116 protein-coding genes, 1 tRNA gene and 1 pseudogene (2 of these 118 cut by a window edge) are annotated in these 112599 nt (G+C 59.1%); 60 read left to right on the top strand and 58 right to left on the bottom strand.

Features of this window, described 5'->3' with window-relative positions; translation table 11 throughout:
* Nucleotides 1-182 carry the beginning of a helix-turn-helix domain-containing protein gene (locus FHU41_RS07035; protein ID WP_343046265.1) on the bottom strand. 379 nt of this gene lie to the left of the window's left edge, so only the first 182 of its 561 coding nucleotides appear in the window; the start codon lies at nt 180-182; its stop codon lies off the left edge, out of view.
* A gap of 106 nt (nt 183-288) precedes the next feature.
* Between FHU41_RS07035 and FHU41_RS07030 the strand changes: the two genes are divergently transcribed.
* Complete coding sequence (locus FHU41_RS07030; RefSeq protein ID WP_179388865.1) at nt 289-1008, top strand: AzlC family ABC transporter permease; 720 nt, start codon at nt 289-291, stop codon at nt 1006-1008.
* The gene (locus FHU41_RS07025) at nt 1005-1319 is read left to right on the top strand and encodes an AzlD domain-containing protein (protein ID WP_179388864.1); all 315 of its coding nucleotides are present in this window, start codon (nt 1005-1007) and stop codon (nt 1317-1319) included. Before FHU41_RS07030 ends, FHU41_RS07025 begins: the two co-directional genes overlap by 4 nt.
* An 18-nt stretch (nt 1320-1337) precedes the next feature.
* Here FHU41_RS07025 and FHU41_RS07020 read toward each other — a convergent pair whose 3' ends face one another.
* Nucleotides 1338-3080 (bottom strand): ABC transporter ATP-binding protein, encoded by a 1743-nt coding sequence (locus FHU41_RS07020; protein WP_218847162.1) that lies wholly within the window; start codon nt 3078-3080, stop codon nt 1338-1340.
* Nucleotides 3081-3153: 73 nt separating this feature from the next.
* Nucleotides 3154-4842 carry an ABC transporter transmembrane domain-containing protein gene (locus FHU41_RS07015; protein WP_218846967.1) on the bottom strand — a complete coding sequence of 563 codons (1689 nt, stop codon included), beginning with the start codon at nt 4840-4842 and terminating at the stop codon, nt 3154-3156.
* Between the two features lie 112 nt (nt 4843-4954).
* Between FHU41_RS07015 and FHU41_RS07010 the strand changes: the two genes are divergently transcribed.
* Nucleotides 4955-5767: an SURF1 family cytochrome oxidase biogenesis protein gene (locus tag FHU41_RS07010; RefSeq protein WP_179388862.1), complete on the top strand. Its 813-nt coding sequence runs from the start codon at nt 4955-4957 to the stop codon at nt 5765-5767.
* Nucleotides 5764-6255 carry a DUF3817 domain-containing protein gene (locus tag FHU41_RS07005; protein ID WP_179388861.1) on the top strand — a complete coding sequence of 164 codons (492 nt, stop codon included), beginning with the start codon at nt 5764-5766 and terminating at the stop codon, nt 6253-6255. The genes FHU41_RS07010 and FHU41_RS07005 overlap by 4 nt, the downstream gene beginning before the upstream one ends.
* A gap of 121 nt (nt 6256-6376) precedes the next feature.
* On the opposite strand, the gene FHU41_RS07000 is transcribed toward FHU41_RS07005, so the two are convergent.
* Nucleotides 6377-7282: a hypothetical protein gene (locus FHU41_RS07000; RefSeq protein WP_179388860.1), complete on the bottom strand. Its 906-nt coding sequence runs from the start codon at nt 7280-7282 to the stop codon at nt 6377-6379.
* Nucleotides 7283-7546: 264 nt separating this feature from the next.
* Between FHU41_RS07000 and guaA the strand changes: the two genes are divergently transcribed.
* Nucleotides 7547-9148, top strand: coding sequence for a glutamine-hydrolyzing GMP synthase (gene guaA, locus FHU41_RS06995; protein WP_179388859.1), 1602 nt, complete (start codon nt 7547-7549; stop codon nt 9146-9148).
* An 81-nt stretch (nt 9149-9229) separates the two neighbouring features.
* The gene (locus FHU41_RS06990; RefSeq protein WP_179388858.1) at nt 9230-13594 is read left to right on the top strand and encodes a DUF4011 domain-containing protein; all 4365 of its coding nucleotides are present in this window, start codon (nt 9230-9232) and stop codon (nt 13592-13594) included.
* On the opposite strand, the gene FHU41_RS06985 is transcribed toward FHU41_RS06990, so the two are convergent.
* The 3 genes from FHU41_RS06985 to FHU41_RS06975 all read right to left on the bottom strand — a co-directional run bounded on the left by FHU41_RS06985 (nt 13591) and on the right by FHU41_RS06975 (nt 15337).
* A complete protein-coding gene (locus FHU41_RS06985) occupies nt 13591-14265 on the bottom strand; it encodes an RcpC/CpaB family pilus assembly protein (RefSeq protein ID WP_179388857.1) in 675 nt (224 codons plus the stop codon). The two genes, FHU41_RS06990 and FHU41_RS06985, sit on opposite strands and share 4 nt — an antisense overlap.
* A gap of 126 nt (nt 14266-14391) precedes the next feature.
* Nucleotides 14392-14718, bottom strand: a complete 327-nt coding sequence (locus FHU41_RS06980) for an FmdB family zinc ribbon protein (RefSeq protein WP_343046264.1) — start codon at nt 14716-14718, stop codon at nt 14392-14394.
* A gap of 16 nt (nt 14719-14734) precedes the next feature.
* Nucleotides 14735-15337 (bottom strand): 5-formyltetrahydrofolate cyclo-ligase, encoded by a 603-nt coding sequence (locus FHU41_RS06975; RefSeq protein WP_281360575.1) that lies wholly within the window; start codon nt 15335-15337, stop codon nt 14735-14737.
* 48 nt (nt 15338-15385) lie between these two features.
* On the opposite strand from FHU41_RS06975, the gene galU reads away from it, so the two are divergent.
* The 4 genes from galU (at nt 15386) to FHU41_RS06955 (ending at nt 18735) form a co-directional block, all read left to right on the top strand.
* Entirely contained in the window at nt 15386-16288 is a 903-nt protein-coding gene (galU, locus tag FHU41_RS06970) for a UTP--glucose-1-phosphate uridylyltransferase GalU (RefSeq protein ID WP_179388854.1), read from the top strand.
* Between the two features lie 3 nt (nt 16289-16291).
* The gene (locus tag FHU41_RS06965) at nt 16292-16897 is read left to right on the top strand and encodes a GNAT family N-acetyltransferase (protein ID WP_179388853.1); all 606 of its coding nucleotides are present in this window, start codon (nt 16292-16294) and stop codon (nt 16895-16897) included.
* Nucleotides 16898-16990: 93 nt separating this feature from the next.
* Complete coding sequence (locus FHU41_RS06960; RefSeq protein WP_179388852.1) at nt 16991-17890, top strand: hypothetical protein; 900 nt, start codon at nt 16991-16993, stop codon at nt 17888-17890.
* A gap of 2 nt (nt 17891-17892) precedes the next feature.
* On the top strand, nt 17893-18735 hold the full coding sequence (locus tag FHU41_RS06955) for an SDR family oxidoreductase (protein WP_179388851.1): 843 nt from the start codon (nt 17893-17895) through the stop codon (nt 18733-18735).
* Here FHU41_RS06955 and FHU41_RS06950 read toward each other — a convergent pair.
* Entirely contained in the window at nt 18732-19151 is a 420-nt protein-coding gene (locus FHU41_RS06950) for a VOC family protein (RefSeq protein WP_179388850.1), read from the bottom strand. The two genes, FHU41_RS06955 and FHU41_RS06950, sit on opposite strands and share 4 nt — an antisense overlap.
* 197 nt (nt 19152-19348) lie before the next feature.
* Here FHU41_RS06950 and FHU41_RS06945 point away from each other — a divergent pair.
* Nucleotides 19349-19421, top strand: a tRNA-Ala gene (locus FHU41_RS06945).
* Between the two features lie 11 nt (nt 19422-19432).
* On the opposite strand, the gene FHU41_RS06940 is transcribed toward FHU41_RS06945, so the two are convergent.
* The 13 genes and pseudogenes from FHU41_RS06940 to FHU41_RS06885 all read right to left on the bottom strand — a co-directional run bounded on the left by FHU41_RS06940 (nt 19433) and on the right by FHU41_RS06885 (nt 25330).
* Nucleotides 19433-20056: a hypothetical protein gene (locus FHU41_RS06940; RefSeq protein WP_246279445.1), complete on the bottom strand. Its 624-nt coding sequence runs from the start codon at nt 20054-20056 to the stop codon at nt 19433-19435.
* A gap of 36 nt (nt 20057-20092) precedes the next feature.
* A pseudogene (locus FHU41_RS15540) lies at nt 20093-20152 on the bottom strand (hypothetical protein); the annotation flags it as partial.
* Entirely contained in the window at nt 20149-21114 is a 966-nt protein-coding gene (locus FHU41_RS06935; RefSeq protein ID WP_179388848.1) for a recombinase family protein, read from the bottom strand. The pseudogene FHU41_RS15540 and the gene FHU41_RS06935, both read right to left, overlap by 4 nt.
* Nucleotides 21115-21116: 2 nt before the next feature.
* Nucleotides 21117-21764: an ImmA/IrrE family metallo-endopeptidase gene (locus tag FHU41_RS06930; protein WP_179388847.1), complete on the bottom strand. Its 648-nt coding sequence runs from the start codon at nt 21762-21764 to the stop codon at nt 21117-21119.
* Nucleotides 21765-21796: 32 nt separating this feature from the next.
* Nucleotides 21797-22126: a hypothetical protein gene (locus FHU41_RS06925; protein WP_179388846.1), complete on the bottom strand. Its 330-nt coding sequence runs from the start codon at nt 22124-22126 to the stop codon at nt 21797-21799.
* 109 nt (nt 22127-22235) lie between these two features.
* On the bottom strand, nt 22236-22820 hold the full coding sequence (locus FHU41_RS06920; protein WP_179388845.1) for an antirestriction protein ArdA: 585 nt from the start codon (nt 22818-22820) through the stop codon (nt 22236-22238).
* Nucleotides 22821-22923: 103 nt separating this feature from the next.
* Nucleotides 22924-23241, bottom strand: coding sequence for a hypothetical protein (locus FHU41_RS06915; protein WP_179388844.1), 318 nt, complete (start codon nt 23239-23241; stop codon nt 22924-22926).
* Between the two features lie 138 nt (nt 23242-23379).
* Nucleotides 23380-23586 (bottom strand): hypothetical protein, encoded by a 207-nt coding sequence (locus FHU41_RS06910; protein WP_179388843.1) that lies wholly within the window; start codon nt 23584-23586, stop codon nt 23380-23382.
* Between the two features lie 172 nt (nt 23587-23758).
* Nucleotides 23759-23959, bottom strand: a complete 201-nt coding sequence (locus FHU41_RS06905; protein ID WP_179388842.1) for a hypothetical protein — start codon at nt 23957-23959, stop codon at nt 23759-23761.
* On the bottom strand, nt 23956-24291 hold the full coding sequence (locus FHU41_RS06900) for a hypothetical protein (protein ID WP_179388841.1): 336 nt from the start codon (nt 24289-24291) through the stop codon (nt 23956-23958). The genes FHU41_RS06905 and FHU41_RS06900 overlap by 4 nt, the downstream gene beginning before the upstream one ends.
* A gap of 260 nt (nt 24292-24551) precedes the next feature.
* Nucleotides 24552-24761 carry a hypothetical protein gene (locus FHU41_RS06895; protein ID WP_179388840.1) on the bottom strand — a complete coding sequence of 70 codons (210 nt, stop codon included), beginning with the start codon at nt 24759-24761 and terminating at the stop codon, nt 24552-24554.
* A gap of 2 nt (nt 24762-24763) precedes the next feature.
* Nucleotides 24764-25009 (bottom strand): hypothetical protein, encoded by a 246-nt coding sequence (locus tag FHU41_RS06890; RefSeq protein WP_179388839.1) that lies wholly within the window; start codon nt 25007-25009, stop codon nt 24764-24766.
* A 72-nt stretch (nt 25010-25081) separates the two neighbouring features.
* Nucleotides 25082-25330, bottom strand: coding sequence for a hypothetical protein (locus FHU41_RS06885; protein WP_179388838.1), 249 nt, complete (start codon nt 25328-25330; stop codon nt 25082-25084).
* 131 nt (nt 25331-25461) lie between these two features.
* Between FHU41_RS06885 and FHU41_RS06880 the strand changes: the two genes are divergently transcribed.
* From FHU41_RS06880 to FHU41_RS06845, 8 genes are all read left to right on the top strand, one after another.
* On the top strand, nt 25462-26289 hold the full coding sequence (locus tag FHU41_RS06880; RefSeq protein WP_179388837.1) for a hypothetical protein: 828 nt from the start codon (nt 25462-25464) through the stop codon (nt 26287-26289).
* Nucleotides 26290-26482: 193 nt separating this feature from the next.
* Nucleotides 26483-28963: a type I restriction-modification system subunit M gene (locus FHU41_RS06875; protein WP_179388836.1), complete on the top strand. Its 2481-nt coding sequence runs from the start codon at nt 26483-26485 to the stop codon at nt 28961-28963.
* A complete protein-coding gene (locus tag FHU41_RS15395) occupies nt 28960-30171 on the top strand; it encodes a restriction endonuclease subunit S (protein ID WP_179388835.1) in 1212 nt (403 codons plus the stop codon). Before FHU41_RS06875 ends, FHU41_RS15395 begins: the two co-directional genes overlap by 4 nt.
* Nucleotides 30168-31109, top strand: a complete 942-nt coding sequence (locus tag FHU41_RS06865; RefSeq protein WP_179388834.1) for a GIY-YIG nuclease family protein — start codon at nt 30168-30170, stop codon at nt 31107-31109. The genes FHU41_RS15395 and FHU41_RS06865 overlap by 4 nt, the downstream gene beginning before the upstream one ends.
* Nucleotides 31106-34204 carry a type I restriction endonuclease subunit R gene (locus FHU41_RS06860; protein ID WP_179388833.1) on the top strand — a complete coding sequence of 1033 codons (3099 nt, stop codon included), beginning with the start codon at nt 31106-31108 and terminating at the stop codon, nt 34202-34204. The genes FHU41_RS06865 and FHU41_RS06860 overlap by 4 nt, the downstream gene beginning before the upstream one ends.
* Nucleotides 34191-34919, top strand: coding sequence for a M48 family metallopeptidase (locus FHU41_RS06855; RefSeq protein ID WP_179388832.1), 729 nt, complete (start codon nt 34191-34193; stop codon nt 34917-34919). Before FHU41_RS06860 ends, FHU41_RS06855 begins: the two co-directional genes overlap by 14 nt.
* A 25-nt stretch (nt 34920-34944) precedes the next feature.
* Nucleotides 34945-36174, top strand: a complete 1230-nt coding sequence (locus FHU41_RS06850) for a hypothetical protein (protein ID WP_179388831.1) — start codon at nt 34945-34947, stop codon at nt 36172-36174.
* A 1-nt stretch (nt 36175) separates the two neighbouring features.
* Nucleotides 36176-37948, top strand: coding sequence for an ATP-binding protein (locus FHU41_RS06845; protein WP_179388830.1), 1773 nt, complete (start codon nt 36176-36178; stop codon nt 37946-37948).
* Nucleotides 37949-38193: 245 nt separating this feature from the next.
* On the opposite strand, the gene FHU41_RS06840 is transcribed toward FHU41_RS06845, so the two are convergent.
* Nucleotides 38194-38880 (bottom strand): helix-turn-helix domain-containing protein, encoded by a 687-nt coding sequence (locus FHU41_RS06840; protein WP_179388829.1) that lies wholly within the window; start codon nt 38878-38880, stop codon nt 38194-38196.
* 42 nt (nt 38881-38922) lie between these two features.
* Here FHU41_RS06840 and FHU41_RS06835 point away from each other — a divergent pair, with 42 nt between their 5' ends.
* The gene (locus tag FHU41_RS06835; protein ID WP_179388828.1) at nt 38923-41040 is read left to right on the top strand and encodes a restriction endonuclease; all 2118 of its coding nucleotides are present in this window, start codon (nt 38923-38925) and stop codon (nt 41038-41040) included.
* A gap of 300 nt (nt 41041-41340) precedes the next feature.
* Here the strand turns inward: FHU41_RS06835 and purU are convergent, their stop codons facing one another.
* From purU to FHU41_RS06805, 6 genes are all read right to left on the bottom strand, one after another.
* Entirely contained in the window at nt 41341-42213 is an 873-nt protein-coding gene (gene purU, locus FHU41_RS06830; RefSeq protein ID WP_179388827.1) for a formyltetrahydrofolate deformylase, read from the bottom strand.
* Nucleotides 42210-43097 carry a methylenetetrahydrofolate reductase gene (locus FHU41_RS06825; protein WP_343046263.1) on the bottom strand — a complete coding sequence of 296 codons (888 nt, stop codon included), beginning with the start codon at nt 43095-43097 and terminating at the stop codon, nt 42210-42212. The genes purU and FHU41_RS06825 overlap by 4 nt, the downstream gene beginning before the upstream one ends.
* Nucleotides 43098-43135: 38 nt before the next feature.
* Nucleotides 43136-43825, bottom strand: a complete 690-nt coding sequence (locus FHU41_RS06820; protein WP_179388826.1) for an NAD(P)H-dependent oxidoreductase — start codon at nt 43823-43825, stop codon at nt 43136-43138.
* 85 nt (nt 43826-43910) lie between these two features.
* Nucleotides 43911-45341, bottom strand: coding sequence for a purine-cytosine permease family protein (locus FHU41_RS06815; RefSeq protein ID WP_179388825.1), 1431 nt, complete (start codon nt 45339-45341; stop codon nt 43911-43913).
* Nucleotides 45342-45471: 130 nt separating this feature from the next.
* Nucleotides 45472-46587, bottom strand: a complete 1116-nt coding sequence (locus tag FHU41_RS06810; RefSeq protein WP_179388824.1) for a glycine cleavage T C-terminal barrel domain-containing protein — start codon at nt 46585-46587, stop codon at nt 45472-45474.
* A gap of 41 nt (nt 46588-46628) precedes the next feature.
* Complete coding sequence (locus FHU41_RS06805) at nt 46629-46991, bottom strand: nuclear transport factor 2 family protein (RefSeq protein WP_179388823.1); 363 nt, start codon at nt 46989-46991, stop codon at nt 46629-46631.
* Nucleotides 46992-47343: 352 nt separating this feature from the next.
* Between FHU41_RS06805 and FHU41_RS06800 the strand changes: the two genes are divergently transcribed.
* Nucleotides 47344-48498 (top strand): helix-turn-helix domain-containing protein, encoded by a 1155-nt coding sequence (locus FHU41_RS06800; RefSeq protein ID WP_179388822.1) that lies wholly within the window; start codon nt 47344-47346, stop codon nt 48496-48498.
* Nucleotides 48476-49288 carry a VOC family protein gene (locus FHU41_RS06795; RefSeq protein ID WP_179388821.1) on the top strand — a complete coding sequence of 271 codons (813 nt, stop codon included), beginning with the start codon at nt 48476-48478 and terminating at the stop codon, nt 49286-49288. The genes FHU41_RS06800 and FHU41_RS06795 overlap by 23 nt, the downstream gene beginning before the upstream one ends.
* On the opposite strand, the gene FHU41_RS06790 is transcribed toward FHU41_RS06795, so the two are convergent.
* Genes FHU41_RS06790 through FHU41_RS06780 form a run of 3 tightly spaced genes read right to left on the bottom strand, consistent with a single transcriptional unit; the run spans nt 49285 to nt 51514 of the window.
* The gene (locus FHU41_RS06790) at nt 49285-50409 is read right to left on the bottom strand and encodes a M20 family metallopeptidase (RefSeq protein WP_179388820.1); all 1125 of its coding nucleotides are present in this window, start codon (nt 50407-50409) and stop codon (nt 49285-49287) included. The two genes, FHU41_RS06795 and FHU41_RS06790, sit on opposite strands and share 4 nt — an antisense overlap.
* Complete coding sequence (locus FHU41_RS06785; protein ID WP_179388819.1) at nt 50406-51077, bottom strand: DUF1028 domain-containing protein; 672 nt, start codon at nt 51075-51077, stop codon at nt 50406-50408. Before FHU41_RS06785 ends, FHU41_RS06790 begins: the two co-directional genes overlap by 4 nt.
* Nucleotides 51074-51514, bottom strand: a complete 441-nt coding sequence (locus tag FHU41_RS06780) for a RidA family protein (protein ID WP_179388818.1) — start codon at nt 51512-51514, stop codon at nt 51074-51076. The genes FHU41_RS06785 and FHU41_RS06780 overlap by 4 nt, the downstream gene beginning before the upstream one ends.
* 325 nt (nt 51515-51839) lie before the next feature.
* Here FHU41_RS06780 and FHU41_RS06775 point away from each other — a divergent pair, with 325 nt between their 5' ends.
* The 4 genes from FHU41_RS06775 to FHU41_RS06760 all read left to right on the top strand — a co-directional run bounded on the left by FHU41_RS06775 (nt 51840) and on the right by FHU41_RS06760 (nt 56812).
* The gene (locus tag FHU41_RS06775) at nt 51840-53153 is read left to right on the top strand and encodes a flavin-containing monooxygenase (protein WP_179388817.1); all 1314 of its coding nucleotides are present in this window, start codon (nt 51840-51842) and stop codon (nt 53151-53153) included.
* Nucleotides 53154-53258: 105 nt separating this feature from the next.
* The gene (locus FHU41_RS06770) at nt 53259-54755 is read left to right on the top strand and encodes an aldehyde dehydrogenase family protein (protein ID WP_179388816.1); all 1497 of its coding nucleotides are present in this window, start codon (nt 53259-53261) and stop codon (nt 54753-54755) included.
* Between the two features lie 191 nt (nt 54756-54946).
* Complete coding sequence (locus FHU41_RS06765; protein WP_179388815.1) at nt 54947-55867, top strand: LysR substrate-binding domain-containing protein; 921 nt, start codon at nt 54947-54949, stop codon at nt 55865-55867.
* Nucleotides 55868-55927: 60 nt separating this feature from the next.
* On the top strand, nt 55928-56812 hold the full coding sequence (locus tag FHU41_RS06760) for a bifunctional methylenetetrahydrofolate dehydrogenase/methenyltetrahydrofolate cyclohydrolase (RefSeq protein ID WP_179388814.1): 885 nt from the start codon (nt 55928-55930) through the stop codon (nt 56810-56812).
* 51 nt (nt 56813-56863) lie between these two features.
* Here the strand turns inward: FHU41_RS06760 and FHU41_RS15075 are convergent, their stop codons facing one another.
* The gene (locus FHU41_RS15075; protein ID WP_246279444.1) at nt 56864-57349 is read right to left on the bottom strand and encodes an alpha/beta fold hydrolase; all 486 of its coding nucleotides are present in this window, start codon (nt 57347-57349) and stop codon (nt 56864-56866) included.
* Here FHU41_RS15075 and FHU41_RS15490 point away from each other — a divergent pair.
* The gene (locus FHU41_RS15490; RefSeq protein ID WP_425503278.1) at nt 57290-57451 is read left to right on the top strand and encodes a CGNR zinc finger domain-containing protein; all 162 of its coding nucleotides are present in this window, start codon (nt 57290-57292) and stop codon (nt 57449-57451) included. The genes FHU41_RS15075 and FHU41_RS15490 overlap by 60 nt on opposite strands.
* Before the next feature lie 24 nt (nt 57452-57475).
* On the opposite strand, the gene FHU41_RS06750 is transcribed toward FHU41_RS15490, so the two are convergent.
* Nucleotides 57476-58441 (bottom strand): GlxA family transcriptional regulator, encoded by a 966-nt coding sequence (locus FHU41_RS06750; RefSeq protein WP_179388812.1) that lies wholly within the window; start codon nt 58439-58441, stop codon nt 57476-57478.
* Between the two features lie 175 nt (nt 58442-58616).
* Here FHU41_RS06750 and FHU41_RS06745 point away from each other — a divergent pair, with 175 nt between their 5' ends.
* Nucleotides 58617-59270 carry a DJ-1/PfpI family protein gene (locus tag FHU41_RS06745; protein ID WP_179388811.1) on the top strand — a complete coding sequence of 218 codons (654 nt, stop codon included), beginning with the start codon at nt 58617-58619 and terminating at the stop codon, nt 59268-59270.
* Nucleotides 59271-59297: 27 nt separating this feature from the next.
* Nucleotides 59298-59609: a hypothetical protein gene (locus tag FHU41_RS06740; protein WP_179388810.1), complete on the top strand. Its 312-nt coding sequence runs from the start codon at nt 59298-59300 to the stop codon at nt 59607-59609.
* On the opposite strand, the gene FHU41_RS06735 is transcribed toward FHU41_RS06740, so the two are convergent.
* From FHU41_RS06735 to FHU41_RS06695, 9 genes are all read right to left on the bottom strand, one after another.
* Nucleotides 59601-60422, bottom strand: coding sequence for an SDR family NAD(P)-dependent oxidoreductase (locus FHU41_RS06735; protein WP_179388809.1), 822 nt, complete (start codon nt 60420-60422; stop codon nt 59601-59603). The genes FHU41_RS06740 and FHU41_RS06735 overlap by 9 nt on opposite strands.
* Before the next feature lie 9 nt (nt 60423-60431).
* Nucleotides 60432-61022 carry a TetR/AcrR family transcriptional regulator gene (locus tag FHU41_RS06730; RefSeq protein ID WP_179388808.1) on the bottom strand — a complete coding sequence of 197 codons (591 nt, stop codon included), beginning with the start codon at nt 61020-61022 and terminating at the stop codon, nt 60432-60434.
* A gap of 13 nt (nt 61023-61035) precedes the next feature.
* Complete coding sequence (locus FHU41_RS06725) at nt 61036-61917, bottom strand: CE1 family esterase (protein WP_179388807.1); 882 nt, start codon at nt 61915-61917, stop codon at nt 61036-61038.
* A 72-nt stretch (nt 61918-61989) separates the two neighbouring features.
* Complete coding sequence (locus FHU41_RS06720) at nt 61990-63357, bottom strand: ferredoxin reductase family protein (protein ID WP_179388806.1); 1368 nt, start codon at nt 63355-63357, stop codon at nt 61990-61992.
* 369 nt (nt 63358-63726) lie between these two features.
* On the bottom strand, nt 63727-64572 hold the full coding sequence (locus FHU41_RS06715) for a MerR family transcriptional regulator (RefSeq protein WP_179388805.1): 846 nt from the start codon (nt 64570-64572) through the stop codon (nt 63727-63729).
* Between the two features lie 103 nt (nt 64573-64675).
* Nucleotides 64676-65020 carry a DUF202 domain-containing protein gene (locus FHU41_RS06710; RefSeq protein ID WP_179388804.1) on the bottom strand — a complete coding sequence of 115 codons (345 nt, stop codon included), beginning with the start codon at nt 65018-65020 and terminating at the stop codon, nt 64676-64678.
* A complete protein-coding gene (locus FHU41_RS06705) occupies nt 65017-65385 on the bottom strand; it encodes a YidH family protein (protein ID WP_179388803.1) in 369 nt (122 codons plus the stop codon). Before FHU41_RS06705 ends, FHU41_RS06710 begins: the two co-directional genes overlap by 4 nt.
* Before the next feature lie 107 nt (nt 65386-65492).
* Nucleotides 65493-65849, bottom strand: a complete 357-nt coding sequence (locus tag FHU41_RS06700; protein ID WP_179388802.1) for a UBP-type zinc finger domain-containing protein — start codon at nt 65847-65849, stop codon at nt 65493-65495.
* Nucleotides 65850-65932: 83 nt separating this feature from the next.
* Nucleotides 65933-66847, bottom strand: a complete 915-nt coding sequence (locus tag FHU41_RS06695) for an SDR family oxidoreductase (RefSeq protein ID WP_179388801.1) — start codon at nt 66845-66847, stop codon at nt 65933-65935.
* A gap of 94 nt (nt 66848-66941) precedes the next feature.
* Between FHU41_RS06695 and FHU41_RS06690 the strand changes: the two genes are divergently transcribed.
* On the top strand, nt 66942-67499 hold the full coding sequence (locus FHU41_RS06690) for a TetR/AcrR family transcriptional regulator (protein WP_179388800.1): 558 nt from the start codon (nt 66942-66944) through the stop codon (nt 67497-67499).
* A 92-nt stretch (nt 67500-67591) separates the two neighbouring features.
* Here FHU41_RS06690 and FHU41_RS06685 read toward each other — a convergent pair whose 3' ends face one another.
* Genes FHU41_RS06685 through corA form a run of 3 tightly spaced genes read right to left on the bottom strand, consistent with a single transcriptional unit; the run spans nt 67592 to nt 70354 of the window.
* Nucleotides 67592-68446 (bottom strand): aldo/keto reductase, encoded by an 855-nt coding sequence (locus FHU41_RS06685; protein WP_425503276.1) that lies wholly within the window; start codon nt 68444-68446, stop codon nt 67592-67594.
* A 46-nt stretch (nt 68447-68492) separates the two neighbouring features.
* Entirely contained in the window at nt 68493-69362 is an 870-nt protein-coding gene (locus FHU41_RS06680) for an alanyl-tRNA editing protein (RefSeq protein WP_179388799.1), read from the bottom strand.
* Entirely contained in the window at nt 69359-70354 is a 996-nt protein-coding gene (gene corA / locus FHU41_RS06675) for a magnesium/cobalt transporter CorA (RefSeq protein ID WP_179388798.1), read from the bottom strand. Before corA ends, FHU41_RS06680 begins: the two co-directional genes overlap by 4 nt.
* A 115-nt stretch (nt 70355-70469) precedes the next feature.
* On the opposite strand from corA, the gene FHU41_RS06670 reads away from it, so the two are divergent.
* Nucleotides 70470-71126: a helix-turn-helix domain-containing protein gene (locus FHU41_RS06670; RefSeq protein WP_343046262.1), complete on the top strand. Its 657-nt coding sequence runs from the start codon at nt 70470-70472 to the stop codon at nt 71124-71126.
* Nucleotides 71123-71317 (top strand): hypothetical protein, encoded by a 195-nt coding sequence (locus tag FHU41_RS06665; RefSeq protein WP_179388797.1) that lies wholly within the window; start codon nt 71123-71125, stop codon nt 71315-71317. The genes FHU41_RS06670 and FHU41_RS06665 overlap by 4 nt, the downstream gene beginning before the upstream one ends.
* A 32-nt stretch (nt 71318-71349) precedes the next feature.
* Here FHU41_RS06665 and FHU41_RS06660 read toward each other — a convergent pair whose 3' ends face one another.
* Both FHU41_RS06660 and FHU41_RS06655 read right to left on the bottom strand, forming a co-directional pair.
* Nucleotides 71350-71832: a winged helix-turn-helix transcriptional regulator gene (locus FHU41_RS06660; RefSeq protein ID WP_179388796.1), complete on the bottom strand. Its 483-nt coding sequence runs from the start codon at nt 71830-71832 to the stop codon at nt 71350-71352.
* Nucleotides 71833-71890: 58 nt separating this feature from the next.
* Nucleotides 71891-72898, bottom strand: a complete 1008-nt coding sequence (locus FHU41_RS06655; RefSeq protein ID WP_179388795.1) for a nitronate monooxygenase — start codon at nt 72896-72898, stop codon at nt 71891-71893.
* 44 nt (nt 72899-72942) lie between these two features.
* Here FHU41_RS06655 and FHU41_RS06650 point away from each other — a divergent pair, with 44 nt between their 5' ends.
* From FHU41_RS06650 to FHU41_RS06610, 9 genes are all read left to right on the top strand, one after another.
* Nucleotides 72943-73875, top strand: a complete 933-nt coding sequence (locus FHU41_RS06650) for an N-acetylglucosamine kinase (RefSeq protein WP_343046261.1) — start codon at nt 72943-72945, stop codon at nt 73873-73875.
* Between the two features lie 10 nt (nt 73876-73885).
* A complete protein-coding gene (locus FHU41_RS06645) occupies nt 73886-74344 on the top strand; it encodes an NUDIX hydrolase (protein WP_179388794.1) in 459 nt (152 codons plus the stop codon).
* Between the two features lie 172 nt (nt 74345-74516).
* Nucleotides 74517-75638, top strand: a complete 1122-nt coding sequence (gene rsgA, locus FHU41_RS06640; RefSeq protein ID WP_179388793.1) for a ribosome small subunit-dependent GTPase A — start codon at nt 74517-74519, stop codon at nt 75636-75638.
* Between the two features lie 208 nt (nt 75639-75846).
* Nucleotides 75847-76914 carry an ABC transporter ATP-binding protein gene (locus FHU41_RS06635; protein WP_179388792.1) on the top strand — a complete coding sequence of 356 codons (1068 nt, stop codon included), beginning with the start codon at nt 75847-75849 and terminating at the stop codon, nt 76912-76914.
* A 1-nt stretch (nt 76915) separates the two neighbouring features.
* On the top strand, nt 76916-77602 hold the full coding sequence (locus tag FHU41_RS06630) for an ABC transporter permease (protein ID WP_179388791.1): 687 nt from the start codon (nt 76916-76918) through the stop codon (nt 77600-77602).
* Nucleotides 77602-78378, top strand: coding sequence for an ABC transporter permease (locus tag FHU41_RS06625; protein ID WP_179388790.1), 777 nt, complete (start codon nt 77602-77604; stop codon nt 78376-78378). The genes FHU41_RS06630 and FHU41_RS06625 overlap by 1 nt, the downstream gene beginning before the upstream one ends.
* On the top strand, nt 78375-79325 hold the full coding sequence (locus FHU41_RS06620; protein WP_179388789.1) for an ABC transporter substrate-binding protein: 951 nt from the start codon (nt 78375-78377) through the stop codon (nt 79323-79325). The genes FHU41_RS06625 and FHU41_RS06620 overlap by 4 nt, the downstream gene beginning before the upstream one ends.
* 108 nt (nt 79326-79433) lie before the next feature.
* A complete protein-coding gene (locus tag FHU41_RS06615) occupies nt 79434-80651 on the top strand; it encodes a pyridoxal phosphate-dependent aminotransferase (protein ID WP_179388788.1) in 1218 nt (405 codons plus the stop codon).
* 108 nt (nt 80652-80759) lie between these two features.
* Nucleotides 80760-81614 carry a polyphosphate kinase 2 family protein gene (locus FHU41_RS06610; protein WP_179388787.1) on the top strand — a complete coding sequence of 285 codons (855 nt, stop codon included), beginning with the start codon at nt 80760-80762 and terminating at the stop codon, nt 81612-81614.
* Between the two features lie 48 nt (nt 81615-81662).
* On the opposite strand, the gene FHU41_RS06605 is transcribed toward FHU41_RS06610, so the two are convergent.
* Nucleotides 81663-81914 (bottom strand): exodeoxyribonuclease VII small subunit, encoded by a 252-nt coding sequence (locus FHU41_RS06605; RefSeq protein WP_179388786.1) that lies wholly within the window; start codon nt 81912-81914, stop codon nt 81663-81665.
* A complete protein-coding gene (gene xseA, locus FHU41_RS06600) occupies nt 81911-83251 on the bottom strand; it encodes an exodeoxyribonuclease VII large subunit (RefSeq protein WP_179388785.1) in 1341 nt (446 codons plus the stop codon). The genes FHU41_RS06605 and xseA overlap by 4 nt, the downstream gene beginning before the upstream one ends.
* Before the next feature lie 272 nt (nt 83252-83523).
* Here xseA and FHU41_RS06595 point away from each other — a divergent pair, with 272 nt between their 5' ends.
* Nucleotides 83524-84264 (top strand): hypothetical protein, encoded by a 741-nt coding sequence (locus tag FHU41_RS06595; protein WP_179388784.1) that lies wholly within the window; start codon nt 83524-83526, stop codon nt 84262-84264.
* A gap of 9 nt (nt 84265-84273) precedes the next feature.
* Nucleotides 84274-85359, top strand: coding sequence for a 4-hydroxy-3-methylbut-2-enyl diphosphate reductase (locus FHU41_RS06590; protein WP_179388783.1), 1086 nt, complete (start codon nt 84274-84276; stop codon nt 85357-85359).
* Nucleotides 85360-85411: 52 nt separating this feature from the next.
* Here the strand turns inward: FHU41_RS06590 and FHU41_RS06585 are convergent, their stop codons facing one another.
* Complete coding sequence (locus FHU41_RS06585; RefSeq protein ID WP_179388782.1) at nt 85412-86548, bottom strand: DNA recombination protein RmuC; 1137 nt, start codon at nt 86546-86548, stop codon at nt 85412-85414.
* 106 nt (nt 86549-86654) lie between these two features.
* Between FHU41_RS06585 and ychF the strand changes: the two genes are divergently transcribed.
* A complete protein-coding gene (ychF, locus tag FHU41_RS06580; protein WP_179388781.1) occupies nt 86655-87740 on the top strand; it encodes a redox-regulated ATPase YchF in 1086 nt (361 codons plus the stop codon).
* Between the two features lie 172 nt (nt 87741-87912).
* Here the strand turns inward: ychF and FHU41_RS06575 are convergent, their stop codons facing one another.
* Nucleotides 87913-88476 carry a DinB family protein gene (locus tag FHU41_RS06575; RefSeq protein WP_179388780.1) on the bottom strand — a complete coding sequence of 188 codons (564 nt, stop codon included), beginning with the start codon at nt 88474-88476 and terminating at the stop codon, nt 87913-87915.
* A gap of 64 nt (nt 88477-88540) precedes the next feature.
* Here FHU41_RS06575 and FHU41_RS06570 point away from each other — a divergent pair, with 64 nt between their 5' ends.
* Entirely contained in the window at nt 88541-88717 is a 177-nt protein-coding gene (locus tag FHU41_RS06570) for a hypothetical protein (RefSeq protein ID WP_179388779.1), read from the top strand.
* Nucleotides 88718-88783: 66 nt separating this feature from the next.
* Here FHU41_RS06570 and FHU41_RS06565 read toward each other — a convergent pair whose 3' ends face one another.
* On the bottom strand, nt 88784-89878 hold the full coding sequence (locus FHU41_RS06565; RefSeq protein ID WP_179388778.1) for a type I restriction enzyme HsdR N-terminal domain-containing protein: 1095 nt from the start codon (nt 89876-89878) through the stop codon (nt 88784-88786).
* Between the two features lie 443 nt (nt 89879-90321).
* On the opposite strand from FHU41_RS06565, the gene FHU41_RS06560 reads away from it, so the two are divergent.
* The 4 genes from FHU41_RS06560 (at nt 90322) to FHU41_RS06545 (ending at nt 93802) form a co-directional block, all read left to right on the top strand.
* Nucleotides 90322-90945: a nucleotidyltransferase domain-containing protein gene (locus FHU41_RS06560; RefSeq protein WP_179388777.1), complete on the top strand. Its 624-nt coding sequence runs from the start codon at nt 90322-90324 to the stop codon at nt 90943-90945.
* Nucleotides 90942-91343 carry a hypothetical protein gene (locus FHU41_RS06555; protein WP_179388776.1) on the top strand — a complete coding sequence of 134 codons (402 nt, stop codon included), beginning with the start codon at nt 90942-90944 and terminating at the stop codon, nt 91341-91343. The genes FHU41_RS06560 and FHU41_RS06555 overlap by 4 nt, the downstream gene beginning before the upstream one ends.
* An 80-nt stretch (nt 91344-91423) precedes the next feature.
* Nucleotides 91424-91888 carry a phage tail protein gene (locus tag FHU41_RS06550; protein WP_179388775.1) on the top strand — a complete coding sequence of 155 codons (465 nt, stop codon included), beginning with the start codon at nt 91424-91426 and terminating at the stop codon, nt 91886-91888.
* Nucleotides 91889-91975: 87 nt separating this feature from the next.
* A complete protein-coding gene (locus tag FHU41_RS06545) occupies nt 91976-93802 on the top strand; it encodes an ABC transporter family substrate-binding protein (protein WP_218846964.1) in 1827 nt (608 codons plus the stop codon).
* 2 nt (nt 93803-93804) lie between these two features.
* On the opposite strand, the gene FHU41_RS06540 is transcribed toward FHU41_RS06545, so the two are convergent.
* A complete protein-coding gene (locus tag FHU41_RS06540; protein ID WP_179388774.1) occupies nt 93805-94323 on the bottom strand; it encodes a PH domain-containing protein in 519 nt (172 codons plus the stop codon).
* Nucleotides 94324-94506: 183 nt separating this feature from the next.
* Here FHU41_RS06540 and FHU41_RS06535 point away from each other — a divergent pair, with 183 nt between their 5' ends.
* The 6 genes from FHU41_RS06535 (at nt 94507) to FHU41_RS06510 (ending at nt 103910) form a co-directional block, all read left to right on the top strand.
* The gene (locus FHU41_RS06535) at nt 94507-96174 is read left to right on the top strand and encodes a peptide ABC transporter substrate-binding protein (RefSeq protein WP_179388773.1); all 1668 of its coding nucleotides are present in this window, start codon (nt 94507-94509) and stop codon (nt 96172-96174) included.
* 126 nt (nt 96175-96300) lie between these two features.
* On the top strand, nt 96301-97230 hold the full coding sequence (locus FHU41_RS06530; protein WP_179388772.1) for an ABC transporter permease subunit: 930 nt from the start codon (nt 96301-96303) through the stop codon (nt 97228-97230).
* Nucleotides 97220-98179 (top strand): ABC transporter permease, encoded by a 960-nt coding sequence (locus FHU41_RS06525; protein WP_179388771.1) that lies wholly within the window; start codon nt 97220-97222, stop codon nt 98177-98179. The genes FHU41_RS06530 and FHU41_RS06525 overlap by 11 nt, the downstream gene beginning before the upstream one ends.
* Nucleotides 98176-99903: a dipeptide ABC transporter ATP-binding protein gene (locus tag FHU41_RS06520; RefSeq protein WP_179388770.1), complete on the top strand. Its 1728-nt coding sequence runs from the start codon at nt 98176-98178 to the stop codon at nt 99901-99903. The genes FHU41_RS06525 and FHU41_RS06520 overlap by 4 nt, the downstream gene beginning before the upstream one ends.
* Nucleotides 99904-100672: 769 nt before the next feature.
* Nucleotides 100673-102598, top strand: coding sequence for a translational GTPase TypA (gene typA / locus FHU41_RS06515; RefSeq protein WP_179388769.1), 1926 nt, complete (start codon nt 100673-100675; stop codon nt 102596-102598).
* 4 nt (nt 102599-102602) lie between these two features.
* A complete protein-coding gene (locus FHU41_RS06510) occupies nt 102603-103910 on the top strand; it encodes a PIG-L family deacetylase (protein ID WP_218846962.1) in 1308 nt (435 codons plus the stop codon).
* A gap of 1 nt (nt 103911) precedes the next feature.
* Here the strand turns inward: FHU41_RS06510 and FHU41_RS06505 are convergent, their stop codons facing one another.
* Nucleotides 103912-104733, bottom strand: coding sequence for a hydroxymethylpyrimidine/phosphomethylpyrimidine kinase (locus FHU41_RS06505; RefSeq protein WP_179388768.1), 822 nt, complete (start codon nt 104731-104733; stop codon nt 103912-103914).
* A gap of 143 nt (nt 104734-104876) precedes the next feature.
* Nucleotides 104877-105092, bottom strand: coding sequence for a putative acetyltransferase (locus FHU41_RS06500; protein WP_179388767.1), 216 nt, complete (start codon nt 105090-105092; stop codon nt 104877-104879).
* Nucleotides 105093-105185: 93 nt separating this feature from the next.
* Between FHU41_RS06500 and fdxA the strand changes: the two genes are divergently transcribed.
* The 4 genes from fdxA (at nt 105186) to FHU41_RS06480 (ending at nt 108701) form a co-directional block, all read left to right on the top strand.
* Nucleotides 105186-105515: a ferredoxin gene (gene fdxA, locus FHU41_RS06495; RefSeq protein ID WP_179388766.1), complete on the top strand. Its 330-nt coding sequence runs from the start codon at nt 105186-105188 to the stop codon at nt 105513-105515.
* A complete protein-coding gene (dapC, locus tag FHU41_RS06490) occupies nt 105508-106641 on the top strand; it encodes a succinyldiaminopimelate transaminase (protein WP_179388765.1) in 1134 nt (377 codons plus the stop codon). The genes fdxA and dapC overlap by 8 nt, the downstream gene beginning before the upstream one ends.
* A 110-nt stretch (nt 106642-106751) precedes the next feature.
* A complete protein-coding gene (locus FHU41_RS06485) occupies nt 106752-108035 on the top strand; it encodes a citrate synthase (protein WP_179388764.1) in 1284 nt (427 codons plus the stop codon).
* A gap of 54 nt (nt 108036-108089) precedes the next feature.
* Nucleotides 108090-108701 (top strand): hypothetical protein, encoded by a 612-nt coding sequence (locus FHU41_RS06480; protein ID WP_179389161.1) that lies wholly within the window; start codon nt 108090-108092, stop codon nt 108699-108701.
* A 14-nt stretch (nt 108702-108715) separates the two neighbouring features.
* On the opposite strand, the gene FHU41_RS06475 is transcribed toward FHU41_RS06480, so the two are convergent.
* Together FHU41_RS06475 and dapD are read right to left on the bottom strand one after the other, a co-directional pair.
* A complete protein-coding gene (locus FHU41_RS06475; protein ID WP_179388763.1) occupies nt 108716-109585 on the bottom strand; it encodes a hypothetical protein in 870 nt (289 codons plus the stop codon).
* Complete coding sequence (gene dapD / locus FHU41_RS06470) at nt 109586-110575, bottom strand: 2,3,4,5-tetrahydropyridine-2,6-dicarboxylate N-succinyltransferase (protein WP_179388762.1); 990 nt, start codon at nt 110573-110575, stop codon at nt 109586-109588. It abuts the gene before it with no gap.
* A gap of 169 nt (nt 110576-110744) precedes the next feature.
* Here dapD and dapE point away from each other — a divergent pair, with 169 nt between their 5' ends.
* Nucleotides 110745-111821, top strand: coding sequence for a succinyl-diaminopimelate desuccinylase (gene dapE / locus FHU41_RS06465; protein WP_179388761.1), 1077 nt, complete (start codon nt 110745-110747; stop codon nt 111819-111821).
* Between the two features lie 31 nt (nt 111822-111852).
* Here the strand turns inward: dapE and FHU41_RS06460 are convergent, their stop codons facing one another.
* A protein-coding gene (locus FHU41_RS06460) for an amino acid ABC transporter permease (RefSeq protein ID WP_179388760.1) crosses the window boundary here: on the bottom strand, nt 111853-112599 show its 3' portion. The gene runs 144 nt beyond the window's last position; only the last 747 of its 891 coding nucleotides appear in the window; the start codon falls outside the window, past its right edge — the gene reads right to left on this strand; it ends in the stop codon at nt 111853-111855.

The following is a 112599-nucleotide window of genomic DNA, read 5'->3' as shown; positions in this document are numbered from 1 at the left end:
ACGCAGAGCGCCCAGAGCGTCTCTACGCTGGGGTTTCCTTGAGCCGATTCCAGCTGAGACAGCGTGGACTTGGAGATTTTGGCTTGTCTGGCCAGTTCGGTGATGGACAGGCCAGTCCTTTGCCGCTCCCGCTGCAAGCTGGCGGCGATCATCTCCAAAAGGGCTGTGCTCTGGCTTTCCACAAATACTCCGTTGGGGTCCGAATAGCTGCATCTGATGTACCGTGTTCGATTTAGCGCACGACTGTTCGATTTGACGAACGATGCCACATGAACCATTATATTGGACATGCGTTCGATATGGCGAACTTCACTCTCGGGGCCGCTCGACCGAGCCCTGGTTCGGAACATCGCCCTGGTCTGCCTGGCCGACGCCTTAGTCGGGGTTTCCTTTGGAGCCATCGCGGTGAGTACCGGCTTACCGCTCTGGGTTCCCGTAATGCTCTCCCTGGTGGTCTTTGCCGGTGCCTCCCAATTCATTTTCATTGGCTTAGTCGCCTCCGGTGGAAATCCCTTCGCCGCGATGCTGGCCGGGCTTTTAGTCAATATGCGCCATGTCCCGCTCGGCTTCGCGGTGGCCGATGCTTTTGGCGAACGTCTCCGAGACCGGCTCTTTGGTTCCTACCTGATGGCAGATGAAACGGTGGCTTTCACGATGACCCAGCAGGGAACCGAGAAGCGCAGGGCTGCCTATTGGCTCTGCGGCATCGGACTCTTCCTCTGTTGGAATCTCGGCACCCTGCTGGGGGCTTATGGTGGCGGGTTCATTAAGGACACCAATGTACTGGGCCTCGACGCCGCGTTTCCGGCGGTGCTGCTGGCGCTACTGCTACCCTCGCTGACCGATGCGGCGATTCGCCGGGCTGCGGCTATTGGTGCAGCGATAGCTTTGGTCACCTCACCCTTCTTACCCGCCGGGATGCCGGTCATCCTGGCGCTAGTGGGAGTGCTGGCGGCCTGGCCCTTCAAAAGCCCCGAAGCCCCGCTAGAGCATAGGTCTCAGCCATGACCGCGCTCGTGGTGGCTGCCGTGATCTTAGGAATCGGCACCTTTGCCTTCCGTTTTGGCGGCACGGTGCTGCGCCGCCGGGTGAAGATCTCAGTGCGGGCCGAGCGGGTGATGACGGTCGCCGTCGTCGTTCTTTTTAGTGCCCTGGTGATGACCAGTGCACTGATTGAAGGGCACGGGTTCGCTGGCTTCGCTCGCCCGGCAGGGGTGCTGGTGGCCGGGTTCCTGGCCTGGCGGAAGGCACCCTTTGTCCTCGTCGTCCTCGCGGCGGCCTTGACCGCAGCAGGGCTACGGCTACTCGGGGTGCCCTAAGGCTCCTTAGACCGGGTGCTACTCGGTGCGCCAGGAGTGCCAGAGCGCAGCGTAGGAACCCTCTAGCGCCAGCAACTCATCGTGGGAGCCAATTTCGGTGATCCGGCCGCCATCCACCACCGCCACCCGATCCGCATCGTGAGCGGTATGTAGCCGGTGCGCAATGGCCACCACGGTGCGACCGCTCAGCACCGCATTGAGTGAGCGCTCCAGGTCACGGGCGGCCTGCGGGTCGATCAGCGAGGTCGCCTCGTCCAGCACCAAGGTATGCGGATCGGCCAGCACCAGCCGGGCAAGCGCGATCTCCTGAGCCTGAGCCGGGGTGAGCGCATAAGCCCCGGAACCCACTTCGGTCTCCAGCCCCTCGGGGAGGGCTTGCGCCCAAGCCAGCGCGCCGACGTCGGCCAATGCCTTTTCCACTTCACTCACCGAAGCATCTGCACGGCCAAGCCGGACGTTATCCGTTACTGAACCCACGAAGACATGGTGTTCCTGGGTGACCAACACCACTTCGGTGCGCAACTGATCCAGCGGCCGATCAACCAGCGGCACGCCACCCACCGTAACGGACCCCGCCGTGGGTGGATGGATGCCCGCGATTAGCCGGCCCAGGGTGGATTTTCCCGCCCCGGAAGGGCCGACCACGGCGAGCCGTTCGCCACGGCGCAGCGTGAGGTCCACGCCGTGCAGCACATCGTGACCCTCCCGATAGGCGTAGCGGGCGCCGCTGACCACGATATCGTCATTCTCCGGCACCGCATCCGTGGTGATCCGGTCCGGGGCAACCTCTTTGATGCCGGTAATTCGGGCCAGCGAGGCAGCACCGACCTGCAACTCGTCGAGCCACATAATCAAGGTGTTCACCGGATCGACCATCTGCACCGCGTAGAGTGCCACGGCGGCTACCACACCGGCACTGACAATGCCCTGGGAAGCTAGCCAGCCGCCCCAGACTAAGACCACCGCGACCGGAAGCCAAAAGGCGAATTCGGTGATCGGAAAGAGCCAGCTGCGCAGCCAGAGGGTATAGCGCTCGGCGTTGAAGGCGCCGCTTAGCCCGGCTCCCATCTTCTTCCGGCGCTGCGCTCCCAGGTTCAGCGCATCAACGGTCATCGCGCCTTCAACGCTTTCCGAAATCGCGCCATTGATCACCGAATAGGCTTCCCGTTCGGTGGCATAGCCCGCGGCAGAGCGCTTCAGGTACCAGCGAGTGATCGGGATGAGCAGCGGTAACCCGGCCAGCAGCGAGACCGCGGTGATCGGGGAAATGACGACGGCGGCAACCACCGTGAGCAATAGGGTCACCGCACCCACCAAGATCTGGGGCACCGCGAAACGCACCGCGAAGGAGACCGCCTCGACGTCATTGGTGGTTCGGGAGACCAAATCGCCGGTCCCCGCCTTTTCCACTGTGGACAGTGGCAAGGAGGTGACTTGCTCCATGAACTCTTCACGCAACTGGGCGAAGACCTTTTCACCCTGGACCATGCTGGCAGTCACCGCGAAGCGTTGCAGCACCGCCTGTAGCAGCACGAAGATCAGCAACAGTATGCCGATCAGCATGACCTGATCAATGGTGGTTCCGGCGCTGATATCGTCAATCAGCAGCCTCAGCAGTGCCGGACCGGCTAGTCCGGCGATGGCCGCCAGTACAAAGAGGCTGACCATCTTGATCAATGCGGATCGATGTTGGCGCAGCAGGCGCAAGGCTTCGAGACGGACCTGCGCCTGATTCGAGATCGGCAGCTTAGACTCGCCCAGGCTGGCGGAATCCTGCCGGGGAGAAGCCTCTACGTTCAACTGGTCCACCGAGTCGAGCTCTTCGGTAAAGTTGTCATTCACCGCGAATCACCACCGCTCTGTACTCAGGAATCTGCAATAGTTCGCGATGGGTGCCGCGAGCCGAAATTTTGCCCTCAATCATCAGCAGTACCTCATCCACCTGACCCAGCATGAGCGGGCTGGCAGTCACCAGCAGGGTACTCTTACCGGCCCGGGCGGATTGAAAACTAGCCGCGATCCGAGCTTCTGTATGTGCATCGACCGCACTGGTGGGTTCCACCAGCAGCAGGGTTTCCGCTTCGGTGAGTAGCGCCCGGCTGAGCGCAAGCCGCTGCCGTTGGCCGCCGGAGAAGCCGCGGCCTCGTTCGGTGACGTGGTGGTCCAGGCCCTCTTCCAGACCGTCCAGGATGTCCATGGCGCTGGCATTCTCCAGCGCACGGAAGATCTGCTGGTCACTGTTGCGCTGAGCCGGATCAAGAAGCTCCCTGAGCGGGCCGGAGAAAAGCTGCGGATCTGCTTCGCTAAAGACGATGCGCTCCCGTAACGCTTCTAAACCGATCTGCCGGGTGTCAACGCCGCCCCAGAAAACAGGTTGCTCGGTCAGCACGGAGTCATCGAAGCGAGCCAGCCGCTCGGCGAGTTCGGCAGAAGCGGCCGGATCGGCGCTCACCACGGCGGTCAATCGGCCGGGATGGACCACCGCACCGCTCGCGCTGTCCTTGAGCTCGGCAGGACCAGCAGGCGCCGAGGCGCTGCCCTGATCGGTGAAGGCCGGTGGCGTGGCGAGCACCGCGATGGTTTTACGGGCTCCGACATAACCGCGGATCGCCGCGGAGACCATTTCGGAGAGGATTCGCACCGGGGTAACCAGGAAAACCGAGAATCCGTAGAGCGAGATGAGCTGTCCGATACTGATTTCCCCGCGCAATGCCATCGCGGCTCCCAGCCAGGTGAAAAACACGCTGAAACCACCGGTCACCAGTAGCTGGGTACCCTCCAGGGTAGCTACCGAACGGGCAACCTTATTGCCGCTGAACCGCGTATCTTGAGAGCGCTCGCGGTAGCGGGCCACGAAAATATGCTCGCCGCCAATGCCGCGCAGCACCCGAAGTCCGGCCACCGTATCGGCACCCACCGCCGTCATCTTTCCGGACATTTCGCGTTGCTCACGCTGCCGAGCTTGAAGAGGACGAATGATGAATAGCAATAAGGCGCAGCACACCGGTACCCCGACCAACACGGTCAAACCCAAGCCCCAGGAAATCTGCCAGATCAACACCGAGACCAAAAGATAGGAGAGCAAAGCGCCAGAGAGCCTGGCGGTGAGGTCATAGATCTGACCGATTCGGGTGGCATCAGAGGCGGCCGTGTTGACGAGTTCTCCCGTGGAGATGGCTCGCGGCAGTGCGGCGCCGGTGCGGGAGATCTTATGGCCTATCAATTGCACCGAACGGAAAGAGGCTTGCATCCAATTGGAAACCGCGATCCGGTGCCGGAGCACAGCAAAAACGGCCTGCAGGGCACCGAGTACCAGCATGGCGAGGGCGCACAGCAACAGGACATTCCAGTCCTTGCCATTCACGCCGTAGTCAATGGCTAAGCCGAGCACATAGGGCATCAACGCCTGGGCTAGTAGCCAGAGCGAGCCGAAGAGCACACCACCGGCCAGGCTGGGCAACTGTTGTAAGCCCAGCCAGCTCAAATAGCGGACCGGCGACCGGGTCTCGGTCGGTTCAGCCATTGGATAGGGGTATGTGCGCACAAAGTTCAAGCCTAGTCCGCAGAACTGCCGTTGGGGAGGTCTAGAGGGAGCCCGTTCGTTTTTCTACAGCGGGACGAAGTACCGTTAAGCTGTGCTGAAAACCGCTCTGAAGCCCCGCTGGATAGCTGCTTTGCTCTTTGCTCTGCTGGTATCGACGGTTTTCGTGCTGCTGAGCCAGTGGCAATTCTCCCGATCCACGCAGAGCGTGGAGCAGCCGAAGGTCACCACCGAGGAGCTCAAACCACTGACTTCCCTGCTCACCCCAGGTGAATCGATGCCCGCCAGCTCGGCGGACCATCTAGTTACTTTTACCGGTCACTTCGATGCCTCAAAGCAGGTTCTGGTGAAAAACCGGCTACAGGACGGTGTGAGCGGTTATTGGGTGGTCACTGCCTTTGTGGTTGATGGTTCCCCCGCCATCAAGGGTGTTCCGGCTAGCCGGGTGACCGTCATTCCGGTAGCGCGAGGCTGGCTTGCCGATCCCGGGCAGGTGACCGCTCCGCCGTCGGGCCCGTTGACCGTGACCGGTCGCTTGCTGCCCACCGAGGCTCCTGTGCTGGACAAGAAATTAGCTTCCGGCCAGGTTGCCGCGCTGGCCACGGCCGAGTTGATCAATATCTGGCAGGTGAATAGCTACCAGGGCTTTGTGGCTTCCTTCACCGAGACCGGGCCAAGTGGCGACGTTGGTGCGCATGCGGTGGCTGGTCAGCTCAAGGGCATTGTGGTGGGACCGCAGCCGGCGGAGCAAACGGTCAATTGGCTGAACATTTTCTACGCGGTTGAATGGGTGGTCTTTGCGGGCTTCTCGGTCTTCATGTGGTGGCGCTTGGTGGCCGACGATTACAGGCGGCAGAACGAACCTGAGTTTTACGATGATACGGAAGAAGAAGAGGTAAAGCAGTGAGTTCTCCTGAGAACGGATCGGCCGAGAAGAGCAGACGCCGGTTCGGCGGCACCGTGGCTCAAATCCGGGCTGCTCTGGGGTTCTACAAGGTGTTCGCCTACACCACCGGTGTGCTGCTATTGCTGCTTACCGCCGAGCTAGTGGCCCGCTATGGCTTCCACTCGGTGCTGATGGCCGGTGGCCAGGATGCTTCCTCCGGCGCGGAGCACGGCTTCGGGTTCGTCTCGGTGGCCGATGATGGTTCGCTGGCCGTTACCGGAGGCGTCAACCTGTCCACCGCCGTGCTCATTGTGCACGGTTGGATGTACGTGGTTTACCTGATCTCCGACTTCCGGCTCTGGTCACTGATGCGCTGGCGGTTCGGCAAATTTGTGCTGATTGCTCTTGGTGGCGTGGTGCCGTTCCTGTCGTTCTTCGTGGAGCGGCGGATCCATGCCGAGACGCTTGCCGAGGTGGCCGCGAACCCGCAGGGGTCTAAGCGGTACTAAGCGGTGCGGTGTGGGCTCGGACTACGTGGCGGGTGCAGCGGCGTGGTGTGCTTGGACGGCGGGCAGTGTGCGGCGGGCTTACGGTGCGGCTGAGTAGGCATTTTCCCTAGATAGCGCCTTATCAGGTGTGTTTCTCGCCCGAATTCCTACTCGGGCGCACAGGATCCATCAGATCGGTCACGACCTCCTTGACCCATTCCGGCTGGAACATCACCGATTCCCAGCTAAAGCGCAACACTTTCCAGCCCCGGCGCACCAGCTCGTCATAGCGGACGCAATCGCGATGAAGCGCCTGACGGTTGCCGTGCCACTCGAAACTATCTGCCTCCAATCCTGTCTTAGTGCTCCTATCGCCCAGGTCCAAGCGGTAAGAAACCTCTGCGTCCCGAACCGGTAGCTGTGGTTGGAATTGCGGGAAGCCAGCCTCGATGCAGAGTGCTCTTAACGCCGATTCGAAAGGGTTCGCGGCCAAGGCACTGGCCTGCTCGGCGACCAATCGCATGGCCGGGGCGCCGCGTCGGTGACTTGAGAAGGCAGCGAGACGCAACTCCTCCGCGCTGAGGAATCCCAGTCTCAGCGCGCCGTCGGCTATTGAAAGCGACTCTGCCAAGCTCAGTGCGGCGGCACAATCCAGCACGGTTCTGCATACCGAAGTCACCCGGACTGAGGAATCGAGATGAAGATCCTCCGTGGGCAAGGGGGAGTAGAAGACCTTTGCCCCGGGAGCTCTGTATCGATAGGGCCTATTCCGTGGAAGGGTCAGCCAGGGCACGTTGTTTCGCAGCAGGAGCGGCAATTGCCAATACTCGGCGGCGGAGAGGTGCGATAGGGCAGCAGAGTTAAGCGCCGCCAGCCTCTGCGGCTGCGGGGTATCCGGCAGAGCATAAAGCCCGCGCCGGATTCGTCGCACTCGACGTTGCTGCAGGGCGGAGTCGAGTTGCCGCCAGTTGGAATAGCGGAGCAACTCCGTTCTGCGCAGTGGCGTTTGGGTAGCCCGCAGGACGAATTCCGGATCGACGGAGGACATCTGAATATGATGCTTGCCACGGTGCGCCGATGGGAGTGGGGGAGTGCCGAATGTGGATAAGTCTGCGAATTTTTTTGCTGGACGGTGGCGCTGGGTAGGAGCTTTCCGCTGGAATGCCGTTCGGGAGGTGATTTTCTGCCTAAGTTCCTACTGGGCGGCACCAAATTCTTGTTGGGTAGCCCTATCCTGCTCGGTGACACAGTGCCGTCCCGAGGGATACCTCGCCGGGGCGCGCCAACTCCCGCCAGCAGCTAAGATTGACGGGTGACTACGACTCCGGTTCAGCCCGCCGCATCGCAAACCTCGCAACGTCCCGTCCTCGTCGTCGACTACGGCGCCCAGTATGCCCAGCTCATCGCTCGGCGCGTTCGGGAAGCCAATGTTTATTCGGAAATTGTTCCGCATACCCTGAGCACCGAGGCGCTACTAGCTAAGAACCCGGCGGCGATCATCCTCTCCGGCGGTCCTTCCAGCGTTTACGCGGAGGGAGCTCCCTCGGTCGGGGCCGAGCTATTCGAAGCCGGGGTGCCGGTATTTGGCATCTGCTATGGCTTCCAAGCGATGGCTCGCGCGCTCGGCGGCACGGTAGCCCAGACGGGATTGCGGGAGTACGGCGCCACGGATGCCACTAGCACTGGGGTCAGCCACTCGATCCTGGCTGGCACCCCGGAGCAGCAGAATGTTTGGATGAGCCATGGCGACTCGGTTCAGGAAGCTCCGGCTGGCTTTGAGGTGCTGGCCAGCACGGCGGGTGCTCCCGTGGCAGCCTTCGCTAACCCGGAAAAGTGCCTCTTCGGCGTGCAATGGCACCCCGAGGTTAAGCATTCGGCCTTTGGTCAGAAGGTGCTGGAGAACTTCCTCTTCAATGAAGCCAAACTGGAGCCGAATTGGACCACCGGCAATGTGATCGAGGAACAGGTTGCTCGGATTCAGGCACAGATCGGCACCGGAAAGGTGATCTGCGGGCTTTCCGGGGGAGTTGACTCGGCTGTGGCTGCCGCCCTGGTGCAGCGTGCAGTGGGTGAGCAGCTGACCTGCGTTTTCGTCGATCATGGACTGCTGCGTGAAGGCGAAGCCGAGCAGGTGGAGCGTGACTTCGTTGCGGCCACCGGTGTGAAGCTCTATGTGGCTCGTGAGGCAGACCGCTTCCTGAACGCTCTTGCCGGGGTCTCCGATCCAGAGACCAAGCGCAAGATCATTGGCCGCGAGTTCATTCGGGCTTTCGAAGAGGCCGAGAAGGCGCTTATCGAAGAGGCCGGGGATACTGGCGAACAGATTAAATTCTTGGTCCAGGGCACCCTTTACCCCGATGTAGTGGAGTCCGGTGGCGGCGAAGGTACCGCGAATATCAAGAGCCATCACAACGTTGGTGGCTTGCCCGAGGATCTGCAGTTCGAACTGGTTGAGCCATTGCGGGCCCTGTTCAAGGACGAAGTACGCGCCGTGGGCTCTCAGCTTGGCTTGCCGGCCGAAATTGTTGGCCGCCAGCCGTTCCCCGGCCCCGGCCTGGGCATCCGAATCGTGGGAGAAATCACCGCCGAGCGACTGGAGCTGCTCCGCAAGGCAGATGCCATCGCCCGTGCCGAACTGACTGCCTCCGGTCTGGACGGCGAAGTGTGGCAGATGCCTGTGGTGTTATTGGCGGATGTACGCAGTGTCGGGGTCCAGGGCGACGGCCGCACCTACGGACACCCGATTGTGCTCCGCCCGGTCTCCAGCGAGGATGCCATGACGGCGGATTGGTCGCGGTTGCCTTATGAGCTTTTGGCGAAGATCTCGAATCGGATCACTAACGAGGTCGACGGCGTCAACCGGGTTGTCTTGGATGTCACCAGCAAGCCACCGGGAACCATCGAATGGGAGTAGCGCGAAGTCATAGCAATGATTTTCGTATCCTTCCGTGTGCCGTACCGAGTATCGTGAACTAAGCGGGATAGCCTCGAAAACATGCCAGTATGGTCGAGATTGCAGCGTGCTGCGCGAGAGGACTCTTCAGCCGAGGGCGCGAAGAAAGACGTGACCGCCTCATCGGAGGCTGCGGTGGGCCCAGAAGCCAAGTCCGCAAAGAAGGCCAGCAGGTCTGAGAACTCCAAGAATAAGGCAGAAAAGAAGGCCAAAGTGTCCGAGAACGCCAGCCAGTCGGAGGGCTCCGAGCAGCTGCGTGCGTGGCTGGATGAATTGGAGTCTCCTGCCGAGGCGAATACCCTGCTGGCATTTGATGCCCGCGGCGCCGGAGCCATCGACCTCACCCATGCGCACCCCTCCGGCCTGGCTCAGCTTTTGGCGAGCCGCAAGACCCGGCTATCCACCCTGATCAGGGAAGCAGCTCAGCTAAATCTCGCCATGCAATCGACCAGATTGCTGCGAGCTAAGATTCAAGAACTCAGCAATGAGCGTGGCCTCGACGTCGGCTACCTGGCGGCTGGAACAGTCAGCTGGGGTACCTCGGCGAGCGGAACCCATCGTCGGATCACCGCACCCGTCATGCTCACTTCGATAGCTCTGAGCGCCCGACCGGGCCAAGAAGATTATGAGCTTCAGCTCACCGGGCAAGCCAAGCTCAACCCTGCTTTGGTGCGCTTGCTGCAGCAGCAGTACGGAATCGCGTTCGACCCGCAAGCGGTAGCCAGGCTGGCGTACAACACCGCCCGATTCGAGCCCGGGCCCGTGCTGGAGCATCTCCGGGTACTCACCGCAACGATCCCTCAGGTCACGGTCGAGCACCAGCTCGTGGTGGGAAGTTTTGCCGATCTCAGCGAGAACTTAGCGGACCCTGCGCTACGTGCGGGCGAAGGTTTAGTCCCAGCGTTGATGAATGCCGTTGCGGATAACGCCGATCCGGTAACTCCCGCTCCGATCGACCCGAGCCGCTTCGAGCCGCTGGACGCGCGATCTCCGGAAACGGAATTCTTGATCCTGGACGCTGATGCCGAACAGCAACTTGCCCTGGATGTTATCCGGGCGGGGGAGTCTGTGGTGATTTCAACCCCTCCGGGTACCGGGCAGACTCAGACCGCGATGAATGCCATCGCCACCTTGGTCAATGATGGGAAAAGCGTCCTGGTGGTGAGTGAGCGGCGGTCCACTCTGAACGAGTTGGCTCAGCGTTTCGCCGGGCTTTCCTTGGACAGCATGCTCTTGCAACTGAGTGGGCAAACCGGTCCGCAACAACTCAAGTCCCAGTTGGTCCGGGCGATTATGCGGAATGAGAAAGCCACCGCGCCGCAGCTGGACACGCTCTATTCCACCCTTGGCACCCATCGCCACCAGTTGCTGGATCATGTGGCGTCCTTGCATAACGTCCGCCAGCGTTGGGGCTGCTCGCCGTATCAGGCGATGCAATCGCTCGCCGAGCTAACCTCGATTCAACCGGCACCGGCCACCACGGTCCGGCTCAAGCGAAGCGTTCTGGACGCCATTAAGGATCGCTCCGAATTGGGTGGGCGGCTGCGCCGAGCCGCCGAGTTGGGCAGTTTTAGTAAATTTGCCACCACCAGTGCTTGGTACGGCGCTCGTCTGGTGACTAGGAAAGAGACCGAGGAAGCGCATGCGCTCGCTGTCTCGCTCTTGGCTGAGGTCCCAGCCTTCGCCGCCAAAATGGACGAAGTGGCCGATTACGCGCAAATCAGCCGTGGAAACAGCTTTACCGCCTGGGGTGAACAGCTCGATCTGCTGGTTGCCGTACGGGAGAGTCTGGATAAGTTCATGCCGGACATTTTTGACCGGCCCGTTACCGATTTGATCTCCGCTACAGCGACCACGGCTTGGCGACGAGATCGCAATCTGGATATGCCTTCTATGCAACGTTCCCGGTTGCGTCGAGTGGCCAAGGAATACGTCCGCCCCGGGGTGCATATTGATGACCTGCACGCCTCCTTGCTGCTGGTACAGGACCAACGCGAGCAGTGGGCGGAGTTCTCCACCAGCCAGCGTCACCCAGCTGTACCATCCGGTCTTGCCGAACTGCGCCGCCGCTATCACGAGTTGAGCAGTGAATTGCTCAAGCTCGGTGCCGCGCTGGAACGTACCGAACTTGGCGGTGAACTGGAGTCCGTGGACCATCGGCAGTTGACTAGTCGCTTGGCTGCGCTGGCCGATGACAAGCAGACTTTAGAAAACCTGCCGGAACGTACCTTGCTCGAAGAGAATATGCGCGAGCACGGTCTTGGCGAGTTGCTCGATGATCTTGCGGCGCGAGAGGTGCAGCCGGCCCAGACCCGTTCCGAGCTGGAGTTGGCTTGGTGGCAGTCCGCCCTTGAGGCGATGATCAGTGGCGACGACTATTTGGCGATGTCCGATGGTGATAGCTTGCGCCGACTTGAGGCGGAGTACCGGCTGGCCGATCAAGCACATATTGTCTCCGGAGCGGCCCGACTGCGCTGGACACTTGCGGCGAAGTGGCAAGAAGCTGTTGCCGGAGGAAGCCGATCCAGTGAGTTCTTGCGGAACATGCTCAAGGACGGCCGGGTTAGCCTGGACCAACTGACTTCCCGAGCACCTGAGCTGATCGATCTTCTGGTGCCGGTATGGACCGCGAGCCCCCAGGTGGCTCCCACCCTACTTCCGGCGCAGATACGCTTCGATGCGGTGATACTGCTCGATGCGGAAGCTATCTCGTTGTCCTCCGCTTTGCCGACGATTGCTCGCGCCAAACAGGTTGTAGCCTTTGGCGACAATAAACTGCCCGGTGCACAGCCCTTTACCGTTGCCGTGCAGATGGCTACGGGAGCAGATGCTGGGCGGCAGGAAGCCAGCTTGAGCGTCTTTGATGCGCTGAGCAAGTTCCAAGCGACTATCCGGCTCAATCGGAGTTACCGAAGCGTGGATGAGGATCTGAGCCGTCAACTGAGCCAGGACTTCTACGATGGGGCACTGCAGTTCCTGCCCGATGGCAAAGCCGTCACGGGTTTGGATCGTGCCTTACATGTCGAGTATTTGGCGGATGGTACAGGTCTTCCCGGAAGCGATAGTGCAGGCATCGAATCGGTGGCTGCGGAGGTAAATCGGGTAGCTGATCTGGTGCTGGAGAGTGCCCGGGCACGTCCTCGTTCTTCGCTAGCGGTGATCACGGCAAGCGCTCGGCATGCAGCCCGAGTAGCCGAGGCTATTCGGGTCAATATTGCCAACCATCCCGAATTGCAGGATTTCTTTGCCTCGCGGCCCGAGCCCTTCAGGGTTGTTCCGCTTGAGCGTGCGGCTGGGCTGACCAGGGATCGGGTGATCTTCTCCTTGGGCTTCGGACGGACCCCACATGGAAGGGCTTTGCATCATTTTGGCCCGCTTTCCGCTCCGGGCGGTCGAGAGAAGTTTGCCTTGGCGATGACCAGAGCGCGGGAACAGCTGACCGTTCTGAGCTGCTTCAAGCCCGAGGACTTGGACACGGCCAAACTGAACCATGGCGCCCAGGACTTCTATGCTTTGTTGGAACGTGAGCTCGGTGGGAAAGCCTCCTCGCATGCCATTGCTTCCCGCACGGCGGCCGCCGGACAGAGTCTCGACGAGGATCCCTTGGTGGCCGATCTCGCTGATCGTTTGCGTGCCCGGGATGCCAGGGTCTGGTACAACTATGACGGCTTGATCGATATTGTCGCTGCGGCAGACCCCTTGCGTTACCTGGGTGTGCCGGAAAGTGAGATCCCCACTCCGGTGGCGGTGGAATCCGATGGTTCGACGAGCTATCGGAAGATGAGCGTTCGCGAGCGGAGCAGGCTCCGGCCGCAACTGCTGGAGCGTCGTGGCTGGCGGTATATGCCGTTGTGGACGATTGAGGTCTTCACGGATCCTTCCAGCTGCGCCGATCGGATCGGGAGCTACCTTGGGCTGGAGCCTTCGCTGGGCACAGCTGATTTCTCGTCCTTGCTGAGCAACACCCCGGAGCGTGCGGTTCAGACGCCCGCCGCAGAGGTTCAAGAGCAGCGGATACCGCAGGAGCGCGAAAAGCCAGTCCAGCCCTCTACGCCCCGGGATGAGCAGAGCAGCCAGGGGCCCGAAACGAAAGCTGCGGAGAAGTCCGGGGAAGCGGCCGACGGACAGGAAACCGACGGACAGAAAACCGGTGCTCAGGAAACCAGCGCTCTGAAAGACGATACACAGAAAGACGATACGCAGAAATACGGCGCGCTGAAAGACCACACGCAGAAAGCCGATGGCCAGAAAGCGGACGAGAAGGCGCCCGAGCGAAGCAAGCTCTCTCCGGAACCCCCTGTGCTTCCCTTGCGCGCTGCCGAGGATGAGGCCCAAAGCTGGGGCGAGCGGGGCAACTCCGACCATGATGAGTGGTTGCGCGAGCAGAAACCGCCGCACTGGGGCTAACCTCCGACCAGAACTAAGGACACCTTGCCGCGGCTAGAGGCGCCCGCCAGGCTTTTGCTCTGGTTCTTCGGCGCGGCTAGCAGCACCAGACCGCTTGCGGAGCTTTCGCCAAGCGTTGACCAGCTGGAACTGCCAGGCTCCTTCGCGGGAATCCAGAGCACTGGCACAGCACTAGCGAGCACCGCGCCCGGTCCATACCGCCCGGCCTGATCTTCGATGCTGAGCACCACAGTGACCAATTGGCCCGGTAACAGCCAGGCCATGGTCGCCGGATCCGCCACTCGTACGGGCACCGCCTCGGTGCCAGGTGGAGCACCAATCAGCAGACTGTGGCCTAGCAGGGAAGCATCGGTGAGGAGCTGGCCCCGGCGTAGTGGCGCGGCTAATTGCTGGCCAATAACCTGCTCGGGGTCGTTAAAGGCCGCATCCGGTACTGCGGCGGGTGGCAGCCGAACGATTTTCAGCTGAGCAGCGCTGAGCACCGTTCCGGTGGGTAAATCCGCCGTTGCGGACAGAGCCGATGCGGTGAATTGATCGACGGGGGTGAGCTGCTCGACCGCTACCGCAGCGGCAGCGCAGAGGAGAAGCGCAGCCAGCAATCGTCGTCGTCGCCGAAGTAGTCTGAAAAGCCGTCTAAAGATCGCCGATATTGAGAGCTTGATCGAGTCCATAAGTCGACGATAGGACGGATCTGAGCGCCCTGGAGGGGCTTAGCTGCAAGAAGAACCTCAATGTGAGGAATGCCGTCAAACCAGGCACCTGTGGAGGACTAGTGCCGCACAGGAAACGGCAGAGAACTACTTAGCCGCCGGGCTAGAGGCCTTGCTCTCCGAGGACGAGGAAGAGGAAGAGGAAGCAGAAGACGGAGCGGGTGAAGCGGCCGGCGCAGCGGGACTGCTAGCCGAGCTTCCCGATCGTGAATCGGTGCTGTAGAAACCTGAACCCTTGAAGGACACACCCACCGAGCTGAACTTCTTGCGTAACTGGCCACCGCATTCCGGGCAGACGGTCAGAGAGCTATCGGTGAATGACTGCTGGATATCGAAAGCGTGGCCACAGTCCTTGCAGGCATAAGCATAAGTCGGCACGTGAATAATCCTCCGGGCATTAGAAACGAGGCTCACGCCTCGACTGATGATTCTAACACCGAAGGTCTTGGAAGAATTCCGGGGTCAGGGCATAGTCCACCGCCTGATCCCAGGTATCACTGGCTACCGCGCCAGCAGCGAGCACCTCGGTGGAGTAGACCACCGCCGCCAGGACCGGAGCTTCATCGAGCTCCGATAGGGTCGCTAAGAATCGATCGTAATAACCTCCGCCCTGGCCCATCCGGACGCCACGGGCATCCACCGCAAGGGCTGGAATCAAAAGGAGACCGATGGAGTTCATCAGCTGCACATCGTGGAGTTCCCCGACCGGCTCAAGCACCGGAGCGTAGCTACTTCGGCGTAATTCCACCCCCGGAAACCAGCGCGTCCAAGCGAGCCGAAAATCTGCCTGACAAACCGGTAGATAGATCGGATGACCGTTTTGTGACAACACGGTAAGTAACTTCAGAACCGCTGGCTCCGAGCCGCTGGGAAGGTACCCGGCCACCCCACTTTTTTCAAGCGGCAAATTGAGCTGTTTTAGTAGTTTTTGCCCCGTTATTAACAGGCCCTGAGCCGCCGTATCGAGAGCGCTGGGGGACAAGGCCGCACGTGCGGATCGCAACGCCGATCGTTGGCTAGCCTTGGCTTCCAAAATTGCTCCAACTCCTCGATTTACAGGATCCTCCAGTAGCCTATGACAATGACAAATGCGCAGAGAATTCGCAAGGCCGTCATTCCGGCAGCAGGGTTGGGGACCAGATTTTTGCCAGCTACTAAGGCAATGCCTAAGGAAATGCTTCCCGTTGTGGACAAGCCAGCCATCCAATATGTGGTGCAAGAAGCTGTCGACGCCGGTCTGGAAGACGTTCTAATGATCACCGGGCGTAATAAACGCGCCCTTGAGGACCATTTTGATCGGGTGCCCAATATTGAGCGCCTGCTAGCCCAGAAGGGCGATGAGGAACGCCTCGAGGCGGTGCAGCACGCCACCGACCTGGGCGAGATTCACTACGTTCGGCAGGGAGACCCCAAGGGACTGGGGCACGCCGTGCTGCGGGCGAAGACCCATGTGGGCGATGAACCGTTTGCGGTGCTCTTGGGTGATGACCTGATTGATGAGCGAGACGAATTGCTGAGCACCATGATGGACGTTCAGCAGCGCACCGGTGGATCGGTGATTGCCCTGATCGAGGTCGAGCCATCCAAGATCAGCGCTTATGGTGCCGTGGAGATGGAAGCCATCGAGGGCGAGGATTTCGTCCGGGTGCGCCGCCTAGTGGAGAAACCCCCGGTGGAGGAAGCGCCGTCGAACCTGGCTGTTATTGGCCGCTATGTGCTGCACCAACGGGTATTCGAAGTGCTGGAGAACACCCCGCCGGGACGCGGCAATGAGATCCAGCTGACCGATGCTCTGCAAACCCTGGCCACCGCCGAGGGGGAGGGTTCCGGAGTTTATGGCGTGGTTTTCTCCGGACGTCGTTATGACACCGGTGACAAGCTGAGCTACCTCAAGGCCGTGGTGACCCTGGGCTGCGAGAACGATGAGCTGGGCACCGACCTACGCAGCTGGCTCAAGGATTTCGTTGCGGAGCAGGGCAGCTAAATCGTGTGGGGCGTCAGTAACTGGCCGGTCACTCTGGAGCATGACTCGGTCATTCTGCGTCCTCTTAGAAGACAGGACCAGAGCAACTGGTTGGAATTGAGAGCGCGGAACCGGGACTGGCTGACGCCTTGGGATGCCACTAATCCGCATCCGGGCGGCGGCCTGCCCAGCTTTCGCCAAATGGTGCGCGGGCTGAATGAACAGGCCCGTGCCGGGGCCGCCCTGCCTTTCGCTATTACGGAGCGGGACGACGACGGCGTGACCCGGCTGGCGGGGCAACTCACCGTGAGCAATATTCTATGGGGTTCGGCCATGATGGCCACGGCCGGCTACTGGGTGGATCAAGCCCGGGCCGGCCGCGGCATCGTGCCCACCGCGCTCGCGATGGCCACCGATCATTGTTTCAAGGTGCTCGGCTTGCACCGGATGGAAATCAATATTCGTCCGGAAAATGCTCCGAGCCTTCGAGTGGCGGAGAAACTGGGTTTTCGGGACGAGGGCTTGCGCGTTCGATACCTGCATATTGATGGTGAGTGGGCAGATCACCGCTCCTTCGCGGTGACCGCGGATGAGGTGCCAGAGGGGCTGCTGGGAAGACTGGGCCGCTGATCTGAGCCCGATTCTCGTCGGAGGGCCAGATTCCAGCCGACACACCGTGCCGAATGCGGAGCCAGTGTGGCCGGGGATTTTAAGGTTAGAGGTGTGAATGTGCCGCTCAACACCTCAGTCTTCTTGGCGATCGCGGTCGCCCTGTGGCTGATCTGGGTTGGCCCCTACGTTTTGCGTTTGCGGAAGGTGCGAACGAGCGCCGTGACCGCAACGGAGGACCTGGTGGAGGCCCCCGCCTCCCTTGAATCCGTGAGGATGTCCATGGCATCCGAAAAATCCCAGCCCCGGGAGGCTGCTATGACTGGCACGTTCGGCTCCAACACCTCGGCTCGCGCTTCGGCAAAGCCCGTTGAGCAGAAGACCCAGGCCTTCAAGGTCCGGTACGGACGTACCGCTATTGCGGCGGTGGGTGCTCTGGCGCTGCTGACCGCGCTTTTCGGATTAGTGCTCCGGTTTGCAGGCTTGGCCTCAACCTGGCTTCCGATCGTCTCCGTGCTGATCTTTGCGCTCTGCCTGGGAAGTCTACGATTCCTGGCAGTTAGCGACCGCAAGAAGCGGGTAGAGAATGCCTTCCGGGAGGCGATGAGCGCCGCGCCTATCGTAGCGAGCAAGCCTCTTCCACAGCCCGAGGTAATCAAAGAAACTAAGCTTTTTGACGCTCAGCCCCCCGCGGCAGAAGCTAAGCCCGTGGTCAAGCCGCTGAGTGCAGCGGAACTGCGCAAGGCGGCGCTCGCCGTCGCCGAGGGTGCCGAGGTCAAGGCCGATGGTACTTGGGAGCCGGTGCCGGTACCTAAGCCGAGCTACGTCGAAGCCGCAAAGGTCGAGCGTCCGGCCCCTGCACCCTTAGAGCTGCCGGAGGCACCTAAGCCCGCTGCGAAGACTTCGATCAAGCAGTCCGAGGCTGGAGTCACCGTACCGGTAGCAAAGCCCACGGAAACCACCGGGGCGGCGCTGAACAACCTCGACGACGTTCTGCAGCGCCGCCGGGCCTAGTAATGCCCCTGCTGATCGCGGTCGCGGGCGGCACCGGGACCGCGGGCCGTGCGGTAGTTGCCGAAGCGCTGAGCCGTGGGCATCAGGTTCGAGTCATCTCCCGGCACCTTCCTGGTCAGACCGTCGACGGCGTGAGCTATGCTGTGGCGGATGCCGCCACCGGTGTGGGGCTTGCCGAAGCGGTCTCCGGAGTCGACGTCGTGGTGGACACCATGGACGCTAAGTTCGGTAAAGCTCTCAAGACTTTGCCCGCCGCTTCCGAACGTCTCAGGGAAGCCGCGCATGACGCCGGGGTGCAGCGCACCGTGCTGCTTTCCATTCTCAACTGTGAGCAGTCCGATTATGGCTACTACCGGGCTCAAGCGGCTCGTGCCGCAATGTACCTCCACCCCGCCTGGAGCGGGTCCGTGGTCTACGCCACCCAGTTCCACCAACTGATCGCTTCAATCCTCGGGGCGGTACCCGGGCTGATTCCGGTCTTTCCCGGGGTTTCCTTTCAACCCATCTCGGTGCAAGCGGTCGCTACCGCCTTAGTCGATGCTGCTTCGGTGGACGCCGTTTCGGTGGACGCCGCTTCGGCGGACGCCGCTTCGGCGGACGCCGCTTCGGCGGACGCCGCTTCGGTGGACGCCGCCGAAACGGGGGCGCGGCTCACTCGGATTGCCGGTCCGGAGGTGTTGGAGATGTCTGAGTTGACTCAGCTTTGGAAGGCCGCAGGTCACCGGGGAGCGAGGGTTCGGGTTCCGCTGCCGGGTGCTTTTGGAGACTTCCTGCGTGCCGGGAAGAACCTGGCACCGGATGCGGCCGTTCCGGGCCCAAGTTTCGCCGAATGGCTCGCTAGCTAGGCGCGAATTTCGTCGAGCAGCTTCTCGCCCAGGGCGGAAGGATTCCAGGCAATTTCCCAGCGGTAGTCATTGGGATCTCGGAAGTAGCCGGAGTAACCGCCCCAGGCCCTTCGTGTTCCCTCGCTAAGCAGGGTGGCGCCAGCGGTGACCGCTTCCCGCAAGACTGCATCGACGTCGTCCGTGGTTCGACAGTTATAAGCCAAGGTCACCGGGGCGTTCTTCAGGGTTACCGGCCCGGCTTCGGCCTCGAATTCTTCCGCGTCCCAGAAGGAAAGGATAAGGCCTGGTGCTAGCTGGAGCATTAGCACGGTGTCATCCTGGTAACTTGGCTGCCAGCCGAGCGCGTCGAGGTAAAAAGCCTTGGTGGCGCTCATGTCTGCGACGGCGAGAGTGATGAAATTGAGGCGTTGGTCCATGGACTTAGGTTATTCCACATCCTGTTTTGGGGAGTCCTGTTGTCTGGTCCCACTGAGTTCGGGTACTCGGTGGGCTGGGATGCCTGAGCCCGGTGAGATGCGGCTTTCAGCGGGTTCAGGTCTCGGGAGGGTCGAGCATTTTGAAGTGCTTAGTGGGGTGGCGTACGCTTATTGAGCTTGGATTTATTGATCCACGCGGGGCATTGGCGCAGTTGGTAGCGCGCTTCGTTCGCATCGAAGAGGTCAGGAGTTCGAATCTCCTATGCTCCACAATAGATGTCTTAGTCGAACCATCGACCGAAAAAAGACGAACCATTTGAATACCATCTGACGCCTCCGAAATCCGGGGGCGTCTTTTTGATTGGCACCCCTGTCGCTTCGTCGCCCAGATCGGCGCGTGTGGCCACCCAGGCGGTTTCTGCGGTGTAGATTCCGGCGAACGGTTTGGCCATCTCCGTGGTCACGTCACCGATTTCATCGACGTAGATTTTCTCGAAGAAGGACTGATTCATCAGGCGGCGAACAGCGTCGGTGGCCGAGCAGTAAAGCCCGGCTGGATCTTCGATGAGCTTGAGTGCTTTTTTCAGTACCGCCCCGCCGACGGTTAGTTCTGCCGATATGTTGGCCATCGGATCTTGTGCTTTTCTCTTCTGGGCGTGGATCTCGTGAAGTTTCATGCGAATCTTGTGCTGCGGAAGCATGCCGTCGGCAGCGAGGTCGATCAAGCGTTCTTCTTTTACCTCAAGCTCCTTGAGCTGTCTGGTGACCTTTGCGTGGATGTCACGGACACCGCCCTGTTCGTCGGCGAGTGCCTGATCGATCCGATCGTGGATATCTGCCAGGAATGTGTTGGGCAGATTGAGTGACGTGTAATGAATTTCGAGGGCCTCTTCAATGCGATACACAGGTAGGTATGGGAGATCGCATGTGCCCTCTTTTCGCTGTCGACAGACGTAGTACTGGTACCTTCCACCGCGCCCGATGGCTTCGGTGAATATCATGCGGCTCGTCTGGCCCCGGTCATGGCACCGTCGGCAAAACAGCATGCCCTTGGTGAAATGGTGATGAACACGGTCGCGCTGGCCACGGCGGCTTCGGAGATCCATGACCTCCTGCACTTGCTCAAAGAGCTCTTGCCGATGATCGGTTCGTGCCGACCGGGGAACATGTCGCCCCTGTAGGTGACATAGCCGCAGTAGTACGGGTCTTTGAGCATCTGGTGGAGCTTGCTTTGCGCTATTGGCTTCTCCGGCGCACGTGCCGACGCCCGTGACGTAAGTCCCATGTCGCCCATCACGGCTTCGAGCCGTTCGAGAGTGTAGTCGCCCGTAGCGTAAAGATCCCATGCCTTGAGAATGAGGGTTGCGCGCTTCGCATCAAGTTCGACGGTGTTGACTTGTCGCCCGTCGATATCCTTTCGAACGTTGAGGTAGCCCAGTTTGGCTCGGCCGATCGTGCCGCCGTTGACCGCCTTGTTGCGCATCTTGATCCGGATGTCTTCACCGCTGAGCTGGTTTTGCACCTGGTTCATGATGTCAGTGACGGCTTCCATGGCTTCGGCGTAGGTACCTTCGCCGAAGTCTTCCCGTGCGGATAGGAGCCGGACGCCAAGCTTGTCGAGATGTCGTTTGGTGATGGCCGCATCGACGAAGTTGCGAAACGCACGGGATCTGGCATAGACGATGACGTAGTCGACATCGCGGTTGTCCTGCTGGTAACTCAGCATGGACTGGAAGACAGGGCGCTTCTCAATTGTCTGTGCCGAAACACCCGGCTCAACAAACTCCTGGACAATTTCCGCACCAAGAGCCCCAGCTTTCTGCTCACAGATATCGCGCTGGGTGGCGATGGAGTTGCCGTCTTTATCGATGTCGATGGCAGTCTCGGTCTGCTTCTTGCTGGAGACACGTAGGTAGAGCACGGCCTTTCGCGGGCGCATGGCCTCGATGTCGTCGATAGTCATGATCAAACTCCCTGTAGCCGAGTGCGTCTGTTCATGCGGTACTGCCATGAACGCGAGAATGGGGTACTGGCTGGTTGGCAGCGTGGCGAGGGTTCGACGATGCCGGTCTGCCTGAGCCGGACAAGAATGGCGACTTCGGATACTTGGAAGTAATTAGCCAGGTGGGATGGTCGCTGCATGCCGCCGTAGTAGGCGCGTTTGAGCAGCATCTTTGGGACGAGCAGGCATCCGGCGAAATAGTCGGCCGCGTGCTCGGCTTGTTCTTCGGCGGGTAGATCCTTGGATCCCAGGTAGAGCCCATCGGCCCGGTTGTGGTCGATGATGTGCTTGTATTCGTGCGCGAGGGTGAATCGTTGGCGGCGGTAGTTTTCATGCTTATTGAGCTGGATGATCCAGGCATTGCCGTTCCAGAAGCCGGCTCCGGAAACAGGTGCTTCGACGAGTTCAATCTCTATCTTGGGCAGTTCGGCGATGAACTCGACCGGGATGGGACCATCGTCAATACCATGCAGCTGGAGCAAGCGGATGGCTTGGTGTTCGGCGACTTGTTTTGCCTCAGCGAGCGAGTGAACGTCACGGTTCGGAATGAGAGATCGGAGAGTGGACAGGACACTTCGATCAAATGGAGTTGGGTTGATTTCGTTAGTCATGGCTTTTCTCCTTTCGCTGAGAAGTTGGTGGGCTACTCGTCCTCGCCTGGAGCGGGGCCGGTGTTGATATTGATGCCGTGCCGGGCGGCGACGTCGCGGAAGTGTGCTTCGATTTCACGGACGGCGCCTTCTGGCATGTCTTTGAATTTGGTGCGCAGGTATGGCTGCAAGGTGGGAAGGTCTGATCCGCGCATGACGCGGGATTCGGCCAGGAGATTGGTCAACGGGATCTGGAGCACGTCGGCGATTGAGCGGAGGTTGTCCATGCGGGGGCTGGTGATTTGCCCGAGTTCCTGCCGTCGTTCCCGGATGGCGTCCGCCAGTTGTTGTATGTCGTGGTCTTGCATTTCGTTGGTCTCCAATTTCTGTTCGTAGTATGGGCCGATCGTTCATTTCGTTCAACGATTTAAGCGAATTTCACAACAGAAATTTCGTCAAGGCAGGAAGTACTCCTTTATTCTTCGGATATTGTCAGATGGGGCTGTTGAATACGTAGATGCCTGAGCCTGATTCGATGCCGTAAATTTCACCGTTCAGGCGCATGTCTTCTGCCATGGCCTCGGCGTCCATCTTGACGTATGGCTGGAGCGATTCCGGTAAGTATTTTTCGACCTCGTCACGCCATCCGAGGTCATCGGTGATCTGCTCGGCGTAAGCAGTGAGACTGTCGTATTCGCCCAAATAGGCATCTTCGAAGTGGTGCCGGTCTTCGGGATCAAGGCCGGTGTAGTCGACCCAAGCGCAGAATGCTTCGCCGTGCTGCTCGATGCCTTCGGCCAGTGCCGCGACGTCTTCGATTCGTTCATACTTACTGAGTCCTTTGTTGCCGAAGCCCTCGTAGTCGTGGATGGCCCATTCTTCCGGTGCCGGCTCTGTGGACCGGGCCAGGATGGCGGTTATCCTCTCGTAGATGGCCTCGGCTCCGATGGTGGCGTCAATCCAATCGCCGAGCAACCGGCCGTTGTTGTAATCGGCCAGCGACGCGACGTAGATCGCCGGTGTGGTGCGTTGATGACTGCGTTCCGGGTCGGCTCCGGGTGAGTGTTCGTGGTTCATGACTTGCCTCCTTTCGCTTACGTGATGTGCTTCCCGACAGGAGCAGCGGAGGGAGTTCGATGGAACTCCGGCTCGCGCTGGCTCCTGCTGGGTGTGGCTCGAACTAGCGCCCACGCGCCGTGCGGGGCTTCACCTCTGTCTGGTCGTTGCCGAACAGACTGGCGATAGCCTCGCGACGGGCTGCCGCCTCGCGCTCGATATCTGCCATGGCAGACTCGGCCTGAGAGACCAGATCGGTGTTCTCCTTGACGAGCGCAATGTGCGCCGCCAAGGCCTTCCGGATCTCCTCGGTGATAGTGCTGCCGCGCAGCTGAGCAATGAGCGTCAGCTGGATGTGGATGTTCGGTTCGAGCCGGACGACCAGCGTCTTCACGCTGCCCTGGTTGTGACGGTCAGTGCCGTCAACCGGTGGTGTCGTCATGACAACTCCTCGGTGCTTGCGGTCGGCGAGGTTTCTGGATGAAACCTGACTCACCGATCCGCATGACACCGACGAGCGTCACCGGTTCAGGCTGCCGGAGATGCCCTGGCGGAACCGATCCGGTCGAGGGCTTCCTGGCTAGTCATGACGATCTCCCCTCGGGTGCCGATTCGTCTCGTGCTGGCGCTGCGCGTCGCGTTCGGCTTCGGCCTGGGCCATGGCGATGACGGCGCGGCTCAGCTTGCGCAGATCCGGTTTGTCGCGTTGCACCCCGTAGACCAGGATGTGGCGCTCTTGGCGCGGACTGGCGGCGCGGCTGCGGCGTGGTTGCTTGTGTGTAGGCATGGTGATTTCCCTCCTTTCAGTCGGTGTTGTGGTTGACGATGCAGACAGTCGTTCAACGTATTGAACGTGGTCTGGGGGTTAGTATGCGTTCAATTGGTTGAACGATCAACCACTTTAGTGCAAACCACAACACCGACTGGAAGAGCTCAATTGCCGCAGTGCGGCGATGGATTTAGTACTTGTTGCGGCGGTACTGGATGAAGACCCAGACTGCCCAGATGATCGCACCGATGCCGATGCCGACGATCAGGAATGGCAGGATCGACTGCAGCACCTGAGTGGCGCAGTACAGGGCGACGACGGCCAGCAGGATCGACATGCAGGCACCGATCGCCCGATCGAACCACGACTTCGGGCCCGGATCGCCGCTCATTTCTGGCGCTCCATCTCCAGGTAGAGACCCCTGTCCAGGCCGTGCCGGACACAGTCCAGGGCGAACTGCAGCTGGTCGCTGACGAACTGCTTGGTCACCGAGTAGTAGAGCACCTGCCCGACCGCGTCCGCCTGGAACAGGTGCCACTCCAGGTCGTTACGGTTAAAGCCGGCCCGCTCGAAGCGCCGCATCTGCCAGCGGGCCAGCTCGAACTCGTCCGGCGGCGAGAAGTTCAGGCCCTGTTCGACATGTGCGACGTCGTGGAGGTAACGATAGGCCAGGTTGATCTCCGGCGAGTCGAAGACAACGCTGCCGCTGTTTTCGTTGGACACGGGCAGCGGGCGCCCATTCTTCTGCGAGACCGTGAAGGCATCGCACAGGTCGGTGTTCTTGTCCGGGCATCGGCGGCCGGCTCCCAGCCGAAGTACAGCCGGTGTTCGATCTTGTGGGCTTCGTCCAGGATGTACTCACTGAGCCGCTTCTGGGCGGCAGCGAGTTCGGATGATGTGAAGGTTTCGGGCATGACAATTAACCCCTCTCTGGATGAATGATGAAAAGGAGAGTGAGAGCGGCGGCTCTCAGGTGTGTTCCGCTAGCGGCGGTGGCGGCGCATGTCCCGCAGCGCCTGGCGGTAGGATGCATCGAGACGGTGCACTGTTGCGTCAGCTTCCTGCTTGATGCGGGTCATCTGGTCCTGATGGGACGGCGTTCGATCGCTCCAGAAGTCGGCGACGACCAGGTACGCGGCGAAGATCGCAACAACGCAGGCCACTAGGGTGACCACCCAGATGACTATCGTCATCGCTACCGTAGCACCTTCGGCCAGGTCTCCAGCGCCGTCAGCGCCATGGCCGACATCTGCTGCGACACGAGACGCAGGTGCCGTGCCGTGGATGGTGAATCAGCATTGACCGCTTTCGCAACGGTATTCAGCTCATCCACGAGCGTCGCGACGCGTCCAATAAACAGACGCACTGCCGCCTCGTGCTGCAGGACTTCAGGCTCCGCATAGCGCATGGGCTTCAACGGATCAACGAATCCGTGCTTCATGGCAAACCCCTCTACCGCTGAAACCGACGGACTTCCCAGGCCGCATACTCGGCAAAGGAATCCGCGATGTAGTTAAGGCGTTCGGTGGTCCGGGGGGTCACCGTCGGACTGGAACTGAGCCTCGCGGCTCAACATGCCAGTCAAGTGCATGCCGGTGGCCGCGACGTAGCCGGCGGCCTGGACGCGTGCAGCAGCCACGAGCCCATTCGCAACCTCGGCATTCTGACGCCTCAGCAGCGACTTGCCCTCTGTTCGAGAGAATCCCTCCGGTGAGCTCGAGGGCGGAATATTGCCACCAGGGCGGCGGGTCAAATCGGTCATTACAGTACCTTTCCGTTCAGAATGTTCGCTGCTCCCTAAAAGCAGCCGGTACACCTATTGCAAGTTGTGAGTGGCGGTCGTGTCGTGACACAAAAGTGCACGACGCAGCTCAGCGCGGCACGATGGGACCCATGGAAGGAACTCTTGACCAGGATCTGGGGGATCGAACCGAGCTGGCTTCCCGCGTCCTCGCTGAATTGACTGAACTGCGCAGTAGGCCTGGGATGCTCACGATCGAGAAGTTCAGTCAATTCGAAACGCTGCGCCAGATTTGCGGCGGCAGCGACCAAGTGGACGCTTTCATGATGTTCGATCGTGAGATGCGCCGCTTTCAGGCAGGTGCACGGAACGAGGCGGCGGCTGCACTCTCGATTTGCGCCAAGGCCGATAGCGTCCTCGACCGGCTTCAGCTGACAGCTGAGACACTGTCGGACACTCAACTCAGAGACCAGCGAAGTGCTCGCCGGTGGAGCGACGCAGGGCTGAAGACCATCGCTGCCGAGCTGGTCTATCTCGCCAATATCCGCGGGCGGCTCGGCACGGAATTGCTGAGTATCGAAGTCGCTGGGACAGCCGAAACGGGCCTCGTGCTCGTCATCGACCAGATGTTAACGGCATCCCTGCCCGACCGTGCACCACTGATCCGGCTGTGGGCGTACACCGCTGACGACGAACTCGAAGAGCGCGAAGTCTTCGTTGACCTTGAGAACCACCCGGCGACGACAGCAAGTCGGGATACCTACACCATGAAGCGACACCGGGTCGGCGTTCCGATTCCGGCTATTCCCGAACTCCGGGCTGAGACGAAACTGCTCACGATCTCTGTCGAGGGCCGCGATGCCCGCATGAGGACCGTCAGTCTTGAGGACCGTACGTCGCTCCCTGAGGAACTCACAATTCGCTTCGCCGTCTATCGAACCATTGCGGCGGTCGATCTCGTGGCGTATTCGAACATCTGAGCACCCTGGTGAGGCCTTTCATAAACATGCACGGCATGGTATAAATATGAGCAGCAGCAAGCGGGTCTAGGTCGAGTCATCTCCCACCCGCGAGCACTGCCTGTAGCTGGCCACATGACCTAAATTGTCATGGTCGCCGGGTAGATTGAAACTAACATTAAGTGGCTACCGTCGTGTGGCTGGAGACTGCCGCATGACAAGTTCAACTGAATCAGGATCAACGCAAGGGGTACGGGCCGTGGCGCTTAAGAAATCGGATCTCTATAGCTCACTTTGGAAGAGCTGTGACGAGCTGCGTGGCGGCATGGATGCCAGTCAGTACAAGGACTACATACTGACGATGCTGTTCGTGAAGTACGTCTCCGACAAGGCCAAGACTGACCCTAACTCTCTTATCGACGTACCAAACGGCGGATCCTTCGACGACATGATCGCCGTCAAGGGCAACAAGGAGATCGGCGACAAGGTCAACAAGATTATCGCCAAGCTCGCAGAAGTCAACGACCTGCAAAAGGTAATCGACCTAGCCGACTTCAACGACGAGGAAAAGCTTGGCAAGGGCAAAGAGATGCAGGACCGGCTCTCAAAACTTGTCACTATCTTCCAGGAACTCGATTTCCGCGGCTCACGCGCTGAGGGCGATGATCTGCTGGGCGACGCCTACGAATACTTGATGCGCCACTTCGCCACCGAATCCGGTAAGTCTAAGGGCCAGTTCTACACGCCGGCTGAAGTCTCGCGTGTTATCGCTAAGCTGATCAGCGTCACTCCGGAAACTCCACGCTCCGCAACGGTCTACGACCCAACTTGCGGTTCGGGTTCATTGCTTCTAAAAGTCGCGGCCGAATCACGCCAAGGGCTCACAACTTATGGCCAGGAAAAGGACAACGCCACTTGGGCGCTGTCCAAGATGAACATGATTCTTCACGACAACGCGATTGCCGACATCCGCAAGGGCGACACCATCACTAGCCCGCAGTTCACAACCGGTGACACCTTGGACACATTCGATTTCATCGTGGCCAATCCCCCCTTCTCCATCAAGTCGTGGAGCAACGGACTTGAGAATGAGTTCGGGCGTTTCGAACATGGCATGCCGCCGGAAAAGAACGGTGATTATGCCTTCCTGCTACACATTCTGAAGTCGATGAAGAGCACAGGCAAAGCAGCCGTCATCCTCCCTCATGGAGTTCTCTTCCGCGGAAACAAAGAAGCCGACATCCGTAAACAGCTCGTGAAACGCGGATTCATCAAGGGAATCATTGGCCTGCCGGCCAACCTTTTCTACGGCACCGGCATCCCAGCCTGCGTCATCGTCTTAGATAAAGAGAATGCTCAGAGCAGGACGGGCGTCTTCATGGTCGACGCCTCCAATGGATTTTTGAAGGATGGAAACAAGAATCGTCTTCGATCTCAGGACATGCACAAGATAGTCGACGTCTTCAATAAGCAACAAGAAATCGACCGCTACTCACGCATAGTACCTCTTGACGAAATCAGCAACGCCAACAATGAGTTCAATCTGAATATCCCTCGTTACATCGACTCCTCAGAACATGAGGATGTCCAGGATCTCTATGCCCACATCCACGGCGGCGTCCCCAATCGAGATATCGACGCGCTCAGTGCCAGCTGGGACGCCTTCCCTGACCTGCGTCGGCAGTTATTCATTGGGAACGGCCAGTCAGGATATTGCGAATTGACCGTGAATATAGCTGAAGTCCAGCAGACGATCCTAGATTCAGCCGATTTCACGAGATTCTACGAAAAAGCACTCGCCCAGGTGGACAAATGGTACGGAGCACATCGCCCTGCCCTCGAGTCAATTTCGAGCGATACCAAGCCATCTGAACTAATTTCCATTCTTGGTGACGAACTTTTGGCGGAGTTCAGAAACGCACCGCTCTTAGATGAGTACGACGTCTACGAACGGCTCATGACCTACTGGCACGGTGTCATGCATGATGACGTATTCCTGATTATGAACGAAGGCTGGCTCAAAGCAGCGTTACCGCGTAAGACCATCGAGGACAAGGACCGCAAGATTTCCGAGACGCCTGATCTCGTCATAGGAAGCGGCCGAAATACAGCTAAATACAAGGCAGACCTCATCCCCCCAGCCCTGATTGTCTCGCGCTTTTTTGCCGAGGACCAGGCTCGTATTGAAGATATGACTGCGGCCGCCGAGGACGCCACCCATCAGGTTGAGGAATACCTAGAGGAACATGCTGTCGAAGATGGCTTGCTCGCTGAGGCTATGGACGACGGAAAGATCAGCAAGGCACTTGCCATGACCAGGCTCAAAGACGCCAAGCGCGAACATGCTGAACCTGAAGAAATCATCACTCTGAAGCACCTGATAGATCTATACGACAAAGAAGCTGCGACCAAGAAGCTACTTAGGGAATGTCAGACGAAGCTCGATATCGCTACGCTGACCCAATACGGCCACCTCTCAGAGATTGAAATCCGGGAGCTCGTCCTTGACGATAAGTGGAAGACATCGATCACCAACGGAATCACCGGAGAAGTCACCAAACTCACCCACAACCTAGTCGCTCGTATAAAGCAACTCGGCGAGCGATATGACGCAACACTTGGTGACTTGGAAAGCGAAATCGAGAAGCTCAGCTCCAAGGTAGCTCTGCACCTAGCGGAGATGGGGCTCAAGTGACCAAGCCTGAGATTCCGAGCGACTGGTCGAGTGTTCTACTCGGAGAGATTGCAACCGTGTCTCGGGGGGCATCACCGCGTCCGATTGCTTCTTCTCGATGGTTTAGCGACTCAAGCAACGTGGGATGGGTCCGCATTGCTGATCTCGGGAGATCAGACGGCCTGACGCTCCTGACTACGACTCAGCGACTATCCCCGGATGGCGTGGCACGCAGTCGGTTCCTGCAGCCCGGCTCGTTGATAATGAGCATTGCAGCCACAGTTGGTCTGCCGATTATCACTGGTATTCCTGCCTGCATTCACGATGGATTCGTCGCTTTGGAGCGACTTCGTGGTGCGAACAAGAACTTTCTTCTCTATGCGCTAAAGGCCGGCGAGAGTGAACTCCGATCGGCTGGACAAACGGGTTCGCAGTCAAATGTAAACACAGCAATCGTTAAGGGCTTGCGAATTGCCCTACCGCCCGAACCGGAACAAGAACGAATTGCTGAAGTATTAGCTGACGTCGACCGATTGATCTCTTCCCTGAACAGAGTGATTGCAAAGAAGAAAGCGATCAAACAAGGGGTGATGCAGCAGCTCCTCACGCACAGGGCGGACCGTGCAGACATGACTTCTCTCGGGTCCGTCACGTCATGGTTGTCCGGTGGCACGCCTAATCGCTCGAATACTAGCTACTGGTCGGGGGATATTCCGTGGATAAGCGCGACCACGCTAAAGAAGCTCGAGGCGGCAACGTCTGATCAGCTCGTCACACCAGCCGCTGTTAAGGCTGGTAGCAAGATGGCGCCACTCGGCTCTACGTTGCTCCTCGTCAGAGGCTCAGCATTGCATTCGGAGATACGGGCATCGCTAGTGACAGGCACCGTCTGCTTCAACCAGGATGTGAAAGCGCTGGTGCCATCCCGGAATTTGGTCCCGAAGTTTTTGACCTATTCCATCCATGGAAACGCCGACAGGTTATTACGGCTCGTGACCTCAGCAGGAAATACAGCGGGCGTGCTAGACACTCAGGTGGTCAAAAATTTCCAGATCTGGATGCCAGACCGATCAGAGCAACAACGGTTGGTAACCTTGCTGGACGACATTTCAAGTGAGATAGACGTCCTCGTTTCGCGCCTCGTTAAGGTCACGGCTGCTAAGCAAGGCATGATGCAAGAACTCCTGACGGGCCGCACTCGATTGCAGTCCGCAGAGGTGACACCATGAGCGTCGGTAAATCCATTCGCCTTTTCCTGGCTGACGGCACCCCCGGCGGTCTTTTGACGGCAGAAATCATGAACTGGACAGGTCACGTTGCGGCTGCGCCACGTTCGGACCTCGCCGCACTGTTGAAGCGTCCTGAAGCATCACGGACGGGTATCTATATTCTTCTTGGCGACGATCCCGAAAGTATGGGCGGATCAGTTGCCTACATCGGCGAAGGTGACGATGTCAGCAAGCGTCTCTACCATCACTCCCGTAACGAAGATCAGGGCGGAAAAGATTTCTGGGATCGGGCAATTGTCCTCACCAGCAAGGATTCAAACCTAACCAAAGCGCACGCCCGCTACTTGGAATCGCGGCTCATATCACTGGCACAGGAGGCGAACCGTTCACGACTGACCAACGGCACAACTCCTCCGCTACTACCGCTTCCCGAGTCCGATATATCGGATATGGAGTACTTCGTAGCACAGGCGAAAATCGTCTTGCCCGTGCTCGGCGTCAACATATTTCGGACGACGGCGACACCCATACAGCCGTCAGAACCAACAGAAGTGGCGGCTTCGGCTAGCCCTTCCATCTCGCCGATCTTCGAGATGTTTGTTAAGAGGTACGGCGTCAGAGCAATGGCGCAAGAAGTCGATGGCGAGTTCACTGTAAAGAAAGGGTCAATGGCCCGACTTTCCTTCACTGAGAACTCAAGCAATTATGAGTTTCTCCACGACGAACTCCTTAAGAGCGGGCAGCTTGTTCAAGACGGAGAAGGCTCCGCTATCTTTAACCAAGACATCGTCTTCCGTAGCCCATCGGCTGCTGCGGCAATCGTTGCGGGCAGAGCAGCAAACGGCCGAGTTGAATGGCGCATTCCGGGCACCGGCGTAAGCTTCGGAAGCTGGCAGAGTCAGGATGTTGAAAGTAATTTTGGGGGAAATGAATCATGAGCACAGTTGGACAGATTGAACGTAAGACACAGGACCGCGTTGTCGACCTGTTCCAACATGAGCTTGGATACGAGTACCTAGGCAACTGGGAGTACCGCGAAGACAACTCCCACATCGAGATCAGCTTGATGGAGCAGAATCTGCAGGCCCGTGGCTACGGTGCCAAACTGATCAACAAAGCTGTTGAGCAGTTCAAGAAGACTGCGTCTCTTGGCGGTGGCCGCAATCTCTACGAAGCTAACCACGAGGTCTACGACCTCCTCCGCTACGGCGTGAAAGTTAAGCCCGGTATCGGTGAGCAGACCGAGACTGTCTGGCTAGTTGACTGGCACAACCCCGAGGCCAACCACTTCGTGGTTGCTGAAGAAGTATCGATCAAGGGTGAACACAACAAGCGACCGGATGTCGTTCTCTACGTCAACGGCCTGGCGCTCGGCGTCATCGAACTCAAGCGCTCAAAAGTTGCCGTCTCCGAAGGCATCCGGCAGAACATCGGCAACCAGAAGAAGGACTTCATCCGCCCATTCTTCAGCACGGTGCAGCTGGTCATGGCCGGCAACGACGTCGAGGGACTGCGCTACGGAGTCATCGATACCCAGGAGAAGTACTGGCTTGAATGGAAAGAACCATCGGACATCGAGGAACCGCTCGATCGTGCGCTCGTGCAGATGTGTTCAAAGAGCCGATTCTTAGAAATCATCCACGACTTCATGGTGTTCGACGGTGGTACGAAGAAAACTTGCCGCCACAACCAGTTTTTCGGCGTCAAGGCCGCCCAGGACCGCATCGCCAAGCGCGAAGGCGGCATTATTTGGCACACCCAAGGTTCGGGTAAATCCCTCACTATGGTGTGGCTGGCTAAATGGATCCGCGAACATCAGACACACGGCGACAGCCAGGCCCGCGTCCTCATCATCACCGACCGAACCGAGTTGGATGATCAGATCAAGCGAGTCTTCAGTGGTGTCAACGAGGATATCTACCGCACGAAGAGCGGGGCCGATCTTATTGGCTCACTAAACAGCAATGACCCATGGCTGATGTGTTCGCTCGTGCACAAGTTCCGCGGCGGCGACGACGATCAAGTTCAGAACGACGCTGATGGCGATTTCATTGCCGAGCTCAACTCCAAGATTCCGGCCGGCTTCTCCGCCAAGGGCAATCTGTTCGTCTTCGTCGACGAAGCCCATCGCACCCAGTCCGGCAAGATGCACAAGGCCATGAAGCAACTGCTGCCTGGGGCTATGTTTATCGGTTTCACCGGTACCCCGCTGCTGAAGGCAGATAAAGCAACCAGCATCGAGACCTTCGGAAGCTTCATCCATACCTACAAGTTCAACGAAGCGGTCGAAGACGGCGTGGTACTCGACCTACGCTATGAGGCCCGCAACATCGACCAGGATCTCATCTCAGCGGCCAAAATCGACCAGTGGTTCGACGCCAAGACCAAGGGAATGACTGATCTTTCCAAGGCTGAACTCAAGAAGCGTTGGGGCACGATGCAAAAAGTCGTCAGCTCCGAGCCGCGATCCAAGCAGATCGTTAACGACATCCTGCTCGACATGGAGACGAAGCCGCGCCTCATGGACAACCAGGGCAACGCCATGCTCGTCGGATCCAGCATCTATCAGGCGTGCAAGTTCTACGAGATGTTCTGCCAGGCCGGATTCAAGGGCAAGTGCGCCATCGTCACGAGCTACGTCCCTCAGGCTAGCGACATCTCCAAGGAGGACTCAGGCCACGGTGCAACTGAAAAACTGCGCCAATACGACATCTATCGGCAAATGCTGGCCGATCACTTCGATGAACCGGCTGACCAAGCGGTCACGAAGATCGAGCAGTTCGAAAAGGAAGTCAAAGACCGGTTCATCAATGAGCCCGGTCAGATGCGTCTCCTGATCGTTGTCGACAAACTGCTGACCGGATTCGACGCGCCATCAGCCACATACCTGTACATCGACAAGAAGATGCGCGACCACGGTCTATTCCAAGCCATCTGCCGCGTCAATCGTCTCGACGGTGACGACAAGGACTACGGCTACATCGTTGACTACCAGGACCTCTTCAACTCCCTGGAAGACGCCATCACGGACTACACGTCTGGGGCTCTCGACGGTTACGAGAAGTCCGACATCGAGGGATTGCTCAAAGACCGCGTCCAACAAGCACGCGGAGACCTCGACGAAGCCCTCGAACGCATACGCGCGCTCTGCGAAGCTGTCGAACCACCCCAGGGGACACTGCAGTACCAGCGCTACTTCTGCGCGATGGAACAGGGCAACGCCCAGCAGATCAAGAACAACGAAGCCAAGCGCGTCGAACTCTACAAGTCCGTTGCAGCCTTGGTTCGTACGTACGGAGCCATCGCCAACGACATGGCGGAGGCTGGATACAGCGCCACTGAAGCTGCAGCTATTGCCAAGGAAGTCACCCACTACGTAGCGGTACGTGATGAAGTGAAGCTCGGCGCCGGCGAGAACGTCGACTTCAAACAATATGAAGCCGGCATGCGATTCCTGCTTGATACCTACATCCGAGCCGATGCCTCAGAGGTCGTGGCCGACTTCCAAAACGTCGGGCTCGTTGACCTCATCGTTGAACAAGGGGCGGCCGCTATCGACAAGCTCCCTGCCGGGATCAAGAAGGATCCTGAAGCTGTCGCCGAAACCATTGCGAACAACATCCGCAAAGTCATCGTCGACGAAAATGCGATGAATCCGAAGTACTACGAGAGCATGTCCAGTCTGCTTGACGCCATCATCGAGCAGCGCCGCCGGGGCGCCATCGATTACAAGGAATACCTTGAACAGCTGATCGCGCATGCCAAGAAGGTTGGCTCGAAAGAATCCGACACTGTGTACCCTGCCTGGGCAACAAATGGTGCGCAGCGTGCCATCGTCGACTTCGGATGGGCAGACCCTGCCACACCAATCCAGGTCGACACCGCCATCATGACCAGCAAGCCGCATGGCTGGGTCGGCAGCACGTTCAAGGAAAAAGAAGTCGCACGAGCAATTCGTCGCGTCCTTCCGGATGACTTCGACCGCTTCGAAGACCTCTTTAGGTTAGTAAAGGCTCGGAATGAGTACCGCTAGTGCCTATCTGACTGTCGCCGGGATCGATGTCGATGTCATCTATAAGAACATCAAGAACTTACACATCGCGGTCTACCCACCCCTTGGCCGCGTACGCGTTGCAGCACCAGAACGACTCGATGACGACGCGATCAGGATGGCTGTCGTACAGCGCCTGCCTTGGATTAAGAGGCAGCGCCAGCAGCTTCGTAATGCAGTGCGCCAAACCGAGCGTGAAATGGTCACCGGTGAATCCCATTACGTCTGGGGGCAGCGGTACCGGCTCAAGGTCGTCAACGAACCAGGCCGGATCCGGTTTAATGTCAATGGAAAGCGGCTGACACTATGCGCACCCGTAGAGAGCACTCCGGAAACCCGTCGAAAGGCCATGGATGAGTGGCACCGCGCCGCTCTCAAGCACGAAGTTCCTGAGCTCATAGCTAAGTGGCAGCCACTTATTGGTCGTGAAGTCGCGAAGTGGACTGTACGCCGTATGAAGACCAAGTGGGGTAGCTGTAACCGCGAATCGGCGCACGTCTGGTTCAATCTTGAGCTCGGCAAAAAGCACCCAAACTGCCTGGAATACATCGTCGTGCACGAGATGACGCATCTGCTAGAACGCAACCACAACGAGCGCTTTACCGAGCTAATGGACGGTTTCCTGCCGGACTGGCGAGCACGTCGCGACGACTTGAACCAAGCACCACTGCGGGATGAGTCATGGAGCCTCGAATGATAATGAATATGGAGAATGCGGCCGCGTGACGACCACTACAAAGGCTACTAAGGATCGCTCGGCTCACGCGTCGATTCGCGGATACTGCTATCAATTCGACCGCACCATTCTTGAAGTACTCGATGCCGACACGGATACCGAGGTGCTTGTCGAAGGTCTTGAAGACATCGACCTACTCGGTGCGAGCCGTAGCACTGCAGTTCAGGTGAAGTATTGGGCGTCCAAAAAATATGGCACTCCCCGATCCATTCATGAACCAGTTGAGTTAATGCTCAAGGCTTACTCCCTAGGCGCGAATCATGACTTCATTTTGCACGTCCATTTTGGTCAAGAGAGCTATCCACCAGAGACACTGACGATCGATGAGCTTCGTGCATGCCTGACTCGGAAAACTACCACCGATGGGGTCCAGATCCATTTGGACTACGAGAACTACTCCGAAGAAACGCTGATTGGCTTCACCAAGCGCCTGAGGATTCGGTCTGGTGATGACTTCGAAACGCAGAACTCCTCAGCAAAGAAGCACCTCGCACGACATCTTTCTGCCAGCGAACAAGATGTAGATGATCTGCACTACGCAGCCGCACTAGCCCACATTCAGTTCTTGGCGATGAATCCTGATGTCGATAATCGAAAAATCAACCGCGCAGATTTCCTCGCTCGGATCAATAACCGCCAAGCTCTCTACACCCGATGGCACGCTGAGACTGTTGGAGCGGACCGCTATGCAGCAGGCCTAGCGAGGCGCCTCAAACAGCTCAAGGTACTCACACCTTCTAAGCGTAAAGCCGTGGTGATCTCCATCGATCAGGATGAGGTCGAAGCGCAGACCCTTGCTTGCAGACTCGCCGTCTCCGAATACGGCCCTGGCAAGATGCACACAACGAAGCCCTGGACGCTAGTAATCGACGGCAACGATGATCAAATTCGTCGGGTCAAACTGGCTGTGCTCAAGCACGGCGTGGGGATAAACGACGGCTACGAAACCATTGGGTTCCAGACAGCCGCATTCGATGCCCCGCCCGTGATCAATCGGCGCGGTGGCGGCGACGTAATCAAACTAGCCTCGTACTCCATACGGATTATCTCCATGGCGAGTTTTCGAGAATTCATCAAGGAAGGTCATGACTTTGGCGTCATACTTGCGATTGAGGGACTCGACGACGAACTGTGTCGGGCTGGAAGTGCAGATCCACCAATCTTCTACGAAGGCTTGAGCGCAGAACACATTCACAAAGTAATTGGGGGAAAATAAAATGAGCGATAACGACATTACAGACATAGCAAAAGTGATAGCGGTCGGTCCCGATGTCATCGAAGTGGAAGTCAGTTCAACAGAGGAATATCAGAACAGAGACGTACAACTCGAAATCGGAAGCTACGTACAGATCTCCGACGATAATGACTCTTGTCTGGTTGCAATTGTTCAAAGCTTCAGAGTAAAGGATTCATTAACACGACAAGATGATGCTGAACTGCCTACTGTAAAGTTCGTTCTGTCACTTCAGCCTGTGGGGAGACTTGAAGATGGCGTATTTAAGCGTGGCGGAAAACAAATAACGATCCCCCCGCGACGCGTGGAAATAGCATCTAAAAGTTTGCTGGAAGAAATCTACTCCGCAGTCGAACCCGAGAAGCGGTTCAGCTTTGGGCAGCTTGTTCAGGATGAGAACATATCCGTTTATCTTGACGGGGACAAGTTCTTTGGCAAGCATATTGGCGTGGTTGGATCAACAGGATCCGGTAAGTCATCTACGGTCGCCGCCATCCTCCAGGAAGGGATTCGCCCCTCTACAGGACAGACCGAAGCGGGCAAGCTGAACAACTCCCATGTGATCATTTTCGATTTGCATGGCGAGTATCGGAGCGCGTTTCCGGATGCCCGGGCCATTGGCGTGGATGAATTAAAGCTCCCTTACTGGATGATGAATTCAGAAGAGCTTGAGGAGATGTTCATAGAGAGCAACGAACAGAACTCTCACAACCAGGTGTCACAATTTCGCAATGCGGTAATTGAGAATAAGAAGAAATATGCCGGGGCATCTGGCACGAAGATCTCCTATGACTCTCCAATATATTTCAGCCTGGAAGAAGTGATTAACTACCTTACCCATCTCAACACGGAAGTCATAGGCAAGGCACCCGGCGATGGAAACCTTCCGAAGTTTAAGGACGACGGGACACTCGTCACTGATCGATCTTTGCACTATTTTGAGATGCCAAGGGCCTTTGTCGAGCAGAGCACTTCAGCAGCCGCGAAGGCTTCGAATGGTCCGTTCAACGGAGAGTTCAACCGCTTCCTTATGAGGCTCGAGGGTCGACGGAATGATCGACGACTTGATTTTCTACTAGCCCCACGGAATCCCAGCGACGAAGAATTCAAAACCGGCGACTTGAGTGAGTTGCTCTCTCAGTTCATGGGTTACGGGAAAACCAAGAGCAATGTAACGATCTTGGACCTGAGTGGTATCCCGTTTGAAGTCCTAAGCGTTGTTGTATCACTCATTACTCGCCTGATATTCACCTTCAACTTTCACTTCAAGAAGCACCGGACCAGGGGTGCGCAGGAGCTACCGTACCTGCTGGTCTATGAGGAGGCTCACAACTACATACCTCAGAGCGAGGGCGCGAAGTACGGCACGGTCAAGCGAGCGATCGAGCGCATCGCCAAAGAGGGGCGAAAATATGGCATCTCGTTGATGATAGTTAGCCAAAGACCATCTGAGATCTCGGAGACCGTCTTCTCGCAGTGCAACAATTTTGTGGCCATGCGCCTGACCAACCCCGCAGACCAGCGATACGTAAAGAGGCTGTTGCCCGACAATCTTGGCGCCATCACAGATGCACTACCGTCCTTGGAGCGCCAGGAGGCAATCATCATCGGCGACTCCGTGACAGTCCCATCCATCGTCAAGGTAAATAGCATCGTCAACCTGCCAGATTCTCACGACATCAACTTCCGCACAGAGTGGAAGCAGGACTGGCTCGAAGTTGAGATTCCTGATGTGATCGAAAACTGGCGGGGTTAGACCTTGAAGTATCCATTCCAGAAGCAGCGAGGCAAACTACATCGATGCGCGCTCGAAGCTTGCCGCTGCGGCCGTCCGCGCGAACAAAGCAGTCGAACTAAACAAGGCTGGCAAGGTCTCGGAAGCGTTCGCTCAGTGGGATCTGGTCTTCGACGGAAGGTTCCCCGCCTACTACTAGAAGGCTTTGCCTGCGAGTGACCTACACATCCAAATCGATTGCGGCGACGTCGTTGTATGTGGACTAGCTACGGATGGTCCCAGGGATTACGCAGTGTAATCCTTTGCTTGAGGAGGAGCTTGCGGACCGTGTCGGCCGAGACGCCATGTACTTTGCCGATAGCCGCCAGTGAGGCGCCGGCTCTATATCGTTCGGTGATGTCGCCTGTTTGGAAATCGCCCAGACCTTGCCGCCGAATCGGAACCCCAGCTTCGCGAAGCACGATGATGATGCTGGTTTTGGATATGCCGTACGTTTCAGCAAGCTGGCGCGATGACCTACCTTGTTGATAGCGGGCGGCGATGTCAGATTGGTCTGCAGCTGTCAGTCGGTGGACAATTTTGGCCGAATACTTTGCCGTGAGTTTTCGTGACCTTCGAGGAGCCGCTAGATTGGTAGTGGTGGCCAGGATCTTATCGAAGCGGGTTTCGTAGTGGCGACCTCTGTTGGAGTAGGCCGGCAGAACCTCCACAATTTCAGACGTACTAGAACACCTGACATCGGTTGAAGCCGGTGCGGGTGCCAAGGCGGCGAACGGCTCAGTAGGCCGGATCGTCGCCTCTCCTTTTTGGTGATCTCGCTGCCGTTGCTGAAGGCCTGGTTGGCGAGACAGGTCAATGTCCCTTCCTTCGGTTCGCAAGCTACCGGTCGCGCGCCAGGGTTCGGGGCTTTCATAAGATTCAATCGATACCAGCGCACACTTGTTGACTCGCATTTCATTACGCAGGTGTCGCTCACAATCCCATATAGTTCCTCCATGACATCACACAATTTGCCAGTGAAATCCCATGAACTTGCGGAGCAGAAGGCGCTCTGGCGCGGGCAGGCCAGTTCGATCCCCGGTTTGCTGGGTGGCAAAGCTGTGTGGGTTCCGCTTGTCCTTGAGCTCCTCAAACAGGTTGGCCAGGGGCATGCAGTTGATCTCGACACGAAACCTAAGTTGTCGTTCGACAACCGAGATGTTCAGCCGCGTCAGGGCGGTGCATCCCCTAGGTCCGATACCGCGACGTGGCGCGAATATTATGGCCTCCTTCGAGGGCTCAGGCTGGTGGAGAACGGCGGAGGCGGACTTCATCTCGCTGCGGCGGGGGTGGAGCTCAGATCTGACCCCACGCCCGAACGTCTTGCAATGATTCTGGCCAGTCGTATTCGGCTGTTCGCAGAGGTCTTGTTGGTGATTGCTGAGGAACCGCTCACGGTCGACAGCGTCGAGGAGCGGATTCAGGTGCTTTACAAGACCTCGGGGCAAAGCAAAGGTGGCATTCGTAGTCGAATGGACTGGCAGGAGGTGCTTGGGCTCATCGAACCTGCGGGCAATCGGCGATGGCAGATCACGTCGTTGGGACGCACGCTGCTTGGCGATCGTTTGATTGTGACGCCCGAAGCCTTCGATGATGGGCATGAGCAGATGGTTGAAATTTCACCGCCCCCTGCTGAGATCGCAGGGCTGCTCGATGAATTCTCAACATCGGCGCGCACGCATGAGTCGCGCAGCACCTACAACATCTGGGTTCCGAGTCCACCGTCGAATCCCAACAAGGTAGAGAATCTGAGAACCGTCATCAATGCTGCATCCGAGAAGATCGAGCGAGAGGAACTATTCTCGTTCATCTGCCAGGCTTTCGGGCTAAAGAGGAGCAGCGTGGAATCTATGTTGCCCTTTATGCGTGCATCGGGGATTCTGGTTGAGGTTGGTCGGGGAGTGTTTGAGGCCACGCCTGCGGCAAGAGCTTGGATCGAGTCGGGTGACGACATTAACTTCGTACGAATCCTCCACGCGAACATGCGGTTTGTTGGTGAAATGATCCGCACTGTCGAGAAAGATGTCACACGAAATGAGATGTATTCAGAAGCATCGGTGTTCGGACTCAATACAGACAAGTGTCGATGGATTGCTAGTTTTCTTCTCAATACCGAGTTGATAGAAGAGCCACGGTATGGGCGTCTTCGGGCGACGCCGCGCGGGTCTGCGCTTCTGGCCGAGCTGCCGCTCGCGGACGTGCCAGATGCCCAGCTGGAAATCAACGATCACGCCCAGGTAGCTCAGCAGGTGAAGGACGTGCATTCCCTCGGGCTGAGCGACGACCTGATCAGGCTCTCAAGGGAACCGCTTTTCGGAGGCCAGGCCTCCGGCCGTGCATTCGAGAACGCAATACGCGATGTCTTTCTGGCCATGGGATTCGAGGCTCGTGTGATTAGTGGGTCTGGCGACACAGATGTCCTCGTTCACTGGAATAATGTTGACGGTTCGCGAACTACAGCGATCGTTGAAGCAAAAGCACGGTCGGTTGGTCATGTCGCCCACACAGACGTCAGCGACGTGGCGATTGAGACGCATAAGAATCGCCACCATGCGAGCCTTGTCGCGATCGTAGGTCCCTCCTTCAGCGGTGAAACGATCAAGAACATGGCTTCACAGAAGGAGTGGGTGCTGCTAGATGCTGAGCGACTGGGCACCCTTGCTGAGACTTCGATTGCTCTAGGGCTTCGACCCTACGAAGTTGGACGTCTGTTCCTTGCCCCCAATGGGCTCTCCGAACTAGACGATCTGCTTGCGGCACGAGGGAGGGAGCTGGATATCGTATCGTTCTTACTCGCCAAACTTACTGAGGAAGAGCGCGAAGCCGGAGAGGCGCTTTCTGCTCGAGATATTTCTAGAGATGGGCGTAGAACTGAACTAGCCCCGAGCGTCGAAGAGATTGTGGTTGCGATTGAAACCATGTCGCAGTTGCAGGTCGACGCGTTGCGGATGGTAGACACGGCAGACGATCCGAAATTCGCAACCTACGTTCTCGGTGACGCGTCGGCCGCAACACGTCGGCTTCGCGCACTCGCAGATGCGATCGAACGGCGGGATAGCAATTCCTTCGCCTGACCTTGGTCGGCATAACGCAAGGTCTGCAGCGGTTCTCCAGCAAGCATGTTTAGGCGTAGCTGAGTCCTGAAAGAGTCGAAGCGATGGTTTCTTGAAACTCTCGGTGTGAGACGTGATCGCAAACTCACTCACGTCGTAGAAGAGGCAGGTAGGATGCGATCTCTCCTTTGTGTTTTCCGCATCATTCAGAGGCGTTCGGTCACGTTAGCTGGTTCGACACCACTCTGTGCTCAATCCCACGCGGAACTCAGCTGTTTAACACGACAACAACACCAGCAAGCCACACCTCTCCCCGAACCCCTAGAAAACGATTGTCTGATTCCCCTGCCGAATAACGCGGTCTTCGGCGTGCCACTGAACGGCACGGGAAAGCACCTCGCGCTCAACATAGGCACCGCGCGCCTGGAGATCAGCAGCAGAGTGGGTGTGATCAACCCGAGTGACATCTTGCTCGATGATAGGTCCCTCGTCGAGGTCTTTCGTGACGTAGTGGGAGGTGGCACCAATGAGTTTCACGCCGCGTTCCTTCGCCTTCCGATAAGGCGCAGCACCGATAAAGGCTGGCAGGAACGAATGATGGATGTTGATCACTGGCACGCCAACATTCTCGAGGAATGAGTCGGAGAGGATCTGCATATACCTGGCGAGCACGACGAAGTCGACATTGCCAGCAAGGAGCTTGACGATCTCGGCCTCGGCAGCGGATTTATCCGCTCCCTGCGATGGCACGTGAAAGAACGGGACGCCGAAGGTGCGGACGTCATCGGCGCTATTGGTGTGGTTCGAGATCACCATCGGGATGGTGACCGGCAGTTCGCCCCCGCGCTGACGCCAGAGTAGTTCAAGCAGGCAGTGATCGGAGGCCGAGGCTAGGATGGCCATCCGTTTGGGGATCGACTGGTCTGTGAGCGTCCACTCCAGCCCGAAGCGACCGAGCGTATTCTCCAGCCCGAGCTCAAGCTCGGGCATTGCTGCGGCGAGATCTGGGCGCTGGAAGACGACTCGTTGGAAGAAAGCGCCGCCGTTCGCGTCGTCGGAGTACTGGTCCAGCGAGAGGATATTGCCCTTGTTGCTGGTGATGAACGTGGTCACGGCAGCCACGATGCCGGGCCGGTCCGGACCATGAAGGACTAGACAGGCATGGTCGCGCAAGAGCTCGGTTCGGGTATTCATCGGGCGGTCTCCTCTGCAAGAGCGGTGAACCGTCCGGCCCACTCGCTGGATGCTTTCAATCCTCCGAAGGTGTAGAAATGCAGCCCAACCGGGCCAGAACTTGGCTCGGCGGCGAGTAAAGCGGACAGATCGGTGACGAAGGTGTCTGGACCGGCGGTGCCCATCAGATTGGTGAGTGAGAAGCCGTACTTTTTCACAATCATCGCGTTCGCACCGATGCCGAAGCGTCGGGCGAAACCGAGCAGACGCCTAATTCCAGCGGGTCCGGGCGTTCCCACCCGGATAGCGCTGTCGATGTCGCGCTCGCGGACCGCGTTGATCCAGGCCAGGACCGGGCTGGTATCGAAGGTGAACTGGGTGAGGATCGTGGCGGTAAGTCCCTGCTGGGAAAGTGCGAGCGATTTATCATCGAGTGCTTGCCAGAGGACGTCCTGGGGGATATCGGGGTGGCCCTCGGGGTAGCCAGCAATCGATACCTCTTTGACGCCGTAGTCGCGCAATAGACCGGTACGAATCACTCCGTAGGAATCCTGATACGGACCTTCCGGGGTCGCCGGATCTCCACCGACGACGAAGACGTGCTCGGTCGCGCCGACGGCCTGCAGCCGGGACAAGAACTCCTCCAACTGGGCGCGTGAGGCGAGCCGCCGGGCCGAGATGTGCGGGACCGGAACAAAGCCGAGTGCACGTACGACCTTCGCGGCATCAACCCGCATTTCGAGATCTTCGGTGCCCAGGAAGGTCACATTGATCTTGGTGCCCGCCGGGATGCTGTCCTTCGCCTCGATCAGTTCGGGAACATCCCGAGCCGTCATCTCCAGCGAGTAGTCGCTGATGAGTTCCAAAGTCGCCTGGCGGTTGGCCGGCGTAATCGATCGTGACACTGATCGAGTCCTTTCATTTATTGTCAATCGCTGAATAGCTAAAGCGCGGCCATTGTCGGAGCGTCCGGTATGTTGCGAGCGCGAACGGGGGAGTTGAGGATGGTGATGCGCCGGGGGTCTGGAGTTGGTGCCCGGTCAACTATGGGCCCTGCTCCAACCGCTCGGACAAAGTCAAGGTGGGCATCGGTGGTGCTGGTGTCGATTCCGGTATCGTGCAGCAGGACGAGACTTGATTCGCTCACCCCGCACCAGCCGAGCACCCCGACCCGGATGAGCGAGTCGAGGGCCTCGGCGTAGCCGTTCCGGGCGAAACTGCCCGCTGAGCCACCGGTGGTGAACAGGATTCGGTACGGTCGCAGCGGTAGCAAACTGCCGTCGGGGTCATTGGCGAATTCGTACGCCCAGCCGCAGCTCCAGACCCGGTCGAACCAGCCCTTGAGCATCGCGGGGAAGCCGAGCCACCACAGGGGGCTAATGATGGCGATCGCGTCTGCCCGCTCAACCCGCGCCTGCTCCTGGCGGATATGCTGAGGCATCTCGCCGCCGTCGAACTGGATATAGTCCCCGGCCGGGAACACCGGGTTGAAGTTCTCCCGGTAGAGATCAGCGACTTCGTAGGTACGGCCCGACTCACGGAGTCCAGCGGTGTACTGCTCAAGAAGTGCCGCACCGAATGAGTCCTCGAGCGGGTGGCAGAACACCACGAGGACGTGTTCGGGAGTGGTCATGTCATGCTCCTTCTGTTCGGGCATCGATTCTGTTTGGGCATCGATACTGTTCAGGCATCGATACTGTTGAGGCATTGAGGTCTTGCTAGCTCTGTTCGGAGGCGAAGGCCGCCGGTTCGGAACTGCCCGCATTGGACGCAGCCGGCGCACCTTTTCGAGGCCCGGACCGCCGCATCAGGATCAGGTAGAGCGGGCAAGTAACGATGAGGCCGACAACCCAGGAAATATCGATTCCGCCGATCGCCGCCGCCACCGGGCCGGTATACATCGGGGTGCCGAGCAGCGGGATCTGCACGGCGATGCCGATGAGGTAGGCGATGATCGCGGGTCGATTGAATCGACCGTACCTCCCGCCGTCCTGTTCGAAGATCGCGGCGAGGTCATACTCTCCGTGTCTAATCACGTAGTAGTCGATCAAGTTGATCGCGGTCCACGGAGTGAGCACGCACAGCAGGATCAGCATGAAGTTGGTGAAATTCGTCAGGAACTCGGCCTGACCGGCGAGCGCCAACATGACGGATACCCCAAAGATCACCACCGAGACGACGATGCGGGCACCGGCACCCGGGGTCCACCGACTGAACAAGGTCTGCCCAACGGCGATCGTCGACAGGGCACCGCAATACACCAGCACGGCAGACTGGGTAACCAGGGAGACGCTAAAAATGATGATGACGGCGACGCTGATCCCGCCGGTCACGGCAGAGAGCCCGCTGACAACGTCGGCGCCGGCGAGTGCCGAGCCCAGCAGAGCACCGAGCGCCATCGGCAGAAAGGCTCCGAGTGACGAGCCCGCATAGGTTGCCCAGAAGGCGGAGCGAACTCCGGTGTCCTTGGGCATATAGCGGGTGTAATCGGAGACGAAGGGGGCGCAGGAAATCATCCACAGAGCGGCTAATGAGACGGTGCCCATGAACCCGATGACCGTGAACACGCCTCCGCTCCAAGTGCCGGCTGGGACCGCGTTGACTCCGAGTGCCCAGATGACCGTGAGAAGCAAGGCTATACCGGCGAAAATGCTCATCAGGCCAGCGAGGCGATGGATCATCTTGTAACCGAAAGCAGCCGCGATGGTGGCAATGACCCCGATGGTCAGGATCCCCGTCGTGCTATTGATCGGAGAGATGGCGGCAATCGCCTGGCCGCCGAGGACCAAGTTTGAGGCGAAGAATCCGACGAAGCTGAAAACCACGATCACGATGACCAGGAGGCTGCCGTAGGAGCCGAACTGGGCCCGGGTTTGAAGCATCTGCGGGATGCCGGTCTGCGGTCCTTGAGCGGCGTGCAGCGATAGCACAATACCACCGACCAGGACGCCGATGAGCAAGGCCAGAGCGGCCATCCACCACGCGAGTCCGTACAGAGTGGTGGCCGTAAATCCGGCGGTCATGGTGACCAGAGTCAAGCCGGTGCCGAACCAGATGGTGAACATCTGACGAGACGTGCCATGCCGTTCATTAATCGGTATGTGTTCGATGGTTCTTGTCTCGATTGCCGAGCGTCCTGCTTTTCTCATTGTCCTACTCCTATACGTCTACGTTGACGGTGTGTGCAGGCAGGCGACCCGCCGAGCATTCACGGAAGCTGGCCTTGGAAAGGCTCCCTCCGCCCAGAGGCGTAGTTCTAGGCGGAGGGAGCCGGCTTGTTTAGACGAAAGGAATCTTGTGGAGACTCGCCTTATGTTCGGTGGTGGGGCTTTTGATGATGAACTCACTGTTCTCAGCCGCCGCAGAGTCGACGACGGCGACGGCGATGTTGCGCTGGAGGCCGAAAGACCACACTGCCCAGCGCACAACGCCGACCTTCTGGCCTGTGGTGGCATCCATTACCGGCCAGAACTCTTCGAACGGCGGCCACGCCGAGGTATCGGAGACCATGCCAATGGTCTTGCGAGCCGGACCGACCTTACGAACCTCCAGCAATGCCTTGCGACCGATGAAGTCATTCTTGTCCAGGTTGAGGAAGCCGCCCAGGCCAGCTTCTAGGAGATCCATATCGGAGTTTGTGCAGTGCTGGCTGTCCAGGATTCCCTGTTCGACGGCACGGAAAATGTTCGGTCCGGTGACCAACATGTCATGCTTACGGCCAGCCTCGCGGACGGCATCCCACGCCTCAACTGCGCGCTCGGTGCCAATCGGGTAGACCTCGTAGCCGGAGCCTTTGCTCCAACCAGTATTAGAGATTACGACGTCGACGCCGGCCAGCTTGGTAACGACGCAATTGAAGCGTTTGAGTGAGCTAAGGTCGGCATCAACGAGTGGGTCCAGTACTTCGGTGGCCTTCGGCCCCTGAACCTGGAAAGGTGCGACATCGGCCTCAGTAACCTGGACGTCGAATTTTCCAGCCAGGGCGAGCCCATAAGCCCATAGGCTGATATCGGCGTCGGAATGCGAGAACCAGACGACGTCCTCGAACGGTCGGAGCACAATGATCTCGGAGAGAATCTTGCCATTCTGGTCGCAGAGTGGGGTGTACTTGCAGCCACCAACCGGCAGCGAAAGCAGGTCTCGAGGTGCAAGATAATCGGCAAATTTCAGTGCGTCCGGTCCGCGGAACTCGGCCTGTCGCTCGGCGCCCACGTCCCATAGCGTCACCCCGTTGAGGAGCGCGTCATACTCGGCTTGCGGGTCGTTATCGTAGACGAACGGCATATAGGTGTGGTTGTAGACGCCCCATTCGAGGCAGCCCTCCGCAATGGTGCGCTCGGCATAAGGGGAGCGACGGGTGTGCGGCCGCAAGGCCTGGCGTTGTGGATTGGACATAACGGTATTCCTCGATTTTCGTTCGGTGGGTATGGGGGTTGTTAGTGCAAAGGTGCGGTGTCGAAATACTCGGTCAGGCGGCTGATGAGGCCATCCCTGGTCTCGGCTACCATGGCAAACTCGAAGTCCATCAGGGCGCCGTTGGCGACGATTTTTGCTGACATCCGCCCTTCGGCAAGCGCGAGGTCTCCGGTCCCAAGCAGGTGGTGCAGCTCGATGGTTACCTCGGTCAGGGCGTCCACGCCCGGCTGGTTGGTCGTGAGGATATCGGCTGGTCCGGTCAGCGTTCGTTCGTGTAGCGGGTCAACAAAGATGCCGTCCTCGGCGAAAAGTTCGGCGATTCTTGAGTTGTCCCCGGCAATCCAGGCATCGCAGATTTTGCGAATAGCGGTGGGCGCATCCATCGTTGGGTATCTCCATTCGGTCACGTGTGCTGCGGCGGTGTTGCGCAGTACATTTAGGTATTGCCAGAAATGCAGTGAAACGAGTTGAGCTTCGCACTAGGCGCGGGATAGGTCTCTGTGAAGCCACGTTCGGCAGGGGGCCTGCGTCGCGTACGTTGAGAGGTTCTTCATGCCGGGTTTCTTTTCTGAAGACTGTTTGGTCCCGCACACCTATCCGGTGTCTACCGCTCTGAGTCACAACTCTCGCGCTTCGCCCGAGGTGCACGCACTGTGCACGCGACCAAAGGCTGCCCCAGTCCGTTGGTCGCGCGACAGGACAGCCTTACTGGGTAAATCAGGAAAGCTGTAACGGGTGAGTAGTATCAACGACGTGCTCGCGATGAGCCAAGCGCTCACCGATGGCACCGGACTAGCGGGGATGGTAACTGTGTTGCGCCGAGTCGCCTCAGGACCCGCGGCATTCGTCGATCTCCGAGGGAGCCTGCTGGCCTCAGCTCCCACCAGGGCACAGTGGCCGCTTCAGGAACTCCGCGCCTGGCAGCCCGGGGTTGAGCAGCTCGGGACGCCGCCTTGTGTGGTGCAACCCGTGATGTTGCAGGGCGATTTGGTGGCACTGCTCGCCGTCCGATCGGATACCGGTCACCACCCGATGTTCCAGGTTGCAGCGGAACTTGCCTCGCTGGAACTTGCCCGGCTCCAGGCGCTGCTGATAGGTAGGAGAGAGCTCGCCGGGCAGGTCTTGGAGGATATTTTTGCCAGCCGGATCCGTGGAGCTGAGGCTCTGGAACGTCTGCATTCGATCGGGATCTCGCTCAGCGACGAGCATCGATACTTGGTGATCGTGGGCCGATCATCCGTGCCGACCGCGAGAATACAGACCCGACCGTCGAATTTGCACTCTCTCCTGTTCGGCAGCGGAGACCCTTATGTTCGCGCCACCATTGAGGACGACGTCGTCCTCGTGGTGCCGGATTCCGATTCGGTGGAGGCAATGGCCAAAATCTTATTGCAGCACCTACGGGAGAAAGATCCGGCGGCCTCGGTGGGAATCGGGCATGCCGTATCTGACCCCTTGACCCTCACCATGAGTTACCACCAGGCGCAAGACGCCGCTAGTCGAGGGGGTCTTCGCCGTGCCCGTCCCTTCAACTTGGGGAATTTATTGCTTGGCCGGGCTAACACGCTGCCCATTCGCGAGCTAGCCACCCACGCGCTGGAGCCGCTGACCGCGCACGATCGCGAGACTGGAGGGGACCTGCTCCATTCGCTCACCGTCTATCTTGAGTGCGATAGTTCGGTTTCGGAAGCATCCACCCGACTTTATGTGCACCGAAACACCCTGCGGTATCGGTTGAACTTGATCACCAAGCTGACCGGCTGGTCCCCGGACACGTTCAATGGCCGGATGCATTTTTGGGTAGCTATCCGCAGCCTGGCCGGTGGCATCGATAGTCTGGTGAAGAATGAGCAGAGGGGAGCTAAGGATGAACAGCGAACAGACCTTTAGGTCGGTTGGGGTGCGCGGAGTCCGCATCGATGCGGCCGATCCAGATGCCGCCCGTGCCTTCTACTCCACCATGACCCGCCACCATGGACAGCGGGAATCCGGTGGCAGTTCGAATGCAGTTCGGGTTGCAACGAAGCCACTCAATCTGAAGGTGCGACGGCGGCCGGGGACTAGTCCGTGGACGATCGCCTTCGGTGTCACCGACTTAGCTGCCGCGGTTTCGGCGTGCCTGGCACTGGGCGCACGGGAACTAGCTAGCTCGGTGGAGGATGACTGGGGGCTCCTGGAAGATCCGCAAGGCGCCCAGTTCGCCGTCGTTCAAGCCGAAGCGGCCGAGAACAGGTCGGTCACGCAGGGGGACATTCCCCTTGCTGACCTCTATACCCGGCACGTCGATGAAGCGACCGCCTTCTATTCCGCGGCGTTCCGGATGGAAGTAGACATCCAGCCCGATGGGCACGCTGACGACCCTTCGTTCGGCGAGCCCATTGACTATGTGAAATTCTGCTCGCAAGGACGGCATCTCGCCGGTGTGATCGACATGAGCTCATTTGTCGATCCGGCGATCCCCGATCAGTGGATACCGTACCTCCACTTCACCGAGGTTGACGCGGGAATTGAGCGAGCGACCGCGCTGGGCGCCTGGGTTGTGGTGCCCAGGATGGAAACCCCGACAGGGGACTACGCCTTACTGCAAGACCCTGGCGGTGCCCTCTTCGGTATTTGGGACGCTCGATCCCTCAGTCTGGACCTGCCAGTTCTGGCGGCGGTGCCCACAACTGAGGACTAGCCTCGAACTTGAGCCATATCGATTGCGGTCCAGGCCAGGGCGGTGGCGGCATCCGTGATGGCGAGTTCGGCGGCAGGCCCCACGCAGTGTGCCGCGAATTCCTTCTGGTGGTTCAAGGCAGGCAGCGAGCCAATACCGATATAGGGGTGAATCGTCGGCACCACGTGGGAGACGTTTCCCATATCGGTGGACACTCGATTCATCTGAACCGCGGAGCCCTCGGTGGCAAAGTGCCGTCCAAGTGCTTCGGCATTTTGCAGATAGGCCGCCAGTGCTGCCTCGTCGACGCGAAGCTCTGCGTAGGGTTCGCTCTCGGGGATGATCTCTAGCTCGCATCCTGTCGCCAGGGCACCAGCCTCGAAACATCTACGCACCTTGGGGGCGATTTCGGCGAGCGCTGCCAGGGTGGGAGCACGAACGTACCAGCGCCCCTCGGTGTGTTCCGGGATCGCATTGGGAGCGTCGCCACCGTTGGTTACAACTCCGTGAACTCGGGCTGTGGAAGGGAGTTGTTGGCGCAGCAATCCGATGGACACCTGGGCAATGGTGAAGGCGTCCGCCGCATTGACTCCGTGCTCGGGAAAGGCAGCCGCGTGCGCAGCCTTCCCGTGGTAGCTCAGGTGGCTGTGGGAGACCGCTACGGATTTCTCTCCGGCCGCGTCCAGGGGTGCCGGATGCGCCATCATTGCTAGGTCTAAACCTTTGAAAGCGCCTCGCTTCAGCATTTCGATCTTGCCACCGCCGCCTTCCTCGGCCGGGGTGCCGTAGACCTCAATGGTGGCGTCGAGTTCATCGGCCAGGGGTGCTAGAGCGATCGCAGCACCTACTGCGATTGCGGCGATGAGGTTGTGCCCGCAGGCGTGGCCTAGACCAGGTAAGGCGTCGTACTCCGCGCACAGGCCAATCCGGAACTGGCCGGTACCGGTCTTCGCGAAGAGAGCGGTTTCCAAACCAAGATATTTGTTGGTGACGGTGAACCCCGATTCAGCGAGGGCTTGGCCCACCCACTCGGCTGCACGGTGCTCTTGCCATGCCGTTTCGGGGTGCGAGTGGATGCGCTCCGAGAGGCCGATGAGTCGTTCTCGTGAAGCCTGAATCGTGGCAGCGGCGGCTTGCTTCATGGTGCTACGCTGCCTGGGATCTCGTAGTGCGGGGCGCTATCGGGGCGCAGCGCGCGGCTCAGATAGTCCTGGCGTTCCGGCAGCCAGAGTTCAAGAAGGCGTCTCAGCTCACTGATCGGTTCCTCACTCCAGTCGACGCGCAGATCCGTCTCGGGCCAGGGTGCATTACGCATCACCGCGAGCCCGGCAGAACGCAAGGGGCCAGCTTCTCCGCCAGCCGCAAGCCCAGCCTCGAGGGCAGCCATTAGACGCAGTTCGAGCTCTCCGGTGCTGGTTTCGAACGCTTCTACTGAGCGGTCAATAACAGCAGGGTCGGCGAGAATATTGCCCGCCGAGACCACCGAGCGGCCCCGCCGTTCGTTGACAATGCCGAGTGCGTGAGTGCCACTGAACATCGCGGATTCCCCCTGCATATTGATCACCGTGAGCTGACGGTGGCCCAGATCGGGAGTGTCCCTGGTGACCCGGTCGATGGCTTGTTCCGGTGACAGGCCTTCGGCCAGGGCATCTAGCAGTTTTACTCCCAGGCGAGGATCGGTCAGGTTCTGTGAGGCAGAGCCACCCACGCCTTGCCTGAGGTGGATGCAGCGTGCGGCCACGGCTGTGCTGGAGGAACTGACTGCCATTCCGACGGCGGTGCCATCCGCACCGAGCACAGAGAATGTCACGATTGCTCCTGTGGGATGACGGCGAACGCGTCGATTTCCACCACCCACTCGGGTCTTGCTAAGCCAGAGACGATAAGTCCTGTTGAAACCGGGTAGGCCCCTTTCGTCCAGCGGCCAATGGTGCGGTAGACAACCTCGCGATAGCGGGGATCGATGAGATAGACCGTGAGCTTGACGAGATGCTCAATGCGGCTGCCGGCTTCCTCAAGCAGCATCTTGATATTGGCCATCGCCTGTTCGGCTTGAGCCTCGACATCACCGATGCCCACCGACTCGTTGGTATCGGGATCCAGTCCAACCTGCCCCCGAACGTAGACGGTATTCCCGGCGACGACGGCCTGGCACAGGTCACTGTCTAGGTTCTGTTCCGGGTAGGCGTCCTTTGTGTTGAAAGGCCGAATGCGGACATGCCCGCCGGCGGTAATGCGGTTACTCATTTCAGACTCCCTAGTGGTTCACGGTTGCGTCCTTGCGCCGGCCATCGAGTCCGACCGGATGCAAGCATCCCCAGTTCATCTCATCAAGCTAAATCTGGCCAACAGATGTAATTGGAGCATTAGAGCGATTTTTCTAATAGCACAGGGAGTGCTTCGGGAAACCGGTTCGCGGCTGCGGGGTATCCAATAAGCCGATTCAAGCGTCCTGGAAAACATGTTGGACAGAACGAAGATCCACCAGTGACGATGCAATAAGCCGAGTTCGCCATTCCATCTCATCGGGGTGAGCTCACTCCCAACCGAAGTCATTCAGTGGAAGGTCGTCATGTCAGAAACAAAGGTCCAGGTCGAAGTTCTGGTCGTAGGTGGCGGTCAAGCAGGCTTAGCCATGAGCGAGCACCTGAGCAGCCACAACATTGATCACCTCGTGCTGGAACGCGATCGCATCGCCGAACGATGGCGGTCGCAAAGGTGGGACTCTCTTGTCGCTAACGGGCCAGCCTGGCACGACCGGATGCCCAGCCTGGAGTTTAAGGATGTGAATCCCGACGGCTTCGCGACGAAGGACCAGGTAGCGGATTACTTCAGCGCCTACGCGGAGAAAATCGCTGCACCGATCCGCTGCGGTGTCGAAGTAACCTCAGTTCAACGGCTGAGAGGTCGAGCCGGTTTTAGGGTCGAAACGACCGACGGGATCCTCGAAGCGCGCTTTGTGGTTGCCGCGACCGGCCCGTTCCAGCGGCCGGTCATCCCACCCGTTATCCCGGAGTCTGCGGGACTGCACCAGATTCACTCCAGCCAGTACCGCAATCCTGGTGAGCTGCCGGCCGGAGCCGTGCTCGTCGTCGGAAGTGGTTCCTCCGGGGTGCAGATAGCAGATGAATTGCATCGATCAGGGCGACAAGTTTACCTTTCGGTCGGACCGCATGAACGCCCACCGCGCAGCTACCGCGGAAGGGATTTAGCTTGGTGGCTGGGCGTACTAGGTAAGTGGGAGGCCGACACTCCGGATCGGGGTGCCGAACATGTCACGATCGCGATTAGCGGCGCACGTGGTGGTCATACGGTGGACCTGCGCACCCTAGCTCATGACGGCGTCGTTCTCCTCGGGCGCACCGAATCATTCGACCGGGGGGTCGCACGTTTCGCACCCGGGATTGCCGATAACATTGCACTCGGTGACGCCGGTTACTTCTCGCTGCTGGACCAGGCCGATGCTTACATCGAGCAGAACGGCCTCGATTTTCCGGAGGAACCGGATGCTTGGCTCAGGGTTCCGACTCCGCAGTGTGTTTCGCATCCGCTCCTCGACCTTGACCTCAACGAGGCTGGGATTAGCACCGTTGTCTGGGCTACCGGCTTCGCCGTTGACTACAGCTGGCTCAAGGTCGATACCTTCGAGGAGAACGGCAGACCCCGGCATAAGCGCGGGGTGGCAGCCGAGCGGGGCGTCTACTTCCTTGGACTACCGTGGTTGTCTCACCGAGGTTCGAGCTTTATCTGGGGCGTGTGGAATGACGCCAAATACGTCGCCGACCGGATAGCAACTCAGAAGGGCTACCTCGCCTATCGGGTCACCGAGGATAGCCAAGCATCCGCCTCCGGGTATCCGGAGCTGCCGATGGCAACCGCAACATAAGAGAAATCGATCTAGTGGAACTATTCTTTGCGCAGCCACCCGGAGGCGCTCTGGTCTACAGTCGCATATGCACGTCCCCACGACGCCGAAGGACAAGGTCTAGCAATGACAATCACCAACCAGAAAATCGACTGGCACGCGCGACGTGATGCCGCCAGCGCCGACGGCAGAGCCGTTATCGACGGCGCCCGCGTCGCCAGCGCCGATGGAAGTAGCTTCACCAGTGTGGATCCGGCCACCGCCCGAAAGATCGCGGAAGTCAGCAATTGCGGCCCTGTCGATATTGACCGAGCGGTCGCGGCGGCCCGTCGTTCCTTCGCGACGGGGGTATGGAGCAGAAGTGGCGCGGTGCAACGAAAGAACGTGTTGCTGCGGTTGGCCGATCTGATCGAAGTTCATACGGACGAACTCGCCCTGCTTGAGTCGATGGACATGGGCAAGCTCGTCTCCGAATCCTCGACGGTCGATGTGCCCTCGGCCGCCGCCACCTTCCGCTGGTACGCCGAACTCGCCGATAAACTCACCGACGAGATCGCCGCTACGCCTCCGGGGTCCACCGCACTTGTCACCCGTGAGGCGCTGGGGGTGGTGGGTGCAATCGTGCCATGGAACTTCCCCCTGGACATCGCCGCCTGGAAGCTCGCGCCCGCACTCGTCATGGGCAATAGCGTGGTGCTCAAGCCCGCGACCGAGTCAAGCCTTACCGCGCTCCTGCTCGGTCAGCTGGCGCTTGAAGCGGGAGTGCCGGACGGCGTACTCAACGTGGTGCCGGGGCCAGGGGCCAGCGCGGGTGAAGCACTAGCCTTGCATCCCGACGTCGACGCCCTGGCCTTTACCGGATCAACCGAGGTTGCCAAACATCTCTTGTCCTGCTCGGCTCGGTCCAATATGAAACGACTCAGCCTCGAGGCGGGGGGAAAGAGCTCAAACCTCATTTTCTCGGACACCGCTGACCTCCTTCTCGCTGCAAAAAAGGCCGCTCACGGTGCCTACTACAATCAGGGTGAGGTCTGCTCGGCCAACTCCAGAATCCTGATTCAAGATGAGATTTACGATGATTTTGTGGCCGCCTTTCTTGAAGCAGCCAAGGCGTATCAGCCGGGTGACCCGATGAGCGCCGAAAGTGGAGCCGGCGCCCTCGTTTCGGCGCGGCATGCCGACAGCGTGGAGAAGGCAATCCAACAAGGCGCCAGTGCGGGCACAGTGCTGGGTGGTGGCGAGCGACTAACAATTGGTGAGTCTCGTGCCTATATCGCCCCCGCCGCTATTGCAGACCTACCGGCGGATCACTTCCTACACCGGGAAGAGATCTTTGGCCCGGTTGCGGTTCTGGCGCGCTTCAAGGACGAGCGGGAGGCCGTCGAAATGGCTAATCGCACTCAGTACGGCCTAGCTGCGTCGGTGTGGACGGCGGATCTCGCGAGGGCCCACCGAGTTTCCTCTCAGCTCGTGGCAGGCACCGTCTCGGTCAATACCGTTGACGCACTCGGGCTCACCACCCCCTTCGGTGGCTTCCGGCAATCGGGCTTCGGGCGAGATCTGTCCAGGCACGCCATCGATAACTATGTTGCTATCAAGACCACCTGGATTCAGCACGGCTGACTGCAAGGGGAGGGGGCGGGCGGCTTGGCCGGGTGGCTTCGCCGGAAGGCGGTGGCCTGATGGCTGGCGGAATGGTGGGTATCAACATCGACAATACTGTGACAGCATGGAAATTAGATCGTTTCTATTGATAGTGCAATGTTCGCCCGGATCCGTCGAAGACAGCGAGATTGCCGCGAGGAGGGAATCCGATGACCGAAGCAAAATTCACGCTCGTCCAGCTTCGCTACTTCGCTACCGCCGCACGACTGGGCAGCATGACCGCCACTTCGCGCGAACTCATGGTCTCCCAATCCGCAATCTCGGCCGCCATCGCCCAACTTGAACGAGAGCTCGACGTTCAACTCCTGCTCCGACAACATGCCAAAGGGTTGACCCTGACGGATGCCGGAGAGCGCTTCTATCGCGAAACCTGCGAGCTCCTGGCGCACAGCGTGGCGCTCGCCGATCTCGCGGTTGAATCCGGACATGGTCTGGCCGGTGACCTCAGCATCGGATGCTTCACGACTCTTGGGCCAATCGAGATGCCCAGGCTTCTCGCTCAACTAGAAGACAGACATCCAGGAATCAACCCCCGGGTGATCGAAGGGGAGCAGCGTGAACTCAAGGACGCGCTGCGGATCGGGAGCTGCGAACTGTCGCTGATGTACCGCTATCGACTCGATGCGGACATCGCGTCTCGACGCGTAGGCACCGCACCGCCGTACGTACTGGTGAGCGCCGACCACCACCTCGCCCAACGAGGCTCGGTCAGCTTGGCAGAGTTGGCTGATGAACCGATGATTCTGCTCGATCTGCCCGACAGCCGCGACTACCTGGCCTCGGTGGTAGCCTCGGCAAATATCGACCCCAGGCCGGGGCCTAGAAGCGCAGGGTTTGAATCGGTCCGGGTGATGGCGGGCCGGGGGCTCGGTTACGCCGTCCTGAATCAGCGCCCGGCACACGATCTCACCTACAGCGGTCAGCGAGTCGTGACGCTTGAGATCGAAGACGATGTTCCCTCGATGGAGATTGTTGTCGCTTGGCTCAAGGGCGTTCGACTCTCCGCGCGGGCCAAAGCGTTCATCCGGGTTGCCATCGAATTGGCTCAGGAGAACCAGGGCATTGGCTGAAATCTGCCTAGATCTGAAAGCAAAGAAGTGCACAGCGGACAAGACAGAATGGACCATGCAATGACCGCAATCATCCTCGACGGCGTCGCTACCGCGGCGGCCGTCAAAGCCGAACTAGCCGAGCGGATCACCGCGCTGAAGGCTCAGGGAATCACTCCCGGACTCGGCACACTGCTGGTCGGTGACGATCCGGGATCCCGCTCCTACGTCGCGGGGAAGCATCGCGACTGTGCGGAGGTCGGTATCGAGTCGATCCGCGTTGACCTGCCTGCCACGGCCAGCAATGCCGAGGTGCGTGCCGCGATCGACGAGCTGAACGCGAATCCGGCGGTCACCGGCTACATTGTGCAGTTGCCCTTGCCCAAAGGTCTCGATGAGCACGCCGCCCTCGAAGCGATCGACCCAGCCAAGGACGCCGACGGTCTGCACCCGACGAATCTTGGCCGCTTGGTACTGGGCATCGAAGGGGAGCTGGATTCTCCGCTGCCCTGCACGCCGGCCGGTATCGTCGAGATATTGCAGCGCTACAACGTGCCGATCAGTGGCAAACAGGTCACGGTGGTCGGTCGCGGCCTGACCGTCGGGCGTCCACTCGGGTTGCTGTTTACCCGCAAGGGTCTGGATGCCACGGTTACGCTGACTCATTCCCGTACCGTCGACTTGGCCGCCGAGGTGCGCCGAGCGGACATTGTGGTGGCCGCAGTGGGGGTTGCTCACCTCATCAAAGCCGAGTGGATCAAGCCCGGCGCGGCCGTGCTCGATGTGGGGATCACTCGCGTTCAGAATATTGAAACCGGCAAAGGAAAGTTGACCGGGGACGTCGATCCCGCCGTCGTATCCGTGGCAGGCTACCTCTCGCCGAACCCTGGCGGCGTCGGCCCGATGACCCGCGCCATGCTCCTGAGCAATGTGGTCGATGCGGCCGAGCGCGCACTCGTGCGCTAGTGATCCGGTGAGGATAATTCCAGACCCAGCATCCTCCTAGCGGTCAATATCCTAAACAGAAACTGTCCGACCCGTGCTGCGGCCTAGGAACCCGAGCATTAGAGCAGCCACTTCATCGAGGTGCGACTCGAGAAGGAAATGGCCGCCGTCGAGGAGTTCGATCTGGGCGCTTGCAAGGTCCTTTGTGAATGCCTGGGCGCCCGCTGGGCCGAAAATCTCGTCGTTCCTACCCCACACGGCCAGCAGCGGTACCTGGCTTGCCCGGAAGGTCGCCTGGACGGCAGGGTAGAGCGACACGTTCGATGGGTAGTCCGCATACAGGGCGAGCTGCACCTCAGGATTGCCAGGGCGGTTCACCTGGGCGTCGTCAAACGAGCAGAGATTGGCGACGAGGGTCTCCGATGGGCAATGGATGGCCGCGCCGAAGTTCTCCCGCTTGCGCGAGTCGTTGAGGAGTGGTCCAGAGTAACCCGTGATCTGCCGGGTCGCCTCCGGCCGTGCGCCAACCTCGAATGCAATAAGTTTCTGATCGACCACAGCCGACCAAACACCGCGCGTTGGTGCTCGATGGCAGACTGCGGCAATCGGCTCAAGGCGCGCCGGCACCAGGCCAGGTTGATCTCGGGCAATAAAGCCTGATCGTAAGAGTTTGATTCAAGGCCATTAACGCACTCTGGAACCACCAGGAACCGGTTCGCTGAAGGCGTTGCGATAGGCGAGCGGCGTGGTTCCCACGGCCGATCGGAATTTTGCCCGGAAGTTCGCGGCAGAACCGAATCCGGTTTGGTGGGCTATTCGTTCAACCGGGTGACGAGTGGTTTCTAGCAGGGATTGCGCTTGCCGGATGCGAGCCTGGGCAAGCCATTGCAGTGGGGTCAGCTGAGTCTGATCCCGGAATCGTCGGTTCAGGGTGCGGGTGCTGAGCTTGGCCTGGGCAGCAATCTCCTCCAAGGTGAGCGGTCGGTGCGAGTTACGCTCAATCCATTCCAGGGTTGGAGCCAGGGTCGCCTGATCTGAACCAAGGGTGCGGTGATTGATGTATTGCGCTTGGCCGCCTTCCCTGGCTAGCGGCATCACTGCAGCCCGAGCGGCGTCCATGGCTACAGCCGATCCAAAGTCGAGCCGGATCAGATGTAGGCACATATCGATTCCCGCCGCCGCTCCCGCCGAGGTGAGGAGCTGGCCGTTATCGACGTAGAGGACCGCCGGGTCAACGTCAATACTTGGATGTAACTGCGCGAGAGCCGCCGCGGCACGCCAATGTGTGGTCGCCTTCTTGCCATCCAATAGTCCGGTTGCGGCGAGAGTCAGTGCGCCAACGCAGATCGATGCAATCCTGGTTCCCGCACGGTAGGCATCATGGAGGGCGGCCGATACCTGCGCAGGGAGGGCTGCCTCCGGATCGTGTAGACCGGGCACGATGATGGTGTCCGCCGTAGCAAGAGCCTCCAGTCCTTGCGGAACAGCGATGGACATTGGTCCGGCCTTAACTAGGGGGGAGGGCCCGGCGACAATCACCTGATAGGCGGGGCGGCCATCGGGGAGTCTGGCCCGTCCGAAGACCTCGACAGGTGTGGCTAGGTCGAAGGCGATAACATCATCGAGGGCAAGAACCGCCACTGTGTGCATGGCAAGAATAATACCGTGCAATCTTCTTCGGAATTGATTCGTAGAGCGAAAGATCCCAGAGATTAAAAGGAATTCAGCAGATGGCTAAATCATTGCGAATATTGGCATTATTGCCACTGGTTGCAGGGTAAAGGACTACGTAGTCTGGGGATACTCCCACTCAGAAAGGTGTCCTGTGCTCGCTCAAATTGTTCTCTTTGATGGCTTCGATCCGCTCGATGTTGTCGCTCCCTTCGAGGTGCTCGCGGCCGGAAGCGACGCGCTCGGAGGCACTCTCGACGTCAAGCTAGTCTCAGCGGAGGGATCGCGCACGGTTGTCAGCGGTACCCGTGGGCTCACTCTCGAGGCGAGCGCAAGCCTCGATCCGTCGTCGTCCGGGATCATTGTGGTGCCCGGTGCCTCGGGACCAATCAACGCAGACCCGGAAGAAGTCGATACGATCCCAGTTTTGCTGGCTCGAGTGGGGGAGACGCCGCTTCCCGCTCTCATCACGCAGGCGCTGGCGAACCCGGAGATCACGGTAGCCACCGTCTGTGGCGGATCCCTCGCCCTAGCAATGGCCGGAGTGCTTGAGGGGCGCAACGCGGTGACCCACTTTCAGGGTATGGATGTGCTCGATGCCACCGGGGTTAATGCCATTGATGCTCGGGTGGTCGACGACGGCAATCTCGTCACCGCGGCCGGCGTCACCTCTGGTCTCGATCTGGGTCTGTACCTGCTCGAACGGCAGTTTGGACCCCGGATTGCACTCTCGGTGGAACAACTTTTTCAATATGAACGCCGTGGCGTGGTCTGGCGCAATACCGGCGCAGAACCGCTTGCCGTCTGATCCAAAGTCTCAACAGAAAGCTGCATTATGACTATCCTCGGAACCTGGAAACTAGCTATCTCTACGCCTATCGGTCGCATTCCCGTCAGTGTGGAATTCACCGAGTTGGACGGCGCTCTGCAGGGCTCCGCGCACAGCCGCACTGAAGCCGTTGCGCTCCGTCAGATCAACGCGAGCTTAACCCCTGAGGGCGAACGCGTCACCTGGTCTCAGTCAATCACTAAGCCCTTGCGGCTAAACCTGGAGTTCGACGTCACAGTCTCCGGCGACAGCCTCAACGGCTTCTCTAAGGCGGGGAAGCTTCCGCGATCGACGGTCACCGGAGAGCGTTTATCCTGAGTGTGATTGTATTTGAGTTCCTCGCATGATTCGAGCCGCGAGCGTGAGAATCATTGACTCCGGCAAGCGGGAACCAAGGCGGGCAACGAAAGCGTTCAACCGACCGTCCACGACGGAAGCCTTGCGTGAGTCGAGCGCCTTGAGCGCGGTGGTCACCACCTGCGCGGGAGTCCGCATTTTGCCGAGCGGAGAGCTCTGACCGGCTGTCATGGGTGTTTCGGTTGGTCCGGGACAAAGCGCAAAGATTCGGACGCCGGTATCCGCATTCTCGGCGCTGAGCGCCTGGGTGAAAGAGAGTACAAAGGCCGCACTAGCGGTGCGTCCGGCCATGTAGGGTGCGGGTTGGAATGCTCCGGTGCCCGCGATATTGATGATCACCCCTCCGCCGCGGGAGACCATGGCGGGAAGGAAGCGGACGGTGTTCTCCATGACCGCTTTGACGTTGAGGTTCACCAGCTCATCGGTGTCGTCCGGGTCCATTTCGACGGCCGGGCCAATAGAGCTGAACCCGGCGTTATTGACCAGGAAGTCCACCTGAAGCCCCTGCTCGGTGACGAATTGGGAAAGGCGCTTTGAGGCATCGGGACTGGAGAGGTCCAGCTTTTCGGTATGGACTTCTACCTGGTACTTCTCCCGAAGAGAGGCGGCGAGCGCCTCTAGTTTCTCGATCGATCGCGCAACGAGTATTAAATTTGCGCCACGGGACGCTAATTGCTCGGCGAATTCTGCGCCAATTCCCGATGATGCTCCGGTGATAAGAGCTGTTTGACCGGTAATAACAGAGGGCTTAAAGGACGGTGGTTGCGGGTGCATGAGCACTCCTCAATTCTGATCGGACCGCGTCGTCCGCAGCCCTCTTAATAGGACGTCGAGATACTGCTCGCGCTTCGTCGTCGGCAGATCTTTTGTTGCGAGGTGCATGCCGTTGAGCAGACGGCGGATGTCATCGGGGGTGATGTCGGGTCTGAGCGCCCCGGCCTGCCGGGCACGGACGATAATCGTTCCGATGCTGCCGAAGAGCTCGAGCGCAAAGTCATGCATGTCGGCACATTCGAAGCTGGGGGCTGCCAGGATTGCCGCCAGTCCGGGGTCTTCTAGTTGGCCATCGAATCCTGCTCGGATGATCCTTTCGAAGGCCAGCGATCCGTCCGGTTCATTCGAGGCGGCCTGAGCCTCGGTGACGAGTTTGGCGAAGCTATCGGCGGCTAGGGATTCGAGGAGCACCTGGATGGTGGGAAAGTGTCGATACACGGTTCCAACCCCAACCCCAGCGGCATGCGCCAGAGCGTTCATAGACAGCAGTGCGCCGTCGTCCAACAGCATCTGCCGCGCGGTCTCAAGGATCTGCGTTCTATTGCGAGCAGAGTCTGCGCGCAGGTTTGTCGGACGGGCGAGAAGCGAGGATTCGGGCATGCTGGTCAATGTATCAAGCCTTGCTCTCGCTGAAGAAGTCCCAGATGGCGCGCGCCGAGTCCAGGTCCTTATTCGTGCGACCGTAGATGCCAGCGGCGGATTTTACGGGGTTGGGAATGACGTGACCACCGCCTTCGATGGTGTAGGAACGCACCGGCGACTTCCCTTGGCTGTTCCAATCGCGCACCGTCACCGAGGTTTTCTCCGGTCTGGAGGCAGGCAGCTTCTTCTCGGTGGGCGCCGTGCTGATCCCATTGCGGGCCGCCAGATATTCGGCGGTCTCGAGGTGGGAGAGGCCGAGGCCGCGTGGGCGGAATCCCCAGAAACTCGCCATTCCGCCCTGGTAGGGGACTAGGCGATCACCGGTGCCATGGATCAGTACCACCGGCAGCTCCGCGCTGGGCAACCCAGCCGGGAAGTTCTCCGGGACGGGTTGGGTGGCGGCGATCAGCGCGGCACCGGCCAGGGCGTCGTTGGCTTCGTGGATAAGTCGGTTGACGAACTGCGCGCCGTTCGAATACCCGGCTGCATAGACGCGGCTCTTATCGATGCCGGAGGTTCGAGCGAAGTGATCGACTAGGGCGCGGAAGAACGCTACGTCGTCGTATCCTTCGAGGCGGGCCGGGTAGTTCGATTCGATTCGAGCGTCATTCCACAGTTTCTTATAGGCGTCTGGGTAGACGACTACGAGCTTCTCCCGCGCCGCGAGTTCATCAAAGGTGCCAGCCGCGAATTTACGCAGCACCTCGCCGGATTGGTAAGAGCCGTGGAAGAGGACCAGGAGAGCGGAGCCGGCTGGTAAATCCGCTGGTGCTACCGAGGTGAAAGTTCGCTCATGACCGTCCACCGTGAGGGAGGCTTCTGTGGTTATGAGCGGGAGCGCTGATTTCTTCATACTGAAACAATATCATGAATCGGATTATCTATCCGAATCGATGATGTATCCGATTTGAACCAGTCCGCGAATCTAGAAGGCGAAATCCTCTTGATGAAGATTCTTTCGGGGTAAACCTGCGCCGAAGAGTGCCCGTTTTACCGCCTCACTGAAGCCAGGGGAAGCGCACAGATACACGTCTCGATGCCGGAGATCGGGAACCAACCTTTCCAGGTTGCCTGGTGTGATCTCGTTCCTCGGCTGTGAGGAGGGTCCGATGAGGTAGATGATTTGGGCGCCCCTAGATCGGGCAATATCGTCGAGTTCACCTCGGAAAAGAATGTCCTCCTCCCTGGATGCGCGGTAGAGCAAGGTGAGCGGAGCGTCGCCCATTCGGAGGCTTTCGAAAAGTGTGCGCATCGGGGTGATGCCAACCCCGCCGGCGACCAACAGCACACCGTGACGGGTGCGCCGTCGTTCCGTCATAGCTCCATAAGGACCTTCTGCAGCTACCCAAGTGCCCGGGCGGAGCGAATGGATGATTTTGGTTCCGTCGCCAACGGCCTTGACGGTCAGGCGGAGGTAGTTCTGCGTTGGCAGTGCCGAAAGTGAGAAGGGATGCGCCGCCTTCCAGCTGTCTTTGCTGAGGAAGCGCCAGCGGAAGAACTGGCCGGGCTCCGCATTGAGTTCGGAGAGGTGTCGACCGCGCAGAATGACACTGACCACCCCCTGACCTTCGTCTACCAGGCGCTCCACTCGGAGGCGGTGCCGCATGAGCAGCAGAACGGGGGCGATCACCCGGTACCGGATCAGGAGCGCGAAACTGGCGGTGTATAGGCAACTCCAGACGATCTGGATGAGGGGGAATCCCGCCAGATCCGGACCCGCAAGCTCATGAGAAAAGGACAGTGCGATAGCAAGGTAGGTCAGCAAGTGAATGGTGTGCCAGGTTTCATAGCGGAGTCGCCGCCGAGCCGCACGGATCGAAAGTAGCCCGATCAGGAAGAAGAGTGCGGTGGCAACCGTCGCAGCGATCAGCCCAGGCATGCCCAGCACGTCCAGGATGGATCGGGGGACCGGAATGCCTTGACCGGCAGACCAGGCCAGGGTTGCAGCCACGCCGTGGATGACGATGAAGCAAAGCAGGCTGCGTCCCAGCAGGCCATGCCATCGGGCCATCCGGTCTGCGCCTATTCCGCTTTCTAAGGCGGGAATCCGGGCCATCAGGATCACCATGACGGTGACGAAATACCCGGCCAGCAATCCAGCCAGGTGGGCGGTGAAAGGCAGGTTGAACTGGAACGGCGGTGGGGCGCTGATCAGAGCCAGGGCGGATACCGCCACAGTTCCCAAGGCAAAAAGCCAGAGTGCGACGGCGGCGGGCAGCCTGTGAGTGGAGGGCACCTCTGCGGTGAAGCCTGAGTGGTGGGCGAGGTCGCGTCTTTCAGCGGTGTCGAACATTGTGTCTCCCAGTAACGCTTTGACCAGTCTCAAGGCGCATCGTTCCGGTAGCAGCCTGTTCCATCGACTCTTCGATCTGCGTCTGCTCCGTAGTGACAGCTGGTGCACTGGCGGCCGCGACCGGTTGCACGGGTGATACCGAGGGACCGCCTAAGCCCAGGGTTGCCCCCAAGGAAAGCGCTGCAGCCAGCACCCCAATCGAAAGTGTGGAGGAGAAGATTCGCCAAGACCGAATTCGCCGTTTTGAGGTTTTTTGGGATCGGAGCTCCGATCGAGATCTGGCGGGCACTGCTGCTTGAAGGTCGCTTGCGCGTGGGTGGGTCATATGCACAGGTTTTCAGCGGTATTTATGTTCCAGCTTTGTTGGGCTTACACAATGTCTGGGCACTGCTTTGGGTGGCGAAGTAGCTCCAACTGGAGCTCAATGATCCACTCGCTTTCATCCTCGCCGACGGCTTCCAGGAAATTCTCGCGCCAGCACCCTGCCTCGAGGCTGCTGCGGTGATTGCCACCGTCAGCCCATCGAGCAAGGTTTTGGTAACCAGAGTTCAGATCCTTGACCGGCCCCCGGAGAATCACCGATGCAACCATGATCTGCGGAAGAGTTTCGATTTCTAGGCCCGGAATCGTGCCCTCGGGGAGAGCATAACCTGCCGTGACAATCACCTCGCCAACCTTCGCTGGATTGGGGACGTAGCGAGCCACCGGCGCGGTCCGGTCGGCTTGTGCCCGATCCATCAGCTGAGCGACCATATCGAACAGTGCCTTGACCACAGGTCCTGTTTTCTCTCGACTGGCATCCTCTGCAACTGCCGAGAGAGCTACAAGCCGCTGACTGCCTAGTTGCTTGATTTCGATGCCCGCTCTCATGCTGCTTTCTCCTTCGATCAATCGGAGTCTCGCCTTGACGCGATCCAGCACATGTTGCTCGTGGCGGATCTGGCTTTGTAGTTCGATTTCCCGCGCCGAGAGCATTTCAAACACCCGATCCGAGTCCTCGCGCCCATCGACCAAGCCATCAATCTCTGCCAAGCTGAAGCCCAGGGTCTTCAATGCCAGAATCCGGTTCAGGATCGGAAGTTGCCCCAATTGGTAGAAGCGACGCCCTGTAGTCGGGTCCACTTGGCTGGGAGTGAGTAGTCCGATGGTGTCGTAATGCCGCAGCATCCTGGCGGATACACCGCCAAGCCTGGCAAACTCTCCAATATTCATCATGTCTCCTAACCCTGGACCTTGACACAAGGTTAAGTTCAAGTTCGGTGGCGTCTGGCGTCTGGCGTCCGGCTTCCTGAGCGGGAGCCCTGGCCGGCGTTGGAGCTCAGTTCCGAAACAGAATGAGGACCAGGGCGCCCAGACCGCAGCAAAGGCAAACGACGGCGCAGCTCACCGCTACCAGCCCGACTCCCGGGAGGAGGGGGCCAGTGGGCTTGATGAGGGCTGAATGCAGTGCCCGGTAGCGCCGGTCGGCACCTAGCCAGAGCGCAATGCCTGCGAGTAAGCCGAGAGTCCCGATCAAATAGGAACCCGTTCCGAACAGGGGGAGCAGAGCCCGTCCGGTGGCCACCGATCCTGCGGTAAGCGTCAGTACGGTTCGCTTCCAGGCGAGCGCGGTGCGTTCCGCCTGTAGACCCGCATCAGCCACCCGGGATTCCCCGAAACTCATAGGAAGAAGGCCCAGAGAATCAGTAATCCCGCGATGACCACAATCAGCGCAATCGGTCCGGAGAGCCGAGGTGAGGGCAGTGGGGTGGATTCCCGCATGGCTCGTTCGGCGCGGAGCCAGCCGAACCAGGCCTGAATCGGTGCCCCGATGCCCGCAGCGATCAGCAGGATGGAAGCCGTCAGGCGTAGGCCCGAATGCAGGGAGCTGGCAAAAACCTCGATGGCTACCCCGGCGGCGATCAGCGCTAGTGAGGTGCGGATCCAGGCCAAGAAGGTGCGTTCATTGGCCAGCGAGAATCGAGGGTCGGGTTCCTTGCCGGTTCGGTAGAGCCGTTGTGGAAACCGTCGGTCGGGGTGCTGGGTCATGCCACGCTCTGCACGGTATCGATGCTCATGGCTAGAAGTCTAATGAAGATTTGGTGCGCCACAGGTGCTCGATCCCCACTTCGGCTGCACGCTCAAGACCTCTAGTCTCAGCGGTGAATCAGATCTTCCCAGTTCTCCGGAACTTTCCCCTCCGGGCCTGGAGCAGGCTGCTCATCCGGGTGGGATTGCGGATCGGCAAGCCGCGGGCCGCGGGTGAGTTCGTCGGTGCTGAAGTCATAGAACCAACTTTCACCTGGTTCGAAGGAGGTGATGATCTGGTGCCCGCTGCTTCCAGCATGGGCACTCGCGTGCTGAGCCGGTGAGGTATCGCAACAGCCGATATGTCCGCATTCGGCGCAGCGACGTAGGTGTACCCACCAGCCGTCCTCGGCCAGGCATTCGGCGCAGCCAGTGCCGCTTGGCTCCGCTTGCGGGTTGATTCCAGGAATCAGATCTGAAGCCATGGATTTTCTCCTATCGCTGCTCGGGTTGCTCGGCGTCCCCGCTTCAAGGGTAGTCAGGTATTCGTCGGGTTTACCAGCCTCATTCAGGCTGGTGGTGCTGTGTCAGTCAGTTTTTCGGCTTTGACCCACAGTCTGCGAGCCACCTCGTCGTCGCGCATCCGGCGGTTCAAGCTGGCGACGCCGGTTGGCCCAACCATGGCGAAGCGTCCGGAGGGCCCGTAGTAGCCCTTCGCCACGGCCTCGGGGCTGGTGGCAGCGTAGAGCATCGGCTCGGTGCCTTGCTCCGGCTGTTGCGCGGGCAAGATGTCCAGCCTGGTAAACCAGGCGATGCTTGGTTTCTCCCGGCCTAGGCTGGCTCCAGCCGTCTGCAGATTGGTTTTGGTGTAGCCCGGGTGTGCTGCATTACTCATGAGCTTCCAGCCGCGTTCCAGGGCGAGATCGGCGAGCCGTCGGGAGAGCATCAGATCGGCGAGTTTGGACTGGGAGTAGGCCCCGGCGCTGCGATAGCGGCGATTCCAGTTCAGATCGTCAAAGTGAATGCGGCCAAAATTAGCCATCCCGCTGCTCATCGTAGTGACTCGCGGAGCTTCTGCCTTGAGCAGCAGTGGAAGCAGCCGATTGGTCAAGGCGAAGGGGCCCAGGAAGTTACTGCCGAATTGGAGTTCAAAGCCGTCCGCCGTGGCATTCCGGGTGGGTGGGGTCATAACGCCTGCATTATTGACCAAAACGTCAAGTGGGGTTCCCTCGGCCAGCAGGCCATCGGCGAATTCCTTGATGCTGGAGAGATCGGCCAAATCGACTCTGCGAATCTCAAGCTGGGCGTTGGGGTGGGCGGAGAGAATCTCCTGCTTGGCAGCTTCACCTTTTTCCGGTGTGCGCACAGCCATAATGACCTTGGCCCCGGCCACTGCTAGCCGCTTGGCAGCTTCCTTGCCGGTCCCGGAGTTTGATCCGGTGACCACGATGAGCTTTCCCTTTTGATCTGGAACTTGATACATGAACTTCCTCAAATCGCTTTCCAACTGGTTAGTTGATAACTATTGAACGCCTTGCATTCTTGCTTGTCAACTAACTGGTTGGTAATATTTGGCTATGGTCAGGGATGCACAGGCAACTAAGCGCCGATTGCTGGAAGCCGCGAGTACGGAATTCGCGGAACGGGGCATCGCGGGCGCCCGAGTGGATCGAATTGCTGCTCATGCCGGCAGCAATAAGGCCCAGATCTACACCTACTTTGGTTCCAAGGACGCGCTCTTTGACGCGGTCTTCGATGAGATGGTTATTGCCACTGTGGAGAGCGTTCCGATCGATCCGGATCATCTGCCCGAATATGCTGGCAGGCTCTTCGATCACGCGATAGAGCATCCGGGGCAGCTCCGCATCGTGCTGTGGGATCAGTTGGAGCGTCAGGGGAAGGGTATTCGGAGCCTGGAAGTTCAGGGTGCCGCAGCGCGCAAGGGGGAGGCGATTCGGGCCGCCCAGCGCTCCGGCTTGGTAGCGAAGCATCTGCCCGCGGATCTTCTACATCAGGTGATCGGGATTGTGACCACGCAGGCCGCCTTCCAGCTCCAAGCGGAGGCCAGCGCCGCTCAGCGGGCTGAACTAAGGGCTTCGGTCGTTGAGATCACCCGCCTGCTCACCCACCCTTAACTACCGCGCGAGTGCACACTTAACGCCCATGTTCCGAGGATACGATGGGCGTTAAGTGTGCACTCGCGCGTAAACGCGTAAAGAGGGAGGGCTTAGCTTACGTTGAACTCGTCCGGGTTCGGTCCGATTCGGCCGCCCTTATCGAGTGCCTCGATGGTAGCCAATTCCTCGGCGCTCAACTCGAAATCGAAAACATCGATGTTCGCGGCAATGCGCTCCGGGGTGACGGACTTCGGGATCACGATGTTCCCGATCTGTACATGCCAGCGAATGATCACCTGAGCGGTGCTCTTACCGTGGGCTTCCGCGATGGCGATGAGCGAAGCATCCTGCAATAGCTCGCCACCCTGTGCCAAGGGGCTCCAGTCCTCGGTGTGGATGCCGTGCTCGGCGTGGAAGGCACGCAGCTCGCGCTGCTGCAGATTCGGGTGTAGTTCGATCTGGTTGACCGCAGGAACGGTGCCACCCAGATCGATCAAGCGCTGCAAATGAGCCTGCTGGAAGTTGGAAACGCCAATAGCCTTGGCGCGGCCGGAGGCGTAAATCTCCTCGAAGGCGCGCCAGGTGTCAACATAGGTATCGTTCTCCGGGGTCGGCCAGTGAATCAAATAAAGATCCACGTACTCCAAGCCCAGCTTGTTCAGGCTCGTTTCGAAAGCCGCCAGGGTCTTTTCGTAGCCCTGCTCGCCATTCCACAGTTTGGTGGTGACGAAGAGCTCGGAACGATCTACGCCGCTCGAAGCCAGGAAGTCCTTGATCGCCTTGCCCACGCCCTCTTCGTTGCCATAGATGGCCGCGGTGTCGATGCTGCGGTAGCCTGCGTTTAGCGCACTGGTGACGGCCGCCGTCGCCTCATCATCCGGCACCTGCCAAACGCCGAGGCCCAGCTGGGGCATGCTATTGCCATTGTTCAAAGTCACGTTGGGAACGTTGACGGTCACAGATATCTCCTTGAAATTGGTTACGTTTTCGCCAACCAGGTCCGCTAGGAAGTTATTCCTGGCAGGCCGTGGTCATCCTCAGTTCGGGTCCATCCAGGTCGGTCAGCTCGAGGGTGATGCTCACCTTACCCAGCGCCGAGGTGGAATCCAGATGGGTTCCGCCACAGGCGATCCTGGCTTCACCCTCGGGGAGTGCGCAACTCCAGTACCTGCGGTCGGTCAGTCGGTCACCTTCGCGGTCGATCCTGATCGGGGCGGCAGCCTGAACCCATTCGGCAACGGTCTGGTTGATCAGGGAAGTGAGTTCTGACAGTTGCTCAGGTAATCCTTCAGCGTTGAAACCCTTGCGGCGGAGGGATTTATTGAGCCGGAAAACGTCAATCGAGCCGTTCTCCACGATGCTGGATGAGCTAATGGCTAGGCCATCAAAATCCGGGGCTCCGAGCGCATCCGTCCGCACCTCCTTGGTCCAGTGCCCGGAGAGTGCTTGATTGAGTGCCAAGGAAACCAGATGGCAGGCGCTATGCCCCCGGCTCAGGGCCCGGCGGTAGCTAGCGTCGACGGCGATGCCCAGCTCGCTGCCCTCGGTAAGTTCGACGTCGGCGGGCAGCAGATGCGCGGCCAGGAAGGACCAGCCCTCGGTGCCCTGACGTACGGGAAGGTCGGCTCCGACATACAGTGCACTCCCGTCGGTGGCAGCCAACTGGCAGTCCAACACCGCCGCCTGGCCGCCGTCGTAATGGATAGTGGCGCGATCCGCTCCCTGGTCCGGCCAGAAGGCATCGACCGGGTGGCACGGCGTTCGGTCGAGTATTACGGCCTGTCTGCCGTCCAGTAGTGTCTCGATATGTAGCACCCGGGCGGTTTCCTCAAGGGTGCCCGTCGGATAGCTGATAATGGTGTCTTGCTTCGGCAGCGTCATAGCCACTTCTTCTTCTTGAAAATCACGTACATCACCGCGGCCACGATGGCCATCAGCACCAGGGCATAGGGGTAGCCGAAGGCCCACTTCAATTCCGGCATGATCTCAAAATTCATCCCGTAGATCCCGGCCACGAAGCTGGGGGCAAAGAGGATGGCAGCCCAGGAGGAGATCTTTTTGATTTCCTCGTTTTGTGCCGCGCTGGCTTCATTCTGCCGGTTGGTGGTCAGGGTGCCATCGACGGTAAGGGCGTTCTGCAGCAGGGCGCGGAAGGAATCGGCGCGTCCGGTGAGGAGAGCCACATGGTCCTCGACGTCACGTAAGCTACGCTGCAATTCAATGTCCACGCCAAATTTTTGGAACCCGCCATGTAGCAGCGCGGTGATGCCCAGGAGCGGCTGCAGGGCTCGCTGGAACTGGATGACCTCGCGGGAGAGCTTGTAGATACGTTCTGAAACTCGCGGATTTCCGGAGAAAAGCTGGTCTTCGATCTCATCGATATCGTTCTCTAGGCCAGCCACTACCGGACTGTAATCGTCCACCACCTGATCCAGAATGGCGTAGAGCACCGCCTCCGGGCCGAGGGCGAGCAGTTCGGGGCTGTGCTCCATCCGGTGCCGAACCTTAGCCACCACCGGGGTTTCCGCGTGCCTAATGGTGATCACGAAGTTCTTTCCGGTGAAGACGTGCAGCTCGCCGAACTCGACCTCCTCCTCCTTGTCCAGGTATCGGGCAGGCAGAAGCACCGTGAAAAGGCTGTGGTCGTAGCGTTCGATCTTGGGGCGTTGATGAGCGGTGATGGCGTCTTCAATCGCGAGTTCGTGCAGATTGAATTCGGCGCCCACTGAGGCCATTTCCTCGGCGGTTGGTCGATAGAGCCCAATCCAGGCCATCCCGCCGCGTTCGGTCAGGGTTTCGTAAGTCTGTTCTAGGCTCATTGGGTCCGCGGTGCGTACCCCGTCCACATAGATAGCGTTATCGATGACAGTCACGGTGTTTATTATCCGGGCAAGTGGTCCTTAGCTGTGATTGAAGACACCTGTGTCCCGTCTCACAATCGCAAAGAATTGTTTGCAAAGAAATCTTTGCATTGTTATAGTTGTTGTTGTGAGTAGTCAGAGTTCGGCAGCTGAAGAGCACGTGCACACCGAGGCTCGGGCTCTCGACGTCAGCTCGCTGAAGGCTCTGGCGCACCCGCTGCGCGTACAGATCTTGGACAGCCTGTCCCGCTACGGGGCGCAGACCGCCAGCAGCCTCGGTGAGCTACTCGGCGAGTCCAGCGGTTCCACGAGCTACCACCTGCGCCAATTGGCCAAACATGATTTTGTTCGGCCGGTTGAGGACAAAGGAACTGCGCGGGAGCGCTGGTGGGAGCGATCCCCGGGCCGCCTCAGCTTCGGCGGCCGCGAGCAGTACCGCAATCCAGAAACCGCCGATGCGGTCCGGATCATTAATCGCGAGTTCACTAACAGCCGCGCCGCCTACCTTCAGGATTACCTGGAGCGCGGTAATGAGGTACTAGCCGATGAATGGATGGATGCCGGCGCGCTCAGCACCATCACCTTGCAGATGACCTCTGGGCAGTTGACGGAATTTGCTCGGAAACTCGATGACTATTCCCAACAGCTCGTGACCGAACTCAAAGCGCAGGGGGAGTTAGCAGGCCAGCGGGCCGTGCAGATTCACCTCAATACCTTCCCGATCCTCGATCCACTACTGGACGAAAACCACCACAACAGCACCACAAAGGAGTCATCACTATGAACACCTCGGCAGAACATTCACCCCGTCGCCGCAATATCGTTGCCGCCCTGGCCAGCAATGCGGGCCTGGCCCTGCAGGGTTGGGCGGATAGGCGCAATCGTTCGCACGTCAACAATGCCCTTTACCGTGAGCGCGTTGACCAGGAGACCGAGCTGCACCGCACCCTTTTGCAGCACAACCAACTGCGCTAAGCGATCGGCAGGTTTATTTAGCCCGGTAGGGGTTACTGCGGCAGGGGACCGGAATAGCCCGGCATTCTTTCGAACACCAAGGTGGTTTCGGTGTGGCCCACCACGGGATCGGTGGTCAGATTATCCAGCACCCAATCCCGAAGCACCTCGGTGCTGGGAACCGCAATATGCAGTAGATAGTCCACCGAACCCGAGGTATGGAAAGTGGTGAGGACCTCCGGCAGCTTCGGCACCGTCGAGGTGAAGCGGTCGATTTCCACCCGGTCATGTGCTTTGAGCTGAACGGCCACCAAAGCCTGTACCGAGCGTCCGACGGCGGAGAGGTTGACTGTCGCCTGAAAGCCCACGAGGGTGCCGCGTTCGACCAACGACCGGGTGCGCATAAGAGCGGTCGAGGGGGCGATGCCGATGGTGTCGGCCAGATCCCGGTTGGTGATCCGGGCATCTTCCAAGAGTAGATCGATGATCTTACGATCTACTTCGTCCAGGCCGGCTGCATCGGGAGGCTGATTCACCGCTCTAGTTTAGCTGAGCCGGTCTTCGACGCTGCAGCCGTGTTCTGGTAACGGCCAGTTACAGCCCCGACTCCAAGTCCGCGAGGATCTCAGCGGTACTCGCCGCCCTGGCTTGGGCAAAACCGGTACCAGCCCAGAGATTCACGCCCTCCGGGTCGCCCGCTGCTGCTGCGGCTGCTCGCAGTGGACTGGTCAGATGGTGAATCTGCGGGTACGCCTGGGGCGCTCCGGGGTGCTCCCTGATGAATCTGTTCTCCAGCCCGCGAGCCCATCGACCGCTGAAGGCTCGGGTCCGAGCGGTCCGGATGAATCTTCCGCCCAGTAGAGCCTGCCGGTGTGCCTCGCGGGTGCCCGCTTCCGTGGCGCAGAGAAAAGCAGTGCCCAATTGCACGGCCTCGGCCCCACAATCGAGCGACATTGCGGCCGTCGTGCTATCGCTTATGCCACCCGCGCCAATCAAGGGCAAGGGGCTCACCGATCGCAGCTCAATCAGCAGATCAGCCAGCGCATCCGGATATTCGGGCTTATCAGGATCGAGGAAGGCTCCACTATGGCCGCCGGCCGAGGAATGCTGGACGATGAGCGCGTCCGCACCACGTTCGGTAGCGACTTTCGCCTCGTCACCGCTGGTCACCGTGATCAGCACCTTGCTGCCCAAGGCCTGCAAACTCCGAACTTCCTCGCGAGCCGGTGCGCCGAAGGTGAAACTGACAAAAGCAACCGGCTGCTCACCTAAGAGTTCGAGCTTTTGCTGCCAACCGTCGTCGTCCGCTTCCGGGTTTAGCTCCGGCAAGGGCACTCCGTAACGCTCCGCCTCGGCGGCGAGTTCAGTCCGGTAAGCCGCCAAGGCTTCGGCATCCACCGGGCGGGAATCTGGGACGAAGAGATTGACCCCGAAATTCTCCGTCTCGGAGCGCACCGCGGCGATTTGCTCGGCCAAGGCGCCGCTGGACTTGTAACCACCAGCCAGGAAACCGAGTGCCCCGGCCCTGGCAGCGGCCACAACCAAGCCAGGAGTGCTCACTCCGCCAGCCATTGGCGCCACAATAAAAGGTGAAGGAAACATCAGACTCCGATCAGTGTTCGCGATCCTTAGCTATCCTTAGGGACGTGAGTTCAACCTCGGTTCCCCCGCGCAATCCCAACACCACCATCATCGGCCTGGATATCGGTGGCAGCAAAACCCGGGGCATCCTCTGGCAAGACGGCGAGGTGGTAGCGGATCAGCAGACCGGTAGCGCCAATGTGCAGAATGTCAGCGTTGAGGAAGCGCGGAAGAACCTCGCCGAGCTATTCGCACAATTCCCAGCAGCGCAGCTAAGCCAGCTGGATCAGGTCTTCGCCGGTTCCGGCGGCATCGACACCGAGGCCGATGCCGAAGCGCTCGCGGCGCTGATCCGTCCAAATGTGTCCGGCGTACCGGTCACCGTGGTCCATGACACTCGCTTGCTGCTCGCTGCCGGGCATGCCAGCACCGGCGTAGCGGTGATCGCGGGCACCGGATCGGCGGCTTGGGGGACTAACGACGACGGCGAGCAAGTCAGGGCGGGCGGCTGGGGCTACCTGCTCGGAGACGAGGGCAGCGGTTACTGGCTTGGCCGGGAAGCCGTGCGGCACAGCCTGCATCGGATGAACCTCGGTTTGGCACCGGACGGACTCACCCAGGCGCTGTTAGAAGCCTGCAAGCTGGAGCAGCCAGGTGAGCTAATAGCGCATTTCCATTCGGGTACCACTCGACGCTACTGGGCTTCGATGTCGCCGCTGGTTTTCGAGGCTGCCGCCAAGGCGCACCCGGAGAGCCTGCAGATGATCGAGCAGGCCGGAAAAGATTTGGCGACGATGGCGGCACAGGTGGCGACCCAATTGAAGCTGGCTGGTCCCATCGTGCTGGGCTCCGGCTTGGGGATGCATCAACCGCCGCTACAGAAAGTCTTCCGCGAGCAATTGGCCGCGCGGGGATTCCAGCAGGTCCGGGTGCTGGACCAAGATCCGATTTTCGGCGTTCTTGACTTGGCTTCTGCGGCTGTCGCTAGGGAGTCCTAGACTAGGATTCATGTCGCCCAGCTTCGCCACCCGCCCCGCCGCTTATGCCGTGATCGTCCGAGATCAGGAAATCTTGTTGGCGTATTGGTCGGAGAACGGCGAGGAAGGCTGGACCATGCCGGGCGGCGGTTTGGATCATGGCGAACACCCGGTGGACGGGGCCATTCGGGAGGTTTTCGAAGAAACCGGCTACCAGGTGGTGATTGAGCGACCACTGGGGGTGGACGTTTTTGCGCCCTCAGCGCCCATCGACGGCCAGCTACGGCAGTCGATCCGGTTCCTCTACCAGGCCACGGTTACGGGTGGGGAACTGACCGCAGAACAGAATGGCAGCACCACGCACGCAGCCTGGATTCCGCTGGCCCAAGTGCCCAGCCTCAATCGGGTTCCTTTGGTTGACGCTGCCTTGCGGATCTGGCGGGAAAAGCCGCAGTCCGGAAAATTAGCTAGCCAGCCGGAGGATCAGTAGTTATAGTTTTGGAAGCTGCATAGTTCGCAGCCCAGTGATCGGTAAGGAGGTGGAGACAATGACTGTTTTTCTAGCGCGTTCAGAGCGTTCATTCCTGTCATATCCACTTGCCCCGATCCTCGCGCGATGCTAGAGCGTCCGCCACTTGGGGCGATATCCCCGAGGTATTCAAATGATTTCTTCGTCAATCGGCGAACTTTCTCTCTACGGTTTCAGTGACCGCATCGCTGAGCTTTATCGCGACTATCCTGGGCTCGAAGCTGCCCGGGTTGTCCGGGCAGATCGATCCCATTTCCAGGTGATGACTCGCGCCGGTGCGATGTTCGTCCCGCGTGCGCTGATTACTCCGGAGGGTGCTCAGTGTGCCACCGGGGATTGGCTCGGGCTGGATTTCGAGGGCAGCTTGGAGGGTGCTTTCGGTGCCAACCCCGGGCTGCTGCAAGCCCGGGTGCTGCCGCGCTTCTCTCAGCTGATCCGAAAGGTTGCCTTCGCCAATTCGAGCGAATCGCAGCTGCTCGCGGCCAATATCGACCTGATTGCTGTGGTGGTACCGCTCGACCGAACGCTCTCACCGGGCCGGATCGAAAGAATGCTGGTGGCGGCCTGGGATTCCGGGGCTACTCCGTTGCTGATCCTGACCAAGGCGGATCTGGCCGATGGGATCAATGGAAATCACGACGTCGTCTCCCAAGTCATGGAGTACGCAGCGGGAGTTCGGGTGATCACCACCAGCGCGGAGGCAGGGGATGGCATCGAGGAGGTGCGCCAACAGGTTCAGGACTACCCGGGCGGCGGGGCCACCCTGACCTTCCTGGGCCCCTCGGGGGCTGGGAAATCGACCTTGATCAACGCGCTAATCGGAGCCAAAGTGCAGGATACCGGTGAGGTTCGGGAGGGCGATTTCAAGGGAAAGCACACCACCACGGCACGTGAGTTGGTGCCGTTACCTGGCGGCGGGGTGCTGATGGACACCCCCGGGGTGCGCGGTTTTGAGGTGGTTGATGCTGCTGAAGGGGTGGCGAAGGTTTTCGGCGATATTGAAGAGCTCTTTGGACTCTGTCGATTCGCTGATTGTCAGCATCTGCGGGAACCCGGCTGCGCCGTTCAGGAAGCCCTCGAAAATGGGCTTTTGGAGTCGCGGCGCTGGCAGAGCTATCAGAAGATGCAGCGTGAAATGGCTCGGTTAGCTCAGCGCAAAGATATTGCCCAAAGCAGGAGCGAATCTCGATCTGCGGGCCGGGCTTATCGCTCCTATAAGAAGATCCGAGGCCGGGTCGAAGAGGGCAAGTTCTAATGTTCTAAAGCGCGAAGCGTTGTTCCAATGTGCTACGAAAGGTTTCGAAGCTCGCGCCGGGGTTCATATTGTCGGTGCTGCTGGTTAGACTCGACTGAACGTCGGCGCGAGCTGATCGTAAAGTTTTACCGCCCAGAGTTAACGACGGCGCCACCTACAGTGAGGGACCAGCATGGCACCAGCACAATCCGTAATGAATCCTGAGCCGATGATAGTTTTCGATTCTGTCACTAAGCGCTACCAGGGAGGCCAGAGCGGTTTGGCGGCGGTGGACGATTTGTCGATGACCATTGATAAGGGTGGAATCACGGTTTTCGTGGGTCCCTCAGGCTGTGGCAAGACCACCTCCCTCCGAATGATCAACCGCATGGTTCAGCCAAGCGAGGGAAGTATCACGGTTGACGGCCAGGATATCTCCGCGGTTCCGGCACCGGCTCTGCGGCGCTCGATGGGCTATGTGATGCAGTCCTCCGGGTTGCTGCCGCACCGTACCGTGATCGACAATGTGGCAACCGTGTTGCGGTTGAACAAGGTACCCAAGGCGAAAGCCATCGCCCGTGCGCACGAGCTGCTCGACGTCGTCGGGCTATCTCAGAGTTTCGCCAAACGCTATCCGAGCCAGCTCTCGGGCGGCCAGCAGCAACGTGTGGGGGTAGCGCGAGCACTCGCGGCCGATCCACCCGTGCTGCTGATGGACGAACCCTTTAGCGCGGTAGATCCGGTGGTGCGGGCAGAACTGCAAGAGGAACTGCTCCGGTTGCAGCGGGATCTGGCGAAGACCATTGTCTTTGTCACTCACGATATCGACGAGGCCACCATCCTGGGCGATAAAGTAGCAGTTTTCGCTGTTGGCGGGCGGCTGGCTCAGTACGCCACCCCGGAAGAGATCCTGCGCGCCCCGGTGGATGACTTCGTCGCGGGTTTTGTCGGCAGGGATCGCGGTTTCCGGCACCTATCCTTCAGTGAGGGTGCCGCCGTGCCGATCCACCCGGTAGCCAGCACCGAGGAGCAAGCTCCGGTCTCGGACTGGACCCTGCTGGTGTCCGCCGATAGGCATCCGCTCGGTTGGCTTTCCCCGCAAAGGCCCGGCGAAGTGGTGGCCGGTGGATCGCTTTACCCGGAGGGGGAATCCTTACGGCGGGCGCTCGATGCGGCATTGTCCTCACCCGCTGGACTCGGCGTCACCGTCGATCAGCAGGGCGCGGTCAGCGGCGTGGTCAAGGCCAGTGAAGTGCTCGAGGCTATCGAGCAGGCCCGGATAGCGCGCGAGGGCTGAGATGGCTTGGTTCACTGCGAACTTCGGTCACATCCTGGGCTATGCAGGGCTGCATCTGTACCAGGCGCTCTTGCCGTTGCTGCTCGGGTTGGTAATTGCTATCCCGCTGGCTCAGTTGGCTCGGGTCAGCAACATTGCCAGGGCGATCATCCTTTCCCTGGGGTCGCTGCTTTACACCATCCCCTCCTTGGCGCTTTTTGTCGTGCTGCCTGTCGTCTTGGGTACCCAGATTCTGGATCAGACGAACGTTATCGTGGCGCTAACCATTTATGCGGTCGCGCTCTTGGTCCGGACCACGGTGGATGCGCTCAACTCGGTGGACAATGACATCCGCCAGGCCGCCGTCGCACTGGGGTACCGGGCTTTTCCGCGATTCTTCGCGGTCGATCTACCGCTGTCTCTGCCGGTGCTTTTCGCCGGTCTGCGAGTGGTCTCGGTGAGCAATATCGCCTTGGTCAGCGTGGGTGCGGTGATCGGGGTGAAGAACCTGGGGTATTACTTCACCGATGGCCTGCAGCGTGACTTCCTGGTGGAAATTATGGTCGGCATTATCGGTACCTTGCTGTTGGCGATTTTGATGGACGTAATTCTGGTGGTGCTGCAGAGAGTTCTCACCCCCTGGTCGCGCGCGGTGGCTTCGGGTGCGAAGCCCCAGGCCAGCGCCACCCTGGTAGCGGAGGTGAGCTGATGTTGCCAGCAACTGACTACACCACACACAATCCGGTGAGCCAAGGCATTCAATGGCTGACCGATCCGCAGAACTGGCAAGGCGCCAATGGCGTACCGCTGCGGCTGTTGGAGCATTTGGGTTACAGTGCGCTGACCCTGCTGATCTCGCTTGTTATCGCAATTCCCATCGGCCTCTATGTTGGGCATACTGGTCGGGGCCGGGTGGTGGTGGTTTCGCTGGCCGGGATGCTTCGCGCGCTCCCCACCTTGGGACTGATCACGCTCTTCGCATTGCTCTCCAGCCTGGGCCTGATGCCTGCGGTTTGGGCCCTCGTGTTGCTCGCCATCCCACCGCTGCTGACCGGCGTATATGCCGGAATATCATCGGTTGACCGCGGAATCGTCGATTCGGCGCGCAGCATGGGAATGACCGAGCTACAGATCCTGTTCAAGGTGGAGGTTCCCAATGGATTGAAGGTCATGCTCGGAGGCTTCCGTGGCGGCGTGCTCCAAGTCGTAGCCACGGTAGCCGTGGTGGCTTATTTACCGTTGGGCGGACTGGGCCGGTACCTGATCGATGGGGTCAGCTCGAATGACTATGGTCAGGTATTTGGCGGTGCCGTGCTGATTGCGGTGCTGGCCATCGCCATTGATGGATTGCTTGCACTTCTGACCAGATTTTTGGTCTCTCCCGGACTGAAAATCACCTCGAAACCTGCCGCTTCCGTTACGGTCGGCGAAAAACCCCAGGCCCTCGGCACTCCCGCCGTTGGCACACAAGGAGGAACATCATGAAGCTAGCTGGAAAAACCTTCGCCAAGCGGGCTTTGCTCCCCGCTGGCGCTGTTATGGCTCTGGCCTTGACGCTCACCGCTTGCGGAGGCAATCCGATGGACAGCCCCAGCGGCTCTTCTTCGAGCGGCGCGGCCGGGTCTGTCACGGTGGGATCGGCCAATTTCCCGGAGAGCCAGGTGATTGCCCAGATCTATGCCGGTGCTCTCGAGGCCGCCGGAGTCACGGTCACGTCGAAGCTGAATATCGGTTCCCGGGAGGCTTATGTCGGCGGGCTGAAGGATGGTTCCATCGACCTGATTCCGGATTACACCGGAAACCTGTTGGGCTACCTGGATCCGAAGAACACCATTTCCGATAAGGACGGCATCGTCAAAGCGCTGCCGACGAAGCTGACTCCGCTGGGGCTGTCCGTCCTGGATCCGGCCGCGGCGGAGGACAAAGACGCCATGGTGGTGACCAAGGCAACCGCTCAGAAATACAGCCTGAGCTCCATTGAAGACCTGGCCAAGGTCTGTGACAAGGTTGCGCTGGCGGCTCCGCCGGAGTTCTCCACGCGGGACTATGGTTTGCCGGGACTGAAAGCCAAGTACAGCTGCGTGCCCTCGAAGTTCCAGCCGATCACCGATGGCGGCGGACCGCTCACCGTGAAGGCGCTGACCAGCGATCAGGTGCAGGTTGCCGATATCTTCACCACCAGCCCGGCCATCCCGGACAATGCTCTCGTGGTGTTGAGCGATCCCAAGAACAACTTCCTGGCGCAGCAGGTGATCCCGCTGTACAAGACGGACAAGCTCTCCGATGCCGCGAAGCAGGCTTTGAACAATGTTTCGAAGCAGCTGACCACTGACGATCTGATCAACCTGAACCGTCAGGTTTCCGGGGATCAGAAGCTTGACCCTAAGGACGCTGCCCAGCAGTGGCTTAAGGACAAAGGCATTGTTAAGTAAGTAGCTATTGCGGAAGGCACGCAGGCCAAGCCCACTTTTTGGGTATTGGCCTGCGTGCCTTTTGCGTTACAAAGACCGTTGCCGCACTGAATGTGCGATTCTTGAGAAATGTCAGATTTCTCCCAGTCCGCCAAGCTCGCCAGTGTCCGCTACGACATCCGGGGGCCGATCTTGCAGCGAGCGCAGCAGTTGGAGGCGGAGGGGCACCGCATCCTCAAGCTGAATATCGGCAATCCCGCACCCTTCGGCTTCGAGGCACCGGATGCGATTTTGGTGGACATGATCCGGCACCTGCCCAAGGCTCAGGGCTACAGCGATTCTCGCGGCATTTTCTCGGCGCGCACCGCCGTCGTGCAGTATTACCAAACACGTGGCATCGACAATATCCATGTCGATGATGTCTACCTGGGTAACGGCGTGAGCGAGCTCATTCAGATGTCCCTCCAAGCTTTGCTGAACGACGGCGACGAGGTACTCATCCCCACCCCGGACTATCCGCTGTGGACGGCTTGCGTCAGCTTGTCCGGGGGACGCCCTGTGCACTACCTCTGCTCGGAGGAAGAGGACTGGCAGCCTGATCTGGAGGACCTAGAGGCCAAAATCACCCCGCGGACCAGGGGCTTGGTGATTATTAATCCGAACAACCCCACCGGGGCCGTCTATCCGCAGAAGACCGTGGAAGCGATGGTGGAATTGGCTCGGAAGCATAATCTTGTGGTCTTTTCCGATGAGATTTACGAAAAGATTCTCTATGAGGATGCCGTGCACTACAACACCGCGCTGGCAGCGGCCGAGGATGTTCTCTGCCTGACTTTCAGTGGCTTGTCCAAGGCTTACCGGGTCTGTGGCTACCGCTCCGGCTGGATGGCCATCTCGGGGCCCAAGTCCAGGGCAGCGGACTACCTTGAAGGCATCAATCTGCTCTCCAATATGCGGCTATGCGCTAATGTCCCGGGCCAGCACGCCATTCAGACCGCGCTAGGTGGCTATCAGAGCATTAACGATCTCATCCTTCCGGGTGGACGGCTGCGTGAGCAGAGGGATCTTGCCTATCGGCTGCTCAACGAGATTCCCGGCGTTTCCACTAGGCAGGCGAAGGGGGCGCTGTATCTGTTCCCCAGGCTCGATCCGGAAGCCTATCCGATCAAGGATGATGAGAAGTTTGTCCTGGATCTTCTCCAGGAACAGAAGATTCTGGTCTCACACGGCAGCGGGTTCAATTGGGTTGCTACCGATCATTTCCGCCTGGTCACCTTGCCTAATGTGCGGGATCTGGAGGAAGCCATCGGCCGGATCGCCGAGTTCCTGAGTCACTACAAACCCTAAATATCCTGTCCACACCTCGACGCCATCGTGTTCTAGTCCCTTGTGTTCTAGTACGGTGGGAGAAGAATCGACCGTGCAGCATTGTGCGGCGCTCCCAGGAAGGCAGCCATGGCATCGAAGCACGGTTTCAAGAAGAGCCCTAGCGGCCTACTTCTCGCGGGTTCGGATTTCCAACTGAAGCAAGTAGACACCGCTTCAGCACCGGGATTCAGCGGAAAGAAGCGCGACGCCGAGCAGGTTCTTAGCGATCGCGCGGGCAGGCTTGCCGTGCTGCAGGAGCAGCTTTTCGCGGAGAGTAAATTCGGCGGGGAACGCGCGGTATTGCTGGTGCTTCAAGCGATGGATACCGCAGGCAAGGGCGGCATCGTCTCCCATGTGGTGGGCTCGGTTGATCCCCAGGGTGTGCAGCTACACGCCTTCAAGGCTCCCACCGAGGAGGAGAAACAGCACGATTTCCTGTGGCGGATTGAAAAAGAGGTGCCGCGACACGGCATGCTGGGGGTCTTTGACCGCTCACACTACGAAGATGTGCTCATTCACCGGGTGCACGGCTGGGCGGATGAAACTGAGCTGGAACGCCGCTATCAGGCAATCAATGACTTTGAATCCTCACTCGTGGAAGCGGGGACAAAGATCGTCAAGGTAATGCTGCACATCAGCCCGGAAACTCAGAAAGAGCGGCTGTCGGCGCGGCTGGGGGACCCGATCAAACACTGGAAGTATTCCCCAGGAGATCTGACCGAGCGGGCTTTCTGGCCGCAGTACATGGAAGCCTACGAGCTGGCTTTCCAGAAGACTTCTACCGAAAAGGCTCCCTGGCACGTCATCCCGGCGGACAAGAAATGGTATGCCCGGCTGGCCGTTCAGGAACTGCTCGTGGACGCTTTCGAGTCCTTGGACTTGGGCTGGCCGAAGGGCGACTTCGACCTAGCTGAGGAGCGGAAGCGGCTTGCGGCTTCCTGAGTTCTTCATTCGCCCTAAGCCAGGACGAGTATCAGTTAGTCGGCTCGACTAGTTGGCTCGGTTAGTCGGCTCAGCCGAGGATTCGCGCTGCTCTGAGACCGCATTTTTAGCGGTATCCAAACGCTTTTGCACGCCGCTCAACCACTCTTCGCAGCGCTGAGCCAGGGCCTCACCGCGTTCCCAGAGCGCCAGCGATTCCTCCAGGCTGGCACCACCGGCTTCCAGCTTGGCCACCACTGAGACGAGCTCCTCGCGGGCTTGTTCGTAGCTGAGCGCTTCAATACCGGGTTGTTGAGTCATGATGGCGAACTGTCCTTTGTTGAGGTATTGACCTTTGTTGATCTGGCGGGGGTCTTCTTGGTGGAGCTTGCGAGTTCAGGGGCTGTTCCGAGCGAGCGAGCACCGATCTGTCCCTCTGCCAGCCGGATCCGCAGAGTGGTGTCCTCCGGCGCCTCCGCAGCGGAACGCAGCACGCTCCCGTCGCTGAGCTGGACGACGGCATAACCCCGGTCCAGGGTGTTCTGTGGGGAGAGCGATCGGACTTGTGCAAGTAGATGTCCCAGGGCGTCCCGGTGCCGTCCCGTCAGGGAGGAGATCATCGAGAAGGAACGATCCCGCAATCTCGATAGGTCTTCCGCCCGGACCTCGATCATTCCGTCCGGATTGGCTAGTACGGGCCGAGAACGCAATTGCTCTAGCCGCTCCCCTTCGCGGTCTAGTAAAAGGCCGATGCCGCGGGAGAGCTGCTCACGCATCCGGCCAACTCGTTCCAATTCTTCCGCCAGATCGGGCACGATCCGCTTGGCTGCGTCGGTGGGAGTGGAGGCTCTCAAATCGGCTACTTCGTCGAGCAAGGGCCGGTCGGCCTCATGGCCGATAGCGCTGACTACCGGCGTCTGTGTCGCCGCAACGGCTCTGACTAGGGATTCGTTACTAAAGCCCAGCAGGTCCTCAAGAGAGCCGCCGCCTCGGGCGATCACAATGACGTCGATGCGTTCATCCGCATCCAGTTCGGCTAGCGCCGCAGTGACCTGAGCTACCGAGTTGACGCCTTGGACGGCAACCTCGCGTACCTCGAATTGAACGGCGGGCCAGCGTAGTTTGGCGTTGCGCAGCACGTCCTTCATGGCATCCGAATCCCGGCCGGTAATGAGTCCCACGCGTTGTGGAAGCAGCGGAAGTTTTTTCTTCCGCTCGGGGGAGAAGAGGCCTTCGACGGCAAGTGCCTGCCTGAGTACCTCGATTCGTGCCAATAAATCGCCCAGCCCCACCGCACGGATCTGCTTACCCTGCATCGAGAGTCGTCCGGTTTTCATCCAGAAGTCCGGCTTGAGCTGGGCAACCACCCGCGCCCCTCGCTCTAGTGGCACGCTCATCGAATCCAGCACAGAGCCGAACAGGGTGACGCTGAGCGATATTTCCGCGTCAACGTCTCGCAACGTCAGATAGCTGACATTTGCCCGGCGATTCAGTTCAATGACCTGGCCTTCGACCCAGGCAGCGGGCGCACGGTCGATATGGGCTTTTAGCTTTTCGGAAAGCAGCCGAAGCGGCCAGGGCCGTTCAGCGCTCGTCTCAGCCGCCGTCGTGGGTAAGGAAGTCGGCTGATCCTCGCCGGTGACACCGTCCTCGTTCATCCGATCCTCCTCCTTTTCGATCTTTTGGGACTGGGTGACTCAGGATCACCAGCCTACCCAACCCCTCCGACGGTCCCGTAGAGGGACATCTAGAATTCTCTGGGGGTGCACACAGGAGTAATGGCTAAAGTTGTTTCGAGTAACCAACCGGGGGGCCTATGCGCAGCTTCTTCTCCGCCCTTGCCACACTCCTGGCATTGATATTGGCGGGTGTTTCAGTTCCAGTCATCTGGGCTGAACGAACAGTGATTGACCAGGATGGGTTTTTGGCAATGGCCGAACCCCTGGGCAATGATTCAAAGTTCCAATCGGCTCTAGCTAGTGCCACCGCGAAAACGGTGAGTTCGCAGTTGGGGTCCTTCCCGGGACTGGGCACCATAGTGGAACCCATTATTGAGAACGCCACCAAGTCGCTCTCCAGCGACCCTGCCTACCCCAAGGCCTGGGCAGAGACGCTGCGGCGTAGCCATGAACTGACAGTGGTTGACCCGGCGGCTAATGCTAATGACAAGGGCACCTTGAACCTCGATGTAGCGCCGCTGCTGCAATTGGTTCTGACTAAGGTCAGCAGCGGACTCGGCCAACAATTGAAAGCGCCCGATCAGGTGCTAATCAGCTTGGGCACTCAAAATCAGCGAACCGTTTTGGTCCGCCTGAGCGAATTGGCGCCGCTGGGGTTTTGGATGGCCGTTGGCTCCGTGCTCGCCTTCGGCCTGTCCTTGTTGATTGCTCGACGGCGGTCCACCACTCTCGCGCTTATCGGACTGGGAGGACTCGTCGTGGTGGCGGGCTGGAAGCTGTTGCTGACGGTGGTTTCGCAGAATTTACTGAACACCCAGGGCGGGAACCAGGTGGCCGATTTGTTCAAGCAGGAGTACGTCTCCGCGGCCACCTCGAACTTTGACGGCTGGATTCTGATCGCTTTGATCACTGCTGGTGCCTTGCTGCTGATTGGATTGGTAGGCAGAGTCGCTACCCGTCCTCGGCGAGCCTTGGTATTGAGCCCGTCGTAGAATGAAGTCATGACCAGCACCGCCGTTTCCGTCCCGATGCCCGCCATTCCCCGCAAGCGTCGCAGCCCGGAAGAGATCGCTGCGGCGGCTCCGGTGTCTGGTGCCAAGAGGGTTCTGCTTGCGGCTCCTCGCGGTTATTGCGCCGGGGTGGACCGCGCCGTCATCGCGGTAGAAAAGGCTTTAGAACATTATGGGCCGCCGGTCTATGTGCGCAAGCAAATCGTGCACAATGTCCACGTTGTCTCTTCCTTGGAGGCTAAGGGCGCGATCTTCGTTGAGGAAAACGATGAGGTTCCCGAGGGCGCTCTGGTGATTTTTTCGGCGCATGGAGTTTCACCGGCCGTTGTGCAGTCTGCTGAGGATCGCGGTTTGCGCACCATTGATGCCACCTGCCCGCTGGTGACAAAAGTTCACCGGGAAGCGGTGCGTTTCGCCCGGGACGATTTCGATATCTTGCTGATCGGGCACGAAGGGCACGAAGAGGTAGAGGGTACCTCGGGGGAGGCCCCGGAGCATATCCAGATCATCAATGGTCCGCACGAGGTGGATCAGGTAACCGTGCGTGATCCCGAGAAGGTCATCTGGCTCTCTCAAACCACCCTGAGCGTTGACGAGACGATGGAAACCGTGCGCTTACTCAAGGAGCGTTTTCCGACCCTGCAGGATCCGCCGAGCGATGACATTTGCTACGCGACGACCAATCGCCAGGTGGCGATCAAGAAAATTGCGCCGCAGGCTGATTTGGTGATTGTGGTTGGCTCGGCAAATTCTTCGAATTCGGTGCGGTTGGTTGAGGTGGCTTTGGAATATGGCGCGAAGGCCTCCTATCGAGTCGATTTCGCCAATCAGGTCGATGAGTCCTGGTTCGAAGGGGTGGCCACCGTCGGGGTGACCTCCGGTGCCTCCGTTCCCGAGGTTCTGGTCAAGGACGTTCTGGCGCTACTTACCGAATACGGCTACAACGATGTCCAGGAAGTTGTCACGGCCGAGGAGGATCTACTCTTCTCGCTGCCCAAGGAATTGCGGACCACGCTCAAGAAAGCCGGCGATCCCTCCCGGGTATTGGGTGGCCGAGGAAGCCGACCCAGCAACTAGGTTTTGTCCGAGCCGGCTGGGACTACTCTGGCCTGGCTTTCTCCTGGCCCAGTCAGGGGCGTTCGAGCAGCTCCGGTGCAGTCAATGAGCGCGGCTGGTTCTGGACCGACGACGGCGTACTCAACTTCTCGGGGTCCAACGCGTTGAGCTTTCTTGCGGTTGGCAGTACTCGGGCTTCCAATGAGCCGACCATCAAGTTGTACTTGTCTACCGAGGATCTTATGGAGGCTCCGAGCTTCTCCACATTCTCTCCCAGCTTGGCCAACCGCTGATAGAGCTCGGTGGAGAGATCGAAGAGATCCCGCGCATTTTCGGTCAGCACATCCTGCCGCCAGGAGAAAGCCACCGCCTTGAGCACCGCAAGGAGGCTGATGGGGGAGGCCAAAACCACCCCTCGCTCCAAGGCATAGTCAAGTAATTGAGCATCGGCGTTCAACGCGACCGAGAGAATCGATTCGGCGGGTAAGAAGCAGATCACCACCTCGGGACTCGCTCCCGCGCTCTGCCAGTATTTCTTTCCGGCGAGCGCATCAATATGAACCCGGACCGCTTTGGCATGCCGGGCCAGAGCGGCTGTGGCGGCAGCCTCGGTGCTAGCTTCCTGGGCTTCCAGAAAGGCGCTGAGCGGGGCTTTGGCATCCAATACGAGTTCTTTTCCGCCGGGAAGCCGCACCACCATATCCGGACGTTGGCTGCCATCCTCGCCAGTTTGCTGGACCTGTTCCTGGAAGTCGACATGAGCCAGCAAGCCTGCGGATTCGACAACCCTGCGCAATTGCACCTCACCCCAGCGGCCACGCGCGCTGGTTGAGCGCAGGGTGGAAGCGAGGGAACGAGTGGTCTGCAAAAGGAGGGCATCGGATTCCCTGGCATCCCGGAGCTGCTGGGTCAGCTGCCCATACTGTTCCACCCGATCACGTTCCAGTAGCGCCACCTGGCGCTGCACCTCGGAGAGCCTTTCGGCCACCGGACCGAGGGCTTTCAGCACCGAGCCGTCTTGCTGGCTCTGCGAGCTGAGCAGCCGGGATTCCGCCTCTGCAGCGGCGAGTGCGGCATTGGCTTCGCTCAGCCGCTCCGTGACTTCGCCGAGCTCATCCGACAAGGTGAGCTGCCGCCGTCGTAAGAGCAGGTACAGGGCAAGTCCGCCGAGTAGCAGACCGAGGCAAAGACCTAAAGCAAATCCATCCATGGCTTCAGCATGGCACGCGGTACCGACAAGATGGCTTGGTTCCTTACTGGCGGGACTCTGCCGCTAACGCATCCCGGCTTCCAAACTGCCGCTAAACTTAGGTTCCGTGGCTCTTACTATTGGCATCGTCGGACTGCCCAACGTCGGCAAATCAACTCTTTTCAATGCGCTCACCCGCAATAACGTGCTCGCAGCGAACTATCCCTTCGCGACCATCGAGCCCAATGTCGGGGTGGTGAACCTGCCGGACCCGCGGCTCAATCAGTTAGCCGAGGTCTTCGGCTCCGCACGGATCCTGCCTGCGATGGTTTCCTTCGTAGACATTGCGGGCATCGTCAAGGGAGCGAGCGAGGGCGAAGGTCTGGGGAACAAGTTTCTGGCCAATATTCGCGAGGCCGAGGCGATTGCCCAGGTTATTAGGGTCTTTGATGATCCGGATGTGGTTCACGTGGACGGCAAGGTCGATCCCAGCTCGGATATGGAAACCATCAATACTGAGCTGATCTTGGCCGATCTGCAGACTGTCGAAAAGGCGCTGCCGAGGCTGGAGAAGGCGGTCAAGCTCAAGCAGAAGGAGGCCGCGGAACTTACTGCTGTGCAGGCTGCTCAGGCGGTTTTGGAGCGTGGTGACACGATATTCTCCTCGATTGCGAGCGACAAACTGGAGCTCGGCTATCTGAAGGAACTCAGCCTGCTCACCGCCAAGCCGTTCATCTACGTTTTCAACGTCGATGATGCTGTGCTGGGCAGCCCCGAGCGTCAAGCCGAGTTGCGGGCTTTGGTGGCGCCCGCCGATGCGATCTTCCTGGATGCCAAACTGGAGGCCGACCTGGTGGAGCTCTCCGAGGAGGAAGCTCGCGAGATGCTGGAAATGAACGGCCAGGAGGAATCCGGTCTGGATCAACTGGCCCGGGTCGGGTTCCACACCTTGGGTCTGCAAACTTATTTGACCGCTGGCCCCAAGGAAGCGCGGGCCTGGACCATCCGGCAAGGCGACACCGCACCCGCTGCCGCTGGGGTGATTCACACCGATTTCCAGCGCGGGTTCATCAAGGCCGAAGTGGTGCACTTCAACGATCTCATTGAGGCGGGCTCGATGGCTGAGGCTAAATCTCGTGGCAAGGTCCGGATTGAAGGTAAGGACTACGTGATGGCTGACGGCGATGTGGTGGAGTTCAGGTTTAACGTCTAGTTCGGCTGGTGAAAGGCGTTCCTAGCCGTGGAGCAGATTGGGCGGTCTTGCTGTCCGTCGATCCCGCCTGTGCGACCGACCTGCCGCCCATGTTTACCCCGGCGAACCTTGACAGAAGCCGCTGGCAGCTGGGCGGCACCGGTGCCTCTCTCGATCGCCGGTTACCGGAAAGTCAGATTCGGTGCAGTACGGCTCCGTCCTGCCAGCGGTAGAGGTCGCGCAGCAGCGAAATCTCAGCGCCGTGATGGATCAGTTCCCTATTGACATGTAGGACGATGCCCTCCATAGGGAAATGTTCGGGACCCACCGCGGGCGGATTCTCCAGATCAGTGTCCGAGAGCTCGCGGACCCCAGCATTCCATCTCCCATACATCTCATCGAGCTGTTCCAACGCCTCGTCAGCGCTCCCCGCGTAGGCGAATGTCTGGGAGTCCACCTCTTGGCCGCCAAAGTGCCATCCGACCCGGTATCCAAGGCAAGAGACGATGATGTGGGCCAGCCGCCAGGCAATCGTGGTCACCGGGGCAGGCACCGGAGCGGGGGACGCGAAGTCCATCGTCCATCTCTCAGAACTTGGCGGCATCGAGACGGTTGGCGTTCCAGGTGGGCGGATGCTCCAGCAGTCGCGCACCGGCTCCCAGAAGTACTCTTCGTCAGCAAGACCGTGTAGCCGCGGCCGCAGGTTCTTGTGCCAGTGCCGGTCCAACTGGTCGGCGAGTCGCTCACTTCTTCTCATTTCCTCACATTACATCTCGGCCGGGTTGTTCTTTCAGATGTGAGCGCTCCGCAGTCAGAACGAGATGACGTTGATGTTGCAGCCCGCCGCTTCCATTTTCTTGCAAGGTGACACCGCGGCTCTGCTGACCCCGACCTTGGATGTCGAACTACTGAAGTTCCGCCGCTTTACTGAATCCGATGCCAATGACCTCTTTGGGCTATCGATAGCCCAACCACCCGCTGATTCAGCTTCCAGATAGGCGCTGCGCTGGAACCTAGCATGCCGTGCATGGAACACGAGCGAGCTCTAATTTGGCAGGAAAGTATTACTGGTAGCGGCGTACTGCCTCTCGAATGTTCTCAGCAAAGTTGTAGATCTCTTCGAGTGAATCAACGGCGTGTCTCGTCTCGTTCTTGTCTTCGTCCAAGAGTCCAAGGTACTTCTGGCGTGCAGAATTGAAATGAAGACGAGCAATCGGCTTCCTGTTGTTATCGTCCAGGAGGACTGCGAAATAACTCTTCGAGTCTCGGTGGGTCACCCGCTGAGGTTTGACCTCGGCACAGGCAATTGCTTTCACAATCTGGTATCCCTCAAGCTCTTCAAGGGTTGTTTCGATCTCAGTATCTCGATCGAGATCGTGTTCCGCCACGCTTCCACTATCAACGGAAGCGTCTGACTGCGTTTGGCTGAGCGGCACCGGGGTCCCGGCGCCAAGTGCCGTTTTCAGCCGGTCATTCACCTGGTCCGTCAGGAACTGTTTTGCGGCTTTCGCAACGAGCACAGAGAACTGCTCACGAACGCGTTGGGTGAACGAGCCATCGTAAACTCGAGTCGCAACAAAACGCACGAACTCGTCACTGGGCTCTCGGAACTGCGCTGCGATCTCTCGTTTGAGTGCGCCTACATACTTCAATTCTTCCGCAGTGCTGATGATCGACTCCAGGTTGAAGTCGTCCTTGCTGAGCTTTTGGATTTCGGGAATTAGCACATCGTCGATGTCACTGAGGTCAAGAACGAGGAATGGTTTTGAGTCCATTCGATTCGGCGAGTCAAGATCGGTGTAGAACTGCCAGATGATTCCGTTTGTAAGTGCTGCGATTCTGGCGTTGGTGACCCCGAAGTATCGATACAGCTGCGAAGCATTCTCTAAGGTGAGTGCCGATCTAGATGTTTTGCACTCGATAAGGATCTGTACCTCGCTGTCACGCATGACAGCGTAGTCAATTTTCTCGCCACGTTTCGTGCCAACATCGGCGGTGAACTCCGGCACGACTTCGATGGGATCAAAGACATCATAGCCGAGAATCGATGAAATGAAGGGCATGACGAACGCATTCTTTGTCGCTTCCTCCGTCCCGATTGCCTCTGCTTGATTACTGATTTTTGTACCAAGTGCCCGAAGGCGTTCGCTGAATTCCATCTGCACTCCTCGGAGGTGAATAGTGCCTTGAAGGTAACACGGTTCTACTTCGAAATTGCCGGACATCTAGCCGACTCTCCGGACGCTTTATCTCAAAGATGCCAGGGTTCATCGCAGTAAGGGCGTAACTTCCTTTCCCGTCGATTGATCGTTGATGCCGGTACACGCGGTAAGTCTTGATTCTGGCCGGTCAGTGGGACAAAGCGATGCGTGATGTCGGGGTGGGTATGCGAGCTGAGATTTTCCACTTCAGTATGCAATTCGCGAGTGGCTTAGGGCATGAATCAGATCCGCCTTAGCGACGTTCCGACAGGACGTTGCTGTGGTCGGCTGGATAGGTCCGTTTAGCTGTTTACCGGCCATGCCCATTCGTCTACTTTTGTAGACACTCGTCTACTTTTGTGTAAAACTGTCCGTGTATCGGAGCGCCGAGAGGAGTTAGCATGCGCCTACAAAATCCGTTTGCGACAGTCAGTACTACCGGCCTCGATTCGCAAGTACTCACGGTGCTAGCGCGAACCGAGCAGTACCTCTCAGTTCACCAGATCCACCAGCTACTACCCGAGGAAGGCTCGCCTCAAGGCGTACGCAAGTCCGTGGCTAGGCTGGTGGAACAAGGCACAGTGCTGGAACGAGTCACGGGTAGAAGCTATGCCTACTCGCTGAACCTGGACCATTTGCTGGCGACGGTGATTTTGCAGATAGCCAACGTGAAGAGCACTCTGCTATCCAGAATGACCCAGGTCATCTCCGAATGGCGGATTCAGCCGCTCACGGTCAAGATCTTTGGTTCCGCGGCCCGTAATGAGATGCGCACTGACAGCGACATTGACCTCTTCATCGTCATGCCCGACTCGGCGACAGAGGATGCTGTAGAAGACTTAGTGGGTCGCCTTGCTGCCCAAACGACGCTGTGGACGGGTAACGACGTGCGGCCACTCGTTTATCGAATGGCAGAAGTGCAACCAGCGAGTATCTTCACCTCGGTCCTTGAGGATGGCATTGACATCGCAGGAGACCCGGCTTGGCTTCGTAAACAGCTCCGAAGAGATAAGGCCCGCGCATGACCCCTAAGAATGCCAACTCCAGAACTGTCACCGCAGGCAAGGCGATCCAGCAAGGCCGACTGGCCAAAGCTAAGCAATTCTTGCAGGTGGCAGATGATGCCCGGGAGCTCTCCGACGGAGAGGATGTTGCTGATGCTTGCGTGACCTTGTACGTTCACGCCGGAATCGCTGCGGCAGATGCAATCTGTGCCGGCGCACTAGGGAAGCATGCCAAAGGCCAAGACCATCAGGACGCGGTCGCATTGCTCGCCTCGGTAGACAAACAGGCTTCCAACTCGCTTGGCGTCCTGCTTGGAATGAAAACTCGGGCCGGTTACGGATACGACCCCATCAGCGAAGTCAAACTCGCTCGCGCGGAGCGGGCGGCACGATCATTGGTAAACAGAGCAATACTGTAGCGTTCACACCGAGGTCCCCTCCAACCTCTAACCCGCTTCGAACGCTAGCATTATTACATCAGTACCGATCAGGAGAACCCATGCCATACGTCGTCGACTTCGTAAACGTTTCAACCGTCGGTCTGGAGTCGTCTCCGGTGGCCGATGCCTTGGCTGGGCTGCGCGCCAACGAGGCCCGCTACTTCAAGAATAAGTACGACCACGTCTTCACTGTCACACCAGCAAACGAGGCTCCCGAGGTACTTGAGTGGATCACTCGTATCCTCAAGGATGAGCGGGACATCGTGATCGAATCCCGACCCTTAGAGGTCACGGGTTTCGAAGTTGAGGGCATCCGGATGGCCTATGTGTTCTACGAATCTGGGCTATCAATCAACGTGATGTACACCCTCGAAGACGGACAGAAGCGAGCGGTAGGTTTCAAGCTCTCCGAGGGCATGGAGGTTCCGGCGGAACTGGCGCCACGCTTCAAGTTCGCTCGACAGAAATCTAAGCTGGCCGGCGTCATCCGTGGATCTTTCTTCGTGATCAAGGGCGAGCATTAGCCTGAGAACCACAACACCATGCTCGATGACGAAGCCTGAGTCATAACAGCAGAGTCGGTTCTCCGCGATCAGGGCTAAACTTCATCCATGCCCACAGTATCCCCGGATCTCGTTGCTGCACCCAGGCCAAAAGCCAGAGTGCGGTTCGGACACATCGCCAAGATCCTTGGCGCAATCGTCGTAGCCGCGCTCGTGCTCACCGCCTGCGACGCCACCTCGGACCAGCAGGCCAGCAACGCTGCGAGCCAATTACAAGGCGGCACCGCGACCGTTGCCGAAGCCAATAGTTTCACCAGCTTCAATCCGGATACTGCGCACGGCAATATAGACATCAATTCCAAGATTTCCTATGCCACCCATTCCGGCTTCGGGTATCTCGACGACAGCCTGAATATTGTCCACAACGATAAGTTCGGCAAAGTCGAAAAGGTTTCGGATTCGCCGCTGACGGTCAAATACACCGTCAATAGCGCGGTGAAATGGTCCGATGACGCCCCTGTGGACGCCAATGATCTGATCCTGGCTTGGGTGATTAGTTCGGGCTACTTCAATGACAGTAGCGGGGCGAAAGGGACCACCTATTTCGCCTTCGCGAGGGATACCAGCGTGCTGGCGCTATCGGATTTTCCGGATGTGTCCTCGGACGGCCGGAGCATCACGGTGAAGTATTCCCAGCCGGTTGCCGATTGGGAAATTGCTTTAGGTTTCCCCACTATTACCACCCCGGCACATGTGCTGGCGCAGAAGTCCGGACTCAAGGACGCCGCCGCGCTGACTGCGTTGTTCAAGAGCTTGCCTAGAGGAAATCCCAAGGCTCCGGTCACGCCGAATGTTGAGTTGAAAAAAGTCTCCGATTTCTGGAATACAGGCTTTGACACTCAGAGCATGCCCACCGATCCTTCGCTTTTGCTCTCCAATGGCCCCTACGTGGTGAAGAGCATTGAGCCCGGAAAGTCGATGACCCTGGTCCGGAACCGCGATTACAACTGGGGACCGGAAGCACATCTGGACCAAATCAATGTCAGTTATCTCCCCGACGCCTCCACTCAGATCAGCGCTCTCAAGGACGGCAGCGCGGACATTATCGTGCCGGCGGCCTCTGCCAATGCGATCAACCAGATTCAGTCTCTGGCCGGTAAAGGTGTCTCCATGGAGACCGGAGAGCAACTTTCCTACGAGCATCTGGACCTCGACTTCTCCGGCGTTTTCGCGGATAAGAACGTCCGCTTGGCCTTCTTGAAGACGGTTCCTCGCCAGGACATCGTGAACAAGATCATCAAGCAACTCAACCCGGACGCCAAACCGCTGGACTCCCAGCTCTTTGTCCCTGCGCAATCCAAATACGCGGATGCTGTCAAAGCCAATGGCTCCACCGAGTTCGCGGCTCCAGACATCGAGGGGGCTAAAGCGTTGCTGAAGGGTGCCACTCCCGAAGTGCGCATCCTGTTCGATCGAAACAACCCGAGCAGGCAGGATATTTTCAAGCTGATTGCAAGCTCCGCAGCTAAGGCTGGCTTCCGCATCGTCGACGCCAGCCCAGCAGGCGATGACTGGTCGAAGTCTTTGGGTGGCAGTTCTTATGATGCCGCTATCTTCGGTTGGAGCAATCAGGGCATTGGAGTCAGCGATGTCCCGCAGATCTTCAAAACCGGGGGAGCCACTAACTTCAACGACTTCAGTGATCCCAAGGTAGACAGCCTGATGAAGGAGCTGATTACCACCTCTGACTCCGGGAAGCAGGCCGAACTCAAGGTGCAGATTGACACCCTGATTTGGGACGCGGCTTACGGATTGCCGCTGTTTCAATGGATCGGCCTGGATGCTTACGGCAGCAAGGTGACCGGGATTAGGTACAACCCCACCCAACTGGGCGCCTGGTGGAATGTTTGGGATTGGGTCTCGCGGGCGGGCTGAGCCTAACGCACGGTCAGTAGGCAAATAACGACGACGGCGAGCAGGCCGAGCAGGATGGCTAACTGGAGCCAGTTAATGCGCACGGTAGCTGATTCTGTGGTTCCGGCATCCGCGCTGAGGTTCCGTTTCCAGCGCTCCCGGACTGCCTTGACCACTTCGGTTTCCGAATCCTTCCGGCTGCTGGCGCTGGGGGCAGGAGCGGCCCAAGCTCCGTACTTTCCGTCGCCAGTTAGAAGAGTGAGTGCGAACCTGGTTTCAATGCTCTTCAAAGCAGGCCAGGGGATGGTCACGGTGCGTACCGGGTTGACCAAGGTGACCGATTCGTCGTCGAACTGAACCTTGGGGAACCAGAAGAGCCAGTAGCCGCAGTAACCGACCAGAGCCAGCACCGGCAAGCTCAGCAGCACATCACGTAAGCTCAGCCCTCCCAGTAGAGCAGCGATCAGGCCCAGAACCGCCAGGGCATAGAGCAGAACGGACATTGTCTTGCTATTGCGGGGCCGGAAAGTCTCTGCAGGCATGCTCCTATGCTGTCAGATCCGATGCTGCTAGCTAACTTTTCGCTAACGAAACCCCGCAGAATTACCGTTGCAGTGCCACTGGTATTAGTCTGTACCCAGTGTTTGTTGCGTGCGTCACCTTCGCACGCAAGAATATTGCCGGGGCCGATCCCGGGCACCTCGCACAACAATCAAGGAGGCGGAATGCGTTTCTCGCGCACTTCCAAAGCAATTGGCATTGCGGCTATCGCTGCTCTCGCCCTGACCGCGTGTGGCGGTGGTGGGGGAACCACATCCACCGGTTCAAGCGCTTCGGGCAACCCGAATGCCATTATCACGGCCTACGGCAACGAGCCGCAGAAGCCGCTGATGCCAGCCGATACCAATGAAGTTTTCGGTGGTCGTATCGTTGACATGCTCTTCCAGGGCTTGCGCAGCTACGATGCAAACGGCAAGCCGGTGAATGAACTTGCTGAGTCGATCGATACCTCCGACTCGCAGAACTACACCATCAAGATCAAGACCGGTACCAAGTTCACCAATGGTGAGGCGATCACCGCTAAGACCTTCGTGGACAGTTGGAACTTTGCCGCTCTGAGCACTAACCTGCAGTCCAACGGCTCCTTCTTTCAATCGATCGAAGGCTATGCCGACGTTAGCGCCACAACAGGCTCCGGCGATAGCGCCAAGCCCGCCCCTAAGGCCCAGACCATGAGCGGCCTGAAAGTTGTGGATGATTCGACCTTCACCGTAAAGCTGTCTCAGCCGGAGTCTGACTTCCCGTTGCGCCTAGGCTACTCGGCTTTCTACCCGATCCCTTCGGCTGCCATTAAGGATCCGAAGACCTACGGTCAGAAGCCGGTTGGCAATGGCCCGTACAAGATGGGTACAGACGGCTGGCAGCATGATAAGTCGGTTTCGCTGGTGAAGAACTCGGACTACACGGGTCCTCGTGAGGCTAAGAACGGTGGGATTACCTTCACCTTCTACACCGATCCGGGCCCGGCGTACACCGATGTCCAGGGTGGAACTTTGGATGTCACGGATGTGATTCCCAGCAATGCGCTGCAGACCTACACCACGGATCTGCCGGACCACAACTTGAACAAGTCCTATGCCGGTGACTCAACCTTGAACATCCCGGTTTACTTGGATGCTTTCAAGGGTGAAGAAGGCAAGCTGCGTCGTCAGGCCATCTCGATGGCTATCGACCGCGAGCAGATCACCAAGGTGATCTTCAACGGCACTCGTATCCCGGCGAAGGAATTCACCGCTCCGGTTCTTGATGGCTTCGATGCAAACATCGCAGGCTCCGATGTACTCAAGTTTGATGCTGCCAAGGCTGCCGATCTGTGGGCCCAGGCCGACAAGATCAAGCCGTGGGACAACTCCAAGCCGCTCACCATTGCCTACAACACCGATGGTGGCAATAAGGAGTGGGTGGACGCCGTTGCGAATCAGTTGAAGACCAACTTGAAGATCAACGCTGAGGGCAAGGCTTACCCGAAGTTCGCTACGATGCTCGATGATCGTATTTCCAAGAAGCTGACAGGTTTGGTTCGTGCTGGCTGGCAGGCTGACTACCCGTCGCTGTACAACTTCCTCGGACCGGTGCTCGCTACCGGTGCTTCCTCGAACTACGAGGGCTACTCGAACCCTGAGTTCGACAAGCTGCTGCAGGAAGGCCTTGGTGCCAAGACCGTTGAAGATGGCGCCAAGAAGTTCAACGAGGCCCAGGCGATCCTGTTCCAGGACCTACCCAATCTGCCACTGTGGAACAACGCCGTGCAGGTTGGCTGGAGCACGAACGTTAGCAACGTCGATACTGACTGGCGCGGTGTGATCCTGTATTACAACATCGTCAAGAGCTAGCCTTTAACAACCCGGAAGTATCATGCGATGGGGCCCGGTCAATAGCCGGGCCCCATCAGCGTGATTGCTACAGAATCGACATAAAATGCAAAGAAACGAAACTAGCGCAAGGGGGGTGCTTGGCTAGTGCTTAACTATCTCCTGCGGCGACTGCTGCAGATCATCCCAGTTTTCATTGGCGCCACCCTGCTGGTGTACTTCATGGTTTTCGCCATCCCCGGTGACCCCATTCGCGCCCTCTTTGGCGAACGTCAGCCTAGCCCGGCAATCATCAACGAGCTCCGCGCGCAATATAACCTGGATAAGCCCTTCATCATCCAGTATCTGCTCTTCTTGAAGAATCTCTTCACTTTTAATCTCGGCCCGGACTTCACCGGACGTCCCATTGCGGACATCTTGGCTTCGATCTATCCGGTGACCGCACAACTCGCCGTAATGGCTCTGGTAATTGAGTCTGTCTTCGGTATTGTCGTCGGCCTTTTTTCGGGACTACGAAAAGGAAAGCTCTTTGATGCCACCGCGTTGGTCGCTTCGATGCTGGTCATCGCTGTTCCCACCTTCGTTATCGGCTTCGTGTTGCAGCTTGTTATCGGTCTAAAATTGGGCTGGGCAAGACCCACAGTGGGATCAACCGTCGATTTCAACAGCTTGATCTTGCCAGCCATCGTGTTGGCCGCTGGTTCCTTCGCCTACATTCTGAGGCTTACCAGAGGTTCTGTCGCGGAAGGAAAATCTGCGGACTTTGTCCGGACAGCCACGGCGAAGGGCTTGAGTCGACGTCGTGTCATCACCGTGCATATTCTGCGTAACTCATTGATCCCGGTCGTCACGTTTATCGGTGCCGATCTTGGCAACCTGATGGGCGGAGCCATTGTCACCGAGGGCATTTTTAACGTCCCTGGTGTGGGAAATAAGCTTTATCAATCTGTGATCCGTGGCGAAGGGGCAACCGTGGTGGCCATCGTCAGTGTTTTAGTACTGGTCTTCGTGGTCGCCAACCTCCTCGTCGATCTGCTCTACGCCTGGCTCGACCCAAGGATTCGCTATGTCAAGTAAAAAAAGAGAAATAGAGCACTTCGTTGCCCCTTTGGAGGAAACTCCACTGCAGGCAGTAGACAGCACCATCAGTGATACAGCTCCGGCGAGCCTCTGGACGGATGCTTGGCACAGCCTTCGTAAGAAGCCGCTGTTTCTTATTTCCGCGTTCCTGATTCTCCTGATTGCTTTGGTATCGCTGTTCCCACAGCTATTCTCGCCGCTTGATCCCACTTCGTTCACAGCATGTGATCTCAGCCATTCCTTGGAAGGTCCGAGCGCTGGGCATATCTTGGGTTATAACAAGCAGGGCTGCGATATTTACTCACGCGTCATTTATGGCACCAGAGCCTCCGTCTCCGTGGGGATCCTCTCCACTATCGGTGTGGTTTTGCTCGGCGGTATTCTGGGAGCCCTCGCGGGTTTCTTCGGTGGTTGGCTTGACTCGATCATTGCGCGCTTGGGTGATATTTTCTTCGCCCTGCCGCTGATCCTCGGTGCCTTGGTGGTTGCACAGCTGCCGTACTTCCAGGAGAACCCTGGAATTCTTTCGGTTGTGTTCATTCTGGTGGCCTTTGGCTGGCCGAATATTGCACGAATCACGCGTGGTGCAATCATTGAGGTCAAGCACGCAGACTTCATCACAGCATCAACCTCCTTGGGCGTATCGAGATTCGGCTCGTTGATCAAGCACGCCATTCCCAATGCGCTAGCACCGATCATCGTGGTGGCAACGATTAGCCTTGGCACCTTCATCGTGGCGGAAGCGACCTTGTCCTTCCTGAGCATCGGTCTGCCTGGCAGCATGATGTCTTGGGGCAAGGACATCTCTGACGCGCAGAGTTTGCTGCGCACTAACCCTGAGGTGCTCATCTACCCTGCTGTGGCGCTGTCTGTCACGGTACTGAGCTTCATCATGCTGGGAGATGCGGTCAAGGATGCCTTGGACCCGAAAGCGAGGAAGCAATGAGTCACTCAGCAGAGGAACTGCCTCAAGTGCAGATTGTCGAGGATACTCAGGGTGAAGACTTGCCCTTGCTGGATATCCGTAATCTAGATATCACCTTCAATACTGCTGCCGGACCGGCTAAAGCCGTTCGGGGTGCAAATTTGACCGTGATGCCCGGACAAACGGTAGCCATCGTGGGCGAATCAGGTTCCGGGAAGTCGACTACGGCCCTGGCCGCAATTGGTTTGCTGGCAGGAAATGGTTCGGTTACCAACGGCCAGATCCTGTTCGACGGAGAGGACTTGGCTACCGCGGGAAGCAAGCGAATCGTGGCTCTGCGAGGGAACTCAATCGGTATGGTTCCGCAGGATCCGATGTCGAACCTGAACCCGGTCTGGAAGATTGGGTTCCAAGTCAAGGAGACCCTCAAGGCGAATGGTTTGCCGTCTTCCAAGGCAGACGTTGCCCGAGTGCTTTCTGAAGCTGGATTGCCGGATGCGGAGCGGAGGGCGGGGCAATTCCCGCATGAATTCTCCGGTGGCATGAGGCAACGAGCGCTGATTGCGATTGGTCTTTCTTGCCAGCCAAGACTGCTGATTGCTGACGAACCTACCTCGGCCTTGGACGTTACGGTGCAGCGTCAGATCCTGGATCATCTAGAAAAGATGACGAAGGAACTGGGTACCGCCGTGCTTCTCATTACTCACGATCTAGGTCTCGCTGCTGAGCGGGCCGAAAAGGTCGTGGTGATGTACAAGGGGCAAGTGGTCGAATCAGGTCCTGCTTTGGAGCTTTTGCAGAACCCGCAGCACCCCTACACCAAGCGACTGGTCGCTTCGGCTCCCTCTTTGGCGTCTCGTCGTATCGAGGTGGCCAAGGAAGCGGGCGAAGAAGCAGAGAATCTCTTGGCCAGTAGTGTAGAGCAGGTCAAAGCTGCCGACGAGATTATCCAGGTGCGGAACCTCAGCAAGGTCTATCAACTGCGTCAAGGGGCGCTTGGACGCACTGTCGACTTCAGCGCGGTCGACGAGGTGTCGTTCGCTGTGAAGCGAGGAACTACCACGGCAGTGGTGGGGGAGTCGGGCTCTGGCAAATCGACCGTGGCCAAGATGCTTTTGAATTTGGAGAAGCCCACTAAGGGCGACATCATTTTTGACGGCGTCAATATGACTGCTCTCGATCGGAAGGAGCTCTTCCGCTTCCGGCGCAGGGTTCAACCGATCTTCCAAGATCCTTACGGCTCCCTTGATCCGATGTACAACATCTTCCGCACCATCGAGGAACCACTCAGGGTACATAAGGTGGGGGATCGGAAGTCGCGTGAAGCAAGAGTGCGAGAGCTGCTGGATCAGGTTGCGTTACCAGCATCCATGATGCGCCGTTTTCCAAACGAGCTTTCCGGCGGTCAGCGACAGCGCGTTGCCATCGCTCGGGCGCTAGCGCTTGAGCCGGAAGTTATCATTTGCGATGAGGCGGTCTCCGCCTTGGACGTGCTGGTGCAGGCTCAGGTGCTGAACCTCTTGGCGGATCTGCAATCTCGACTTGGCCTGACCTACGTCTTCATCACTCACGACCTGGCGGTAGTTCGTCAGATCGGGGACAACGTCTGCGTGATGGAGAAGGGCAGGATCGTGGAGACCGGCATCACCGATGAGGTCTTCGAGAATCCGCAGACCGAGTACACCAAGAAGCTCTTGGCAGCTATTCCTGGACGCGATCTGGAGCTTCATTCCGAAGCATCCTAACTGGAAGGCCCTGGGTGCTTGGCTCAACCATTTGTGGTCGAGTCAAGCACCCAGGGCCTTCTTCAGCATAGATTGGTCGAATGTTGTTGCTTAGCAGCGTTTCCCGCCCATACAACTACGCGGTGGTGGAACGCTGAATCCATCGTAATAAAGAGTGACCGTGACCCTCCTGATCTCGTCGTTCAAAGGCGCAGGGCTGACGGAACTTTGCACGTTATCCCCGCTGTGGTCGTTGTCCAGGCTCCGAGAGCTCCTAGAAAACAACTGGTGGGCCATACCAATTCTCAACAGAGCAGGTTTTTGACTTTCTCTTTACGTCATTGCATTGAAATCAAGACATCGAAGTCGAAAATGGCTACTTGGTCAGATCGATGTGATTATCGGTAATGACATAGATCTGGCAGTTTTGAGGCATCCTGGGCGGCGCAGCTAAACGGGGGTTCTGTTATCCAGCTAGCGTCGGGGCGCTCGAATAGCCGTAGCCGGTGCCGCCAGGTAGGAACTTATCCGGCAGAACGACGAAAATAGCGGTGATCTGCCGCAAACTCCTACTGGGTGTCACACCTTCCTGGGATTGCAGCCGGAATCTGCACCGCTATGCCCTTCGAACCTAGATTCCCGTCGTCGCAGACCCCTTTTTAGGCTTCACCACCAGTAGCGACTAGAATGGTCCTGTACTCCGCCCGGCGCGCGGTCGCGCCGTTACCTGAGTTGCACTAGAGTCCGCTCCGGACGCATCCACTGGAAACAGGAAACGAGATCTTCAAGCATGTCCAATAACACCGCCTCGCGCACAGATCTGCGCAATGTCGCCATCGTGGCGCACGTCGATCACGGTAAGACCACCCTGGTGGACGCGATGCTGAAGCAGACCCATTCCTTTGCCGAACACGGCGTGGTGGCGGATCGGGTGATGGACTCCGGTGATCTGGAGCGCGAAAAGGGCATCACCATTCTGGCCAAGAACACCACGGTTGCTTACAACGGACCGTCCTCGAACGGTGAGACCGTGACGATCAATGTGATCGACACCCCGGGTCACGCAGACTTCGGTGGCGAGGTGGAGCGCGGACTTTCCATGGTGGACGGCGTCGTGCTCTTGGTGGATGCCTCCGAAGGCCCACTGCCACAGACCCGTTTCGTGCTGCGTAAGGCTCTTGCCGCAAAGCTGCCGGTCATCTTGTTGGTCAATAAGACCGACCGCCCCGACGCCCGCATCGACGAAGTAGTGCACGAGTCGATGGACCTGCTACTCGGCCTGGCCAGTGATCTGGCCGATGAGGTTCCGGATCTAGACCTGGATGCTGTGCTGAACGTCCCCGTTGTTTACGCGGCAGCCAAGGTTGGGGCAGCTTCGCTCGATCAGCCCGCGAACGGCAGCGCCCCGGACAACGACAATCTGGAACCGCTTTTCAAGGCGATCTTGGAGCACATCCCGGCTCCTACCTATGATCCCGAGGGTGTGTTGCAGGCACATGTCACCAACTTGGATGCCTCGCCCTTCTTGGGTCGCTTGGCTCTACTGCGCATCTTCAACGGCACCCTACGGAAGGGTCAGACCGTCGCATGGGCTCGTCACGATGGCACCCTGAAGAGCGTTAAGATCACCGAACTTCTTGCTACCAAGGCTCTTGAACGAGTGCCTGCCGAGTCCGCTGGCCCCGGTGAGATTGTCGCCGTCGCCGGTATCGAGGACATCACCATCGGTGAAACCCTCACCGATCTGGACAACCCGCAGCCGCTACCGCTGATCACGGTTGACGATCCTGCAATCTCGATGACCATCGGTATCAACACCTCGCCGCTGGCCGGTAAGGTCAAGGGCGCCAAGGTCACCGCCCGGCAGGTCAAGGATCGCCTAGACAAGGAACTGATTGGTAACGTCTCCTTGCGCGTGCTGCCCACCAGCCGTCCGGATGCTTGGGAAGTACAGGGTCGTGGCGAGTTGGCTCTGGCTATCCTAGTGGAGCAGATGCGTCGCGAAGGCTTTGAGCTCACCGTTGGCAAGCCTCAGGTGGTGACCAAGACCATCGATGGCAAGGTCAACGAACCAATGGAACACATGACCATCGATGTGCCGGAAGAGTATCTTGGCGCGGTCACTCAGCTGATGGCTGCGCGTAAGGGTCGGATGACCAATATGGCCAACCACGGTACGGGTTGGTGCCGGATGGAATTCATCGTCCCGGCTCGTGGTCTGATTGGCTTCCGCACCAAGTTCCTCACCGATACCCGCGGCGCGGGCATTGCCTCCTCCATCGCCGAGGGCTACGAGCCATGGGCCGGACCGATCGAGTACCGCACCAACGGTTCGCTCATCTCGGACCGCGCAGGAGTGGTAACCCCCTTCGCAATGATCAACTTGCAGGAGCGCGGATCCTTCTTCGTGCAGCCCACCTCGGAAGTTTATGAGGGCATGATCGTCGGCGAGAATTCACGAGCCGACGATATGGATATCAATATCACTCGTGAGAAGAAGCTGACCAATATGCGGGCAGCCTCCTCTGATAGCTTCGAGAACCTCACTCCGCCCCGCGTGCTGACCTTGGAGGAATCCTTGGAATTCGCGCGCGAGGACGAGTGCGTTGAAGTTACCCCCGAGTCGATCCGGATTCGCAAGCTGATCCTGAACGCCTCGGACCGGGTCAAGGCAGCCAGGGCCAGGAATCACGCTTCGGCAGCCGCTAACTCCTAAGTTCTTGATCCCCCCAGGTTTCCTCCCGGCCAGGCCGGCGGACACAGACGGAACCTACCGCCTGCTTTTCGTTCATGCCCATCCGGATGACGAGTCGATTGCCACCGGCGGAACCATGGCGGCGCTGGCTCATTCAGGTGCACAGGTCAGCTTGCTGACCGCCACCAGGGGAGAGCTGGGGGAGGTGATCCCTGCCGAGCTGAAGCAGCTTGAGCAGGGATTGCCCGGTTCGGTGCTCGACGGCGGGGCCGGGCTGGCGCGGGTACGCACCGAGGAACTCGCTCAGGCGGTGGTCGAACTCGGGATTACCCGGCAGGTCTTTCTGGGAGAATTCCCGGCTTTGATGCCTGCTTTCGCGCCAACAAGCTATCGTGACTCCGGAATGTCTTGGGGGCCGGATGGCCGGGCTCAGGCCGCGGCCACCGTTTTGCCTGGATCATTTTCCAGGACCTCGCTGCAAGAAGTAGCCGCTCATACCGCAGCCCTAATCCGTGCCCTGCGTCCCGACGTCGTGATCACCTATGCGGCGGACGGTGGCTACGGTCATCCAGACCATGTCTATTGCCACCAGATGACGATAGCCGCCATTGAGTTGGCTGCGGTGGCCGGAGATGCTCAAAATTTGGCCTGGAACGTCCCGTTGACCTACACCATCCTTTCCGACCGGCCGGAACGGGCGCATGATCCGGCCGCCGCGGTGTGGTGGATTGAAGGTGAGCTGGACGCCAAGCGCGAAGCGATGCGGGCACATCGAACCCAGGTGGTTGTTGCGGAAGATTGCTTTGCCTTGAGCGATCTGGAATTCCGACCGCTCAGCGCAAAAGAGGGCTTCCAATTGTTTCGGATCGCCCGGCAGGACGTCGTCGGTTCGCGCGCAGCAAGCCTAGCTGCTTCGCCTGGCGAGGACACCGTCTCCAGCGAACCACGGCAACGAAGCATCTCGGATTGGATGGGATACGGTCTCTCCGCCTTATTCGCAGGAGTGCTGGTCGCAGCACTGGGTACGATGCTTCATTCCCGTACCAGCATGATCGGCCAATTCCAGTTACCTTGGGGTGCGCTTCTGGCTTTGCTCCTGCTTGGCGCAGTCATAACGCTGATTCGCAACTGGTCAAGTTCCGCCACTCTCGGGGTAATACTCGGAGTTATCACATATGTCACATGCGTTATGTTTTCGATTCCACATGGTCAGGTTGCGCTGATCATGGGTGATTTAGCGGGCAGCGTGTGGCTGTATGGAATCGCCGTGGTGACAGTAATTCTCGGAGCTCAAGCGGCCTTGGGGAAAGTATTCCGAGCCCGGAAAAAATAGCTCAGCTGGCTCCTTGCCAGACCGCATCGAAGGGGGCGTGGGACGAAACTCGGGATTGAATTGCTCGGGTCACCAGGTCCTTGGCGGCGTGGGCCGCATCCAGCGGGGTAGCGCCTTTGGCCAGTTCCGCGGTCACTGCGGCGGCTAAGGAACAGCCGGCCCCGGAAACTGCAACCTCGCCAACCTTGGGTGCACGGAGAACTTCGAGAGTTGAGCCGTCATAGAACACATCGACTGCCTCGGCACCAGCCAAGCGCACCCCGCCCTTGGCCAGAACCACCGCCCCAGAGGCATCATAAATTCGCTGCGTTGCCTCTTTGAGATGTTCCACCGTGCTGATCTCGCTCATCCCGGAAAGGGAGAGCGACTCGAAGTGGTTTGGCGTGACGAAGCTGGCCTTAGGCAAGATTTCCCGTTTGAGCGCCTGATCGGTATCGAGCGCCGCGCCGGGCTCCTGACCCTTGCAAATCAGTACCGGGTCCAAAACGACATTCTTCCAGTCCCGGCTGGCCAGCGACTGCGCCACCGTGTCGATGGTGACCGGGGTACCCAGCATGCCGATTTTCACGGTATCAAGCTGATCCGGGCCGTAAGCGGCACCGATGGCTTCGAGCTGATCCGCAATAACCTGAGCATCCACCGGCACGAAACGGTGATTCCAATTCTGCTTCGGATCGAAGGAGACGATGCAACTCAGAGCGACAATGCCGAAAACGCCGAGCTGTTGGAAGGTCTTGAGATCCGCTTGGGCGCCCGCACCGCCGGTGGCTTCGGAGCCGGCGATAGTCAGCGCAATAGCGGGATTGTTCTGCGTGGAAGTCATAAACACCACTTTACTGTTCGCGATAGCCCACTGACTTCGCGATAGCTCAATGACCCGTCAATGGGCTATCTCGAAGCTATTGGGCTATCGCCAACGCAATAAACGCAACGCAATAAACGCAAACACGACTCAACGGCACCGGCCTAACGCCGACGCTGTGGCGGGGCCGGAGGCACTTCCTTCGCGGCCACGATGTCCGCCTTGGCGACCACCACGGTACCGCGCCTAGTCTCAATGGTGAGGGCGTCGTCGTCGGAAGCCAAGAGCACGCCGAGCGCATCGGTGAGCGGCAGCGGGCCTGCAATCCGGTAGCGCACCACAATACGGGTACCGAGCTGGAAGTTTTCCAAGGGGAGCACGTCTTCATGCTACGACTCGCGGTGCGATGCTGGCTCGCGGTGAGGGATAATGGATAAGGCTTGCAGTTCGGTGCAGGGCAGAAAGGTTGGGACGTGACGTACGTAATCGCGCAGCCGTGCGTGGATTTGAAGGACAAGGCGTGCATTGATGAATGCCCGGTTGACTGTATCTACGAGGGTGAACGATCGCTTTACATCCACCCCGACGAATGTGTGGACTGCGGGGCTTGCGAACCCGTGTGCCCCGTCGAGGCCATCTATTACGAAGATGACGTGCCCGACGAATGGACTGAGTACTACAAGGCCAACGTTGAATTCTTCAATGAGCTCGGTTCGCCCGGTGGCGCGGCCAAGGTAGGTAACACCGGTTACGACCATCCCTTCATCGCGGCGCTACCACCGCAGAACCAAGATCATGGCTAAGCCCTTCGGCTTGCAGTTACCGGAATATCCCTGGGAGGCTCTTGCCCCCTATTCGGAACGAGCCCGGCAATACCCAGGCGGTGTGGTGGATCTGTCCATCGGTACCCCGGTAGATCCAACTCCGGAACTGATCCAAGATGCGCTAAAAGCCGCTACCGACGCGCACGGCTACCCAACCACTCAGGGCAGTTTGGAACTACGCCAAGCTATCGCCGACTGGTTTGCCCGACGGCGTGGCGTAGCCGGACTGTCTCCCGAGCAGGTCTTGCCCACGGTTGGGTCCAAGGAACTGGTGGCGTGGCTGCCGTTATTGCTCGGACTGGGCGAGGGCGATGTGGTGGTGCGACCCGCCGTCGCCTACCCGACCTACGATATGGGAGCCATTTTTGCCGGTGCCACACCGGTCGCTGCCGATTCGCTTTCCGAACTAGATGCCGAAACCTTGGCCAAGGTGCGGCTGGTCTGGGTGAACTCGCCGGGCAACCCCACGGGGGAGGTGCGCAGCAGCGAAGAGCTGGCCACGCTGGTTGCTCAGGCGCGTGAACTCGGCGCGGTGGTGGCTTCCGACGAATGCTACGCCGAGCTGGGGTGGGGCCAATGGGAGTCCGGAGTGCCGAGCATTCTCCATCCCGAGGTGGCGAAAGGCTCCTTCGAGGGTTTGCTAGCTGTCTACTCGCTCTCCAAGCAATCGAATCTGGCTGGTTACCGTGCCGCTTTTGTGGCAGGCGACGGCGAGTTGATCGGGAATCTGCTCAATAGCCGCAAGCACGCCGGCATGATGGTGCCCTGGCCTGTCCAGCAGGCGATGCGGACTGCGCTTGGTGATGACACTCACGTGCAGACCCAGAAGGATCGCTACCGCGCTCGGCGGGAAGCCCTTCGGCCGGCGCTGGAAGCTTTTGGACTTGAAATTCACGGCTCGGAAGCGGGACTTTACCTCTGGGCAAAGCCGGCGGGGGAGAGCCAGGATTCCTGGCAGACCGTGAGCCGCTTTGCCGATCTTGGCATTTTGGTAGGCCCCGGGGTCTTCTACGGGGAGGCCGGTAAAGGTTTTGTTCGGGTTGCTCTGACCGGTAGCGATGAACGGGTTGCTACCGCCGTCGAACGGCTCACCGGCAAGAGGTAGCAAGCTGAAAGAGGACGAGGATTAGTGCTCAGGACAACTGGGCGGTAGTTTCTTAATGCGGTTATTTTTTTGTAGACCTTACTGGCCGCGCGATACCGAAAGGGATCTTCATGACTGAAGCAACAGGCGCCTCGCTGCACTACGAGGGCGGCGAACTCGCATTGCCGCGGGTAAAAGCGGCCGAAGGGAACGACGGCTACGACGTCTCCAAGCTGCTCTCCAAAACCGGTGTTGTCACCTATGACCCCGGATTTATGAACACTGCGGCGACTAGCTCAGCCATTACCTATATCGATGGTGATGCCGGAATCCTGCGTTACCGCGGGTACCCGATCGAGGACCTGGCGCAGCACTCCAGCTTCCTGGAGGTCTCCTACCTTTTGATCTACGGGAATCTGCCTTCGCCGAGCGAGTTGAGTGCTTTCGACGAGAAGATCCGTAGGCACACCCTTTTGCACGAGGACTTGAAGGGCTTCTTCGCAGGTTTCCCCCGCGACGCGCACCCGATGCCGGTGCTTTCCTCTGCTGTTTCGGCGCTTTCCACGTTCTACCAGGATTCACTCGATCCCTTCGATGACGACCAGGTGGAGCTTTCCACCATCCGCTTGCTAGCCAAGCTGCCCGTGATTGCTGCCTATGCGCATAAGAAGTCGATCGGGCAGGCCATGCTGTACCCGGACAACTCGATGAACCTGGTGGAGAACTTCCTGCGGCTCTGTTTCGGCCTACCCGCGGAGCAGTACGAGCTCGACCCGGTAATGGTCAAGGCTCTTGACTTGTTGCTGATCCTGCATGCGGACCATGAGCAGAACTGCTCTACCTCCACGGTCCGGCTGGTGGGCAGCTCGAATGCCAATATGTTTGCTTCCATCTCGGCGGGCGTGAACGCTCTCTTCGGCCCGCTGCACGGCGGCGCCAATGAGGCAGTGCTCAATATGCTCCGGCAGATCCAGGCCAGTGGCGAGCCGGTGGAGAAGTTTGTCCAGCGGGTGAAGAACAAAGAAGACGGCATCAAGCTGATGGGCTTCGGCCACCGGGTTTATAAGAATTACGATCCGCGCGCCAAGATCGTCAAAGCCACGGCCAATGACATCCTGTCCCGGCTGGGCGGCAATGACGAATTGCTCGATATTGCCATGAAGCTGGAAGAGACCGCGCTGACCGATCAGTACTTTGTGGACCGTCGTCTCTACCCGAACGTCGACTTCTACACCGGCGTGATCTACAAGGCGATGGGCTTCCCGGAGAAGATGTTCACTGTGCTCTTCGCAATGGGTCGCCTACCCGGCTGGATCGCCCAATGGCGCGAAATGATCAAGGATCCGGCAACCAAGATCGGCCGCCCCCGTCAGCTCTACACGGGCGAGCAGGAACGGTCCTACCCTTCCCGCTAAGCCCTGGGGCTTGAGAGTATTCTGAAGGCGGACAGTTTTCAAGGAGGTGGCGCAATCCATCACACAGGCGGCCCAGGCTGGCGGATCACAGTGGACATTTCTGCGCCACTGCTGATCGCTCTTTATCTGCGTGATGCCTCCGGCCTCAACGGTGCTGGGGTGCCCCTGCTCTCGGCTGTGCATCCCCAGGTTAAAGCGGTGGAACCTTACCAACTGACTCATCAAGTGGGCGGCATGGAGTCGTTGAGATTCGAATGGGAGCAGTGGTGGGCGCAACTGCTGGGTAACTTTCCCGGCGGGCCGCCCGAGCTGGTCCCGCCGGATTTCAATGAATTTGCGGGTAACCCTGCGCTGCAAAGGGTTTTGCAAGCCCATTTCGGTGCTGCGCTGAACTGGTCCCGAGAACGGATCGCCGAATACCGCCAGTTGGCTTCCCGGCGAGAGACCATGGGGGAGCTGAAGATCCTGGCTCAATTGGTACAGGACCGCGAACTTGAGCTAGGCCGTAATGCCCGTGATTTCACCCTGAGCATTGTGGAGTTGCCGTTATTCGAACCACGGGCCTGGTTCATGGAGCCGAATCGGCTGGTGATGAGCCAGAGCTTGCTCGACGATCCGGAGATCTTCCGCAGCTACGTGCAGCCCGTGGTGGAGATGCTGGTCTAGACGGTTTAGCCGGGCTACGAGTTACCTTGCAGCACTATCAATACTTCCTTGCTACTGGCGCTCTCGGAGGACAACCAACCTCGGTTACTTACGCCGTCGTTATTACCCCGCTGCCAGCTTTGGCCGGCGAAACTCACCTGTGTGATGCCCAGCGAACTAGCATTCGCCACCGCCCATTGCGCAAACTGCCAACCGGTCGCTTCGACGGCACCCACCCGCACGTTAGAGCCCTGGACGGTTGCAGCTACGGGGCCAAAGCCGGTCTGCAGTCGCTTTATGACGGCGGCCCCACTGCCAGCTTTCTGTGCCGGGTTGAGAGTGCAGTTCAGTGAGGCGGAGGAATAGCCGGTGAGCGCGGAAGCGAAGGCTCTGGCCATCGATTCATGCTCGCTATAGGCTTCTGGGAAGGCCGACCGTTGCACGGCTTGGCCGGCGGCGGTGACGGTCATCTGCTGGTAACCGGGCACCTGGATCAGTGCATCAAAGAAGGCATTGATCGCGTAGACCGGGTCCATGATCTGTTCTGCCGTTCCCCAATCCTGGGAAGGGCGTTGCTGGAAGAGGCCCAGCGAATCCATGTCCCCGTAATTGATATTGCGCAGCTTGGATTCCTGCATTGCGACCGCAATGGCGATAGTGGCAGCCCTAGAGGGCAGGTCGCGTCGGGTGCCGATGGCGGATATTAGCGCAGCGTTCTCAGCCTGGTCAGGATCCAGGGAGTAGCTTTTCTCCTGGAGTAGCGCGGAGCAACCGACGATGGGGGTGGCAGCAGGCAGCTTGAAGAAATTGACCGCCCGTAGCCCCGCCGCCACGATTAAAGCCACCGTGAACAGCAGCGAGAGCAGCCAGATTAGCCCCGCGCGGAGCCTTTTACGACGAGTCATCTAGTTCTTATGTAGGTCGGCATTGAGCTCGACCGTCTGCCCCTGACGTGGCAGTGCCTCCACCTCACCGCTGGTTGAATTGCGGCGGAAGAGTAGGTTCGGCTGGCCGGAGAGTTCTACCGCTTTGACAATCTGCCAGGTGTCCTCGCCGTCGGCGTTCTTCGGGCCGGGGACTCGGACCCGGGTGCCGGCTGTGACGTAAAGACCGGCTTCGACCACGGAGTCGTCGCCGATGCTGATTCCCACACCGGAGTTAGCGCCGAGGAGAACTCGTTCACCGAGCGTGATTTTCTCCTTGCCGCCGCCGGAGAGGGTGCCCATGATGGAGGCCCCACCGCCAACGTCACTACCGTTGCCCACCACGACGCCCGCCGAAATTCGGCCCTCAACCATTGAGGTGCCTAGGGTCCCGGCGTTGTAGTTGACGAAGCCTTCGTGCATCACGGTGCTGCCATCGGCGAGGTAGGCGCCGAGCCGGACCCGGTCGGCGTCGGCAATCCGGACGCCGCTGGGCAAAACGTAGTCCACCATGCGCGGGAACTTATCCACTCCGAAGACCTCGACCTGGCCGCGACGCCGCAAGCGCAGCCGGGTGCTCTCAAAGTTCGCCACCGGGCAGGGGCCGAAGTTTGTCCACACCACGGTGGTGAGCTTGCCGAAGATGCCGTCCAGATTGATGGTGTTTGGCGCCACCAGACGGTGGGAGAGCAGGTGCAATCTCAGGTAGGCGTCGGCGGTGTCCTGCGGGGCTACATCCAGGTTGATCTGTACGAAGACCACCTGCTGGCTGACTCCACGATCCTCATCCTTGCCATTCTGAGCTAGCTCGGTCAGCTCAGGAGTAGCTTCCGGTGCCTGCCCCAGGGCTTCTACGGCAGTACCCAGCGCCGGGGAGGGGAACCAGACATCCAGCACGGTGCCGTCGTCGGCGAGGGTGGCCAGGCCGAAGCCATGGGCAGCGCGGGCAGGATCAAGCGTCTGAGAAGTCATAACTCCATCTTCGCCTAGGGAGGCATTGGCAGGCAACGTGAGCCGAAGTCTTACCCACCTGTCCCACCGAATGTTGCTGGAGTGACAGATGTTGCGGATAAATCACCTCAGCTGGCACAACTGTCACACCCAGTGGGATAGCTGGTCTCGGGTTGGATAGGCTGGGGCGATGAGCTCACTGGACTTGACGGCTGACGTCGCCGAACTGACGGCAACTCTTTTGGACATTGAAAGTGTCTCCGGTGGAGAGAAGTCATTGGCGGATGCGGTTGAAACTTCTTTGCGCCAGTTGCCTTGGCTGACCGTGCTTCGGGATGGTGACGCGATTATCGCCCGGACAGAGTTGGGACGGGCAGAACGCGTCATCCTGGCCGGACACCTAGACACGGTGCCGCTTCCGACCACGCCGGGCTCAAGGGGCACCGTGCCCTCTCGTTGGGAGGGGACAACCCTCTACGGCAGGGGAGCGACCGATATGAAGGGTGGCGTGGCCGTGCAGCTCGCGCTCGCCGCAACCCTGAGCGAACCGGTCCGCGATATTAGCTTCGTGTTCTACGACCACGAAGAAGTGGAGGCCGAGTTGAGCGGTCTGGGCCGCCTGGCCAGAAATCACCCGGAATTACTCAAAGCCGATTTTGGCATTCTGCTGGAACCGACCGACGGCGTGGTGGAGGGCGGCTGCAATGGCACCATGCGCTTCGAAGCCCGGACCACAGGGGTGGCGGCGCATTCCGCCAGGGCCTGGATGGGACATAACGCGATCCACGATCTGGCCCCGATCCTCGGCCGCTTGGCCGACTATCGACCGCAGACCATCAATGTCGACGGGCTGGAATATCGGGAGAGCCTCAACGCGGTAAAGATCAGGGGCGGGATTGCGGGCAATGTGATTCCGGATGAAGCAGTGCTGGAGATCAACTATCGGTTTGCCCCGGATAAGTCGATTGAACAAGCCGAAGCAGTGGTGCTGGAGCTATTAGAAGGCTTCGAGGTGCGGCGCACCGATGCAGCCGCCGGAGCCCGTCCTGGCCTCGACCAGCCTGCCGCCGCGGCGTTCGTCTCAGCCGTGGGCGGTGAGCCGAAACCGAAATTCGGCTGGACCGACGTCGCCCGCTTGGGAGAGTTGGGGATTCCGGCGGTGAACTTCGGCCCCGGAGATGCCCTGCTAGCGCACAGCGACGATGAACACGTCAGCGGCCAGGCAATCCATGATTGCCTGGCCGCCTTAACGCGTTGGTTGAGTTAGAAGCCGGTTGGTTTAGACAACCGGCACTCGTCTAGGTATTACCGCCAGTGCCAACATTGCCGCCGTCGAGGTTTCCCGCTCCGGGAACTACCGGCAGGTTCTTATTCGATACCTTCGGGCTACGCCGCATCCGACCTTCCAGATACTTAGCCAAGCCAGCCAGGATCAGGCAGCAGCCGACGTAGATCGCGCCGCCGACGAGCGCGGCCGGGATGATCGGAGTCTGGTAGCTGGTTTGCGATCCCAGGTAATTGATCTGGTAGAGCAGTTCCTGATAGGTGATGATGAAGCCCAGTGCGGTGTCCTTAAGAGCCACCACCAATTGGGCGATGATCACCGGGAGCATGGTGCGCACCGCCTGCGGGAGCAGAATCATGGTCATCACCCGGGTTTTACGCAGGCCGAGCGCATAGGCCGCCTCGCTCTGACCCTTCGGGACGGCCTGAATGCCAGCCCTGAAGATCTCGGCGAGGACGGAGCCGTTGTACAGAATCAAGCCGACCACAACAGCGGTAAACGGAGAGATTCCCTGCACTCCGATGGAGCCCAAACCGTAAAACATCAACGCCATCAGAATGAGCAGCGGGATGGCGCGGAACAACTCGGTGAACCAGCCGACCGGGCGACTGATCCAGCGCCGGTCCGAGAGCCTTCCAACGGCGAGCACCATACCTAGAATGAGCGAGCCAACAGCGGCCACCGCGAAGGCGCTCAGTGTTGAGCCCAAGCCCTTGAGGATGTTTTGCTGCACCAAGGGGAAGGTGAAAAGCTGCCACTT

It is taken from the genome of Psychromicrobium silvestre (assembly GCF_013408295.1).
Taxonomy (GTDB): domain Bacteria; phylum Actinomycetota; class Actinomycetes; order Actinomycetales; family Micrococcaceae; genus Renibacterium; species Renibacterium silvestre.
This window is presented reverse-complemented; position numbering and strand designations above follow the sequence as displayed.

What these genes read in the sequence shown, in the direction of transcription:
- FHU41_RS07030 (WP_179388865.1), top strand. Translation starts at nt 289, where the DNA reads ATGCGTTCGATATGGCGAACTTCACTCTCGGGGCCGCTCGACCGAGCC.
- FHU41_RS07025 (WP_179388864.1), top strand. Translation starts at nt 1,005, where the DNA reads ATGACCGCGCTCGTGGTGGCTGCCGTGATCTTAGGAATCGGCACCTTT.
- FHU41_RS07015 (WP_218846967.1), bottom strand. Translation starts at nt 4,842, where the DNA reads ATGGCTGAACCGACCGAGACCCGGTCGCCGGTCCGCTATTTGAGCTGG.
- FHU41_RS07000 (WP_179388860.1), bottom strand. Translation starts at nt 7,282, where the DNA reads ATGTCCTCCGTCGATCCGGAATTCGTCCTGCGGGCTACCCAAACGCCA.
- FHU41_RS06990 (WP_179388858.1), top strand. Translation starts at nt 9,230, where the DNA reads ATGCCAGTATGGTCGAGATTGCAGCGTGCTGCGCGAGAGGACTCTTCA.
- FHU41_RS06985 (WP_179388857.1), bottom strand. Translation starts at nt 14,265, where the DNA reads ATGGACTCGATCAAGCTCTCAATATCGGCGATCTTTAGACGGCTTTTC.
- galU (WP_179388854.1), top strand. Translation starts at nt 15,386, where the DNA reads ATGACAAATGCGCAGAGAATTCGCAAGGCCGTCATTCCGGCAGCAGGG.
- FHU41_RS06955 (WP_179388851.1), top strand. Translation starts at nt 17,893, where the DNA reads ATGCCCCTGCTGATCGCGGTCGCGGGCGGCACCGGGACCGCGGGCCGT.
- FHU41_RS06950 (WP_179388850.1), bottom strand. Translation starts at nt 19,151, where the DNA reads ATGGACCAACGCCTCAATTTCATCACTCTCGCCGTCGCAGACATGAGC.
- FHU41_RS06935 (WP_179388848.1), bottom strand. Translation starts at nt 21,114, where the DNA reads ATGACTATCGACGACATCGAGGCCATGCGCCCGCGAAAGGCCGTGCTC.
- FHU41_RS06930 (WP_179388847.1), bottom strand. Translation starts at nt 21,764, where the DNA reads ATGACTAACGAAATCAACCCAACTCCATTTGATCGAAGTGTCCTGTCC.
- FHU41_RS06920 (WP_179388845.1), bottom strand. Translation starts at nt 22,820, where the DNA reads ATGAACCACGAACACTCACCCGGAGCCGACCCGGAACGCAGTCATCAA.
- FHU41_RS06915 (WP_179388844.1), bottom strand. Translation starts at nt 23,241, where the DNA reads ATGACGACACCACCGGTTGACGGCACTGACCGTCACAACCAGGGCAGC.
- FHU41_RS06910 (WP_179388843.1), bottom strand. Translation starts at nt 23,586, where the DNA reads ATGCCTACACACAAGCAACCACGCCGCAGCCGCGCCGCCAGTCCGCGC.
- FHU41_RS06905 (WP_179388842.1), bottom strand. Translation starts at nt 23,959, where the DNA reads ATGAGCGGCGATCCGGGCCCGAAGTCGTGGTTCGATCGGGCGATCGGT.
- FHU41_RS06895 (WP_179388840.1), bottom strand. Translation starts at nt 24,761, where the DNA reads ATGACGATAGTCATCTGGGTGGTCACCCTAGTGGCCTGCGTTGTTGCG.
- FHU41_RS06890 (WP_179388839.1), bottom strand. Translation starts at nt 25,009, where the DNA reads ATGAAGCACGGATTCGTTGATCCGTTGAAGCCCATGCGCTATGCGGAG.
- FHU41_RS06885 (WP_179388838.1), bottom strand. Translation starts at nt 25,330, where the DNA reads ATGACCGATTTGACCCGCCGCCCTGGTGGCAATATTCCGCCCTCGAGC.
- FHU41_RS06880 (WP_179388837.1), top strand. Translation starts at nt 25,462, where the DNA reads ATGGAAGGAACTCTTGACCAGGATCTGGGGGATCGAACCGAGCTGGCT.
- FHU41_RS06875 (WP_179388836.1), top strand. Translation starts at nt 26,483, where the DNA reads ATGACAAGTTCAACTGAATCAGGATCAACGCAAGGGGTACGGGCCGTG.
- FHU41_RS06865 (WP_179388834.1), top strand. Translation starts at nt 30,168, where the DNA reads ATGAGCGTCGGTAAATCCATTCGCCTTTTCCTGGCTGACGGCACCCCC.
- FHU41_RS06860 (WP_179388833.1), top strand. Translation starts at nt 31,106, where the DNA reads ATGAGCACAGTTGGACAGATTGAACGTAAGACACAGGACCGCGTTGTC.
- FHU41_RS06855 (WP_179388832.1), top strand. Translation starts at nt 34,191, where the DNA reads ATGAGTACCGCTAGTGCCTATCTGACTGTCGCCGGGATCGATGTCGAT.
- FHU41_RS06845 (WP_179388830.1), top strand. Translation starts at nt 36,176, where the DNA reads ATGAGCGATAACGACATTACAGACATAGCAAAAGTGATAGCGGTCGGT.
- FHU41_RS06840 (WP_179388829.1), bottom strand. Translation starts at nt 38,880, where the DNA reads ATGCGAGTCAACAAGTGTGCGCTGGTATCGATTGAATCTTATGAAAGC.
- FHU41_RS06835 (WP_179388828.1), top strand. Translation starts at nt 38,923, where the DNA reads ATGACATCACACAATTTGCCAGTGAAATCCCATGAACTTGCGGAGCAG.
- purU (WP_179388827.1), bottom strand. Translation starts at nt 42,213, where the DNA reads ATGAATACCCGAACCGAGCTCTTGCGCGACCATGCCTGTCTAGTCCTT.
- FHU41_RS06820 (WP_179388826.1), bottom strand. Translation starts at nt 43,825, where the DNA reads ATGACCACTCCCGAACACGTCCTCGTGGTGTTCTGCCACCCGCTCGAG.
- FHU41_RS06815 (WP_179388825.1), bottom strand. Translation starts at nt 45,341, where the DNA reads ATGAGAAAAGCAGGACGCTCGGCAATCGAGACAAGAACCATCGAACAC.
- FHU41_RS06810 (WP_179388824.1), bottom strand. Translation starts at nt 46,587, where the DNA reads ATGTCCAATCCACAACGCCAGGCCTTGCGGCCGCACACCCGTCGCTCC.
- FHU41_RS06805 (WP_179388823.1), bottom strand. Translation starts at nt 46,991, where the DNA reads ATGGATGCGCCCACCGCTATTCGCAAAATCTGCGATGCCTGGATTGCC.
- FHU41_RS06795 (WP_179388821.1), top strand. Translation starts at nt 48,476, where the DNA reads ATGAACAGCGAACAGACCTTTAGGTCGGTTGGGGTGCGCGGAGTCCGC.
- FHU41_RS06790 (WP_179388820.1), bottom strand. Translation starts at nt 50,409, where the DNA reads ATGAAGCAAGCCGCCGCTGCCACGATTCAGGCTTCACGAGAACGACTC.
- FHU41_RS06780 (WP_179388818.1), bottom strand. Translation starts at nt 51,514, where the DNA reads ATGAGTAACCGCATTACCGCCGGCGGGCATGTCCGCATTCGGCCTTTC.
- FHU41_RS06775 (WP_179388817.1), top strand. Translation starts at nt 51,840, where the DNA reads ATGTCAGAAACAAAGGTCCAGGTCGAAGTTCTGGTCGTAGGTGGCGGT.
- FHU41_RS06770 (WP_179388816.1), top strand. Translation starts at nt 53,259, where the DNA reads ATGACAATCACCAACCAGAAAATCGACTGGCACGCGCGACGTGATGCC.
- FHU41_RS06765 (WP_179388815.1), top strand. Translation starts at nt 54,947, where the DNA reads ATGACCGAAGCAAAATTCACGCTCGTCCAGCTTCGCTACTTCGCTACC.
- FHU41_RS06760 (WP_179388814.1), top strand. Translation starts at nt 55,928, where the DNA reads ATGACCGCAATCATCCTCGACGGCGTCGCTACCGCGGCGGCCGTCAAA.
- FHU41_RS06750 (WP_179388812.1), bottom strand. Translation starts at nt 58,441, where the DNA reads ATGCACACAGTGGCGGTTCTTGCCCTCGATGATGTTATCGCCTTCGAC.
- FHU41_RS06740 (WP_179388810.1), top strand. Translation starts at nt 59,298, where the DNA reads ATGACTATCCTCGGAACCTGGAAACTAGCTATCTCTACGCCTATCGGT.
- FHU41_RS06735 (WP_179388809.1), bottom strand. Translation starts at nt 60,422, where the DNA reads ATGCACCCGCAACCACCGTCCTTTAAGCCCTCTGTTATTACCGGTCAA.
- FHU41_RS06730 (WP_179388808.1), bottom strand. Translation starts at nt 61,022, where the DNA reads ATGCCCGAATCCTCGCTTCTCGCCCGTCCGACAAACCTGCGCGCAGAC.
- FHU41_RS06725 (WP_179388807.1), bottom strand. Translation starts at nt 61,917, where the DNA reads ATGAAGAAATCAGCGCTCCCGCTCATAACCACAGAAGCCTCCCTCACG.
- FHU41_RS06720 (WP_179388806.1), bottom strand. Translation starts at nt 63,357, where the DNA reads ATGTTCGACACCGCTGAAAGACGCGACCTCGCCCACCACTCAGGCTTC.
- FHU41_RS06715 (WP_179388805.1), bottom strand. Translation starts at nt 64,572, where the DNA reads ATGATGAATATTGGAGAGTTTGCCAGGCTTGGCGGTGTATCCGCCAGG.
- FHU41_RS06710 (WP_179388804.1), bottom strand. Translation starts at nt 65,020, where the DNA reads ATGAGTTTCGGGGAATCCCGGGTGGCTGATGCGGGTCTACAGGCGGAA.
- FHU41_RS06705 (WP_179388803.1), bottom strand. Translation starts at nt 65,385, where the DNA reads ATGACCCAGCACCCCGACCGACGGTTTCCACAACGGCTCTACCGAACC.
- FHU41_RS06700 (WP_179388802.1), bottom strand. Translation starts at nt 65,849, where the DNA reads ATGGCTTCAGATCTGATTCCTGGAATCAACCCGCAAGCGGAGCCAAGC.
- FHU41_RS06695 (WP_179388801.1), bottom strand. Translation starts at nt 66,847, where the DNA reads ATGTATCAAGTTCCAGATCAAAAGGGAAAGCTCATCGTGGTCACCGGA.
- FHU41_RS06690 (WP_179388800.1), top strand. Translation starts at nt 66,942, where the DNA reads ATGGTCAGGGATGCACAGGCAACTAAGCGCCGATTGCTGGAAGCCGCG.
- FHU41_RS06680 (WP_179388799.1), bottom strand. Translation starts at nt 69,362, where the DNA reads ATGACGCTGCCGAAGCAAGACACCATTATCAGCTATCCGACGGGCACC.
- FHU41_RS06665 (WP_179388797.1), top strand. Translation starts at nt 71,123, where the DNA reads ATGAACACCTCGGCAGAACATTCACCCCGTCGCCGCAATATCGTTGCC.
- FHU41_RS06655 (WP_179388795.1), bottom strand. Translation starts at nt 72,898, where the DNA reads ATGTTTCCTTCACCTTTTATTGTGGCGCCAATGGCTGGCGGAGTGAGC.
- FHU41_RS06645 (WP_179388794.1), top strand. Translation starts at nt 73,886, where the DNA reads ATGTCGCCCAGCTTCGCCACCCGCCCCGCCGCTTATGCCGTGATCGTC.
- rsgA (WP_179388793.1), top strand. Translation starts at nt 74,517, where the DNA reads ATGATTTCTTCGTCAATCGGCGAACTTTCTCTCTACGGTTTCAGTGAC.
- FHU41_RS06635 (WP_179388792.1), top strand. Translation starts at nt 75,847, where the DNA reads ATGATAGTTTTCGATTCTGTCACTAAGCGCTACCAGGGAGGCCAGAGC.
- FHU41_RS06630 (WP_179388791.1), top strand. Translation starts at nt 76,916, where the DNA reads ATGGCTTGGTTCACTGCGAACTTCGGTCACATCCTGGGCTATGCAGGG.
- FHU41_RS06625 (WP_179388790.1), top strand. Translation starts at nt 77,602, where the DNA reads ATGTTGCCAGCAACTGACTACACCACACACAATCCGGTGAGCCAAGGC.
- FHU41_RS06620 (WP_179388789.1), top strand. Translation starts at nt 78,375, where the DNA reads ATGAAGCTAGCTGGAAAAACCTTCGCCAAGCGGGCTTTGCTCCCCGCT.
- FHU41_RS06615 (WP_179388788.1), top strand. Translation starts at nt 79,434, where the DNA reads ATGTCAGATTTCTCCCAGTCCGCCAAGCTCGCCAGTGTCCGCTACGAC.
- FHU41_RS06610 (WP_179388787.1), top strand. Translation starts at nt 80,760, where the DNA reads ATGGCATCGAAGCACGGTTTCAAGAAGAGCCCTAGCGGCCTACTTCTC.
- FHU41_RS06605 (WP_179388786.1), bottom strand. Translation starts at nt 81,914, where the DNA reads ATGACTCAACAACCCGGTATTGAAGCGCTCAGCTACGAACAAGCCCGC.
- xseA (WP_179388785.1), bottom strand. Translation starts at nt 83,251, where the DNA reads ATGAACGAGGACGGTGTCACCGGCGAGGATCAGCCGACTTCCTTACCC.
- FHU41_RS06595 (WP_179388784.1), top strand. Translation starts at nt 83,524, where the DNA reads ATGGCCGAACCCCTGGGCAATGATTCAAAGTTCCAATCGGCTCTAGCT.
- FHU41_RS06590 (WP_179388783.1), top strand. Translation starts at nt 84,274, where the DNA reads ATGACCAGCACCGCCGTTTCCGTCCCGATGCCCGCCATTCCCCGCAAG.
- FHU41_RS06585 (WP_179388782.1), bottom strand. Translation starts at nt 86,548, where the DNA reads ATGGATGGATTTGCTTTAGGTCTTTGCCTCGGTCTGCTACTCGGCGGA.
- FHU41_RS06575 (WP_179388780.1), bottom strand. Translation starts at nt 88,476, where the DNA reads ATGAGAAGAAGTGAGCGACTCGCCGACCAGTTGGACCGGCACTGGCAC.
- FHU41_RS06570 (WP_179388779.1), top strand. Translation starts at nt 88,541, where the DNA reads ATGACGTTGATGTTGCAGCCCGCCGCTTCCATTTTCTTGCAAGGTGAC.
- FHU41_RS06565 (WP_179388778.1), bottom strand. Translation starts at nt 89,878, where the DNA reads ATGGAATTCAGCGAACGCCTTCGGGCACTTGGTACAAAAATCAGTAAT.
- FHU41_RS06560 (WP_179388777.1), top strand. Translation starts at nt 90,322, where the DNA reads ATGCGCCTACAAAATCCGTTTGCGACAGTCAGTACTACCGGCCTCGAT.
- FHU41_RS06555 (WP_179388776.1), top strand. Translation starts at nt 90,942, where the DNA reads ATGACCCCTAAGAATGCCAACTCCAGAACTGTCACCGCAGGCAAGGCG.
- FHU41_RS06550 (WP_179388775.1), top strand. Translation starts at nt 91,424, where the DNA reads ATGCCATACGTCGTCGACTTCGTAAACGTTTCAACCGTCGGTCTGGAG.
- FHU41_RS06545 (WP_218846964.1), top strand. Translation starts at nt 91,976, where the DNA reads ATGCCCACAGTATCCCCGGATCTCGTTGCTGCACCCAGGCCAAAAGCC.
- FHU41_RS06540 (WP_179388774.1), bottom strand. Translation starts at nt 94,323, where the DNA reads ATGCCTGCAGAGACTTTCCGGCCCCGCAATAGCAAGACAATGTCCGTT.
- FHU41_RS06535 (WP_179388773.1), top strand. Translation starts at nt 94,507, where the DNA reads ATGCGTTTCTCGCGCACTTCCAAAGCAATTGGCATTGCGGCTATCGCT.
- FHU41_RS06525 (WP_179388771.1), top strand. Translation starts at nt 97,220, where the DNA reads ATGTCAAGTAAAAAAAGAGAAATAGAGCACTTCGTTGCCCCTTTGGAG.
- FHU41_RS06520 (WP_179388770.1), top strand. Translation starts at nt 98,176, where the DNA reads ATGAGTCACTCAGCAGAGGAACTGCCTCAAGTGCAGATTGTCGAGGAT.
- typA (WP_179388769.1), top strand. Translation starts at nt 100,673, where the DNA reads ATGTCCAATAACACCGCCTCGCGCACAGATCTGCGCAATGTCGCCATC.
- FHU41_RS06505 (WP_179388768.1), bottom strand. Translation starts at nt 104,733, where the DNA reads ATGACTTCCACGCAGAACAATCCCGCTATTGCGCTGACTATCGCCGGC.
- dapC (WP_179388765.1), top strand. Translation starts at nt 105,508, where the DNA reads ATGGCTAAGCCCTTCGGCTTGCAGTTACCGGAATATCCCTGGGAGGCT.
- FHU41_RS06485 (WP_179388764.1), top strand. Translation starts at nt 106,752, where the DNA reads ATGACTGAAGCAACAGGCGCCTCGCTGCACTACGAGGGCGGCGAACTC.
- FHU41_RS06475 (WP_179388763.1), bottom strand. Translation starts at nt 109,585, where the DNA reads ATGACTCGTCGTAAAAGGCTCCGCGCGGGGCTAATCTGGCTGCTCTCG.
- dapD (WP_179388762.1), bottom strand. Translation starts at nt 110,575, where the DNA reads ATGACTTCTCAGACGCTTGATCCTGCCCGCGCTGCCCATGGCTTCGGC.
- dapE (WP_179388761.1), top strand. Translation starts at nt 110,745, where the DNA reads ATGAGCTCACTGGACTTGACGGCTGACGTCGCCGAACTGACGGCAACT.